This is a genomic window from Pseudomonas sp. MEJ108, assembly GCF_030208985.1.
GTDB lineage: Bacteria > Pseudomonadota > Gammaproteobacteria > Pseudomonadales > Pseudomonadaceae > Aquipseudomonas > Aquipseudomonas fragariae.
In genome coordinates this window covers 115,006-230,348 of sequence record NZ_JARVSW010000014.1, presented here as the reverse complement: position 1 = coordinate 230,348, position 115,343 = coordinate 115,006, and the positions used below count along the sequence as shown (strand labels likewise).

The 115,343-nt window shown below is 59.1% G+C and carries 97 protein-coding genes, 1 tRNA gene and 3 pseudogenes (2 of these 101 only partly in view); 60 read left to right on the top strand and 41 right to left on the bottom strand.

Annotated features, from left to right (window positions below; genetic code table 11):
* The 6 genes from QRN50_RS08715 to QRN50_RS08690 form a co-directional block, all read right to left on the bottom strand.
* Positions 1 to 1,347, bottom strand: the 5' portion of a protein-coding gene (locus QRN50_RS08715; RefSeq protein ID WP_024642505.1) for an IS1182-like element ISPsy27 family transposase. Its footprint begins 72 nt before the window's first position; the window shows 1,347 of its 1,419 coding nt (coding positions 1-1,347); the start codon lies at positions 1,345 to 1,347; the stop codon falls past the left edge of the window.
* A 135-nt stretch (positions 1,348 to 1,482) separates the two neighbouring features.
* Positions 1,483 to 1,558: transfer RNA gene (locus tag QRN50_RS08710), tRNA-Gly, on the bottom strand.
* Between the two features lie 66 nt (positions 1,559 to 1,624).
* The gene (pgsA, locus tag QRN50_RS08705; RefSeq protein WP_003400851.1) at positions 1,625 to 2,185 is read right to left on the bottom strand and encodes a CDP-diacylglycerol--glycerol-3-phosphate 3-phosphatidyltransferase; all 561 of its coding nucleotides are present in this window, start codon (positions 2,183 to 2,185) and stop codon (positions 1,625 to 1,627) included.
* A 32-nt stretch (positions 2,186 to 2,217) separates the two neighbouring features.
* The gene (uvrC, locus tag QRN50_RS08700) at positions 2,218 to 4,041 is read right to left on the bottom strand and encodes an excinuclease ABC subunit UvrC (protein WP_003400849.1); all 1,824 of its coding nucleotides are present in this window, start codon (positions 4,039 to 4,041) and stop codon (positions 2,218 to 2,220) included.
* Positions 4,042 to 4,043: 2 nt separating this feature from the next.
* Positions 4,044 to 4,688, bottom strand: coding sequence for a response regulator transcription factor GacA (gacA, locus tag QRN50_RS08695; RefSeq protein WP_002553344.1), 645 nt, complete (start codon positions 4,686 to 4,688; stop codon positions 4,044 to 4,046).
* Between the two features lie 169 nt (positions 4,689 to 4,857).
* Positions 4,858 to 5,172 (bottom strand): helix-turn-helix domain-containing protein, encoded by a 315-nt coding sequence (locus QRN50_RS08690; protein WP_003400847.1) that lies wholly within the window; start codon positions 5,170 to 5,172, stop codon positions 4,858 to 4,860.
* Positions 5,173 to 5,301: 129 nt separating this feature from the next.
* On the opposite strand from QRN50_RS08690, the gene QRN50_RS08685 reads away from it, so the two are divergent.
* From QRN50_RS08685 to QRN50_RS08655, 7 genes are all read left to right on the top strand, one after another.
* Entirely contained in the window at positions 5,302 to 5,535 is a 234-nt protein-coding gene (locus QRN50_RS08685) for a DNA-binding protein (protein WP_003400846.1), read from the top strand.
* A 760-nt stretch (positions 5,536 to 6,295) separates the two neighbouring features.
* Positions 6,296 to 7,378: a 3-deoxy-7-phosphoheptulonate synthase gene (locus QRN50_RS08680; RefSeq protein ID WP_096126497.1), complete on the top strand. Its 1,083-nt coding sequence runs from the start codon at positions 6,296 to 6,298 to the stop codon at positions 7,376 to 7,378.
* An 81-nt stretch (positions 7,379 to 7,459) separates the two neighbouring features.
* On the top strand, positions 7,460 to 7,741 hold the full coding sequence (locus QRN50_RS08675; RefSeq protein ID WP_002553340.1) for a peptidylprolyl isomerase: 282 nt from the start codon (positions 7,460 to 7,462) through the stop codon (positions 7,739 to 7,741).
* Between the two features lie 235 nt (positions 7,742 to 7,976).
* A complete protein-coding gene (locus tag QRN50_RS08670; protein WP_096126498.1) occupies positions 7,977 to 9,845 on the top strand; it encodes an extracellular solute-binding protein in 1,869 nt (622 codons plus the stop codon).
* Positions 9,846 to 10,910: a microcin C ABC transporter permease YejB gene (locus tag QRN50_RS08665; protein WP_003400842.1), complete on the top strand. Its 1,065-nt coding sequence runs from the start codon at positions 9,846 to 9,848 to the stop codon at positions 10,908 to 10,910. It abuts the gene before it with no gap.
* Entirely contained in the window at positions 10,910 to 11,932 is a 1,023-nt protein-coding gene (locus QRN50_RS08660; protein ID WP_003400841.1) for an ABC transporter permease, read from the top strand. The genes QRN50_RS08665 and QRN50_RS08660 overlap by 1 nt, the downstream gene beginning before the upstream one ends.
* A 1-nt stretch (position 11,933) precedes the next feature.
* Positions 11,934 to 13,511 carry an ABC transporter ATP-binding protein gene (locus tag QRN50_RS08655; protein ID WP_003400838.1) on the top strand — a complete coding sequence of 526 codons (1,578 nt, stop codon included), beginning with the start codon at positions 11,934 to 11,936 and terminating at the stop codon, positions 13,509 to 13,511.
* A gap of 48 nt (positions 13,512 to 13,559) precedes the next feature.
* Here QRN50_RS08655 and QRN50_RS08650 read toward each other — a convergent pair whose 3' ends face one another.
* Complete coding sequence (locus QRN50_RS08650; RefSeq protein ID WP_003400837.1) at positions 13,560 to 14,729, bottom strand: PilT/PilU family type 4a pilus ATPase; 1,170 nt, start codon at positions 14,727 to 14,729, stop codon at positions 13,560 to 13,562.
* 123 nt (positions 14,730 to 14,852) lie between these two features.
* On the opposite strand from QRN50_RS08650, the gene QRN50_RS08645 reads away from it, so the two are divergent.
* Positions 14,853 to 15,128 (top strand): peptidylprolyl isomerase, encoded by a 276-nt coding sequence (locus QRN50_RS08645; RefSeq protein WP_003400836.1) that lies wholly within the window; start codon positions 14,853 to 14,855, stop codon positions 15,126 to 15,128.
* Between the two features lie 74 nt (positions 15,129 to 15,202).
* Here QRN50_RS08645 and pgm read toward each other — a convergent pair whose 3' ends face one another.
* The 5 genes from pgm to QRN50_RS08620 all read right to left on the bottom strand — a co-directional run bounded on the left by pgm (position 15,203) and on the right by QRN50_RS08620 (position 24,061).
* A complete protein-coding gene (gene pgm, locus QRN50_RS08640; RefSeq protein ID WP_096126499.1) occupies positions 15,203 to 16,849 on the bottom strand; it encodes a phosphoglucomutase (alpha-D-glucose-1,6-bisphosphate-dependent) in 1,647 nt (548 codons plus the stop codon).
* A gap of 163 nt (positions 16,850 to 17,012) precedes the next feature.
* Positions 17,013 to 19,340, bottom strand: coding sequence for an ATP-dependent DNA helicase (locus QRN50_RS08635; protein ID WP_058822111.1), 2,328 nt, complete (start codon positions 19,338 to 19,340; stop codon positions 17,013 to 17,015).
* Positions 19,341 to 19,445: 105 nt separating this feature from the next.
* Entirely contained in the window at positions 19,446 to 20,852 is a 1,407-nt protein-coding gene (locus QRN50_RS08630; RefSeq protein WP_096126500.1) for an aminotransferase-like domain-containing protein, read from the bottom strand.
* A gap of 91 nt (positions 20,853 to 20,943) precedes the next feature.
* On the bottom strand, positions 20,944 to 22,446 hold the full coding sequence (locus QRN50_RS08625; protein WP_024641466.1) for a hypothetical protein: 1,503 nt from the start codon (positions 22,444 to 22,446) through the stop codon (positions 20,944 to 20,946).
* A gap of 592 nt (positions 22,447 to 23,038) precedes the next feature.
* Positions 23,039 to 24,061, bottom strand: coding sequence for a zinc-dependent alcohol dehydrogenase family protein (locus QRN50_RS08620; RefSeq protein ID WP_003400830.1), 1,023 nt, complete (start codon positions 24,059 to 24,061; stop codon positions 23,039 to 23,041).
* A gap of 310 nt (positions 24,062 to 24,371) precedes the next feature.
* On the opposite strand from QRN50_RS08620, the gene QRN50_RS08615 reads away from it, so the two are divergent.
* The gene (locus QRN50_RS08615) at positions 24,372 to 25,286 is read left to right on the top strand and encodes a LysR family transcriptional regulator (protein ID WP_003347707.1); all 915 of its coding nucleotides are present in this window, start codon (positions 24,372 to 24,374) and stop codon (positions 25,284 to 25,286) included.
* 240 nt (positions 25,287 to 25,526) lie between these two features.
* On the opposite strand, the gene QRN50_RS08610 is transcribed toward QRN50_RS08615, so the two are convergent.
* Both QRN50_RS08610 and QRN50_RS08605 read right to left on the bottom strand, forming a co-directional pair.
* A complete protein-coding gene (locus QRN50_RS08610; RefSeq protein WP_096126501.1) occupies positions 25,527 to 30,665 on the bottom strand; it encodes a RecQ family ATP-dependent DNA helicase in 5,139 nt (1,712 codons plus the stop codon).
* Positions 30,666 to 31,414: 749 nt separating this feature from the next.
* The gene (locus QRN50_RS08605) at positions 31,415 to 32,359 is read right to left on the bottom strand and encodes a GlxA family transcriptional regulator (RefSeq protein ID WP_192873858.1); all 945 of its coding nucleotides are present in this window, start codon (positions 32,357 to 32,359) and stop codon (positions 31,415 to 31,417) included.
* A gap of 193 nt (positions 32,360 to 32,552) precedes the next feature.
* Here QRN50_RS08605 and QRN50_RS08600 point away from each other — a divergent pair, with 193 nt between their 5' ends.
* The 8 genes from QRN50_RS08600 to QRN50_RS08565 all read left to right on the top strand — a co-directional run bounded on the left by QRN50_RS08600 (position 32,553) and on the right by QRN50_RS08565 (position 40,569).
* The gene (locus tag QRN50_RS08600) at positions 32,553 to 33,497 is read left to right on the top strand and encodes a choline ABC transporter substrate-binding protein (protein WP_096126502.1); all 945 of its coding nucleotides are present in this window, start codon (positions 32,553 to 32,555) and stop codon (positions 33,495 to 33,497) included.
* A gap of 73 nt (positions 33,498 to 33,570) precedes the next feature.
* Positions 33,571 to 34,458 (top strand): 3-dehydrocarnitine:acetyl-CoA trimethylamine transferase CdhC, encoded by an 888-nt coding sequence (gene cdhC, locus QRN50_RS08595; protein ID WP_096103667.1) that lies wholly within the window; start codon positions 33,571 to 33,573, stop codon positions 34,456 to 34,458.
* Between the two features lie 43 nt (positions 34,459 to 34,501).
* The gene (locus tag QRN50_RS08590) at positions 34,502 to 35,467 is read left to right on the top strand and encodes an L-carnitine dehydrogenase (RefSeq protein ID WP_096126503.1); all 966 of its coding nucleotides are present in this window, start codon (positions 34,502 to 34,504) and stop codon (positions 35,465 to 35,467) included.
* 108 nt (positions 35,468 to 35,575) lie between these two features.
* The gene (locus QRN50_RS08585) at positions 35,576 to 36,052 is read left to right on the top strand and encodes a thioesterase family protein (RefSeq protein ID WP_096126504.1); all 477 of its coding nucleotides are present in this window, start codon (positions 35,576 to 35,578) and stop codon (positions 36,050 to 36,052) included.
* Positions 36,053 to 36,293: 241 nt separating this feature from the next.
* Positions 36,294 to 37,013 (top strand): GntR family transcriptional regulator, encoded by a 720-nt coding sequence (locus tag QRN50_RS08580; protein ID WP_011268086.1) that lies wholly within the window; start codon positions 36,294 to 36,296, stop codon positions 37,011 to 37,013.
* Positions 37,010 to 38,023, top strand: coding sequence for an ADP-ribosylglycohydrolase family protein (locus QRN50_RS08575; RefSeq protein ID WP_096126505.1), 1,014 nt, complete (start codon positions 37,010 to 37,012; stop codon positions 38,021 to 38,023). The genes QRN50_RS08580 and QRN50_RS08575 overlap by 4 nt, the downstream gene beginning before the upstream one ends.
* A gap of 160 nt (positions 38,024 to 38,183) precedes the next feature.
* The gene (locus tag QRN50_RS08570; RefSeq protein WP_096126506.1) at positions 38,184 to 39,653 is read left to right on the top strand and encodes a purine-cytosine permease family protein; all 1,470 of its coding nucleotides are present in this window, start codon (positions 38,184 to 38,186) and stop codon (positions 39,651 to 39,653) included.
* Entirely contained in the window at positions 39,643 to 40,569 is a 927-nt protein-coding gene (locus QRN50_RS08565) for a PfkB family carbohydrate kinase (protein ID WP_096126507.1), read from the top strand. Before QRN50_RS08570 ends, QRN50_RS08565 begins: the two co-directional genes overlap by 11 nt.
* A 109-nt stretch (positions 40,570 to 40,678) precedes the next feature.
* On the opposite strand, the gene QRN50_RS08560 is transcribed toward QRN50_RS08565, so the two are convergent.
* The 3 genes from QRN50_RS08560 to QRN50_RS08550 form a co-directional block, all read right to left on the bottom strand.
* Positions 40,679 to 41,974 (bottom strand): type II toxin-antitoxin system HipA family toxin, encoded by a 1,296-nt coding sequence (locus QRN50_RS08560; protein ID WP_096126508.1) that lies wholly within the window; start codon positions 41,972 to 41,974, stop codon positions 40,679 to 40,681.
* Positions 41,967 to 42,284, bottom strand: a complete 318-nt coding sequence (locus tag QRN50_RS08555) for a helix-turn-helix domain-containing protein (RefSeq protein WP_003400813.1) — start codon at positions 42,282 to 42,284, stop codon at positions 41,967 to 41,969. Before QRN50_RS08555 ends, QRN50_RS08560 begins: the two co-directional genes overlap by 8 nt.
* Before the next feature lie 103 nt (positions 42,285 to 42,387).
* Positions 42,388 to 43,593, bottom strand: coding sequence for an MFS transporter (locus tag QRN50_RS08550; protein WP_060401066.1), 1,206 nt, complete (start codon positions 43,591 to 43,593; stop codon positions 42,388 to 42,390).
* Between the two features lie 110 nt (positions 43,594 to 43,703).
* Between QRN50_RS08550 and QRN50_RS08545 the strand changes: the two genes are divergently transcribed.
* From QRN50_RS08545 to QRN50_RS08535, 3 genes are all read left to right on the top strand, one after another.
* Complete coding sequence (locus QRN50_RS08545) at positions 43,704 to 44,330, top strand: TetR/AcrR family transcriptional regulator (RefSeq protein WP_096126509.1); 627 nt, start codon at positions 43,704 to 43,706, stop codon at positions 44,328 to 44,330.
* Between the two features lie 79 nt (positions 44,331 to 44,409).
* On the top strand, positions 44,410 to 46,263 hold the full coding sequence (locus QRN50_RS08540; RefSeq protein ID WP_024641479.1) for an ABC transporter ATP-binding protein: 1,854 nt from the start codon (positions 44,410 to 44,412) through the stop codon (positions 46,261 to 46,263).
* A 58-nt stretch (positions 46,264 to 46,321) separates the two neighbouring features.
* Positions 46,322 to 47,194, top strand: a complete 873-nt coding sequence (locus QRN50_RS08535) for a LysR family transcriptional regulator (protein ID WP_032657361.1) — start codon at positions 46,322 to 46,324, stop codon at positions 47,192 to 47,194.
* 54 nt (positions 47,195 to 47,248) lie between these two features.
* Here the strand turns inward: QRN50_RS08535 and QRN50_RS08530 are convergent, their stop codons facing one another.
* The 3 genes from QRN50_RS08530 to QRN50_RS08520 all read right to left on the bottom strand — a co-directional run bounded on the left by QRN50_RS08530 (position 47,249) and on the right by QRN50_RS08520 (position 49,023).
* Positions 47,249 to 47,674, bottom strand: coding sequence for a VOC family protein (locus QRN50_RS08530; RefSeq protein WP_011268094.1), 426 nt, complete (start codon positions 47,672 to 47,674; stop codon positions 47,249 to 47,251).
* Positions 47,675 to 47,852: 178 nt separating this feature from the next.
* Positions 47,853 to 48,722, bottom strand: a complete 870-nt coding sequence (locus tag QRN50_RS08525) for a nickel/cobalt efflux protein RcnA (protein ID WP_096126510.1) — start codon at positions 48,720 to 48,722, stop codon at positions 47,853 to 47,855.
* A 7-nt stretch (positions 48,723 to 48,729) separates the two neighbouring features.
* A complete protein-coding gene (locus QRN50_RS08520) occupies positions 48,730 to 49,023 on the bottom strand; it encodes a metal-sensing transcriptional repressor (RefSeq protein WP_024639532.1) in 294 nt (97 codons plus the stop codon).
* Positions 49,024 to 49,185: 162 nt separating this feature from the next.
* Between QRN50_RS08520 and QRN50_RS08515 the strand changes: the two genes are divergently transcribed.
* The 4 genes from QRN50_RS08515 to QRN50_RS08500 all read left to right on the top strand — a co-directional run bounded on the left by QRN50_RS08515 (position 49,186) and on the right by QRN50_RS08500 (position 52,235).
* Positions 49,186 to 49,767 carry a TetR/AcrR family transcriptional regulator gene (locus tag QRN50_RS08515; RefSeq protein WP_011268097.1) on the top strand — a complete coding sequence of 194 codons (582 nt, stop codon included), beginning with the start codon at positions 49,186 to 49,188 and terminating at the stop codon, positions 49,765 to 49,767.
* 56 nt (positions 49,768 to 49,823) lie between these two features.
* Complete coding sequence (locus QRN50_RS08510; protein ID WP_096126511.1) at positions 49,824 to 50,927, top strand: alkene reductase; 1,104 nt, start codon at positions 49,824 to 49,826, stop codon at positions 50,925 to 50,927.
* A gap of 203 nt (positions 50,928 to 51,130) precedes the next feature.
* Entirely contained in the window at positions 51,131 to 51,517 is a 387-nt protein-coding gene (locus tag QRN50_RS08505; RefSeq protein ID WP_096126512.1) for a nuclear transport factor 2 family protein, read from the top strand.
* Positions 51,518 to 51,578: 61 nt separating this feature from the next.
* Positions 51,579 to 52,235 (top strand): NAD(P)H-binding protein, encoded by a 657-nt coding sequence (locus tag QRN50_RS08500; RefSeq protein WP_096126513.1) that lies wholly within the window; start codon positions 51,579 to 51,581, stop codon positions 52,233 to 52,235.
* A 16-nt stretch (positions 52,236 to 52,251) separates the two neighbouring features.
* On the opposite strand, the gene QRN50_RS08495 is transcribed toward QRN50_RS08500, so the two are convergent.
* On the bottom strand, positions 52,252 to 53,349 hold the full coding sequence (locus QRN50_RS08495; RefSeq protein WP_096126514.1) for an NADH:flavin oxidoreductase: 1,098 nt from the start codon (positions 53,347 to 53,349) through the stop codon (positions 52,252 to 52,254).
* Positions 53,350 to 53,488: 139 nt separating this feature from the next.
* On the opposite strand from QRN50_RS08495, the gene QRN50_RS08490 reads away from it, so the two are divergent.
* The gene (locus tag QRN50_RS08490; protein WP_096126515.1) at positions 53,489 to 54,373 is read left to right on the top strand and encodes a LysR family transcriptional regulator; all 885 of its coding nucleotides are present in this window, start codon (positions 53,489 to 53,491) and stop codon (positions 54,371 to 54,373) included.
* Between the two features lie 63 nt (positions 54,374 to 54,436).
* On the opposite strand, the gene QRN50_RS08485 is transcribed toward QRN50_RS08490, so the two are convergent.
* The 4 genes and pseudogenes from QRN50_RS08485 to QRN50_RS08470 all read right to left on the bottom strand — a co-directional run bounded on the left by QRN50_RS08485 (position 54,437) and on the right by QRN50_RS08470 (position 62,002).
* Positions 54,437 to 55,393: a GGDEF domain-containing response regulator gene (locus tag QRN50_RS08485; protein WP_003400783.1), complete on the bottom strand. Its 957-nt coding sequence runs from the start codon at positions 55,391 to 55,393 to the stop codon at positions 54,437 to 54,439.
* A gap of 18 nt (positions 55,394 to 55,411) precedes the next feature.
* Positions 55,412 to 59,473, bottom strand: coding sequence for a CHASE domain-containing hybrid sensor histidine kinase/response regulator (locus QRN50_RS08480; protein ID WP_080374699.1), 4,062 nt, complete (start codon positions 59,471 to 59,473; stop codon positions 55,412 to 55,414).
* 496 nt (positions 59,474 to 59,969) lie between these two features.
* A pseudogene (locus tag QRN50_RS08475) lies at positions 59,970 to 60,731 on the bottom strand (transporter substrate-binding domain-containing protein); the annotation flags it as partial.
* Between the two features lie 368 nt (positions 60,732 to 61,099).
* On the bottom strand, positions 61,100 to 62,002 hold the full coding sequence (locus QRN50_RS08470; protein WP_096126516.1) for a LysR family transcriptional regulator: 903 nt from the start codon (positions 62,000 to 62,002) through the stop codon (positions 61,100 to 61,102).
* Positions 62,003 to 62,144: 142 nt separating this feature from the next.
* On the opposite strand from QRN50_RS08470, the gene QRN50_RS08465 reads away from it, so the two are divergent.
* From QRN50_RS08465 to QRN50_RS08445, 5 genes are all read left to right on the top strand, one after another.
* Positions 62,145 to 62,342: a tautomerase family protein gene (locus QRN50_RS08465; RefSeq protein ID WP_003400770.1), complete on the top strand. Its 198-nt coding sequence runs from the start codon at positions 62,145 to 62,147 to the stop codon at positions 62,340 to 62,342.
* 86 nt (positions 62,343 to 62,428) lie between these two features.
* Positions 62,429 to 62,782 carry a putative quinol monooxygenase gene (locus tag QRN50_RS08460; RefSeq protein WP_003400769.1) on the top strand — a complete coding sequence of 118 codons (354 nt, stop codon included), beginning with the start codon at positions 62,429 to 62,431 and terminating at the stop codon, positions 62,780 to 62,782.
* A 76-nt stretch (positions 62,783 to 62,858) separates the two neighbouring features.
* Positions 62,859 to 63,473: a nitroreductase family protein gene (locus QRN50_RS08455; protein WP_024641488.1), complete on the top strand. Its 615-nt coding sequence runs from the start codon at positions 62,859 to 62,861 to the stop codon at positions 63,471 to 63,473.
* Between the two features lie 85 nt (positions 63,474 to 63,558).
* Positions 63,559 to 64,143, top strand: coding sequence for a carboxymuconolactone decarboxylase family protein (locus tag QRN50_RS08450; RefSeq protein ID WP_011268111.1), 585 nt, complete (start codon positions 63,559 to 63,561; stop codon positions 64,141 to 64,143).
* Between the two features lie 198 nt (positions 64,144 to 64,341).
* Positions 64,342 to 65,289 carry an alpha/beta fold hydrolase gene (locus QRN50_RS08445; protein WP_011268112.1) on the top strand — a complete coding sequence of 316 codons (948 nt, stop codon included), beginning with the start codon at positions 64,342 to 64,344 and terminating at the stop codon, positions 65,287 to 65,289.
* A 126-nt stretch (positions 65,290 to 65,415) separates the two neighbouring features.
* Here the strand turns inward: QRN50_RS08445 and QRN50_RS08440 are convergent, their stop codons facing one another.
* Positions 65,416 to 66,315, bottom strand: a complete 900-nt coding sequence (locus QRN50_RS08440) for a LysR family transcriptional regulator (protein WP_024639538.1) — start codon at positions 66,313 to 66,315, stop codon at positions 65,416 to 65,418.
* A 110-nt stretch (positions 66,316 to 66,425) separates the two neighbouring features.
* Here QRN50_RS08440 and QRN50_RS08435 point away from each other — a divergent pair, with 110 nt between their 5' ends.
* The 14 genes from QRN50_RS08435 to QRN50_RS08370 all read left to right on the top strand — a co-directional run bounded on the left by QRN50_RS08435 (position 66,426) and on the right by QRN50_RS08370 (position 79,685).
* Complete coding sequence (locus tag QRN50_RS08435; protein WP_024651130.1) at positions 66,426 to 67,055, top strand: NADPH-dependent F420 reductase; 630 nt, start codon at positions 66,426 to 66,428, stop codon at positions 67,053 to 67,055.
* A 30-nt stretch (positions 67,056 to 67,085) separates the two neighbouring features.
* The gene (locus QRN50_RS08430) at positions 67,086 to 67,919 is read left to right on the top strand and encodes a DODA-type extradiol aromatic ring-opening family dioxygenase (protein ID WP_011268115.1); all 834 of its coding nucleotides are present in this window, start codon (positions 67,086 to 67,088) and stop codon (positions 67,917 to 67,919) included.
* A gap of 4 nt (positions 67,920 to 67,923) precedes the next feature.
* On the top strand, positions 67,924 to 68,595 hold the full coding sequence (locus QRN50_RS08425; protein ID WP_003400760.1) for a phospholipase/carboxylesterase: 672 nt from the start codon (positions 67,924 to 67,926) through the stop codon (positions 68,593 to 68,595).
* Between the two features lie 33 nt (positions 68,596 to 68,628).
* On the top strand, positions 68,629 to 69,030 hold the full coding sequence (locus QRN50_RS08420) for a DoxX family protein (RefSeq protein WP_003400759.1): 402 nt from the start codon (positions 68,629 to 68,631) through the stop codon (positions 69,028 to 69,030).
* 71 nt (positions 69,031 to 69,101) lie between these two features.
* On the top strand, positions 69,102 to 70,211 hold the full coding sequence (locus QRN50_RS08415; protein WP_060406574.1) for an S-(hydroxymethyl)glutathione dehydrogenase/class III alcohol dehydrogenase: 1,110 nt from the start codon (positions 69,102 to 69,104) through the stop codon (positions 70,209 to 70,211).
* 70 nt (positions 70,212 to 70,281) lie between these two features.
* Positions 70,282 to 70,860: an S-(hydroxymethyl)glutathione synthase gene (gene gfa, locus QRN50_RS08410; RefSeq protein ID WP_003400750.1), complete on the top strand. Its 579-nt coding sequence runs from the start codon at positions 70,282 to 70,284 to the stop codon at positions 70,858 to 70,860.
* 373 nt (positions 70,861 to 71,233) lie between these two features.
* Positions 71,234 to 72,865, top strand: a complete 1,632-nt coding sequence (locus QRN50_RS08405) for an ABC transporter substrate-binding protein (protein ID WP_060401091.1) — start codon at positions 71,234 to 71,236, stop codon at positions 72,863 to 72,865.
* Positions 72,862 to 73,812 (top strand): ABC transporter permease, encoded by a 951-nt coding sequence (locus QRN50_RS08400; protein WP_003400748.1) that lies wholly within the window; start codon positions 72,862 to 72,864, stop codon positions 73,810 to 73,812. Before QRN50_RS08405 ends, QRN50_RS08400 begins: the two co-directional genes overlap by 4 nt.
* Before the next feature lie 4 nt (positions 73,813 to 73,816).
* The gene (locus QRN50_RS08395; RefSeq protein ID WP_003400747.1) at positions 73,817 to 74,749 is read left to right on the top strand and encodes an ABC transporter permease; all 933 of its coding nucleotides are present in this window, start codon (positions 73,817 to 73,819) and stop codon (positions 74,747 to 74,749) included.
* Entirely contained in the window at positions 74,746 to 76,389 is a 1,644-nt protein-coding gene (locus QRN50_RS08390) for a dipeptide ABC transporter ATP-binding protein (RefSeq protein WP_060401076.1), read from the top strand. Before QRN50_RS08395 ends, QRN50_RS08390 begins: the two co-directional genes overlap by 4 nt.
* A 244-nt stretch (positions 76,390 to 76,633) precedes the next feature.
* The gene (gene ehuB / locus QRN50_RS08385) at positions 76,634 to 77,506 is read left to right on the top strand and encodes an ectoine/hydroxyectoine ABC transporter substrate-binding protein EhuB (protein WP_011268119.1); all 873 of its coding nucleotides are present in this window, start codon (positions 76,634 to 76,636) and stop codon (positions 77,504 to 77,506) included.
* Between the two features lie 57 nt (positions 77,507 to 77,563).
* A complete protein-coding gene (gene ehuC / locus QRN50_RS08380; RefSeq protein ID WP_053275456.1) occupies positions 77,564 to 78,241 on the top strand; it encodes an ectoine/hydroxyectoine ABC transporter permease subunit EhuC in 678 nt (225 codons plus the stop codon).
* A gap of 3 nt (positions 78,242 to 78,244) precedes the next feature.
* Positions 78,245 to 78,895 carry an ectoine/hydroxyectoine ABC transporter permease subunit EhuD gene (gene ehuD, locus QRN50_RS08375; protein ID WP_003400737.1) on the top strand — a complete coding sequence of 217 codons (651 nt, stop codon included), beginning with the start codon at positions 78,245 to 78,247 and terminating at the stop codon, positions 78,893 to 78,895.
* Positions 78,888 to 79,685, top strand: coding sequence for an amino acid ABC transporter ATP-binding protein (locus QRN50_RS08370; protein ID WP_096126517.1), 798 nt, complete (start codon positions 78,888 to 78,890; stop codon positions 79,683 to 79,685). The genes ehuD and QRN50_RS08370 overlap by 8 nt, the downstream gene beginning before the upstream one ends.
* Before the next feature lie 67 nt (positions 79,686 to 79,752).
* Here the strand turns inward: QRN50_RS08370 and QRN50_RS25825 are convergent.
* Together QRN50_RS25825 and QRN50_RS25820 are read right to left on the bottom strand one after the other, a co-directional pair.
* Positions 79,753 to 80,349 (bottom strand): annotated as a pseudogene (locus tag QRN50_RS25825) (methyl-accepting chemotaxis protein); the annotation flags it as partial.
* 309 nt (positions 80,350 to 80,658) lie between these two features.
* Positions 80,659 to 81,681, bottom strand: a pseudogene (locus tag QRN50_RS25820) (methyl-accepting chemotaxis protein); the annotation flags it as partial.
* Between the two features lie 316 nt (positions 81,682 to 81,997).
* Between QRN50_RS25820 and mexE the strand changes: the two are divergent.
* The 5 genes from mexE (at position 81,998) to QRN50_RS08340 (ending at position 89,926) form a co-directional block, all read left to right on the top strand.
* Positions 81,998 to 83,239, top strand: a complete 1,242-nt coding sequence (gene mexE, locus QRN50_RS08360; protein WP_096126518.1) for a multidrug efflux RND transporter periplasmic adaptor subunit MexE — start codon at positions 81,998 to 82,000, stop codon at positions 83,237 to 83,239.
* A 12-nt stretch (positions 83,240 to 83,251) separates the two neighbouring features.
* The gene (locus QRN50_RS08355; RefSeq protein ID WP_011268123.1) at positions 83,252 to 86,443 is read left to right on the top strand and encodes an efflux RND transporter permease subunit; all 3,192 of its coding nucleotides are present in this window, start codon (positions 83,252 to 83,254) and stop codon (positions 86,441 to 86,443) included.
* On the top strand, positions 86,443 to 87,840 hold the full coding sequence (locus tag QRN50_RS08350; protein WP_024641505.1) for an efflux transporter outer membrane subunit: 1,398 nt from the start codon (positions 86,443 to 86,445) through the stop codon (positions 87,838 to 87,840). The genes QRN50_RS08355 and QRN50_RS08350 overlap by 1 nt, the downstream gene beginning before the upstream one ends.
* Before the next feature lie 142 nt (positions 87,841 to 87,982).
* Positions 87,983 to 89,077, top strand: coding sequence for a tetratricopeptide repeat protein (locus QRN50_RS08345; protein WP_011268125.1), 1,095 nt, complete (start codon positions 87,983 to 87,985; stop codon positions 89,075 to 89,077).
* Between the two features lie 486 nt (positions 89,078 to 89,563).
* The gene (locus tag QRN50_RS08340) at positions 89,564 to 89,926 is read left to right on the top strand and encodes a histone-like nucleoid-structuring protein, MvaT/MvaU family (protein WP_002553302.1); all 363 of its coding nucleotides are present in this window, start codon (positions 89,564 to 89,566) and stop codon (positions 89,924 to 89,926) included.
* 473 nt (positions 89,927 to 90,399) lie between these two features.
* Here QRN50_RS08340 and QRN50_RS08335 read toward each other — a convergent pair whose 3' ends face one another.
* On the bottom strand, positions 90,400 to 91,008 hold the full coding sequence (locus QRN50_RS08335; protein WP_058821898.1) for a DUF4946 domain-containing protein: 609 nt from the start codon (positions 91,006 to 91,008) through the stop codon (positions 90,400 to 90,402).
* Positions 91,009 to 91,108: 100 nt separating this feature from the next.
* Here QRN50_RS08335 and gloA point away from each other — a divergent pair, with 100 nt between their 5' ends.
* The gene (gene gloA / locus QRN50_RS08330; RefSeq protein WP_003315308.1) at positions 91,109 to 91,630 is read left to right on the top strand and encodes a lactoylglutathione lyase; all 522 of its coding nucleotides are present in this window, start codon (positions 91,109 to 91,111) and stop codon (positions 91,628 to 91,630) included.
* 93 nt (positions 91,631 to 91,723) lie between these two features.
* On the opposite strand, the gene ahpF is transcribed toward gloA, so the two are convergent.
* From ahpF to QRN50_RS08315, 3 genes are all read right to left on the bottom strand, one after another.
* On the bottom strand, positions 91,724 to 93,286 hold the full coding sequence (gene ahpF, locus QRN50_RS08325) for an alkyl hydroperoxide reductase subunit F (protein WP_003315309.1): 1,563 nt from the start codon (positions 93,284 to 93,286) through the stop codon (positions 91,724 to 91,726).
* A gap of 124 nt (positions 93,287 to 93,410) precedes the next feature.
* Positions 93,411 to 93,974 carry an alkyl hydroperoxide reductase subunit C gene (gene ahpC / locus QRN50_RS08320; RefSeq protein ID WP_002553298.1) on the bottom strand — a complete coding sequence of 188 codons (564 nt, stop codon included), beginning with the start codon at positions 93,972 to 93,974 and terminating at the stop codon, positions 93,411 to 93,413.
* A 110-nt stretch (positions 93,975 to 94,084) separates the two neighbouring features.
* Positions 94,085 to 95,044: a site-specific integrase gene (locus QRN50_RS08315; protein ID WP_096126519.1), complete on the bottom strand. Its 960-nt coding sequence runs from the start codon at positions 95,042 to 95,044 to the stop codon at positions 94,085 to 94,087.
* A gap of 177 nt (positions 95,045 to 95,221) precedes the next feature.
* Between QRN50_RS08315 and QRN50_RS08310 the strand changes: the two genes are divergently transcribed.
* Positions 95,222 to 96,232 carry a DNA-binding protein gene (locus tag QRN50_RS08310; RefSeq protein WP_058821899.1) on the top strand — a complete coding sequence of 337 codons (1,011 nt, stop codon included), beginning with the start codon at positions 95,222 to 95,224 and terminating at the stop codon, positions 96,230 to 96,232.
* 9 nt (positions 96,233 to 96,241) lie between these two features.
* Here the strand turns inward: QRN50_RS08310 and QRN50_RS08305 are convergent, their stop codons facing one another.
* The 3 genes from QRN50_RS08305 to galU all read right to left on the bottom strand — a co-directional run bounded on the left by QRN50_RS08305 (position 96,242) and on the right by galU (position 99,908).
* The gene (locus QRN50_RS08305; RefSeq protein WP_050594015.1) at positions 96,242 to 97,516 is read right to left on the bottom strand and encodes a hybrid sensor histidine kinase/response regulator; all 1,275 of its coding nucleotides are present in this window, start codon (positions 97,514 to 97,516) and stop codon (positions 96,242 to 96,244) included.
* A 92-nt stretch (positions 97,517 to 97,608) separates the two neighbouring features.
* On the bottom strand, positions 97,609 to 98,967 hold the full coding sequence (gene gorA, locus QRN50_RS08300; protein WP_003400696.1) for a glutathione-disulfide reductase: 1,359 nt from the start codon (positions 98,965 to 98,967) through the stop codon (positions 97,609 to 97,611).
* Between the two features lie 101 nt (positions 98,968 to 99,068).
* Positions 99,069 to 99,908, bottom strand: coding sequence for a UTP--glucose-1-phosphate uridylyltransferase GalU (galU, locus tag QRN50_RS08295; RefSeq protein ID WP_003364457.1), 840 nt, complete (start codon positions 99,906 to 99,908; stop codon positions 99,069 to 99,071).
* A 372-nt stretch (positions 99,909 to 100,280) separates the two neighbouring features.
* Between galU and QRN50_RS08290 the strand changes: the two genes are divergently transcribed.
* A complete protein-coding gene (locus QRN50_RS08290) occupies positions 100,281 to 100,562 on the top strand; it encodes a hypothetical protein (protein WP_003400694.1) in 282 nt (93 codons plus the stop codon).
* Between the two features lie 55 nt (positions 100,563 to 100,617).
* Here the strand turns inward: QRN50_RS08290 and QRN50_RS08285 are convergent, their stop codons facing one another.
* Positions 100,618 to 100,971, bottom strand: a complete 354-nt coding sequence (locus QRN50_RS08285; RefSeq protein WP_003400692.1) for a hypothetical protein — start codon at positions 100,969 to 100,971, stop codon at positions 100,618 to 100,620.
* 167 nt (positions 100,972 to 101,138) lie between these two features.
* Between QRN50_RS08285 and QRN50_RS08280 the strand changes: the two genes are divergently transcribed.
* From QRN50_RS08280 to alkB, 3 genes are read left to right on the top strand one after another with little or no spacing between them, the layout of a single operon-like run.
* A complete protein-coding gene (locus QRN50_RS08280) occupies positions 101,139 to 101,444 on the top strand; it encodes a DUF1883 domain-containing protein (RefSeq protein ID WP_003364463.1) in 306 nt (101 codons plus the stop codon).
* 14 nt (positions 101,445 to 101,458) lie between these two features.
* On the top strand, positions 101,459 to 101,641 hold the full coding sequence (locus QRN50_RS08275; RefSeq protein ID WP_003400691.1) for a hypothetical protein: 183 nt from the start codon (positions 101,459 to 101,461) through the stop codon (positions 101,639 to 101,641).
* A 24-nt stretch (positions 101,642 to 101,665) separates the two neighbouring features.
* Entirely contained in the window at positions 101,666 to 102,352 is a 687-nt protein-coding gene (alkB, locus tag QRN50_RS08270) for a DNA oxidative demethylase AlkB (RefSeq protein WP_011268133.1), read from the top strand.
* On the opposite strand, the gene QRN50_RS08265 is transcribed toward alkB, so the two are convergent.
* The 4 genes from QRN50_RS08265 to gnd are packed head-to-tail and all read right to left on the bottom strand — an operon-like array spanning position 102,353 to position 107,530.
* On the bottom strand, positions 102,353 to 104,170 hold the full coding sequence (locus QRN50_RS08265) for a glycoside hydrolase family 15 protein (protein WP_096126520.1): 1,818 nt from the start codon (positions 104,168 to 104,170) through the stop codon (positions 102,353 to 102,355). It abuts the gene before it with no gap.
* Positions 104,171 to 104,221: 51 nt separating this feature from the next.
* On the bottom strand, positions 104,222 to 105,031 hold the full coding sequence (locus QRN50_RS08260; RefSeq protein WP_011268135.1) for a Cof-type HAD-IIB family hydrolase: 810 nt from the start codon (positions 105,029 to 105,031) through the stop codon (positions 104,222 to 104,224).
* On the bottom strand, positions 105,024 to 106,556 hold the full coding sequence (gene zwf / locus QRN50_RS08255; protein WP_024641511.1) for a glucose-6-phosphate dehydrogenase: 1,533 nt from the start codon (positions 106,554 to 106,556) through the stop codon (positions 105,024 to 105,026). Before zwf ends, QRN50_RS08260 begins: the two co-directional genes overlap by 8 nt.
* Positions 106,556 to 107,530 (bottom strand): phosphogluconate dehydrogenase (NAD(+)-dependent, decarboxylating), encoded by a 975-nt coding sequence (gnd, locus tag QRN50_RS08250; RefSeq protein WP_096126521.1) that lies wholly within the window; start codon positions 107,528 to 107,530, stop codon positions 106,556 to 106,558. Before gnd ends, zwf begins: the two co-directional genes overlap by 1 nt.
* A 312-nt stretch (positions 107,531 to 107,842) precedes the next feature.
* Between gnd and QRN50_RS08245 the strand changes: the two genes are divergently transcribed.
* Entirely contained in the window at positions 107,843 to 108,016 is a 174-nt protein-coding gene (locus tag QRN50_RS08245) for a DUF6026 family protein (protein ID WP_003400675.1), read from the top strand.
* A 160-nt stretch (positions 108,017 to 108,176) separates the two neighbouring features.
* Here the strand turns inward: QRN50_RS08245 and QRN50_RS08240 are convergent, their stop codons facing one another.
* Positions 108,177 to 108,668, bottom strand: coding sequence for a GNAT family N-acetyltransferase (locus QRN50_RS08240; RefSeq protein ID WP_003400653.1), 492 nt, complete (start codon positions 108,666 to 108,668; stop codon positions 108,177 to 108,179).
* A gap of 616 nt (positions 108,669 to 109,284) precedes the next feature.
* Between QRN50_RS08240 and glgA the strand changes: the two genes are divergently transcribed.
* The 4 genes in view from glgA to QRN50_RS08220 are tightly spaced (at most 16 nt apart) and all read left to right on the top strand, a layout consistent with a single transcriptional unit that may run on beyond the window.
* On the top strand, positions 109,285 to 110,883 hold the full coding sequence (gene glgA, locus QRN50_RS08235) for a glycogen synthase GlgA (RefSeq protein ID WP_011268137.1): 1,599 nt from the start codon (positions 109,285 to 109,287) through the stop codon (positions 110,881 to 110,883).
* A 16-nt stretch (positions 110,884 to 110,899) separates the two neighbouring features.
* Positions 110,900 to 112,714: a malto-oligosyltrehalose trehalohydrolase gene (gene treZ, locus QRN50_RS08230; protein WP_024639557.1), complete on the top strand. Its 1,815-nt coding sequence runs from the start codon at positions 110,900 to 110,902 to the stop codon at positions 112,712 to 112,714.
* The gene (gene malQ / locus QRN50_RS08225) at positions 112,704 to 114,782 is read left to right on the top strand and encodes a 4-alpha-glucanotransferase (RefSeq protein WP_096126522.1); all 2,079 of its coding nucleotides are present in this window, start codon (positions 112,704 to 112,706) and stop codon (positions 114,780 to 114,782) included. The genes treZ and malQ overlap by 11 nt, the downstream gene beginning before the upstream one ends.
* Positions 114,779 to 115,343: the beginning of a malto-oligosyltrehalose synthase gene (locus QRN50_RS08220; protein ID WP_096126523.1), read on the top strand. The gene runs 2,219 nt beyond the window's last position; only the first 565 of its 2,784 coding nucleotides appear in the window; its start codon is at positions 114,779 to 114,781; its stop codon lies off the right edge, out of view. The genes malQ and QRN50_RS08220 overlap by 4 nt, the downstream gene beginning before the upstream one ends.

Below are 115,343 nucleotides of genomic sequence, written 5' to 3'. Positions count from 1 at the left end.
CGCCAAGGCCATTTCCGCTTTTGCTCCCTCCAACTGGCGCAGCAGGAAGCGACCATTCCCCAACAGCCATTGCTTGAGATTGCCGAAAGGATGCTCAACGATGGATCTTCGACTGGCCATCATTTGCGGATGCGCGAGCATTCGCTGCTCCATTCGCTCAAAGGCTGCCTCATGGGCATGGCGTGAGACATAGCGGCGTTGAGCGCCAGTGCATCGGGATTTGAGTGGGCAGGCGGCGCAGTCGCTGACATGTGCCTGATAGATCCGATCGCCCCTGTTGCGCTGCTTGAGCGTCAACCATTTGCCCGCCGGGCACTGATAACGATCGTGTTCGGCTTCGTAGGTAAAGTCTTTGCGCTCAAAGAGTTCCTCACCGCCTGGGTTGACCGTGCGATTGGGCGGCACATAGACCGTTATCCCAGCCTCCTCGCAGGCCTGAAACTGCTGGCCGTTTGAATAGCCGGCATCGGCCGTCACGCTCAAGGCATCTTGTTCCAGATGTTCTTTGGCGGCTTTGGCCATTGGCTCCAGCTGTTTTCGGTCATCGCCGTCCTGAGTCACTTCATGGTGCAGAATCAGGCAATGTGCGGCGTCCACGGCGGTTTGTACGTTGTAGGCCACCCGTGGCCCTTTGGGCGTACGCATCATTCGGGCATCGCTTTCATGGGTGTTGAACTGCTCCAGGCCCATCGAGCTCATCAACGCTTGGCAGCTCTGATTGTCGTGCTGCCGAACTTCAAGCTGCGCCAGTGCTGTTTTGATCGCGCCGCGATCAATCACCTCTCCAGCCTCGGCCTTGTCGGCCTCATCCAGCTCCGCCAGATACTGAGCTATGCGCTTGTCCAGCTTTTCTTCCTGACGCTTGAGTTGTTTGAGGTTCATATGACGCCGCGAGGAAGCGACAGCCTGAAACTTACTGCCATCGATGGCCACCAAGTCGCCTGCGATCAGACCCGCCATGCGGCAGAATCGAACGAAGGCGCGACACGTCGCCACAAAGGCAAGTTTGTTGTTTTTACGAAAGTCGGCGATGGTCTTGAAATCGGGTTTGAGTCGGTTAATCAGCCACATCACTTCGATATTGCGCTGACACTCGGCTTCAAGACGCCGCGATGAGCGAATCCGCTGGAAATAGCCGTAGAGGTACAGCTTGAGCTGATCGGCGGGGTCATAGGACGGGCGACCGGTGTTCTTGGGAAGCGCTTTATCAAAACCCAGTTGCACCAAATCCAGCTTGGCGACGTATAGGTCTATGACCCGAACGAGGTGATCCTCAGGGATCAACTCTTCCAGCGAGACCGGGAATAGACTGGTCTGGCTGCGAGACTCTCCTTGGATGTAGGCCATAACGAAAAATGCTCCGTACCTTTCGATACGGAGCATTTTCTTTGACCGCTGCAAAGATTGCTAGGTTTTCACACAGTCTGCTAGGCGTCTTTTTTGCTGATTCATCAAGCCCGGAGGGTTCAGTGAATCAATGTTTGGAGCGGGAAACGAGACTCGAACTCGCGACCCCGACCTTGGCAAGGTCGTGCTCTACCAACTGAGCTATTCCCGCATTGTCTTGATGACGGGCGCTATTCTAGCGGTTCAGATAGCGGCGTCAAGCCTTTGATTCAAAAACTTATTTTTTTTCTGCAGTGGTCCTGAGGTGCGGCCATGCGGCCCTCAGGTATTGCACCATGGACCAGAGTGTCAGCCCCGCAGCGATAAGCAGCAACGCATAGCCGAGAATGACCCACAGGGTGATGGCCGGCGGGTTGCCGAGCAGAATGACCAGCGCGAGCATCTGCGCCGCCGTCTTCCATTTACCCATGTTGGAAACGGCAACCTGCGCACGCGCGCCGATTTCCGCCATCCATTCGCGGAGTGCAGAGATTACGATTTCACGGCCGATGATCACCGCTGCGGGCAGCGTCAGCCATAGATTGGCATGCGCCTGAACCAGCAGCACCAATGCCACGGCCACCATCAGCTTGTCGGCTACCGGATCGAGAAAGGCGCCAAAGGGCGTGCTTTGTTCAAGACGGCGGGCCAGATACCCGTCGAGCCAGTCGGTCGCCGCAGCGAACGCAAAGACTGCACTGGCCGCCATGTAGCTCCAGTGATAAGGCATGTAGAACAACAAAATGAAGATCGGAATCAGTAAAACGCGTAGTACGGTGATCAGATTAGGGATATTCATCGGCACAACTGGCTACGAGGTGAACGAGCATTCTACTCGCTGTGCAGGTTTGCATAAATCGACTCTGCCAGCTTTTTGCTGATTCCGGGTGCTTTTGCTATCTCATCGATGCTGGCACGGGACAATTCCTGCAATCCGCCGAAATGCTTGAGCAGGTCACGACGCCGGGTCGGCCCGACACCCGCCACGCCCTCAAGGGTCGATGTGCGCCGGGTCTTGCCGCGGCGGGCACGGTGGCCGGTGATTGCGAAACGGTGTGCCTCGTCGCGAATCTGCTGGATAAGGTGCAGGGCCGGAGAGTCGCCGGGCAGCGTGAATTCATGTGCTGAGTCGTTCAGGTACAGGGTTTCGAAACCGGCCTTGCGCGTGGTGCCCTTGGCAACACCGAGCAGGATGAGCTCAGGAACCTGTAATTCATTGAGCACGTCGCGCGCCATGGACATCTGCCCCTTGCCGCCGTCCACCAGCAGCACGTCAGGCAACTTGCCCTCCCCGGCCTTGATGCGGCTGTAACGCCGGGTCAACGCCTGGTGCATGGCGGCATAGTCGTCGCCCGCCGTCACGCCTTCAATATTGAAACGCCGGTAATCGGACTTGATCGGGCCTTCGGGGCCGAACACCACGCACGACGCTACGGTCGCCTCACCGCTGGAGTGGCTGATGTCGTAGCATTCCAGGCGCATTGGCGGGTCTTCGAGACCCAGCACCTTGGCCAGCGCTTCGAACCGCGACGCAACGTGCTGACGGTTGGCCAGCCGCGCGGTCAGTGCTTGCTCGGCATTGGTGACCGCCATTTGCTGCCAGCGCGCCCGCGTGCCGCGCACGCGATGACTGATGACCATCTCGACCCCGCGCAGCTCTTCGACGGCGTCGACGAACGCAGGGAAATCGTCGTTGATGACATTGACGATGACTTCACCGGGCAGCTCACGGTCGATGCCGCCGAGAAAATACTGAGCCAGGAATGCCGACATCACTTCGCCGACCTCCTCTTCTATGCCCACCTGCGGGAAGAAGTTCTTGCTGCCCAGCACCCGCCCGCCCCGCACGCTGATCAGGTGCACGCAGGCACCGCCAGGGTTGACGAACGCGGCGACCACATCGACATCGCCGGTGCCGCCATCCATGCTTTGCTGATCCTGGACGCGGCGCAACAAGGCCACCTGATCACGCAACTCGGCTGCGCGTTCGAAATCGAGCGCCATCGCGGCTTTTTCCATCGACGCGTTCAGCTCGTCGCTCAGGGCATTGCTGCGCCCTTCGAGGAACATTACCGAGTGACGCACGTCTTCGGCATACACCTCAGGCTCGACCAGCCCGACACACGGCCCTTTGCAGCGTTTGATCTGATATTGCAGGCAAGGACGCGTGCGGTTCTTGAAGTAGCTGTCCTCGCACTGCCGCACCTGGAAAGTCTTCTGCAGCAGACTGAGGCTCTCGCGAATCGCGCCGGCACTCGGGTAAGGCCCGAAATAACGACCCTTGGCCTTCTTGGTGCCACGATGAATGCTCAGCCGCGGAAAGGCGTTGTCGGACAGAAACACATAGGGATAGGACTTATCGTCACGCAGGAGAATGTTGTACGGGGGCCGCCACTCCTTGATGAGGGTCTGCTCCAGCAACAACGCTTCGGTTTCGTTGCCCGTGATGGTGGTTTCGATCTGGGCGATGCGCGACACCAGCGCTCCGGTCTTGGGCGCGTGTCCGGTCTTGCGGAAGTAGCTGGCAAGACGCTTCTTGAGGTTCTTGGCCTTGCCGACGTAAAGCAGTGTGGCTTCGGCGTCGAACATACGGTAGACGCCGGGGCGACCGCTACAGGTCGCGAGAAATGCACTTGGATCAAATGTCTGGGTCATGTTCAGGCGCTGGCATCAACCATGCCGTGACGTACAGCGAGCAAAGCCAGTTCAACATCACTGCTGATCGAGAGCTTTTCAAAGATACGGTATCGGTAGGTATTAACGGTTTTCGGTGACAGGCACAGTTTGTCCGAGATGGTCTGGACTTTCTGACAGCCAACAATCATCAGGGCAATCTGGATCTCGCGCTCGGACAGCAGATCGAACGGCGAATTGTTGACCTGCGGCTGAAATGACTTCAATGCCAGTTGCTGGGCAATCTGCGGGCTGATGTAACGCTGACCGGCAAACACCAGGCGAATGGCCTGGACCATTTCAGCGAGCCCGGCGCCCTTGGTCATGTAACCGGCAGCGCCGGCCTGCAGCAAACGGGTCGGGAAAGGATCTTCTTCACAGACGGTGACAGCGACGACCTTGATATCCGGGTGGCTGCGCAGCATCTTGCGCGTCGCTTCCAGACCTCCGATACCCGGCATCTTGACGTCCATCAGCACGACGTCGGGCTTGAGCTCGCGCGCTTTTTTCAGGGATTCCTCGCCGGAATCGGCCTGTCCGACAACCTGCAGACCATCAATGTCGGCCAGCATGCGTGTGATGCCTGTCCGGACAAGATCATGGTCATCGACAACTAGCACCTTAATCAAGCAGACACCTCGCGCAACGGTCATAACGAATGCCAATCACCATAACAAAAACAACGAGGCAGACCTAGCACTGCGAACACCGTCTCACATCAATATGATGGCAGGCGCATCCGGGAGGGCTGCAAAAATCTCGACAGGACGGCGGAGCCGCGCGCGTCCCGGTCTTGTATCAGTTACCTGAAGGAAGCTTTGCAGTGCCCGGTGATGGCGCCGAAAGCTCGGCAATTGTGGTGGTTAGGCGTCTGATAGCGTCCTGATCTTCCTTGCCCAGCACCCGGTAATTGCCCAGGATCTTTTCTTCGATAAGACTGAGATTGTCGATCGGCACCGGCGTTCGCGTCCCCGTTAACACATAGAGCACGTCAACACCTTTGGCCGCAACCGCAGCCAGGTAATCGGCCTTGGGCGCGCGATCGCCATTTTCGTACTTTCCCTGTGCGTTGGCCTCGACCCCTCCTATTTCGCCAAATGTACGCTGAGACATCCTCAGGCGCTCTCTTTCCTTTCTCAGCCGGCAACCGATTCCACTCATTTGAGCCTATGATCCTGTCGAAGCCATCCTAACGAATGTTAGAATCCTGCGGAAGTGAATAGATTTGAACGGTTTTGAACTATGCCCGGAATACGTAGCGCCGCACAAGCCAAGGCCTGGCTGGACCAACAGGGCAAATCTGTTCAGGAGTTCGCTCGTGAAAATTGCATTGATCCGGCGACCACTTACCAGGTACTGGCAGGACGCAAGAAAGGAAGGCGTGGTGAAGCGCATAAGGTAGCTGTACTGCTGGGCATGAAAATCGGGACGATCCCGAACTCGGAAGCCCTGCATGAAGAAGCACGTGAAGAATAGCCGATTATTACCTGGTGAAAACTACCTGGCGACAACGCATCCCGGACAAAACGCCAAAGCCGTTGTCTGCACTCAGGTATACAGGGTTGCGGGTAAAATAGCCCGCCCGGATACCGCATGCCATCAACCGTTGAGCGGTTCGCTGTCGCTACCGGGATTCCACTTGCCTGCGTTCGCGAAAATCGATAATCCCGCTGATTGAATTTTCCAATTGAAGACGCCTGCTTTCCTGAAGTAAGCTTGCGCTCAATCTACGGAGACCCACCATGCTGCAGTCCGCTTCACCGCTACTCGACGTTGCTACCGGCATTACTTGCCGTGCACGCGCCGTGGCTGTGCAGATGGCTTCGGTGAGCGCATCCGTTAATTCTTATTATGGGTATTGGTTTAGCCACTGGCGCGCCTGATACCCATCCGGCGCCCACGTTAAGGGGACGCCAACCAGAGAATTCTCTAACCCCCGGTCGGCTTCCCGACCGGGGGTTTTTTTTCAGGGCCACGTATTTCAACGGTCTGTTCCAGAACAGCCGTAAACAATCAACCTGCATCGCATCGAGGATCACGACATGAACTACGCCACTTATTACCGTAACGACATCGATTTTGCCTGGCGATTTAGCCACCTCCGTTCGGGACAGCCTGCCGCCTCCGTTCGGTCACTGCCAGGTGGCAAGCACATACCCCCGGTTCTAGAAGCCCTTTGTCGAACACCCCAGTAGGGTCTGCGCGGGAGCGTCCCGCCAGCCCAGGAAGCCAGAACATGAATTCGCCCGTTGCCGTAACCCCGTCCGATCTGTCCAGCTATGCCGTCAAACTGGCGGACAACAGCCCCGCCTCGAAACGCCTGCCAGGTACTCTGGAATTGAAGATGCGTCTGCCCCTCGACGCAGCGCTCACCGAACAGGTTGCCGGCCATCGCCGCGCCGTACGTGCCATCCTTGAAGGTCAAGACTCGCGACTGCTGGTCATCGTCGGCCCCTGCTCGATCCACGACCCTCAATCCGCCCTTGAATACGCTGAGCGACTGGCCGGTCTTGCTGCGCAAGTCAGTGATCAGATGCTGCTGGTGATGCGCGCCTACGTCGAAAAACCGCGCACGACGGTGGGCTGGAAAGGTCTGGCTTACGATCCGCGCCTTGACGGCAGTGACGACATGGCCGAGGGCCTGACGCTGTCGCGGCAATTGATGCTGAAGATGCTGGGCCTGGGCCTGCCGATCGCCACCGAGATACTGCAACCCATGGCGGCGGGCTACTTCGACGACCTGCTCAGTTGGGTCGCGATTGGCGCTCGCACCACCGAATCGCAGATCCATCGGGAAATGGCCAGCGGCCTGCCCATGGCCGTCGGGTTCAAGAACGGTACTGACGGCGGCGTAACGGTGGCCAGCGATGCGATGCGCTCGGCTGCGCATCCACATCGCCACTTTGGCATGGACGGTCATGGCCACCCGGCGATTATCGAGACGCAAGGCAATCCGGATACGCACATCGTGCTACGCGGCGGCCACGGCGGGCCCAATTACGATCGCCAGAGTGTGGCCAAGGTGCAGGCGAGCCTGAGCAAGAATAATGTCGCGTCGCGAATCATGGTCGATTGCAGCCACGCCAACAGCGGCAAGGACCCCTTGCGTCAGCCAGGTGTGTTCGAGGATGTGCTGGAACAGCGCTTGTCAGGCAACACCTCGCTGATCGGCATGATGATCGAGAGCCACCTGTTCGATGGCTGCCAGGCATTGGGCGGGACGCTGCAGTACGGCGTTTCGGTCACCGATGGCTGCCTTGGCTGGGAAGGCACCGAACGCCTGCTGCGTCGCGCGGTTGACCGTCTGCGTTACAGATAAACAGAGCGAAGGAACTTTGTCGGGAAATACCGCACTGAATCCGGTAGGCTGTTTCTTTTTTTTCACAGGAGATTATTCCCCATGGCTAAAGCCACTGCCCGCCACATCCTTGTTTCGAGCGAAGAAAAATGCAACGAACTCAAGGCGCAGATCGAAGGCGGCGCTGATTTCGCAGAAATCGCCAAAGCCAATTCCAGCTGCCCGTCGAGCCGTCAAGGCGGTGACCTGGGTTCGTTCGGTCCAGGCCAGATGGTCAAGGAATTCGACACTGTCGTATTCAGCGCTCCGGTGAACACCGTTCAGGGTCCGGTAAAAACCCAATTCGGCTATCACCTGCTGGAAGTGACCAGCCGTCAGGACTGATCCTGCCGCGCCGGGTGCCAGACGGCTCATCTTCGGATGGGCCGTTTTTGTATGTGGCCGTTTTCAACAATACAGTGACCCGGCATGCGCGCCGTGGCTTGGCGAAGCGGCCATTTGTCTGTAGAAGATAGCGCGATGCAGAGCCATGAGCTCTGCCATGTTTTTTGTCACCGCTGCACAGCCAGTCGCCTTTAACCCTGACGTTCGCTTGCGAACGTCAGTCAGGATTCGAGTCATGCGTTTTGTTTTTTCATCATTGCTCGCCTTGACGCTGACCTTCGTTGGCGCTGCCCAATCGCTGTACGCAGCCCCGCAACACGCCCTGACCGTTTACGGCGAAGCTGCGCGCTATCCCGCTGACTTCAAGCACTTCGATTACGTGAACCCGGACGCGCCCAAAGGCGGCAGCATGCGCCGCTCGGCCATCGAGATCGGCCAGTTCGATCACCTGATGCCCTTCACCGACAAGGGCATGGGCGTTTCGCAGATCAACGGCATGCTCTATTCCCCACTGGCCACGCGCTCGATGGATGAGCCCTACACCGTCTACGGGCTTGTCGCCGAGAAAATGGAGCGTGGCGCGGATGGCCTCTCCCTGCGCTTTTATCTGAACCCGAAGGCACGTTTCGCAGACGGTACGCCGATTACTGCCAGTGACGTGAAGTACACCTACGAGCTGCTGATGACGCAGGGCAACCTGCAATACCGCACCCAGTTTGAAGCGGTCAAGGGCGTGGAGGTCGAATCGCCTTCGCAGGTCCGCTTCGACTTCAAGCAGAGCGATAACCGCACCCTGCCCCTCGACCTGGCTTCGCTGCCGATATTCCCCGAACACTGGTGGAAAACCCGTGACTTCGCCAGCGGTGCCGGTTTTGAAATTCCGCCAGGCAGCGGGCCCTACCGGATCAGCCATGTGGACCCTGGCCGCACCGTTACCTTCGAGCGCGATCCGGACTGGTGGGGCAAGGACCTGCCGGTCAGCAAAGGCCTGTATAACTTCAACAGGTTCAGCATCGAATACTTCGGCGACACCGATGTTGCACGTACGGTACTCAAAGGCGGCGCCTACGATTACAACCGCGAGTTTTCGGCCACCGGCTATTCAATCCGCTATGACGGCCCGGCCCTCAGCGACGGACGCCTGCAGAAAGCCCAGTTGGCCAGAGGCGCGGTGCAAAGCTCGCAGGGTTTCGTCTTTAACCTGAGCCGCCTCATGTTCCAGGACCGCCGCGTGCGCCAGGCGCTGTCGCTGCTCTGGGACTTTGAATGGACCAATCGGCAGATGATGCGCAACATGTACATTCGCCAGAACAGCTTCTTCTCCAACTCGGAGCTGGCCGCCAGCGAACTGCCCACGCCGGCTGAGCTTAAAATCCTCGAACCATTGCGCGGCAAAGTCCCTGACCAGGTGTTCGACAGCGTGTTCGAGACGCCCAAAACCGATGGCACAGGCTTAATCCGCGACAAGCAGCTGCAAGCGCTGGCCTTGATGAAGGAAGCAGGCTGGACGCCGAAGGGCGATGAGCTGGTGAATGCCCAGGGAGAACCCTTCAGCTTCACCTTTCTCAATGCACAAACAGGTTTCGAGCGGATGCTGCTGCCCTACAAACGCACCCTGGCGCAGATCGGTATCCATTTCGACATTCGCCGCATCGATGCCGCGCAATACCTCAACCGCGTCATGGCCCGCGATTACGACATGATCGTCACCGGCTACCCGGTCTCGACATCGCCCGGTGCCGAGCTGTACAGCAGTTTCGGCTCCAAGGTGGCGATGGACCCTGGTTCAAGCAATTACATGGCGCTGCAAGACCCCGCTGTCGACACGCTGATTGCCGGCCTGCTCAAGGCCGACAGCAAGCAGACCATGACCGACTACGCCCATTGCCTGGACCGGGTACTGCAGTGGAACTACTACTGGATTCCCAACTATTATCCGCCCGGCTCTTCAACCGTCTGGTGGAACCGTTTCGGCATCCCGAAAATTCAGGCCAGCAATAACGAAGCCATCGAAACATGGTGGGAAATCAGCCCGACACCGCTGACCAACGAGCAATTCGCTGAAAAACGCGGCGCTTCAGCCATTGTTTCGGAGATGCAGTGAATGCTTGGCTATATTCTGCGGCGCCTGCTGCTGATCATCCCTACCCTGCTGTGCATTCTGCTGGTCAACTTTTTCATCGTGCAGGCCGCGCCGGGTGGGCCTGTGGAGCAGGCCATCGCTCGGCTGCAAGGGATCGGCGGCGCCACCGTGGGCGCAGGCGCCAGCGAGTCCGCCGGGGCCGGTCATTCCAAAGCGTCCCGCGGGCTGGACCCGGCGCTGATCAAGCAGATCGAACGTCAATACGGTTTCGACAAACCGCTGCACGAACGTCTCTGGCTGATGCTGAAGAACTACGCCCGACTGGATTTCGGCAGCAGCTTCTTTCGCGGCGCAACGGTGACCGACCTGATTCTGCAGAAAATGCCGGTGTCGATATCGCTGGGGCTCTGGGCGACGTTGCTGACCTACCTGGTGTCTATCCCGCTGGGGATTCGCAAAGCGGTCAAACACGGCAGCCAGTTCGATATCTGGAGCAGCACCGCCATCATCATCGGTTACGCCATGCCAGCCTTCCTGTTCGCCATGCTGCTGGTGGTGGTGTTCTGTGGCGGCACGTCGCTGAACTGGTTTCCGGTGCGCGGACTGGTCTCGGACAACTTCGAGCAACTGACCACGATCGGCAAGATCGCTGACTATTTCTGGCACCTCGCGCTGCCGGTCTTGGCGCTGGTGATTGGTGGCTTCGCCACGCTGACCCTGCTGACCAAACATTCCTTTCTCAACGAAATCACCCGCCAGTACGTGACCACGGCCCGCGCCAAGGGCATGAGCGAGCGGCGGGTGCTGTATGGCCATGTGTTTCGCAATGCCATGTTGCTGGTGGTGTCAGGCATTCCGCAGGCGTTCATCAGCGTGTTCTTTGCCGGGTCGCTGCTGATCGAGGTGATCTTCTCGCTGGATGGCCTGGGCCGCATGAGCTATGAAGCCGCTGTGTCGCGGGACTATCCGGTGGTGTTCGGCTCGTTGTTCATCTTCACCGTATTCGGCCTGCTGATAAAACTGATCGGCGATATCTGCTACACGCTGGTCGACCCCAGAATCGACTTCAGCGCGAGGAATGCATGATGCGCAGCCTTTCGCCGCTTGCCCGTCGTCGCCTGGAACGCTTTCGCAGCAATCGCCGCGGCTGGTGGTCGCTGTGGCTGTTCTGCGGACTGTTTGCCCTGACCCTGGGTGGCGAACTGATCGCCAATGACAAGCCGCTGCTGGTCAGCTATCAGCACTCGCTGTATTTCCCGGTGTTCAAGCGTTATACCGAGCAGCAATTCGGCGGCGAGCTGCCCTTCCAGCCCGATTACCGCAGCGACTACGTGCGTACGCTGATCAGCAAAGGTGACGGCTGGATGCTGTTCCCGCCGATTCCGTTCAGTGACGACACGCCCAACTATGACCTGACCACCCCTGCCCCCAGCCCGCCCTCTGCAGAAAACTGGCTCGGCACCGATGACCAGGCGCGCGACGTCATGGCGCGGGTGATCTTCGGCGCCCGGGTGTCGATTCTGTTTGCGCTGGCGCTGACCTTTATCAGCGCATTGATCGGCATCAGCGCCGGGGCGTTGCAGGGCTATTACGGCGGCTGGGTCGACCTGTTCGGTCAGCGACTGCTGGAGGTCTGGTCAGGCCTGCCGGTGCTGTACCTGCTGATCATCCTGTCAGGCTTCGTCGAACCCGATTTCTGGTGGCTGCTGGGCATCATGGCGCTGTTTTCCTGGCTGACCCTGGTCGATGTGGTACGCGCCGAGTTTCTGCGCGGCCGCAACCTCGAATACGTCAAGGCCGCCCGCGCGCTCGGTCTGGGCGACCGAAAAGTGATCATGCGCCACATCCTGCCCAACGCAATGACTGCGACGTTGAGCTATCTGCCGTTTATCCTTACCGGCGCCATCTCGACCCTCACCGCACTGGATTTTCTGGGCTTCGGCATGCCTGCCGGCAGCGCGTCGCTGGGCGAACTGATCGCCCAGGGCAAGCAGAACCTGCAAGCGCCCTGGCTGGGACTGACGGCGTTCTTTGCCCTCGCGTTGATCCTGACGCTGCTGGTATTCATAGGCGAGGCGCTGCGTGATGCCTTCGACCCGAGGTCCTGACATGTCGGAAAACCTGATCGAAATCCGCGACCTGAGCGTCGCCTTCAACGGGCAAAAAGTGGTCAGCAACCTGAGCCTGGATGTGCGCCGCGGCGAGTGCCTGGCACTGGTCGGCGAGTCCGGTTCCGGCAAGTCGGTTACCGCGCATTCGATCCTGCAATTGCTGCCCCGCAGCGGCACCCTGACCACGGGCAGCATCACCTACCGGGGTCAACAGCTGGTGGGGGCCGACGACCGCACCCTTCGCGAGCTGCGTGGCAACCGGATTGCGATGATTTTCCAGGAACCAATGACCTCGCTGAACCCGCTGCACAGCGTAGCCAAGCAAATCGGCGAGACATTGTTGCTGCATCGCGGCGTCAGTGGGCGTGAAGCGCAGAAACGCATTGTCGAGCTGCTGGAGCTGGTCGGTATTCAGCAGCCGGAAAAACGCCTGAAAGCCTATCCGCACGAACTCTCCGGAGGCCAGCGTCAGCGGGTGATGATTGCCATGGCACTGGCCTGCGAACCGGAGCTGCTGATTGCCGACGAACCCACCACTGCGCTGGACGTCACGGTACAACGCAAAATCCTCCTGCTGCTCAAGGAGCTGCAGCAGCGCCTGAACATGTCGCTGCTGTTGATCAGCCATGACTTGAATCTGGTGCACAGCGTCGCTCAGCGCGTCTGCGTAATGCGCGCCGGCGAAATCGTCGAGCAGTCCGATTGCAAGTCGCTGTTCAAATCACCTCAGCATCCCTACAGCCGCCTGCTGCTGGACGCCGAACCTGCCGGCGAGCCGCTGCCACGCGACACCCGGGAAACGGTGCTGCAAGTCGACAACCTGAAGGTCTGGTTTTCCCTGACCGGCGGCATCCTGCGGCGGCACAGGGAATACCTCAAGGCGGTGGATGACATCAGCCTGAGCATCGAGCGCGGCAAGACCCTGGGTATCGTCGGTGAGTCGGGTTCCGGCAAGTCGACCCTGGGTCAGGCGATCCTGCGTCTGCTGGAGTCACGCGGCAGTATCCGCTTTCGCGGGCAGGCGCTGGACGGCCTGAGTCAGAAACAGATGCGCCCGTGGCGTAAAGAGATGCAAGTGGTCTTTCAGGACCCTTACGGCAGCCTCAGCCCGCGCATGTCGGTGGCGCAGATCATCAGTGAGGGGCTGGAGGTGCACAGCCAGTACAACCCGGCGAAATGCGATGCAGAGGTCATTCGGGCGCTGGAAGAAGTCGGCATCGACCCGCAGAGTCGGCATCGCTACCCCCATGAATTTTCCGGTGGCCAGCGTCAGCGCATCGCCATTGCCCGGGCGCTGGTGCTGAAACCCGCACTGATTCTGCTCGATGAGCCGACATCGGCGCTGGACCGTACCGTGCAGAAACAGGTCGTGGCGCTGTTGCGCGAACTCCAGGAAAAGCATGGCCTGACGTATCTGTTCATCAGCCATGACCTGGCAGTGGTCAAAGCCCTCGCCCACGACGTGATCGTGGTCAAGGATGGCAAAGTCGTCGAGCGTGGCGCGAGCCATGATGTCTTCGAGGCACCGCAACATCCCTACACGCAGGAATTGCTGGCGGCCGCGCATCCGGAATGATCTGGCCCACAACGAAGCTTCTGCCCGGGGGGGCGTAGCGTCACCGATTTACGCCTGCGGACCCGGCGCGTCATCATCGACCAGCCCCCACTCTGCGGTGCTTGCCGTGCTGCTGCCGGTCGGGGCCGGCGGCGGTGTGGTGAGGCTCCCGGCGCCGCCTTCACTGTGCAGTTTGAGGCGCAGGCGCACGTTGTTCTGCGAGTCGGCGTTCTTGAGGGCTTCTTCTTCGCTGATCGCCCCTTCGACGGCCAGATTGAATAGCGCAGAGTCGAACGTCTGCATACCGAGGCTGCCGGACTTCTCCATGATGCCCTTGAGTTCGGTCAGTTCATTGCGCTGGATCAGGTCGCGAATGGTCGGTGTGCCCATCATCACTTCCACCGCCGCGCGGCGCTTGCCATCCGGGGTTCTGACCAGCCGCTGGGAGACGAATGCCTTGAGGTTGTTGCCCAGGTCATGCAGTAACTGCGCGCGACGCTCTTCCGGGAAGAAATTGATGATCCGGTCCAGCGCCTGATTGGCGTTGTTGGCGTGCAGGGTCGAGATCGCCAGGTGGCCGGTGTCGGCAAACGCCAGCGCGTGCTCCATGGTCTCGCGATCACGAATCTCGCCGATCAGAATCACATCCGGCGCCTGGCGCAGCGTGTTTTTCAGTGCCGCATGGAAGCTGCGGGTATCGACCCCGACTTCGCGCTGGTTGACGATCGATTTCTTGTGGCGATGGATGAACTCGACCGGGTCTTCGATGGTGATGATATGGCCGCTGGCGTTGCGGTTACGGTAGTCGATCAGCGCCGCCAATGAGGTCGACTTGCCCGAACCGGTGGCCCCGACAAACAGCACCAGACCGCGCTTTTCCATGATCACGTCGAGCAGCACGGGCGGCAGGAACAGGTCTTCGAAACGCGGGATGTCCAGCTTGATATTCCGCGCGACGATGGACACTTCGTTGCGCTGCATAAAGATATTGATCCGGAACCGGCCGATGCCCGCCATCGAAACGGCGAGGTTCATCTCCAGTTCGCGTTGAAACTCGAGCTTCTGTTCTTCGTCCATCAGCCCCTGGGCAATGACTGCGACCTCCCCCGGCTTGAAGGTTTCGCTGCCCAGTGGCTTGAGCACACCGTTGAACTTGGCGCACGGTGGCGCTCCGGTGGAGAGGTACAGGTCCGATCCGTCCTGACTGGCCAGAATCTTCAACAGCGCCGGGAAATCCATAATCAATACCGTACAAAATGAAGTAAAGAGACCACGACCGTCAGGACGGCACGTGTGACGCGCGGGCGTCGCTCAGCAAGAGCAGGCATAATGGCAGCCTTTTGCAGCAGGTGATATTGCGACATGAAAGCCCAAGCCCGCCATATTCTGGTGAAGACCGCCGAAGAGGCCGAACAGCTCAAGCTGCGTATTGCCAAGGGTGAGGCGTTTGACGTGCTGGCTAAAAAGCATTCTAGCTGCCCGTCCGGCAAACGTGGCGGCGATCTGGGCGAAGTCAGGCCTGGGCAAATGGTCGGCGCCATCGATCAGGTGATCTTCAAAAAGCCGCTGCGCATCGTGCATGGGCCAATCAAGAGCAAATTCGGCTATCACCTGGTGCAGGTGTTCTATCGCGACTGACGCACAGGTCAAAAGCTGAAAAACCCCGAACCGAGCGCGGTTCGAGGTTTTTCGGGCATCGGCCAGCGCGCTGATCAGTTCGGCGAAATGGCGCCGTCTACCAGCACTTGAGCTTCTGCCACCAGACGCTTGAGGTGATCTTCGCTGACAAAGCTCTCGGCGTAGATCTTGTAGATGTCCTCGGTGCCTGAAGGGCGCGCCGCAAACCAGCCATTTTCGGTCATGACCTTGACGCCACCAAACGCCTGATCGTTGCCCGGTGCATTGCTCAGCACCTGCTGAATAGGCTCGCCCGCCAGTTCAGTGGAAGTCACCTGCTCCGGCGACAGCTTGCTCAGCAGTGCCTTCTGTTGCGGGTTGGCCTTGGCATCGACGCGGGTCGAGAACGGCTCGCCCAGTTCTTCAGTCATGGTCTTGTAGATCTGGCTCGGGTCGCGACCGGTACGCGCGGTCATTTCCGCAGCCAGCAAGGCCGGAATCAGACCGTCCTTGTCAGTGGTCCAGACCGTACCGTCGCGGCGCAGGAACGAGGCGCCGGCGCTTTCTTCACCGCCAAAACCCAGCGAGCCCTCGAACAGCCCCTGAGCGAAGTATTTGAAGCCGACCGGCACTTCGTACAGGCGACGGCCCAAGCGCTTGGCCACCCGATCGATCATGCCGCTGCTGACCACGGTCTTGCCGACCGCTGCATCGGCACGCCACTCGGGACGGTTCTGAAACAGGTAATCGATGGATACGGCGAGGTAGCTGTTGGGCGTCATCAGTCCACCAGACGGGGTCACGATGCCGTGGCGGTCGTGATCCGGATCGCAGGCAAATGCAACCTGATAACGGTCCTTGAGACCGATCAGGCTTTGCATCGCGTGGCTGGAGGACGGGTCCATGCGAATCTGGCCATCCCAGTCGACGGTCATGAAGCGGAACGTAGGGTCGACAAATTTATTGACCACATCCAGATTCAGGCCGTAATGCTCGCCAATAGCCGACCAGTAATTCACTCCGGCGCCGCCCAGCGGGTCGACACCAAGACGCAGGCCCGAGTTGCGGATGGCGTCCATGTCGATCACGTTCTTCAGGTCGGCCACGTAGGTGTTGACGTAATCATGGCGGTGCGTGGTATCGGCACGCAGCGCTTTTTCACGGCTGATGCGTGAAACGCCAGTGACGTTCTCGGCCAGCAGTTCGTTGGCCTTGTTCTCGATCCACTTGGTGACATCACTGTCGGCCGGGCCGCCATTGGGCGGGTTGTACTTGAAGCCACCGCTTTGCGGCGGGTTGTGCGACGGCGTAATGACGATGCCGTCCGCCAGCCCTGAGGTACGGCCGCGGTTGTAGCAGATAATCGCGTGGGAAACCGCAGGCGTCGGGGTGTATTCGTCACCTTGCGAAATCATCACCTGCACGCCATTGGCGGCCAGCACTTCAAGCGCGGTGGCTGCGGCCGGGGTCGACAGCGCGTGGGTATCGGCACCCAGAAACAAGGGGCCGTCGATGCCGTTGGCCTTGCGGTAAAGGCAGATCGCCTGACTGATAGCCAGCACGTGCCATTCGTTGAAACCCAGGTCAAACGACGTGCCACGGTGCCCGGAAGTGCCGAACGCAACACGTTGAGTGGGCACCGATGCATCGGGCTGGCCGGTGTAGTAAGCCGTGACCAGTCTCGGAATATCGACCAGTAACTGCGCAGGTGCCAGCTTGCCGGCGAAAGGACTGAGACTCATACAACCTCCACGAAGAAATGAAATACGGAGAAAAAATAAAGACTTGCTGCAGCTGCCAAGATGATCGATGCCGCAGTTTACTGGCAGTTCGACAGCGCTGCTTGAGTATTGATCCCCGGCATCTGCTTCTGTTTCAGCTCAATCGCCAAAACGGCAACCGAGCTCAGGCCATCGACGTTTCGGGCCGCCACCACGCTGGAAACAACTGCTTCACCTTGTGCTCGGCAAAACGGTCATCGATGAGCATCACCACACCACTGTCACTCTGGCTGCGGATAACCCGCCCCGCAGCCTGCACCACCTTCTGCACGCCGGGGTAAAGGTAGGTGTAGTCGTAACCGGCACCGAACAGCGCCGCCATGCGCTGCTTGAACTGTTCGTTGACCGGATTGAGCTGAGGCAGCCCCAGGGTGGCGATGAACGCGCCGATCAGGCGTGCGCCCGGCAAGTCGATACCTTCACCAAACGCGCCGCCCAGCACGGCAAAACCGATGCCCTGACTGCTCAGGGTGAACCGGTCGAGAAACGCGTGGCGCTCACTCTCGCCCATCCCCCGTGCCTGCAGCCAGAGGCTGATGTGCGGGTGGGTGCGCGCCATCAGCTCGGCGACCTGCTGCAGGTAATCGAAACTGCTGAAGAACGCCAGGTAATTGCCCGGCCGAGCATCGAACTGCTTGGCCATCAGTTCGACAATCGGCGCCAGCGAAGCCTGACGATGAGTGAAGCGAGTGGAAATGCGACTGACGATGCGCACATCGAGCTGATCGTGGTGAAACGGCGATTCCACATCGATCCATGCGGTATTGGCCGGCAATCCCAGCAGGTCCGCGTAATAGTGGCGCGGGTTGAGCGTTGCGGAAAACAGTACCGTGCTGCGCGCAGCGGTCAGGCGCGGGCGGATGAAACGCGCAGGGACGACGTTGCGCAGGCTGAGGCGCGACAGAACGCGCTTGCCGCCCGCCTCGCGCCGGGTGATGTCGAAAATGAAATGCTCATCGAACAGCTCGGCGATGCGCGCAAAGCCGATGGCGTCCAGGTAGAACCCCTGCAACGTGCCATCCACTGCCTGCGGGTGCTCGTTGAAATGATCACCGATGGTCGAGATGCTCTGGTTGAGGCTGCCGATGAATTTTTCCGGTGCTGCCGAATAAGCCTGATAGGTACCGGGCTGTGCCTTGTGCAGCGCATTCCATTGGCGATCCAGGCGCTGCAAGGCTTTTTTCACCGGTTCCGGCGCTGTCTGGATCAAGGCTTTCAGCTGGCTCTGGTCAAGGCTCGCGCTGTACATCTGGCGTGCCCGCTCGACCATGTTGTGGGCTTCATCGACCAGCACCGCAACGCGCCACTGATTGAGCTGAGCGAGGCCGAACAGCAGCGCGCTCAGGTCAAAGTAATAGTTGTAGTCCGCGATGACCACGTCAGCCCAGCGCGCCAGTTCCTGGCTCAAATAATACGGGCAAACCTGATGCTGCAAGGCGACATCGCGCACGCCCGCCTGATTCAGCCACGGCGAGGTCAACGCCGCTGAGCGAGCGGCTGGCAGACGATCATAAAAGCCGCTGGCCAGCGGACAGGAATCACCGTTACAGGCCTTGTCCGGATGCTCGCAGGCCTTGTCACGCGCCACCAGCTCAAGGACCCGCAGCTTCAGCTCCGGCGCGCTGTAATTGATGACTTCCAGCGCATCCAGTGCCAGTCGACGCCCCGGCGTCTTGGCGGTGAGAAAGAAAATCTTGTCGAGCTTCTGGCCGGGCGCGGCCTTGAGCAAGGGAAACAGCGTGCCCACCGTTTTGCCGATACCGGTAGGCGCCTGAGCCATCAGGCAACAGCCGGTACTGACGGCCTTGTACACCGACTCGGCCAGCACCCGCTGCCCGGTACGGAAAGACGCGTGGGGGAATTTCAGGTTGCCCAGCGTCGTGTGCAGCGCCTGCGTATGCGCCAGTTCCTGCTGCGCCCAGCCGAGGAATATCGTGCACTGTCGTTCGAAGAACGCTTGCAGCGTGGCCGCACTGAACGGCTCGCGAATCAGGGTTTCCTGCTCGCTGACAATGTTGAAATACACCAGCGCCAGCGTCACGTTCTCAAGCTGCAGGCGCTGGCAAAGCAGCCAGCCGTAGACCTTCACCTGCGCCCAGTGCAACTGACGGTGGTTGGCGGGCATCGCGTCGAGTTCACCGCGATAGGTTTTCACCTCTTCCAGTTGATTGCGACTGGCGTCATAGCCATCCGCCCTGCCCCTTACCGTCAGCTCGCGATAATCACCACTCAACGACAGCTCGGCCTGGTAATCGGCACCGCGCCGCGCGGCGACCGTGCGGTGCCCGGCAATACCTTCCTGCGCCGTGGGTGACGGCGTGAAGCGCAGGTCGAGGTCGCCCACCTTGGCGGTAAACTCGCACAACGCGCGCACGGCCACGACATAACGTGCAGGCAGGTCGCTTGCGAGGACAGGCTCGGGATCAGGGTTTACGGGGGCGTTCGGGGTCACTGCGCTGGGGAGCCGTTGGTTGTGAATACTGGACAGGCGTCCAGTTAACAACCTTGCACCACGTCTGGCAAACACAAATGGATCGACGGCCTGCCAGGTCAACGCCTATGGCAGACGAGCGTGACTTAATGCCTCTGCCAGCGCGCCCAGCAGCCTGCCAGGTTCACGGGTCCAGTCAGTCGCATAGCTGACCCACAGATGTTGCGAGTAGCGGCTCTGCAAAGTGAACAGCTCGCCAGGACTGACGACGATCGACTGGGCCAGCAACGCAACGAAGACCTGACGCATGTCCACCCGGTAAGCGCTCTCGGCCCACACGCCGCAGCCGCCCTCGGGCAGCTGATAGCGCAGTGTCCCGCCGGTCTGTTCATCCAGTTGCTGCGTTATCGCCTGCATGCGTCTGCTCAGCGTCTCTCGCAACGCCAGCAGATGCCTGTCCAGACGCCCGCTGCTGCATAACCTGGCGATGGCCCTTTGCCGAAGCGGCGGCAGTTCGAATGCTCGCAGGCAGAAATACTGCTGCCAATGCGCATCCAGGCTTTTGCACAGCAGGTAAGCATAGGGCGCTTCAGGCCCGAGGCTCTTCTCGAATCCGCCGATGATCACCAGCCGCTGCGGGTCGATCCAGTCGCGCAAGGGGGCCTGCCCGGCAGCAAATTGCAGCCCGGCGTGACTGTCGTTTTCCAACACCCAGACCTGATGACGATTGAGCACTTCGGCGACAGCCTGGCTGTTGTCTTGCGGACGCACACTGCCTCGCACCGGGTTCAGCAACGCGGGCAACACGGCAAGGCCGATGTCATGGCCGCGCAATACGCCGTCAAGCCGGGCCGCATCAAGGCTGCCGGTCTCATCCAGCGGCAGCTCGATAACCCGGATGTCGAACGATTGCAGCAGGCGCAGCAACGCCCAGGCACAGGGCGATTCCACCAGTACCGTGCCACCGCGCAGCCGCAGCGTGCCAAGCACCGCCTTGAATGCGCCATGAAAGTCAGCGGCAACATAGACATTGTCAGCGTGCCAGCAATGCGCTGCATCGCGGGTGTACCGGGCGGCCAGCGCCGTGCGAAGTTCCGGCTCGCCGAATGGCTGAAAAACCGGGTCCCGCGGGTGCGGGTAATGCCTGCCCAGCTCGCGCTCCATCGCCGGCAGCGGACTGTCCTGGGCGAGCAAAAGCGCCGGCTCATCGCAACCCAGCAACGCCATGCCGGGACGCCGGGCGTTGGCGTACAGGGCCTGCAAAAGATCGCCGTCTGCGTCAGGCACTACGTGACCGTGCGCATTCAAGCTGCGCGGTACCGAGTAATAACCCGATTTGGGCAGCGAATAGACGCGCCCTTCCTTTTCCAGCAATGAATAGGCGCTTTGCACCGTCGATATCGATACGTTCAGGCGCTGCGCCAGCTGTCGCAGTGACGGCATTTTCAGCGCCGGCTCGCCCTGCTGCTGGTCAACCAGACGCACCAGGTAGCGGTAGACCGCCTGATAGGCGAAATCCGTGTTGTTTTTCATGCAGGTACCCGCCGCTCAACCAGAACAGGCTTCAGAACATCGCTGCATGACCAACGCCGTTTACCGACAGCAGTCATGTTTGGCGACCGGATCAGCGTCCCGAGAGCATCTCGGCCACTGCCTGCCCCGTCGCCGGATCAACGGTCATGATCCGGCGCTTGTCGGGGTCGGCAGCGCGGATTCTGGCGATGATTGACTGCGGGTCGTCGAAGTTCACCCGCTGCTTGCCGTAGAGGTTGTGCAACGACTTGAGGCTCAAACCGCTGATATCCACCAGCCACTGCATGACCTGATCCGGCGCCGTCGAACCCGACAGCGCCTTGTGCAGATCCGGCAGCGCTACCAGCATCCCAGGGTGGCAACTGCGCAGAAACGACTCCAGCCCATGGCCATGATCCACGAACGGCGAAAACAGCATGCACACCAGTTGAGTCTCGTTCAGGCCGAAGCCCTCCTGAGCGAAGCTCGATGCCAGCTCGCGGCGCGCCTCGATGCGCGCCCGACCGGCATAAGCGCTCAGCGTCTGGTCGATCAATCGTGGCGGCATCTGCTTTCTGCGCATCAGTGACGTCGCCAGTTCAAGGTATTCGGCGATCCCGTCGGCATAAGTACGCGCTTGCAGGTACTGCGCCGTCAGGCCGCGCATGTGGGCCATCAACAAAGGGTTGGCGCAATCGGATTCACTGAAGCTGAACGACAGATCATCGAAGCGGAAATCGAGGAATTCGGTCAGCAGGTTCCAGTGTTCGTCCGCCTTGCAACTGACCAGATCGGCAATGGTGATGAACGCCGGCGAGCTGCTTTTTTCAGGCAGCGCCATGGCTCGGCTTGCGGGCGTGCTGTCATCGCCCTCACCGTACAGCTCGTGGTAGTAGGCCTGGCCAATCGTATCGATGACATTGAGCACGCTGGCCAGCGTCTGCTTGCCCCAACTGCCCGAGTATTGCCCGGTACGCTGGGCCAGACGCATGATCCAGGTCGCGTACTGACGCTGCTCTCTGAGCGAATCGCCACTGACCACCGCATCAACCCCACTGCCCCAGCTCAGGGCGCGCCCCAGAAACTCCGCCAGCCCGAGGTAACAGGTATTGCAAAACGTGGTGCGGGCGTCGCCAGCAGACAGGTGCCCACCCAGCAGCATGTCCAGACGATTCTGCTCACGCCCCGCGCTGGAAAAAGGCAGGTCCGGCTCGAAGGCCTGGGTGTACTGATTGTCGATCACCAACATCTCGACACGCGGGTCGTCGTAGAGAAACAACGCAGAATAGGTGCGGTTGATGTTATCCATCACCGCAGGAGTCATGCCCGCGTGACGCCGATTGGCAACCCGCAGGCTGAATGTACCGGGCGAGCGGCAGGCAATACTCAACTGGGCAGCGCGCAAAAAGGCCAGTGTGTAGGCACTGTCCTTGCCACCACCGAACGCCACCAGCACCTTGAAGCCGGAAATTCGCTCAATGCCGCCAGCCGCCACAATCAGGCGCTGGATCAACAACTGCAGCGCAGTGCGCTCTGCTCGCGAGAAGTATCCCAACAAGCGTTGCAACACTTGCTGGTAGACATAATTCATTGCCTGTTCGTGGATAGAACTCATTGTGTGTCACCTGCCTGTCGCTCAAGACATGACACGGTGCAGACAGCACATTGAACATCAAGCTGACAACCCAATTTATAGTCGAGCATGACTCATTCCCTGAGTGGTAATTACCGACGCATTATCAGTATCTTTAAAACAATTACAATAGACAGTTTGCATTGAAAAACAGTGCAGTTCAGGGCGAACTTTCAACTGATTAAACACGCTGTTTAAAGGTGTCACCGAACGCCGGCGACAAGCGATTCCCTTTGAACTTAACAGCCTGCAACCCCAGCAGCCAGGCCGCTCAGGCGTCACCACAGGCTGCCGGGCACCCGCCGCTGTTAATATTTCATTCTGACGCGTAGGACATGATATTTATAATATCGCTTTCACTGACAGAACTCATACACTCAAATAAACAATCACGTCGACCCTGTTGCGGGTTTTTATTGTCACTGTTCATTCACAGTTCTGCACGTCTCGGCAAACTGACAGGTGCATCATTCGACGTCGTTTAATGCCTGGCGGCTCTTTTGCAATATGGAATGCAAAAAGCCTTCCGTTCGGAAGGCTTTTCAATAACCCGCGCTGACAAGGAGGTGATGAATCAGACCGCCTCGACTTCCAGCACCGCACGCCCGCCAATCGGGCAGACATCCATGTAACGGTGCGCCTGCACTACCTGGTCGAACGGAAAGCTGCGCGTCTGCAATGGCATAAGCACCTTGTCGCGAGTCATCTGGTTGATGTCCTGCAAGGCACGCTGCAGCGCTTCTTGATCCTGGGTAATGCCCAGCTCGGGCTTGCCGGTGAAATTGCCCAGGCAATGCACGTAGAACTGGATGTTCTTCTGAAATGCGGCACAGGCCGGGAACGGTGTCTGATTACCGCCTTGCAGGCCATACAGCACCAGACTGCCACGCGGCGCAAGCACATCGCCCATGATCGACATCTGCGGACCGCCAAGACCATCGAAGACGGCATCGACACCACGGTTGTCGGTGTACTTGTTGATCGCCATCAACAAGTCCTGTTCTTCGGTGACCACCACCTTGTCGGCCCCCAGTGACAGCAGGTACTCGCGGGCGTCTTCGGTCTTGGTCGCGGCGATGACCCGAGCCCCCAGCGCCTTGCCCAACTGCACGAATGCAGGGCCGGAGCAGTGGCTGGCGTCGGTGACCAGTACGGTCTGCCCGGACTTGATACGCGCCAGATCAACGTATGCAAAGTAAGCCACCAGATACGGCGTGTAATGCACGCTGGCCTGGACCGGCGTCAGCGCATCCGGATAGCGGGTCAGCGCCCGACGCGGCATGACGATGGATTCGCCATAGACCGGGTGCTGATTGGCGTCGGCAGCAGGAAAACTGGCGACCTTGTCGCCCACTTGCAGATCATCCACACCGTCACCCAGCGCGGTAACCACGCCAGCCATCTCATAACCCAGGCCGGCAGGCAGCCGGGCATGGGTAGCCGCGAGATTTTGCCGCCAAAGAACGTCGTACCAGCTGACACCGATGGCCTGAACACGCACCTGTACCTCGCCGGTGACAGGCGACGCGACAGGATGCTCTTCGACTTTGAGCACCTCGGCCGGGCCAAACTGGTGGAAACGGATCGTGCGGGACATTTAGAACCTCGCCTGGTGAACCTTGATGCCACAAACTTTATCCGGGCATTGCCGGCAACACCATCGGTGGCTATTAATAGTCGACATGCCTGTCATCGATTGTGTCCTGTGCGCTGCACGGCGCAGCCAGACAGCGTCCGGGCGTCGATGCGCGTAATGGCCGCCATTGTTCGCATGTCGACGAAACATTGCAAGCCGTGTGGACATTCAGTAACCCCCACAGTAATTTTCGCTGCGCCCGACCCGCATTTGCTCGTACTATCGCACCCTGCTCACGTCCTCAACCGACAAATGGCCCGAGATATTCCGCATGAATCGCAACGACCTGCGTCGCGTCGACCTCAATTTGCTCATCGTTTTCGAGACTCTGATGCATGAGCGCAGTGTCACGCGTGCGGCGGAAAAGCTGTTTCTCGGTCAGCCGGCAATCAGCGCTGCGCTGTCGCGGCTACGCGGCCTGTTCGATGATCCACTGTTCGTGCGCACCGGGCGCAGCATGGAGCCCACCGCCCGAGCGACGGAAATCTTCGCCCTGCTCTCCCCCGCACTCGACTCCATCTCGACAGCGGTCAGCCGCGCCTCGGAGTTCGACCCGGCGACCAGCACCTCGGTGTTCCGCATCGGCCTGTCCGATGACGTCGAGTTCGCACTGTTGCCCACCCTGCTCAAGCGTCTGCGCTCCGAAGCGCCGGGCATTGTGCTGGTGGTCAGACGGGTCAATTACATCCTCATGCCACCCCTGCTCGCCTCCGGAGAGATTTCGGTCGGCGTCAGCTACACCCAGGACCTGCCCGCCAACGCCAAGCGCAAGGTCCTGCGCAGGAGCAAGCCGCAATTGCTGCGTGCCGACTCGATACCCGGCCCGTTGAGCCTCGACGACTTCTGCGCCCGCCCCCACGCACTGGTCTCCTTCGCCGGCGACCTGAGCGGCTTCATCGACGAACATCTGGAAAAACTCGACCGCAAACGCCACGTCGTCCTTGCCGTGCCCCAGTTCAACGGCCTGGCCACACTGCTCACCGGCACCGACATCATCGCCACCGTGCCCGACTATGCGGCGCAGGTCCTGACCGCCGCAGGAGGCGTTCGCTCCGAAGACTTGCCGATTGAAACCCGAACGTTCGAACTGCACATGGCCTGGCGCGGCGCGCAGGATAATGACCCTGGGGAGCGTTGGTTGAGGTCGCGGATTCAGATGTTTTTTGGGGATCCGGATAGTCTTTAGGGGGCGTTGGGCAGGCTGTTTAGCTGGTTATTTCTGGCTTTTCATAGGTCATGGAGATGCAGTACTGCGCACGACACCTGGTATCAAAAATACGACAGCTGCACGGCAGCTATTTCCGGACGGGCGTTGTAAATACGGTATGCGATTTTGGTGTCCTGGCTCCAACCACAGATCAACTCAAATAGCATCGACAGTAGCGCTATTAGCTAAACTACTGCTCGAGGTAGATTAGCGTCAAAGTTATGTATCGCTCATTACGACCCGGCCAGCGATTCTCGGCACGACTAGCTCCCACTCTTGCGAACGATGATAAGCTCGAAACGACTCTTCACACCGGTCAGAACGCCGAACCAAAACAGCCGCCACTTCACACTCCTCAATATCAAGATCTAGGCTGAATGATTTTGCTGTGCGGCCAATAACATAACCGTTGGCGTCCTGAATCAGATATCTATCTTCATGAGCTTTAAACGAAAGCATGTCGCCAGGTTCAAGCGCTGCCAATACCTTGTGTATTGATGCCGTAGGGTTCTGACGCCCAGCATAATCAAGATCAATGTCCTTCAAAGAGAGTTGTAGGTAACGCGTCTCCAGCTCCGCAAGGTATTCTCCTCGGAAGGTTCGCGCCATGACCTCTTCCGTAAGTTGGCTGCAGAAAGGATTGCCTTCTGGGTATTCACACAAGGTTAAAGTCTGCTCGGCGCGAGTCATGCCCACGTAGTAGAGTCGACGCTCATCGCTAAGCGTTTCAGGCTGCGTGGACCAGCCGCCGTCAAGCACGACTACGTGGCGGAACTCCAGGCCTTTGGCGGAGTGGACAGTGCCCAGATAGAGACCCTTTCTAGGTTGCTGACGCAGCTCCCGGAAATAGTCATAGAGCCAATCGAGCAGGATCTCAGCACTTAGCGGACATTGTCCGAACTCGGCTGTTAGCTGATCAAAGGCGACGAGTAACATGTCGTACCATTCTGGCCCGAGCTGCCTCTTACCTAGATATGTCCATGTCTCGGAGGCACTCAGCGGTTCGGTAATCTCTCTTAGTATTTCAACAGCCTGCACGAAGCCACGTTGAGCGGTGAGAGGTAAGACACCTTCCTTGTCGGCTGCCAAACAATATGGAACGCCGTGAGCTTCACACCACGCCTGAAGGGGCAGCAGGTTTTGATGGGTGCGGGCTAGCACGGCACACCCATGCCAATCCTCGCTGTCCAAACTGAGCAGGCGCTGCAACTCTGTCATCGCTGCCTGGGCTTGCAGATTAGCCCGTGCGTGGCCCTGAGCGTCTATTTTGAGGCGAAGCACGCGCCCCTCCCGCTCAATGTCGAGGGTTTCCCAGTCACCGCCTTTCGGCATTGCGCGACGAACAGTATCAATCTGAATCGGATGGTCCTTTTTCAGGCGATCTGGGTTACGACCAATAACCCGGTTAGCCGCATCAATGATGCGACCGCTGGAACGGTAGTTGTCGACCAGATAGTTCTTTGTAGCCGAATACTCATCGCGAAAGCGCTCTATATAGCGGTTATTCGTATCCCGCCAGGCGTAGATGTTCTGATCATCGTCACCGACTGCCAAAATGCACAAGCGCCCTTCTTCTTCAGACTTACGCCCGGCCAACGCACTTACGAGCCGATACTGTAGGTCATCAATGTCCTGGTACTCATCAACGAGGATGTAGCGGTAGCCTCGCATCAATTGCTCGCGCAGATCGTCCTCCCCTTCTACCTGACGCTTGCCTTCAAGCAACTCAACAGCCTCTCCCATCACCTGGGCTAATCGCCCTTCTTCAAGCGTTTCACCTCGCTCGAAGCGAGTGCCCGTCAGGCGCATGGCCATGCGATGATACGTCATCACGTTGACCCCAAAGGCATCAGCGCCAACCAACTTGATCAGGCGCTGCTTGATCTCATTTGCTGCATGCCGGTTGAACGTCAAAGCCACGATACAGCGCGCCGGAACGCGACGAACTCGCAACAGGTAAGCGATTCGATGCACGATCACACGCGTTTTGCCGGAGCCGGGCCCAGCCAGAATCAGGCGATTCACATCATCATCATCGGACACGATGATCCGCTGAGCAGCACTAAGCTTCTCGACAATGCTACGCCAAGATTCCTCACTCGTGGCTAGCTTAAGTACCTCCTCGCGATCTACGAAGTAGCGGCGAATGAACTCCTGTTTGGCTAGTGTGAAATAGTGCTGAACGAGATCCAGGGCATAGCCCATCGAGCCAAGCCCAACCTCGGCATACTCGCGCATGACGTGAACCTGAATACGTTTTTCTCGGTAGTGCTCATCAAGACGCTGATAATCATCTTTCAGGAATCCGGTGCGCTTTCCCCCCTCGACTTCAATCGTCATAGCCCGACGCATGACTGTCATGCCGTGGTTCAGCGTAATCACTTCTTGCTTATGCAGGTACAGCAGTACGTGCTCAACGGCCTTGCGGCGCTGCGACTCTGGGATTCTAGTGCGCAGCTCAAGATCCAGATCAATCAGGCCCATAAGTTCGCCGAACGTAGTATCCACTAACAGGTCTTTGTTGCGTGAACCCGGCGGTAATTTGCCAATCAAAAACGTGAGGACGACAGCGGCCAAAGCACGTCGACGCTCTCCCAGCCCTTGAATAGCTCTCCAGTTGTGTCCGCCGCGGATGCGCAACTTGAGGAAATCCTGAGTGATCTGGCGCAGTTCGAAACTGCTGCGCTGCTGGCTATTGCTGTCGTGATCTTGGGCCAGGCTGCGCAGCAGTCGCAACACGTGAAGCGGTATCAGGTCCTTGTTACCAGAAGCTGTTTTGAGCGTCGAGGTCAACAGTGGCACGTTCAGGTCCTGCCATTCCCCACTCTCGGCCTCAGGCGCCAGTTCCTGCAGCAGGTCGAACAAGGCAGACTCGAGCTGTAAGGTAGCTTGCAGGCGTTGAGTGGAAGGGAACACGACCCCATGTCGGACGTATAAGGTCAGCTTAGAGTCGTTAACCAAAAGCCCCAAGTCCTCCATCTGACGCAGTGTCGCAGTGACTTCTTCGGACGTGAGGCTAGTCAGAGCCATCAAGGCGTCGGTGTTGATTCGCTCGTCGACATTAGCTTCGTACAGATAACTCAAGATAGCCCTGAATTCTTCGAGCCGCCTGGCCGATAACTTAACGGTGGCCAGACGCTTATCGGCCTCCTCCTTAGTCAACTTCAGGCTTGCCGGAAAGATTTGGGTCTGGTTCTCCTCCCGTTTTAAAAACTGCCCTCGCTCAAGCCAGGACACTGCCGTGGCTACCTTGGTTTCAGCATCACGTTCTCCGGCTTCAAAGCTAGTATCAACATGCTCATCCATCAGCACCTCACCGGCAGTGATGACGAGCCTGCTGCCCTTGCGTCGGTCGCTCTCCTTGCGCAACTTGCGCAGGATTTGCTGGATATCACGCAGGGTCAGTTTCGAACCTTCGCACATCCCGAACTGGTTTTCGATGTCCTGAGCGTCATACAGAAGTACGCACCGAGCCTGCCCTTGATCGCGACCGGCGCGACCGGCTTCTTGTAAGTAGTTCTCGAGCGACCCCGGAATATCAGCATGTATCACCAAGCGAATATCGGGTTTGTCGACGCCCATGCCAAAAGCGTTGGTGGCCACGATAATCTTCAGTTCCCCGCCCTTGAAGGCGTCCTGAATATCTTTTTTTTCATGTGGCTCCAGCCCAGCGTGGAAGTACTTGCAAGCCCATCCGTGGCCGATCAAAAAGTCTGCAAGCTCTTCAGCGCCTTTTCGGCTTGAAACGAATATCACCGCGCCACCCTCGCTGGTGCCTAGCTCTTCCTCAATTAACGTCTGAGCATGGTGGCGCTTTTCTGAGCGAGAACACGGCAGGACCTCGAAGTGCAGATTGGTACGCTCGTGGGTACCGATAAACTGCTTGAAGGTTATGCCCAACTGCTCTTTGAAATGCTGTTCGATGTCCTCAAGCACATCAGGTTTGGCCGTAGCCGTAAAGCAGCCAATCGCCGCGAGCGGACCGTCCCCAGAGAACTGCTTGATGAAGCGCGATACATAGAGGTAATCCGGGCGAAAATCTGCGCCCCATTTGGACAAACAATGCGCCTCATCGAAGATCCAGGCGCCGACCTGGCGCTGGGAGATCGCGCGGCGAAAAGCCATATTGCGAAACTGCTCGGGGGATACCAGCAAAATGCCCACATCGCCTAATTGGATCTTCTCCAGCACCTCTGCCCGCTCGGGCATGGTCAACAGACCATTCAAAGTTGCAGCGCATTGGACGTTACGAGCCAGTAGGCCGTCGACCTGATCTTTCATCAGCGACTGCAGCGGCGATATGATGATCGTCAAGCTGCCGTTGCGGTGAAAGCGGTTCAGCGCCGGTAACTGGTAGCACAAGGATTTTCCGCCCCCTGTCGCAAGAATCGCGAGCACGTGCTTGCCCTGCATGCCTGCCAGCACCACGTCATGCTGTAAGGAGCGTCCGTCTGGTTCGGTCCGAAAGTCCTGAATAGGAGCGAAGTAGCGCCTGAGCTCGTGGCGAGGATCATGAGTGGTGCTGCAATAGTCGCATTGGCTCTCCCCGCAGGGAATATCACGCAGTTCAGCAATCAATTTACCTGTTGCAGGAAATTGATGGCGTACCCAAGGTGCCAGAACCGAGTTGCCGCCTGACACGCGCAGCCAGGCCAGCGCATAAGCAAGTGGCCAACGCTGGCTGTCGTCCATGAGGTCGCGTTGCAACAACTGGTTCAGTCGTTTACTGCAAACCTTGGAAGTGCGCGTCAACGTTGGGTCAGTTTCCCTAAGTAGCTCTGGGATCAGGTGACGAATTTCTTTGAGGGATCTAGGCGCCTGACCAGTTATCGAGGTAAAGAACGCCCCCAGGTCGCTATCTGGCATTGGAGCGAGCAGCGCTTGGTAGCAGAGCAGTTCTGATTGCAGATTAATACTCAGATCTTTGAATGCTCGCCGCTGATCATTGAACAGTGTCAAGGTTGAGCGGCAATCGGACAGTGGTGAGTTGAGGCTGTCACGAACGAGTTTGTAATCTTTGACCAGCCGGTGATACGGGTTTTGTGGAAAGGCCAAAGGCGATAGGCGTAGGGTGTCTATCACCGGCAGCTGGTGTAATGCCAGATGCGCAGCTTGCTCTAGAAGTATGGGTAAATCATGGTCGATAACGTTATGGCCAAGTACAAAGCTAGCGCCCTGCCCTAAGCGATCAAGGGCCTCAAGCACTGCAGGCAAGTCCTTGTTGACCTTATGCTCAAGCTCCTCGTCCTTATCAGGACGCATCGCACCAACCATAAATATGCGGTCAGTTTGATTGGGTTTGCCGGGGACGACTTCCAGGTCAAAAATCAGGCTTTTAGGTTGATCCGGTAAAACCATTTGAACAGCATCCTTGTAATAAACCTCTCGCATACTGGCATTTTAACTTCAAATGGCACAGTGCGGATAGGTACGCGAGATTGCGGTGAAGTTCCAACATGGGCAGGTGGTGTCGAGGATTGGGATTTATGAAGCAAGCGAACCCGTCTCAGAAGCGCTTACCGAGAAGCTAGAGAGCAGAAATTTTCTCCCAGTCCCCTGTGTCGATGGCCAGTCATTGGGTAATCATTACGATATCCGGGTGTTCGATGTTCAACATATCAAAGTGCTCTAGTTCGATGCGGTGTTCCTCATCGGGCTGGACGAGCTCGTCGAAGCAAAGCAGACGCTGTTCGAGCGGGTCCTACATATGTGCTTCACCCGTGTGACGACTTATTTCGGCATTGTCTTTCATCAGAAGCTCCCACACAACCTGGAAGATCTCAGACCGTATCTTGAATCGCCATTCATGATCGTTCATATATGCCGTCTGACTGGGGGAAAAATTGAAGGCATATAAAGATTTTTTCAAACTGAAACCACCGGCCCAGAGCCCAGTAAAAATGTTTTTGGGGAAATCCGGATAGCCTCTAAACGAATTATCTCCCCATCGCCTACACCTCTACAGACCGCCCGCTAAACGCGCAAACATAATCACTCAAATCGGCGCTCCTGTTTCTACTGCTACCAACACCAGCCGGAGATTACAGCTATAACCAACACCAAAACCCGCCTACGCAAAGCCCAATCCCGCCCCCTGAAAACAACACTCAAATCCCCTCCCGCCGCCGATCCTCCCTCGGGCATTTCGTAAACCGTGCTCGATAGCTGCGAGTGAAATACGACGGCGATTCGAACCCGCAGGCGATGCTCACTTCCAGCACACTCAGACCGCTTTGCCGCAGCAGTTGCCGGGCTTTCTCCAGGCGCAGGCCCAGATAGAAGTTGCTCGGCGTATCGTTCAGGTGCAGGCGAAACAAGCGTTCCAGCTGGCGCCGGGTGACGTTGATCGCTTCGGCAAGGGCCAGCGTGCTGAGCGGGCGTTCGGTTTGCTGTTCCATCTCTCCGATCACGTGCACCAACTTCTTGTTGGCGATGCCATAGCGCGTAGCGATCTGCATGCGCTGATGGTCCTTGCGTGTGCGGATGCGGCCCAGTACGAATTGTTCGGATACCTGAATCGCCAACTCGGGGCCGTGGGCCTGGGCGATCAGGTCGAGCATCAGGTCGATGGACGCGGTGCCCCCTGCGCAGGTAATGCGGCGGCGGTCGATCTCGAACAGTTCCTGGGTGACGGTGAGCTGTGGGTAGGACTCCTTGAACGCGTCGATGGCTTCCCAGTGCAAAGTCAGGCGATAGCCGTCGAGCAAGCCGGTTTCAGCGAGCACGCAGGCGCCTGTGTCGATAGCGCCCAGGGTCACGCCGTCATGATCAAGGCGCCGCAGCCATTGCTGCAGGGCCGGGGTCGCGAACTGCAGCGGTTCAAAGCCAGCCACTACCAGCAGGGTCGCGCCTTTTTTCAGCGACTCAAGCGCCGCGTCGGCGTTGACCGACATGCCGTTGCTCGCCTGTACCGCGCCGCCATCGGCGCTCAGGACGTGCCAGCGGTACAGCTCGCCACCAAAGCGGTTGGCCACCCGCAAGGGCTCCAGCGCGGAGATAAAGCCGATGGCCGAGAAGCCCGGCATCAGCAAAAAATAGAAATCCTGGGCCATGGTGGCGCTCTCGTCGGACCTGCAGCGTGGCACGTTGATACTCCCGTTCATGAGCGCATTCAAGAGGCAGGTCGCCGCAGTGCAAAAGTGGGTCGCTGCAGTGCGCTTCGGCGCCCTCCAGGCAGGGTAATTTGCTTCCACGGTGCACAAAGACGCCGACACCCCACAATAACGATCTGCCGAGGGCCCCACCATGAACCGACTGATTGGCTGCAGCGTGCTTGCACTTGGCGCCAGCGCTCTGTTGAGCAGCAATGTAATGGCAGTTGATGCCGCTTCATGCCAGAACGTGCGCATGGGTGGGGTGAACTGGACCGACGTGATCGCAACCAGCGCCATGACCCAAGTGTTGCTCGACGGCCTCGGTTACAAGACCAAACAGACCAGCGCGTCCCAGCAGATCATTTTCGCCGGCATCCGCGACCAGCGCCTGGATCTCTTTCTGGGCTACTGGAACCCGCTGATGACCCAGACCATCGCGCCGTTTGTCGAGGCCCGGAAAGTCAAAGTGCTCGACAAACCGAGCCTGGAAGACGCTCGCGCCACCCTCGCCGTGCCGACTTACCTGGCGGACAAGGGCCTAAAGTCCTTTGCCGATATCGCCAAGTTCGAGAAGGAACTGGGCGGCAAAATCTACGGCATCGAGCCTGGTTCAGGCGCCAATACCCAGATCAAGGCGATGATCGCCAAAAACCAGTTCGGTCTGGGCAAATTCCAGCTGGTGGAGTCCAGCGAAGCCGGCATGCTCGCCGCCGTGGACCGCGCCGTCCGCCGCAAGGAAGCCGTGGTGTTTTTCGGCTGGACGCCGCACCCGATGAACGTCAACGTGGCGATGACTTACCTCAATGGCAGCGACGACGCCCTGGGCCCGAACGAGGGCATGGCCACTGTGTGGACGGTCACTTCGCCGACTTATGCCGAACAGTGCCCCAACGTGCACAAATTGCTGACTAACCTGACGTTCACCGCCGCCGACGAGAGCCGGATGATGCAGCCGCTACTGGATCACAAGGATGCTCTTGAGTCCGCCAGACAATGGCTCAAAGACCATCCGCAAGACCAGGCGCGCTGGCTGGAAGGCGTCACCACCTTCGACGGCAAACCGGCTGCGGCAAACCTTCAATCGAGCAGCCAATAACCCGATTTTGAACGGCCGTTTCGCGAGCATCCGTGGTCGCGAACGGCGTCCTCACGCCTGTAAGGAGCCCCCCATGAACCACGACGTCATCATCACCTGCGCACTCACCGGTGCTGGCGACACGACCGCCCGAAGCCCTCACGTACCGGTCACGCCCAAGCAAATCGCGGCCGCCGCGGTTGAGGCGGCCAAGGCCGGTGCCACCGTGGTGCACTGTCATGTGCGCGACCCGCACACCGGAAAATTCAGCCGCGACGTGGCGCTGTACCGCGAAGTGATGGAGCGTATTCGGGAGGCCGACATCGACATCATCGTCAACCTCACCGCTGGCATGGGTGGCGATCTGGAGATTGGCGACGGTGAGCACCCGATGGAGTTTGGTCCCAATACCGATCTGGTCGGCCCGCTGACACGTCTGGCCCATGTCGAGGAACTGCTGCCGGAAATCTGCACCCTCGACTGCGGCACCCTGAACTTTGGCGACGGCGACGCTATTTATGTGTCAACCCCATCGCAACTGCGTGCCGGCGCCAAACGTATCCAGGCGCTGGGCGTAAAGGCCGAGCTGGAAATTTTCGACACCGGCCACCTGTGGTTCGCCAAACAGATGCTCAAGGAAGGACTGCTCGATAACCCGCTGTTCCAGCTGTGCCTGGGTATTCCATGGGGCGCACCAGCCGACACCACCACCATGAAAGCCATGGTCGATAACCTGCCAGCCGACGCGGTGTGGGCTGGCTTTGGCATCGGCCGCATGCAGATGCCGATGGCCGCGCAAGCGGTGTTGCTGGGAGGCAACGTCCGGGTCGGTCTGGAGGACAACCTGTGGCTGGACAAGGGCGTACTCGCCACCAACGGCCAACTGGTGGAGCGCGCCAGTGAAATTCTCAGCCGTCTGGGCGCGCGAGTCATGAGCCCGGCAGAAGGCCGCACCAAGATGGGCCTTACCAAGCGCGGCTAATGCCTCCGAGACATAAATCACCGCACTCTTCAGGAACGTCGCCATGAGCTTTATCACTGAAATCAAAACTTTCGCCGCTCTCGGCAGCGGCGTCATCGGCAGTGGCTGGGTATCCCGCGCCCTCGCCCATGGCCTGGATGTGGTTGCCTGGGACCCCGCGCCCGGCGCCGAAGCAGCGCTGCGTAACCGTGTCGCCAAGTGCTGGGGGGCGCTGGAACAACAGGGCCTAGTACCCGGTGCATCCCAGAACCGCCTGCGTTTTGTGGCCACTGTCGAAGAATGTGTGAGAGACGCCGACTTCATTCAGGAAAGCGCCCCGGAACGCCTGGAACTGAAACTGGATCTGCACAGCAGGATCAGCGCGGCGGCCAGGCCGAATGTGTTAATTGGCTCGAGTACGTCGGGCCTGTTGCCAAGTGACTTCTACGAAAGCTCCGCGCACCCGGAACGCTGCGTGGTCGGTCACCCGTTCAATCCGGTGTACCTACTGCCGTTGGTCGAAGTGGTGGGCGGCAAAAATACTGCTCCGGCGGCCATACAGGCGGCAATCAAGGTCTATGAATCCCTCGGTATGCGCCCGCTGCACGTGCGCAAGGAAGTCCCCGGTTTTATCGCTGACCGCTTGCTCGAAGCGCTATGGCGCGAGGCGCTGCACCTGGTCAATGACGGCGTGGCGACCACCGGCGAAATCGATGATGCGATTCGCTTCGGCGCAGGGCTGCGCTGGTCGTTCATGGGCACCTTTCTCACCTACACGTTGGCGGGTGGCGAAGCGGGCATGCGCCACTTCATGACTCAGTTCGGCCCGGCGTTGCAGTTGCCGTGGACCTACCTGCCGGCACCGGAACTGACCGACAAACTGATCGACGATGTGGTCGACGGCACCACTGACCAGTTGGGTAAACACAGTATCTCTGCGTTGGAGCGCTACCGTGACGATTGCTTGCTCGCGGTGCTGGAGGCGGTAAAGACTACCAAGGCCAGGCATGGCATGAGCTTCACGCAATGAACCTCCGCAAGCTGGCTTGCCTTTGATGAGTGGCGGTGATTCTTCCATCGTCCTGCAAAGCACGCCAGCGCCCTCATTTTGATCAGTAATGACCCGGAATCCCCCGACATGCCTGCACTGACCACCTACACCACCCGAGTCCAACCCGACTGGGTCGACTACAACGGCCACCTTCGTGACGCGTTCTACCTGCTGATCTTCAGCTACGCCACTGACGGGCTGATGGACGCGCTGGGGCTGGGTAGCGACAACCGCGAAGCCAGCGGCCACTCGCTGTTCACCCTGGAACTGCACCTCAATTACCTGCACGAAGTGAAACTCGGCGCCGAGGTCGAGGTGCATACCCAACTGATCGCCTACGACGCCAAGCGCCTGCATCTCTATCACAGCCTACATTTGGCAGGCGATGACATGGAGCTGGCCGGCAATGAGCAGATGTTGTTGCACGTAGACCTTTCCGGCCCGCATGCAACGCTGTTTACCGAGGCAACAAAGGAAAGACTTGACGCTATAAGCGCTGGGCAGTCCGAGCTGCCGAGGCCCAAATTCCTTGGCCGGGTGATCGGGTTGCAGGCTGGAAAATAATCGAAAAAGCCCTCCTATTGCCAAAGCCTTGACCCACATCGGACTGCCCTGGCTGGCACTGGAGGGTGGGTGAGCGCAAGGCTCGCTTCAAAAACCTTGCAGGCGTGACCTGCAAGGTGACTTGTCGAACTGCGAGCATGATGTGCGCAGACGATGAGACCAATCCCTTAAGCACGGTACGTCGCATGACAATGTGCCACGCAAAAACAGCTTGCATTCCAACCCAACATGCCCCTATAAAATGTACATGACTAGACAGGTTCGATTCGACAAGAAAACCCAAGTGATCAATGAGCTGATCCGCCGTATCGAAAGCGGCCAGATGAGCTCCGGTGCTCTGCTTCCCGGGGAAAATCTCCTGGCCCAGGAATTCAACGTCAGCCGCGGCACGCTGCGCGAGGCGTTGTCCGAGCTCAAGCGGCGTAACTTCATTGCCACGCAGACCGGCGTGGGCTCGATCGTCACCTACGACGGCTTCAGCCTGGACCAGCGTGCCGGCTGGGCCCAGGCCCTGGCCGATACGGGTGCTGGCGTGCGTACGGAAATCCTGCGCCTGGTGGCGGTGCAACGCCCCGACATGGAAGTGCGCCTGGGCACTTCCAGTCTGGTGGCTCTGGACCGCCGACGTATCGCCGCCGACGGCAGTATCGTTTCCCTGGAGCGCGCCTTGATTCCGGCGGTCGATGGCTTGGAAAACCTGCCGCAAAACGGCCTGCTGGAACAGTCACTGACGGTGACCATGGCCGCGCACGGCTTCATTGGCGACAAGGGTGACCAGTGGATCGGCGCAGGCCCCTTGAACCGTGATGACGCCGCGCTGCTGGCACGCGAGCCCGGCACGGTGTTTCTCAAGGCCGTGCGCACGACCTTTGACCGCCGTGAACGTTTTATGGAGCACGTAGAGAGCCTGTTGGACCCTGTGCATTTTCGCCTTCATCTCGCCTTCGGATCGTCCACATGAGCGCGACATTTCTGCAAGACCGAGGCCTGGGCGCCTTTTATGGCCTGGCCCTGGGCGACGCCTTGGGCATGCCGACGCAGTCGCTGCCGCGCGCGTTGATCCTGCAACGCTATGGCCGTATCACTACGCTGATCGGCGCCGATGCCGACCAGCCGATCGCACCCAACATGCCGGCCGGCGCCATCACCGATGACACCGAGCAGGCCATCCTGGTGGCACAGTTGCTGGTGGCCGGCGGCGGCAGCATTGACCCGACAGCATTGGCCCACAGCCTGATCGAGTGGGAAGCCGCGATGAAAGCCAAGGGCTCCTACGACCTGCTGGGGCCTTCGACCAAGCGCGCGATTGAAATGATCCTTGACGGCCACAGCCCTGAAGAGGCTGGCCGCTTCGGCACCACCAATGGCGCGGCAATGCGTATCACCCCGGTAGGCATCGCGGCCGACGTGAGCAACCGCGAGGCCTTCATGGCGCTGGTGGTGCAAGCCTGTCAGGTCACCCATAACACCACGCTGGGCATCTCCAGCGCGGCGGCGGTCGCGGCCGTGGTGTCCGCCGGGATCAATGGCGCGCCCCTGGCCGAAGCGCTGGAGACAGGCGCCGAGGTAGCCCTGAGTGCCGAACGCCATGGCCATTGGGTTGCGGGTGGGCGTATCGCCGCGCGCATTCAATGGGCCAAGGCACTGTGCGCTGACTGCACAGACGAACAGCTGGCCGACCGGGTGCACGATGTGATTGGTACCTCGGTCGCCTCACAGGAATCAGTGGTCGCTGCGTTCACCCTCGCCCACCGTGTGGCGAGCAGCCAGCTCAGTCCGTTCGACGCCGTGTGCATGGCGGCCAGCCTGGGCGGCGACACCGACACGATTGCCGCCATTCTCGGCGCCATGCTGGGCGCCTGCAACGGCATGCACGCCTGGCCGGCGGCGTTGATTGAGCAAATTGATGCGGTCAACACGCTCGATCTAGCGCCTTTGGTCGAACAACTGCTGGCCCTGCGCACCGGTTGATGGACCGGGCTGTGCTCGCCCACTGTGAACGAGATCACCCTCGCCCTCAGCCTTCCGGGCGGCGATCAGGCTGACCCGATTTCGGAAAAGCCAATTTGCACTGGATTGCACCTGCTGACGTACTGCCACAACCACAATAAAGGCAATAGGAGCAACGCAAATGACTACATCGTCCCCCTCTCAAGGTGCGGGTCAGCTGGAAACCCGCGGTATCGAGCCGGTTCCTGAAAACGAGTGCAACGGCCACCCGCTGCAGTTGTTCTGGGTCTGGTTCGCCGCCAATATCAGCATCCTCGGCTTGCCGCTCGGTGCCACCCTGGTAGCGTTCCAGGGGCTGGCTATCTGGCAGGCAATTATCGTCGCCATCCTCGGTGCCGCCGGCTCGTTCGCCGTGGTGGGCGTGATCTCCATTGCCGGGCGCCGCGGGCGGGCCCCGAGCCTGACGCTGTCCCGGGCCATCTTCGGGGTACGAGGCAATATCGGGCCTACGCTGGTTTCGCTGATGTCGCGTCTGGGCTGGGAAACGGTCAACACCACCACTGCCGCGTTCGTCCTGCTGTCACTGTTCGCAATCCTTTTCGGCACCCCCGTGGAGGCGAAAAACTCGCCTGGCCTGACCCTTGTGTTCATCGCCTTGTTCGTACTGCTGACCCTGACCGTCTCGGGCCTGGGCCATGCCACCTTGCTGGTCATCCAGAAATGGGCGACTTACCTGTTTGGCGCGCTGAACCTGGTGGTCGGTGGCTTTCTACTCACCCACATCGATTGGAGCCTGGTCTTCGACGCGCCAGCAGCGCCACTGAGTGCCATGATTATTGGCGTTGGCACCATGGCCGCAGGCACCGGTATCGGTTGGGCCAATGCGGGCGCCGACATGTCCCGCTATCAGCACGCCAGCGTCAAGGCCACTCGCCTGGTGGCATCGGCGGCGTTTGGCGCAGGGATCCCCTTGGTCTTGCTGATCACTCTTGGCGGCCTGTTGTCGGTGGGCAACGATCATCTGGCGTCAGCCACCGACCCGATCATCGCCATTCGCGAAATGTTGCCCACCTGGATGGCCGTGCCCTACCTGATCACTGCGTTCGGCGGCCTGCTGTTGTCCAACAACCTGTCGGTCTACTCGGCCGGCCTGACCACCCTGACCCTCGGCCTGAAGGTCAAGCGAGTACACGCAGTCATCGTCGATATCATCGCGATCTTTGCCGGTTCGATCTATTTCATGTTGATCGCCGACAGCTTCTACGGCCCCTTCATTACGTTCATCTCGATGTTGGCAGTGCCCATTACCGCGTGGGTCGGCATCTTTGTCGTCGACCTGCTGCACCGCCACATCTACTCCCCAAAAGACCTGCTGGACCAGACCCCACGCAGCGCTTACTGGTATCGCGGCGGCGTCGAATGGCGCGCGCTGGGCTCGTGGGCATTAGCAATCGTGCTTGGCTTCAGCTTCACCACCGTGGCCACCACCCCGGAGCATGTGCTGTTCAAAGGCTTCCTCGCCGATTCCTGGCTGGGTCATAACGGCCTGGGCTGGATCGTGACCTTCATTGTCGCCGGTGGCCTGTATGCGCTGCTCGGCGGGGCGCGTGATCGCCGTGTCGTTACCGAAGAGGCTGCCCATGCCCGCTAAATTGTTCTACACCGGCCAGGTCGTGGTTGACCTGGTCATGGCCATCGACCGCCTGCCGCCGTCGGGCGGAGATGTGCTGGCCAGCAGCGCCACGTTCGAGGCCGGAGGCGGCTTCAATGTCATGGCCGCTGCCTGCCGCAATGGCTTGCGCACCGTTTACCTGGGTCGCCATGGCCAGGGCCGCTTCGGCGACATTGCTCGCCAGGCTATGCGCGACGAAGGCGTGGAAATTTCTACGATGCCCGTTTCCGGTGAGGACACCGGCCTGGCCGTTGCCCTGGTGGAAGCCTCGGCCGAGCGCTCGTTCATCTCCTATGTGGGCGCTGAAGGTGGCTTATCTGCCGAGGATCTGCATGGCGTGCAGGTCAGCGCCGAAGATTACGTATTTGTCAGCGGCTACAGCCTGGCCCACAAAAACAAGGTCACAGCCCTGCTCGCCTGGCTGGGCGGAATGCCCAGCGGCACTGCCGTGGTATTCGACCCAGGCCCACTGGTTGATGCGCTTCATGGCGTCGAGATGCGCGCCGTACTTCCCCTGATCAGCTTATGGTCCAGCAACCGCGAAGAAGCCCTGCGCTTCACGCAAACCCGGACGCCCGACGACGCGATCCACCGCCTGGCGTCCATTCTGCGCGAAGATGCGCTCATAGTGATGCGTGACGGCCCCGCAGGCTGCTGGATCCACCATGCTGGACAGACGCGGCTCATACCCGGCTTTGCCGTCACGGCACTCGACACCAATGGAGCCGGCGACGCTCATGCCGGTGTGCTGCTGGCCGAGTTGGCCAGGGGCAGCGATGTCGACCGCGCAGCGCTGCGCGCCAATGCGGCAGCAGCAATCGCGGTCACCCGCCGGGGGCCGGCAACGGCGCCTGGCCGTGAGGAGGTAGATGCGCTGGTGGGCGCCGATTTTTAGGCTGGCTTGAGCCGCGCTACACCGTGATGAAGGTAATGACAGGGCAACTTTGCGGATGCTCAAAGTCTTGCGCACGGCCCTGAGCGCTCGAAGCATACGGCAGCATCGTTTATGAGAATCGCCCGTGACCGCCGTCGGCCTGACTGTGGTGTAACCGGGCTACGTTCTGATCAATGCGGCTTTGGATCATGCGCAGGGTGTCTAGAGTAATAACCTGCGGGCACAGGTTCTCGGCGATGGCTGTAAACCGGCTCGCTACATCACACATGCCGTCAATCACTCCGGTTGCAGCGTCCGGGGACATCTCGGCTTCCTCGGCAAGCCGAAGCATTTGCGCACGGGAAATCTCCAGCGCCTCTCCCATCACGTCCATCTGATGGTATCCGCTTGGCCCCTCGCAGAAGGTTACGTCGTAAGCCGGCGACAGTCGCCACTGACCGTCCTGCGACATGATGTAGGCGAAATTCTTGGGATGATCGTCTCGGTTGTTGAACGCAACGTTAAAAACGGCACGTTCGAACGCGCGTGCCATCTCTCGTACATCGTTGGTACACATCTGTGTTGCCCGCAAAAAGTTGACGTAGTCCAACACACCCGGAGACTGGTAATTTGCCCCCGTAAAGGCGGCCAGGCTTTGCATGGGTATACGTAGACCACCGCGGCGGTCAAATCGCTTACTGGCAAACGCTGCCAGGCCATCAGGCAGATTTAAGTACTGGGTGTCAGGGGTCTCGATACCGCACATGCGCAGGCACTCGGCGTAGACCATTTCGATGGCGCACACTTCTGCATGTTCTTCTTTGGCCGGAAACTTGATCAACCATGCTTCAAAGCCCGGCGTAGCCGCAGTGGTAAACCCGCCAGTTTCAGGATCGCGATAGACGAGAGCCTTGGGCCTTGCACCTTGAGGCGAGCCACCCACCAGCAGCAATGCCTGCAGGAACTCACCACCGTTTCCATGCAGTACTTGCTTCACGTCGGCGGCGAGCTGTTCCAGCGGGATGTGGACGTCAGATTCCTGCCCTTCGGGCGCCACGGGCTCAAACGACATGGCGCCCATTGCACTGCTACCGATATAGGCCAGCCGCTCCAGAGGGCCGATGCGCGCGGTGGTGCGCCCGCGACGCCTGAAAAGACGGTCCATCAACAACATGCCCCATCCATCCGGCAACGAGTCGTAAACAGGCCCTGGCAAGTACAGCTGATGGTCCGGGAAGTCTCGACGCAACCTGTCCCCCTCCAGGGGCAGCGTATAGGAGGACAGTTCCAGGCCCCTTTGTCTGGCTTCATTGCTGTATTCGAACACGATCAGCGGGCGACCGGTCAAGGCGGTCGTCGAGACCAGCGTGCCCCACTGCCATCGCTCACCCCAGCCCTCGTAGAAGACGTTAACCTGCTCAAGCATCGCCGGACTTCCTCTTTGTACGGAGACGATTGGCGCTGTTTTCGTAGCGCCGAATGTCTTCGATGCTGTCCAGCTTTGGCAGAAACAGGCCTTCGAGTTCCTTCGTCCGGCCAAGAGCCATAGCCACCCGAACGACGTTCTCGAATCCGACATTGCGTCCGGCTTCGAGGTTGGAGACCGTGTTTGTGCCGATGCCGGCACGCCCGGCGAGGTCGGCTTGTGTCATATTCAGCGCCAGTCGCTCTGTGCGCAGGCGCTCGCAAAGGCGCTTGACGATCTCACTAGGCTTGCTGAAGCTTAAATCCAACATAATGTGTATAAAGCTCGATTCAGCCATTTAATTCACAAAATTATAGAATTAACCCCCTGCATCAGCAAGCAGCTTGACGTCCATATTCCGGGTCTTGATCAGATCACCCAGCCAAAACATGTTCCCGGTCCAGCCGGCTGCCCCGTGCAAAACCATGAGCACCTGCGCGCAGTGCGATCAACAGGCTCAGCAATAACAGCATCAACAAGACCCAGGGAAAGGAACCTGCTCCCCATTGGCCAAGCAACACGCCACCCAGTAACCCGCCGCCTGCGATGGCGCTGTTCCAGACCACGACGTTCATCGAAAGCGCCACGTCTGCGCCCTCGCCTGCCGAATCGGCGAGCGCGGTTTGCAGCAGTGTGGCGGCGCCACCGAAGGTCAGGCCCCAAATGAAAGCGCCGATGTAGATGGCCGTTGCAGAGCCGGAAAACACGCCGAAGAACACTGACACGGCTGCGAAGGTTGCCAGGCTGGCAAGCACTGTCTTGCGCAGATGGCGATCAACCAGCCGTCCCGTTACCCAGATGCCTGCCAGTGCGGCGACACCGAATGCCAGCAATACCAGGTCCACGTCATTCGCCAGCCCCGCCGCGGAAACGAAGGGAGCAACGTAGGTGTAAAGCAGGTTATGCGCCAGCATCCAGGTGAAGACCACGCCCAGCACCGAGCGTACGCCGGGCGTGAAAAAGACCTGACGCAACGCCATGCGCTGTGAGGAAGACTTGCCCGGATAGTCCGGCACCTTGACCAGCACCCAGATGATCAACAGCACGGTCATCCCGGACATCAAGCCAAACGCCATGCGCCAGCCCATGAACCCGCCGAGCCAGGTGCCCAGAGGCACGCCCAGTGACAAGGCAATGGGCGTGCCGACCATCGCCACGGCCAGTGCGCGGCCTTGCAGTTGCGGCACCACCATGCGCCGTGCGTAACCGGCGATGAGGCTCCAGGCCAGACCCGCCGAGACGCCGGCGAAAAACCTTGCGATCAGGGTCAGTCCGTAACTGGACGACAACGCGGTGACGCTGTTGAAAACCAGAAAGCCGATAATCGTCACCAGCAAGACCGTTCTGCGCCGCCAGCTTTGCGTCGCGATCGTCAGTGGAATGGCGGCCAGCAATGAACCCAGCGCATAAACAGTCACCATCTGCCCGGCAAACGATGCGGACACGTCCAGCCCATCGGCGATCTGCGGCAACAAACCCGCAGGCAAGGTCTCGGTGACAATGCAGATGAAACCCGTCATTGCCAGCGCCAGCAACGCCCCCAGCGGGAGTGTTTCGCCCTGCTTCTCATCTGTAGTCATTGAAAAACCCTCACTAATATACTGATCGGTACAAATATAGGGAGATGGAGTCAGGTGGTCAACGACTTATGTATCGATTAGTATTTAATTAATTCCGAAGGAGACTCGACATGGCACAGCTGGGGCGTCCGCGTACATTTGACCGTGATGTAGCGATCACTCAGGCGCTGCATCTGTTTTGGGAGCACGGCTACGATGCAACCTCCCTCAGCCGGCTCAAGGCAACCATCGGTGGCGGCATCACGGCACCGAGCTTCTACGCAGCGTTTGGCTCGAAACAGGCTCTGTTCAATGAAGTGATGGAGCGCTACCTCGACACCTACGGCCGGGTCACCGACAGCCTGTTCGATACGAACCTGCCGCCCCGAGACGCGATTGAACTCACCCTCCGTCGCTCAGCGAAAATGCAGTGCGAGCCAGGGCATCCGACAGGGTGCCTGGTGGCGTTAGGGCTGATGAGCGCCTGCTCGGACGAGAGCAAGGCCATTTCCGAACCTCTTGCGCGGGCGAGGGATCTGAACCGCACAGGTATCGTGGGCTGTATCCAGCGCGCCATTGCGGCAGGCGAGTTGCCCGCAACGGTAATACCGGAAACGCTCGCGGCCGTGTTTGACAGTTTTCTTCTGGGCTTGTCTACACTGGCGCGCGACGGAGTCCCACATGCCACACTGGACGCCGCAGTGACCCAGGTGATGAGGCTGTGGGACAGCCTGGGCACTGGCGCCGACAAAAATTGACCCTGAAGCTCAATCTGGAAGAGGTTCGGGAGGCGTCGAGGACGCCAGACTCTTTGCACTGATTTTTTTGGAGAACACCATGCTTCGCGCGTTTGAAAAATGGCTTGACCCGTTCCCGCCTGACGAGGTGCCGCCGCCACCTGACGGTCTGGCACGGTTTCTGTGGGCCTGCACGCGAGGGGCACGCGGTTACATCCTTGCGTTTGCGCTGCTGTGCGCCGGTGTGTCGATTTACGAAGCCTGGCTGTTTTCCTTCCTCGGGCAGGTCGTGGATCTGCTGTCCACCTGGAAGGCTGGCGGCGACACGGCCGCGCAGGAAAGTAGCGTGCTGTGGGGCATTGGCCTGGTATTGCTGAGCAGCATCGTGCTGGTGGCGTTGCGCACAATGGTGCAGCACCAGGTATTGGCGATCAACCTGCCCCTGCGGCTGCGTTGGGACTTCCATCGATTGATGTTGCGGCAAAGCCTGTCTTTCTTCTCCGATGAGTTCTCCGGCCGCGTCACCACCAAGGTGATGCAGACAGCGCTGTCAGTGCGCGAGGTGCTGTTCACCATCGTCGAAATCGTCCTCGGTATCGGCGTCTACTTCATCGCGATCATCGCCCTGGCCGGCGGCTTCGACCTGAAACTGATGCTGCCTTTCCTTGGCTGGCTGATGCTGTTCGGCCTGGCCATGCTGTACTTCGTGCCACGCTTGGGCAAGGTCGGCCAGGAGCAGGCCAACGCACGCTCTTCGATGACCGGACGTGTCTCGGACGCGTACACCAACATCACCACGGTAAAGCTGTTCTCCCACTCCAAGCGTGAAGCGCATTTCGCGCGCGCAGCGATGGAGGACTTCAAGCTCACGGGCCTGGCCCAGATGCGCCTGGTCAGCCAGTTCGAGATCGTCAATCAGGCACTGGTGGTCGCGCTGATCATGGGTGCCGGCGGTTACGCCCTGTGGCTGTGGCACCAGGGCCAGATCGGCACCGGTGCGGTCGCGGCGATCACCGCCATGGCGTTGCGCATCAATGGCATGTCGCACTGGATCATGTGGCAGATGACCTCGTTGTTCGAGAACATCGGCACCGTCCAGGACGGCATGGAAACCTTGACCCGCGGTCCCAAGGTTGAGGATGCGCCGGATGCGAAGGCTCTGGTCACCCGCGGTGGCGCGGTCACCTTCGATAACGTGAGCTTCAATTACAACGGCGAACGCCAGGTGCTCGATGCCCTGAGCCTGAGCATTCGTCCAGGTGAAAAAATCGGCCTGGTGGGTCGCTCCGGCGCTGGCAAATCCACCCTCATCAACCTGCTGCTGCGCTTTTATGATGTGGACAAGGGGTCAATCAGCATTGATGGGCAGGACATTGCGCACGTCACTCAAGACAGCTTGCGCAGTGCCATCGGCATGGTCACGCAGGACACCTCGTTGCTGCACCGCTCCATTCGCGACAACATCGCCTACGGACGCCCCGACGCGACTGATGAGCAAATCCGCAGCGCCGCAGCCAGTGCACAAGCCGATGGGTTCATCAGCCAACTGAGTGACAAGCAAGGCCATAGTGGCTACGACACGCTGGTCGGTGAGCGCGGTATCAAGCTGTCGGGCGGCCAGCGCCAACGCGTTGCCATCGCCCGGGTGATGCTCAAGAACGCCCCGATCCTGCTGCTCGACGAAGCCACCAGTGCGCTGGACTCGGAAGTCGAAGTGGCGATCCAGGAAAGCCTCGATGAAATGATGCAGGGCAAGACGGTGATCGCCATCGCTCACCGCCTGTCCACGATTGCCGCCATGGACCGGCTGATTGTCATGGATGACGGCCGCATCATCGAACAAGGCACCCACGCCGAACTGCTGGGCAAAAACGGCACCTATGCGCGGCTGTGGCAGCACCAGAGCGGCGGGTTTCTCGGTGAGGATCAGGGTGTGGCCGAGGACATGGGATAAGCAGCAACAACAAAATAAACAAATGTGCTTTCAGTAAAAATACAATTATTCTTTGCCGATGATCAAAGAACTGAAAACGTTTATTGCCGTGGCGAGAGAAGGCACGTTTGCTGCGGCCGGCAGCAAGATCGGGCTCACCCAGGCCGCTGTCAGTGCGCAGATGCAGCGCCTTGAAGCAGAACTGGGCGTCGAACTGTTCGACCGAAAAGGACGTTCAGCCCAGCTCAACCGCATGGGGCAGCAGGTGTTGCTGCAAGGTCAGGACCTGGTGCGCCAGTTCAGCAGCCTGGGCACTACTACGGTCGGGCTACCCGCCAGCGTACTGGTGACCATCGGCGCAATTGCCTCTGTGCAACGCTCCTTTCTGCCGGAAGCGCTCGCTCGGTTTCATCAGCAATTCCCCGCATGCAGGACGCGTGTCATCCCCGGCCTGTCCATGGACCTGGTCAATCAGGTGGACGCTGGCGAGATCGACATGGCAGCGATCATCCGCCCGCCCTTCTCGCTGCAAAGCGACCTGCGCTGGACGACGCTGGTCCGTGAGCCCTATCGCCTTATCGTGCCTGCCGACATGCCGGGGGATGACTGGGCCGAGCTGGTTTCGGCTCATCCATTCATTCGTTACGATCGATCGTCGTTCGGTGGCCGACAGGTTGACCGGTTCCTGCGCCAGACCCATGTCTCGCTGCGCGAAGTCTGCGAGCTCGATGAACTGGATGCGATCATCAAACTGGTCGCCAATGGTGTTGGCGTAGCGTTGGTTCCGGAAACGGCAACCCTGCAGACATGGCACGCCGGTGTGCGCTCTGTCGACTTGAAAGCGCATACGTTCCATCGCGATATCGGGCTGGTACATCGCGCTCGCCGCAGCCTGACCGAGCCGGTGAGCGCGCTGGTGCAACTGATTAACGACCACGCTCTGACTCGTTAGCGCTGCGCCTGCTCAAGCAGGCCTGGCGCGACGTGGTGTGCGCCAGGCCTTTTACTATTTTGCGAACAGCTGACTCATGTCCTTGAACGCCTTGAACTCAAGCGCATTACCACAGGGATCGAAAAGGAACATGGTGGCCTGCTCCCCCACCTGCCCCTTGAAGCGAATGTAGGGTTCGATGACGAACTCGGTGCCGAAGGATTTCAAGCGCTCGGCCAAAGCTTCCCACTGGGCCCATTCCAGAATGATGCCGAAGTGCGGAACCGGCACGTCGTGGCCGTCTACCGGGTTGCTGTGCACGCTCTCTTGAGAGGCGGTTTTAGGGTGTTCATGGATCACCAACTGATGCCCGTAGAAATCGAAGTCGACCCACTGGTCGCTGGAGCGCCCTTCGGAAAGACCAAACACTTCACCGTAAAAGGTACGTGTCGCGGCCAGGTCATAAACCGGGATTGCAAGGTGGAAAGGAGAAAGACTCATCAGGACTCCGATTGCAGCTCTTGGTGGTGTGTGAAGCCGGGCGGCGTGATCACTGCCCGGCGACTTGTTCAAGTTCCACTCATGCTAAAGCCGGGCGACACCAATAAAAATCAATATATATTTTCAAGAAACACAAATTATTTTTGTGACAGCCGCCACGCCCAAGCGTCAGGCCAGCTCACGAGTACAGGCCGATCCAACCGTTGATTCCTACATACATCCCGACACAAATAATCAGGACGCTGGACAGGTAAGGGGCGCGTCGAGCGGCTGCAGTGAGCCTGGGGAAACGATTCGAGGCTCTTCGCGCACCGATGGCGGCGGCCGCACCAACGGTGACCAACGTGATGGCAAGTCCCACGCTGAAACAGATCACCATCATCGCGCCCAGAGTGACCTGCTGCACCTGCAGGCACAGCAGCAGCACGGTGATGGCCGCCGGGCAAGGGATAAGTCCCCCGGTCAAGCCGAACATCAGGATCTGGCCATTGCTGACCTCTCGATGGGTGAAGCGCTTGCGGATGTCGTCGGCATGGGCCTTTTCATGGGCATCCTGGTAGCCCTCGGCGCTCAGGCTCAAGCCGCCCAGATCGCTGTGGTCATGGCTGTGACCGTGCTCATGCTCTTTGAAGTCAATGTCGTGCTCATGGCCATGGCCTGTATGCCCGTGACTGAGCCGGGCACTTTCGAACTTATACAACTGCTCGCCACGCCAGGTGCGCCACAGCATCCACAGCGCGATGGCGATGATCACGGCAGACGACGCGAGCTGAAAATAAGGCTCCGTGGTTTCAGCGTCCAGCCCCTGCCCCAGATACATCCCGCCGATGGCCACCAGCCAGACAACGGCAGTGTGCGAGACGGTAGCGGCGACGCCGAGCATCACGGCCTGTTTCACGGAGCCACGAATGGCCACGATGAACGCCGCCATCATGGTTTTCGAATGCCCGGGCTCCAGCCCGTGCAACGCGCCCAGCAGAATGGCACTGGGGAAATACAGCCAGGCATGCGAACCACCTTGCTGCAACAGCTCGACGAAATTCGGCATGCGAGACCTAAAGGTATTTGGTGATTTGCTTGAAGGCTTCCAGCGGTGCCCGCTCACCCTTGGCGAGTGAACCTAGCGTGTCTTCGAGGCAGTGATCGATATGATCCTGAATCAACGTGCGCTTGGCCTGGCACACTGCTTTCTCGACCGCGTGCAGCTGCTGGGCGATGTCCACACACTCGCGCCCTTCTTCGATCATGGTGATGATGCTGCGCAAATGACCGTCGGCCCGTTTCAGGCGCTTGATGACAGCTTCGTGGGACTGGTGCGTATGGCCGTGGGGATGGTCGTGTTCACTCATGGCTTGAGTTCCAGTCTGGATAATTCAGACCGGCACTCTATCCCCCCAGGGGGGATAGAGTCAAAGCCTATGCGGTATACATTTGCTGAGGTTTTTTTGCGCAAGCATATCCAGAAAACCTACTAGACGACTGGTCGGTTTACGTTTAGGATGCTCGGCATTATGAAGAAACCAGCTCAGGACATGCGACAGCACATCATTGATGTGGCCCGCTCGCTCATGACGAACAAAGGCTATACCGCCGTCGGCCTCGCAGAGGTGTTAAGCACGGCTGGTGTACCCAAAGGTTCGTTCTATTACTACTTCAAATCGAAGGAAGAATTCGGTCAGGCGCTGCTGGAAGAGTATTTTTCCGAGTACCTGGGTCGAGTCGACGCCCTCATGGCACGCCCCGGAAGCGGCGCCGAGCGGTTACTGGCCTACTTCAACTATTGGATAGAAACCCAGGGCACCGACTTTCCCGAAGGCAAGTGCCTGGTCGTCAAGCTGGGGGCGGAAGTCTGCGATTTGTCTGAAGACATGCGTGGCGTGCTCGAGGTCGGCACAGCAAAAATCATCAAACGCATCACTGCCTGTGTCGACATGGGTGTCGCCGACGACAGCATTCATCCCGAGGGCGATCATGAAGGATTCGCAGAATCCCTCTATCAGCTCTGGCTTGGCGCTTCCCTTCTGGCGAAGGTGAACAAGTCCACCGAATCTTTCGAAAAAGCACTGACCATGACCAAACGCCTGCTGCGGTAGCGGGCATTTTTTTTGTCTTTTTAAGTAGACGACTGGTCTACTATATGGAGTATTTGATGCATGATCCCCGTACAACTACCGACCTGTTTTCCCCCGTCACCCTGGGCTCCATGGAGCTGGCGAACCGTATTGTGATGGCACCGGTAACACGCAGCCGCTATGGCGAGGATGGTGTTCCCAATGAACTGCACGCAACTTACTACGCACAACGCGCTACGGCAGGGCTGATCGTCGCCGAGGCGACAAACATTTCCGCTCAGGGTCGAGGCTATGCCGCGACCCCGGGAATCTGGAGTGAGCAACAGGTCGCAGGCTGGCGCCTGGTGACCGACGCTGTGCATGCAGCAGGAGGCAAGATTGTCAGCCAGCTATGGCACGTGGGGCGATTTTCCAGTGTCGACCTGCAACCCAACGGCGAGGCACCGGTAGCGCCCTCCGCCATCAAGGCCGAGGGCAATACCTACACCGCCGACGGTTTTGTACCTGTCTCCATGCCGCGCGCACTGGAAACCGGCGAAATCCCCGGCGTCATCGAGCAATACAAACACGCCGCAGAGAACGCCAAAAGGGCCGGTTTTGATGGCGTTGAAGTCCATTCGGCCAACAGTTACCTGCTGGACCAGTTTCTGCGCGACTCGACCAATCAGCGCACCGACCAGTATGGCGGTTCGATAGAAAACCGCGCTCGCCTGACGCTGGAAGTCACCCAGGCCATCGTGGATATCTGGGGCAGTGACCGCGTGGGTATTCGCTTGTCGCCCGTGACCCCCGACGCCGGTAATACGGCACCCGACAGCAACGTCATGGGCCTTCATGGCTACCTGATCCAGCAACTGAACACATTCAATCTGGCCTATCTGCACTTTGTCGAAGGCGCCACTGCCACCTCCCGTGAAGTGCCGGAGGGTGTCGACATGGATGCCCTGAGCGCCGGGTTCAACGGTCCGTTCATTGGCAATAACAACTATGACCTGAAGATGGCGATCGAGCGTCGGGCGCAGGGCAAGATCGACGCCGTGGCTTTCGGCCGCTTGTTCATATCCAACCCCGACCTCGTCGCCCGTCTGCGCCATGGTGCCGAGCTGACCATTGCACCACGTGAGTCGTACTACGGCGGCGGTGCCAAAGGCTATATCGACTGGCCAATGGGCAAGTACTAAGCCACTGCCGGCCTCCTCCCCTTCATCAATTCCCAGGATCCCGGAAATACCGCGACAAAGGAAAAACACCACATGAATTATCTCGACAAGAAAACCGTAATCGTCACCGGCGCAGCAACAGCCAAAGCGCTTAACGAGATGGCCATTGCGCCTGAAGATATCAGCCGCGCAGTGGTCAGTTCCTAATCCAGGAGTAACACCCCATGAGCAAGAACATCAAAGCCGTCCCGACCACCGATTACAACGCAGTTATCGCAACGGCCGGCAAGTACGTAGAAGGCTTGCGTACATGCAGCGTTGCCACTATCGAGGAAGCCTTTCATAAAGATGCGGTGATGTATGGTTTCACCAATGGTCAACTGCTGGGTGGACCGATCAGTAACCTGTACACCTTCGTCGAAACCAATGGTACCGCTCCAGACATCACAACGCGCCTGGACGTCCTTGCCATTACGCCCACCACGGCAGTGGTCCGGGTCGATATGGAAAAGGATGCTATTGGTGCGGACTACAACGACTACCTGACGCTGATCAAAATCGACGACAGCTGGAAAGTGATTGCCAAGGTCTACCATCAATTCGAAGGTTAACGCGGCTGGAATGCGCCGATATTGCTGAGCGTCGGCGCACGGCCCACCAGAGGAAGATTTCATGTCAAAAGTTTTTGTCATCGGCGCAGCCGGAAAGGTCGGCCAGCGCCTTCTGAAAAACCTTGGCGGCGGCGCTCATGAAGTGATCGCACTGCACCGTAAAGAAGACCAGTCGGCGGCAATCAAAGCGACTGGCGCCATACCATTGCTCGGCAACCTCACCGAGCTGGACGCTTCGCGATTGGCCGCTGCGATGACAGGCAGCGATGTCGTGGTTTTCACCGCCGGGGCTGGCGGCGCGGGCATTGAGCTGACCAATGCCATTGATGGCAAGGGCCTGGAAACCGCTGTTGATGCAGCCGTGCTTGCCGGGGTCAATCGCTTCCTGTTGGTGTCGGCATTTCCTGAAGCAGCACGCGGCACGGACACCTCCACTGGCTTCGAGAATTACATGCGGGTGAAAAAACAAGCCGATGTGTATCTGGCCTCTTCCGCACTGGACTGGGTGATTCTCAGGCCAGGCACTCTGGTCGACAACCCGGGGACCGGTGAAGTCTGCGCAGGTCCGGCTATCGCATATGGCGAAGTACCGCGCGATGACGTAGCCGCTTTCCTGGCTGCACTGGTCGATCGACCCGGGATATCCCGCCAGATCATCGAACTGACTAAGGGCGCAACACCTATCAACGAGGCATTGCGCACGCTCAGCCAGCGCTGATGTTCGTCACAAACGACTAGACCAGCTCACTGTCCTTGATGTTGGCAATCGGCCCGAGAATGGCTGGATCGAAGTCGCGCAGTGGCGCGCCCTGACGCAACAACTCTGGCAGGTCCGGGTTGGCCAGCGCACCCTTGCCCACTGCGATGATGTCCGGCCCCTGGCGAAGCACCTGGTCGGCTTTTTGCGGATCGTGCAGGCCGCCATTGGCGATCAGCGCAACATCCGGCGCGTAGCGACGGGCCAGTTCGACCAGGCTGGCTTGACCCTGGGTAAAAGCCGGCTGCCATGCTTCGTGTTCGGTCACATGGATGTAATCGACCCCGGCATCGGCCAGCGCAGCGAAAATGACTTCGGCATCGCCCTCGCCCCCGGCCCATTTGTGCTGAAAGTCGTTGACCTTGCCTTGTGAAAGACGCACGCCCACCGGTGCCTGCCCGGCGACCTTTTTCACTGCGGCGATGACCTCGAGCGTCAGTCGCAGGCGCTGTCCGACCTCACCGCCCCACTGATCGGTGCGCTGATTGCTGTAGTCGGTCAGAAACTGATCCAGCAGGTAGCCGTTCGCACCATGTATCTCGACACCGTCAAAGCCTGCAGTGCCGATAGCCAGTTGCGCCGCGCGGGCGAACCCGTCAATGGCCTCGGCAATATCCTTGTCACTCATCGCTCGCGGAACCCGGTAGCTGCCCGCGCCGTAATAGAACGCCATCTGTTCGCCCTTGGGACGAATGGCCGAAGGGCCCGCCGACTCGCTGACGAAGCGATTGGCCTGGCTGAGTGCGCCGGCGTGCATGAGCTGCGCAATCATGACACTGCCATGCCGGTGCACAGCATCGGTCGTGGCACGCCATGCCTGCGCCTGCTCGTCATCAGTGAGCCCGGGCTGGAAGCGGTAGCCCTGGGAAAAACGGCGATCGGTGTAGTTGCCCTCGGTGATGATCAGGCCAAAACCGCCCTTGGCGAACCGCTCGTAATAGCGCGTCATGGCCTGCGTTGCACTGCCCTGCTCGTCCGCGCTCACGCGTGTCATGGGCGCCACCGCAAACCTGTTCTTCAGTTTCAGATGACCTCTGTCGAACGGGGCTGTAACGTGTTTGTTTGTCTCGCTCATGCTTCAAATCCTCACTGTGCAGACCGGCTGCGGATTGCCCGCAGTCATTGACAGAACCTGCAGTAACGGTAAGGGCTGGCGCAGCCCATTGGAACCCGGCCGTGCAGATAAGGCGCTTTAACGAAAATGGATAGAATCCATGCAAATATCTGATATAGAGGTGTTCGCCGCCATTGCTTCCAGCAGGAGTCTGTCGGAAGCGGCGCGTCGACTCGGGTTGTCGCCGATGGCCATCTCCAGGCGTCTGGCTGCGCTGGAAAACGACCTGGGCGTCAGGCTGGTGCACCGCACAACCCGCTCGGCATCACTGACGCCGGAGGGCGAAGTGTTTCTGCCGCACGCCAAAACCATGCTGCACGCCAGCGAAACCGCCCGCGCGACGCTGAAAGCCGATGCCGGTACAGCCAGTGGCGTACTGCGAGTCACAGCACCCAGCGTGTTTGGTCAGACCGTCATCATGCCGCTGCTGCCAGCCTTGATGCAGGACAATCCGGCACTGAGTATCGACCTGACGCTGTCGGACAGCATCGTGGACATCGCCGGGCTGGGCATCGATGTCGCCATCCGAATCGCTACGATACGTGACTCCGCCCTGGTGGCCAGATCGCTGGCGCCCAACCCTCGGGTCGTGTGTGCAAGCCCCGACTACCTGGCGCGGCACGGCCAGCCATCGGTACTGGACGAACTCCGCCAACACCCGTGCATCACCTTGCATGCGATGCCTTACTGGCCGTTCATCAGAGAGGGCGAGCCGGTGGCCATCCGCGCGCAAGGGGCGTTCTCGGCCAACAGCGTCGAAGCGGTGCGCACGGCGTGCAAACAGGGCCTGGGGCTGGCCATGCTGACCTATTGGGACGTTCAGCAGGAAATCCGTGAAGGCAGTCTTCAACAGATACACTTCGAGGATGTCATCCCCGAGCAGTTGTCGGTGACGGCCGTATTGCCAACCCGCCAGCGCGTACCTCACCGGGTACGCCTGTTCGTTGACCGTCTTGAAGCAGAGCTCAACAAGAATGCGGTTTGAAGCAAGGTGTCAGTGTCCCTGACGCTTCGCTGACGCTGTGATTTTAAAACATGGACCGCAGACTCAAGGCGCAACCTGTATCGGCTCAAACCGGCTGCAGTTTCGCCCCTCATGCTTGGCCCGGTACAAGGCCCGGTCGGCTTCCGCCAGCAACGCTATGGCGATCGAGTCAGGCGCAAGGCCGATTGCAGCGCCCGGGCTCGGGACGGGCAGCGCACCAGCCTCCAGACTTGCTACCCCCACCGACACGGTCACCCGGCCGAAGTCACTGGTTTCATGGGGCTTGTTGAGGCCATGAATGTGCTGCACGATTTCATCCGCCAGACGACAGGCGCCCTCTGCCCCGGTATCCGGCAACAGCACGGCAAACTCCTCGCCCCCATAACGAGCTACCAGATCGGTCGACCTGTGCACGCACTTTTTCAAGGCGTGGGCGATGGCAATCAGGCACTCATCGCCTTGCAAATGGCCATAGTGATCGTTGTAACGTTTGAAGAAATCGATGTCGAGCAACAGCAGCGAAAACGCACCTTGGTTGCGCCGCATGCGCAGCCATTCGCGCGCGATACTCTCGTCGAGGAAACGCCGATTGGCCAGCCCCGTCAGCCCATCGGTCTGGGCCAGCAGGTTGAGCTGGTCCATCGCCATTTTCAGGCGCAGGTGGGTCTTTACTCGCGCCGTGACGATCAAAGGCTGAATAGGCTTGCCGATGAAATCCACCGCCCCCAGCGCCAGTCCGGCTTCCTCGATACGGGTTTCGGTGTGGCTGGTGATGAAGATGACGGGAACGTCTTCCAGCAATTGATCGGCCTTGAGCGTCTCACAGACTTCAAAACCGCTCATTCCGGGCATCTCGGCGTCGAGAAGGATAAGGTCAGGACGCATTTCCCGGACCATCTTCAAGGCCTGGGCACCGCCCGTGGCAAAACGAATCTGCCCCAGACCGTTCAGAATTTTGCTCAATACGCGAATGGCGGAAATATCATCATCGACAATCAGCAGGCTAGGTACAGGTTGCATGGTGGGTGACGCTCCTTTTTATAATTCCGCACGTTCGAGCAGGTGCAGTGCCTGCTCGAACTCCAGCCCTTCAATGGTCTGCCAGAGCTGTTCGACCAGTGCCTGTCCGGCCAGCTCCTGAAGCGCCACAGCAGCCAGCGGAAACTGGTCCAGCGCGGCGATATCATGGTTTTCAAGCAGTTCACGCAAGGTCGACAATGCCTGTCGGGAAACATCGGGATCCGCATCGATACGCGGGGCCAGCGGCCTTTCCTCAAGTACCGGCGTGCGCTCCTGCAATGACCGGAAAGCGGCACTCAGGGCTCGCAACGCTTGCTCCGGGTCCGCAGCGTTGCGCAGCAGGGTTTCCGCCTGCCCGGCATGCAGGCCCACTTGCGTGGCGCCAAGCAGCAGTGCAGAACCGCGCAATTTGTGCAGATCAGCCATTGTTTGATCGGGGTTTTGTCGCGCCCGTGCCAGAACGCTCTCGCTCTCGCCGAACGCGGCAAATTCACTGAAAAAGCGCCGCAGGGACGAGAGAAACAAGGGCACATCATTGCCTAGCCGAGCGGCGACCTCCTGGGTGTCGATACCTTCGATAACCGGCCATGCAGAGCCTGTCGATGCTTCCTGCAGCAAGGTGCCGACCGCCAGCGGAGCACCTCGGACACGCTCGACGGCACGCCGTACCGCCCGAATCAGGGCTGCGGGGTCCAGAGGCTTGGTGAGGAAATCGTCCATACCCGCCAGCTCGGCCTGCCGCCGCTCTTCTGCCAGGGCGCCTGCGGTCAACGCCAGCACGGGCAAGCGTGTCAGGCCCAGTTCGCTGCGCAAGCGCCGCGTCGCCTCATAGCCATCCATTTCCGGCATCTGCACATCCATCAGCACAGCATCGAAGAAATCCGGCGTCTGCCGCAGTCGTTCAAGGGCCAGCAGACCATTGCTGCAGGTCTGGACCACAGCGCCCTGCTGCTGCAACAACAGGCTGGCAACCTCCAGGTTGATCTCGCTGTCGTCCACCAGCAGCAGGTGCAATCCACTCAACCAGAGCGTCATGGAGGTATCCATCCGCGTGGCCTGGATAACCCGTTCGGTGCTGCCCTGATACCTGGCGATACAAGCGTTGACCGCGTTGAACAAGGCCGAGCTGTCCAGCGGCTTGAGCAATACCTTGTCGACCAGAGGGTGCAGTTCTGCCCGGATCTCGGACGATGTCACCAGAATGACCGGAAGCGGCGTCGCCTCGATCAACTGCTGCACCTCCTCAACCTGCGGCTGCTGCCAGTCCACCAACAGTACATCCGGCAATGCCGCGTTAACGTGATTACGCTCCTGCAAGGCAGTGCGCAGGTCATGTTCGCCGGTCAGACTCGCCACACGCCAGCCCAGGCCGCGGCATAAGCGTTGCAACGCCATGGACGATTGCGCGTCGTCGCTGAGCAGCATGACCTCCAGACTGCTTCCCGGGCCGGACGGCTCCAGGTCGCTCTGGCTGATCTGGAACGGCAACTCCACCCAGAACTCGCTACCTGTGCCGAGTTCGCTCTCCACCCCTATACGGCCGCCCATCTGCTCGGCCAGCCCGCGCACCACCGACAAACCCAGTCCGGTGCCGCCAAACCGCCGCGTGGTGGACGCATCCGCCTGAGTGAACGGCGAAAACAACTGGCCGAGCACATCGCCCGGTATGCCGCAGCCGGTGTCCTGCACAGAGAAGCGCAAGCAGCAGGTGTCGGCGTGATCGTCCTCACGGCTGACCGTCACATCGACTCCGCCGACACTGGTGAACTTGAGCGCATTGCCGACCAGATTCATGAGGATCTGGTTGACTCGCAATGCGTCACCTATCAACTGGCCAGGCAGCGATGCCACAACGTTGACAGAAAAGCGCAGGCCTTTTTCCTGTGCCTGGGGCGTGAACAGCTCGCCCAGTTCGTCGAGCAATTGCCGGGGGCTGAAGGGGTTATGTTCCAGGCGCATCTCTCCCGCCTCGATCTTGGCGATGTCGAGGATATCGTTGATGATCCCCAACAATGTCCGGCCGGCAATCTGCAGTTTGGTCAGCAACTGGCGCTGCTGGTCGTTCAAGGCGGTGTTGTGTAGCAGATGGGAGATGCCGATCACGGCATTCATGGGCGTGCGGATTTCATGGCTCATGTTGGCCAGAAACAGACTCTTGGCCGCATTGGCAGCCTCGGCGCTGGACTTGGCCGCGTGCAACTCGGCGCTATGGTGCAGCCGTTCGGTGATGTCCTGAGCAATACCCAGATGACCGATGAGTTCTCCGTCGGCGGTACGGATCGGGGTGATGATCATCAGCACAGGCACCGTCGTGCCATCCTTGCGCACGTAGGTCCATTGCCGGGTTTCCGAGCCTTCGCGGGACGCTTTGTAGCAAAAGACGTCAATGCCTTCGATCAGGGTGCCGTATTCACGACTCAGCTCGGCGGAGCGTGCGGCCACTTCTTCAGGAAGATGAAACACCCCTGGGCCGTTGCCACTGAGCATTTCCGAATTGCTGTAGCCCAGCAGCAATTCAGCGCCCCGATTGAACACAAAGATCTGCCCCTGTGTATCGGTAGCGATGATCGAAACTTCCGAAGAAGCGTCCAGCACACCCTGCAGCAAACCCGCCACTCTGGACAGCTCTGCAGTGCGCTCGCTGACCTGCTGTTCAAGCTGTGCGTTGAACTCCATGAGGTAGCGTTCGACGCGCTTGCGGTCGGTGATGTCGTGCATCATTTTCGCCGCGCCGAGTAGGGTGCCATCAGTCTCGCGGATGAAACTGCAGGTAATGGTCACATCGATCAACTGGCCGTTCTTGTGCAGCCGCCGGGTTTCCAGCGTCGGCCCGCGCTCACCGCGGGCCACCCTTTCCAACAGCTGTTCGTCTTCGTGAACCAGCTCTGGCGGAACCAGCAGTGGCGCCAATGGGCGGCCCAGCACTTCGTGCTCGTCGTAGCCAAACATCTGCTCGGCAGCCCGGTTCCAGGTGATGATCCGACCGTCCAGGGCTTCACCGATGATCGCGTCGCTGGAGTTTTCGACGATGGTTGCCAGCCTGGCCTGACCGGCAACCACCTGCTGTTTGCGCTGACGGGACAGTAGCAGCGTGCCGACCAGCACCGTCAACATCAGGCTGACCAGCGTGCCGATGAGGAACACCCTGCCCGCCGGGACCGGATCGAGGGCCGCGATAAATGCCGGGTGAGCACCTACCTCCATGCGCCACACGCGCCCATAGATCTCCCGCTCGAAAGCATAGGTCTGCAAGACCTCCTGATCATGATCGTTTTCCGGGGTCTGGTAGATCAGTTGCCGACCTTCATTGACGTCATAAAGCTTCAAGTGCAGCCTGTGGTTCAAGGGGTCCAGATTGCTCATCACCTCCCGCATGGCCAACGGTGCATAGGTCCAGCCGATCAGGGACGTTTCACGCTGGGCGATATCGGTGGGGATTTCAGGGGTGCTGTAAACCGGTAACAGGAATAGAAACGCGCGCATGTGATCATCGTTGTCCTGCAGCAGGGTAATAGGCGCCGACAGGGTTGCAGCGCCGCTGCGCATGGCCTGAAGGGCTGCATCGCGACGATGCTCCTCCGAGGCAATGTCCAGCCCCAGCGCCTGGACATTGCGGTCCAGCGGGTCGATGAATTGAATGATGAAACGGTCTCCCTGCCGGGTGCCCGGTCCACTCAATCGACTGAGACTGAAGTCCGGCCTGCCATCCTCCCTGACACGCCTTACGAATTCGGCCTCATCGCTGGCCGCAACGCGGCGGATAAAACCGAATCCGCGCGCGCCCGGGTATTCCTTCTCGATATTGCGCCCTTTGCTGTAACGGCCCATCTGGCTGCTGTTGATATGCTGGAGGTCCAGCATGTGAACGGCACCGCGCAGACCTCGAAGGCGGTACTCATAGACCCTGAGCCGTGCCTGTAAGTTATCGCCGATCCCCTCTCCGGCCTCTTTGAGAGCCTGGCCTATGCGTGCATCAATCGACCTGCGCTGTTCATGGCTGGCGATAAAGCTGACGCTGAGCCCGGCCAACAGCACCACAGCCATCCAGCCAACGAGCCACGTGAGAGAGCTTTTCTTCATCGATCAGACACTCGTTTTCAATCCTGAATACCGGGAGGTGACCAGAGGACACCGTCCGCCTGCCCTGGCGCGTCTCTGCGACCTCAAGCGTAGATTGTCTTCGACCAAGCGCCAGTGACGTCGCCATGGCTGCCGGTTTATCGCGCGCGCAGTCGCACGGCATCTGTCAGCAGCCACCTGCAACTCATGGAATCGACCCAGCTGATGGCTAAATGATAGTTATCCTTTTTTTAAGGAAACCTTAGCGCCTTTATCGACTGAGCACAGGCACGACTTGACAAGCCATCAGTGCCTTATTTATGCGGGTGTGTTCGACAGGTTGCGGTGTACGACGAAGGAAGGAAGTTGGCTGGGCCCGGTCATGCTGGCCAGCCCTGCGGTTTCAGCTTGAATCGTAAGCTTGTTCGGCGTAACCAGTGCGATTGCCGCTCATGCAGTAAAACGAACCGGCATTGAGCCGGTTCGCCATTCAGTCAATACCGTCAGGCCTCTGCCATCAAGGCTTCCAGCTTCCGCCTTCGACGATGACCGCGTTGGGGTCTGTGCCCTCGGCCAGTTCCGGGCGTACATACTGGTCGTAGAGCTTGAGCAGGTATTTCTCTTCGCCCAGTCTGGCCAGTTCGGTATTGACCCAGTCGCGCAGCTCGATATTGCCTTTTTTGACTGCAGGGGCGATTGGCGCTTCGTCACCGAGTTTCTGCTCCAGCACGCGGTAGCCGGGGTTTTTCTTCGCCCAGCTGAACAGCACCAGATTGTCCTGCGCATAGGCATCGCCACGACCATTGGCCAGCGCCTGCAGCGACTCGGAGTTTTTCTCGAATTTCAGCACTTTCCAGTCAGGGTGATTTTTCGTCAGCCAGATATCAGCGGTGGTGCCGGTGGTGACGATGGTGGTCTTGCTCGCCAGATCGTCCAGGGTCTTGACCGGGCTGGCTTGCGGCACCAGCGCCTGGACTGCAACACGCAGATTCGGATGGGTGAAATCCACCGCCTCCCGACGTTCCGGCGTGACGGTCATGTTGGCCAGAATCAAATCTACCTTGTCACTCTGCAGAAACGGTATGCGGCTGGCGGGCTCGACCACCACGAACTCGACCTTCTTCTCGTCGCCCAGCAGGTCCTTGGCGAAACGCTTGCCCAGGTCAGTGTCGAAACCGACGTACTGGCCCTGCTCGTTGACGAAGCCAAAAGGCGGTTTATCGCTGAACACGCCGACAATCAGCTTGTCACGGGCCTTGATGGTTTCCAGGTAGCTGCTGGACGGTGAAGGGGCAGCCTTGGCCACGGGCTTCTGTTCGGAATGCGTAATCGAAGGTCATTGCTGGCCTTCCACATCGGGATAAACGGACAGAAAACACATCAGGCAGGGCCTTGAACTTACGTATTGATATATAGCTTAACCTTATGTTTTACATAAAATTAATACCTTTTTAGCATAAGCATAGCGCGAAAAAGGTGCCTGCCTGGGCGCCCCATACGCGTCACGTGCCAGTATCAAGTGGAATGAACACTTGCCCAATCAGTATGTGTGGGGCTCCATGAATTGGCGGTAGCGGGTTCTGCAAAACCGGATTGGCCCGAGGTGATGCAGGGCGTCTGCCTGGCTGGAATGTCTTCGCGAAGACGCTACTGCCAGTGCTCACACAACCGCACCAGCTCATCAACCACATACCTCACCTTGGGCCGCAAGTGAGAAACCCTGGGCCATACGGCATGTACTTCAACGGGCTCTGGTTCATAGCCTGCCAGCACCTCAACCAGTCGGCCCGCGTCAATGTCGTCCCTGAACAGGCAGCGCGGCATCTGGCACAGGCCGACGCCGGCGACGGCTGCCAGGATCATGGCCTCGCCATCGCCGATCTGATGTGCGGAAGGTGGCGCGTAGCGAACGGTTTCCTGATCTTCATTGACTCGCCAGGAGAGTGGTTGGCCCCGTCGATGGCCGACGATGCAATGGTGACGATTCAGATCTTCCAGGGTGTCAGGTACGCCAAAACGGGCCAGATAACTCGGCGCGGCGCAAATAGCCCAGCGTTGTCGCGCAAGCCGGCGAGCAACAAGGCCGCTGGTATCCTTGAGTTCTCCAAAACGAACCAGCAGGTCGATCCCCTCTTCAATCGGATCGACCAAGTGGTCAGAAAAAGTCATATTCAACTGCAGCGCGGGATACTTGTTAGCGATTTCAAATAACAACGGGGCGACAACCCGGCGCCCGAATGCCACGGGTATATCGATGCGCAATCGTCCGGACGGTTCGCGGGTTCCCGGAGCCAATCCGCTTTCAGCCGCACCTATTTCTTCGAGCGCGTTCGAGCAGGCGATGAAATAGGCATCGCCATCAGCAGTCAGAGATATTCGACGGGTAGAGCGATGAAACAGCTGGACGCCCAGTCGCGCTTCAAGCCGGGCTATGGATTTGCCGACGGCCGATTTCGAAATACCCAGTCGCCCGGCTGCCTCGGTAAAGCTATTCGAACGCGCTGCCACCACAAAGGTGATGACGCCTTGGAACGAGTCTATGGGAATCATAACCGCCCTGAAAAGTAGACAATAACTCTACCCACTTTAGAGTTTCAGGCAGTTTATCGCCAGACACTTCTACCCTAGCATGGAGGTATGTCTCTGGCTGATCACATCAGACCGAGTTTTCAATCCCAAACAGGAATACATCATGCCCGTCGTACGCGTCAGCTGGTTCGAAGGTAAAGAGCATGCTCAGAAAGCCGCCGTAGCTGCTGAAATCACCGAAAGCATCGTCAAAAACACGGGGACTCCCGCCGAATACATCTACGTCATTTTCGAAGACGTAGCACCGTCGGATTGGGCAGGTGCGGGCAAATTGTTCGGTGAAACTCCCGCCACGCCCTGAACCTGCACACTGCATAAATGCAACGACTGGATCAGCGTTGCATCCTCACCTGCCCCCCTTGGGGGCCGACCGTGGAAGAGATCACCATGCATCCACATATTTCCTGCTTATTCTCGCTTGCAATCAAACCCGGCGACTTTGCCGAGTTCAAAGCGCTGATCGCCCAGGTCGTTGCCGCCACCCGGAAAGAGCCCGGCACCCTGGTTTACGAGTACAGCGTGAATGAAGATCAAAGCGTTGCGCATATCCTTGAGCGCTATAACGTCGAATCCGTTGTCAGCCACGTAGACATCACCTTCGCCCCATTCGGCAAGCGCTTCCTCGAACTGTGCACCATCACCAGTCTGGTTGTGTACGGCACACCAGATGCCGAGATCCGTAAACGCCTGGATCCGTTCGGTGCTGTGTACATGACGCCGTTCGACGGCTTCAGCCGCTAACCGATTTGATCTGCGCAGACTCGACTGCAAAAAACCGGGGCTGCACTTGTTTCCCCCTTACGGCACAGAGAGCACCATGTCTATTATCGCTGACCTCATCAAGTCCCGAATTTCCGCCAACAACTACGACACTGAGCGCAAACTCTCAGATCAAGCGATCACTGATCTGATTGATCTGGCCACCCATGCGCCGTCCGCCTTCAACCTTCAAAACTGGCGTTTCGTAGCCATACGCAGTGAAGAAGCAAAAGCACGTTTGCTGCCCTTGGCCTATGGACAAAAGAAGGTGGTGGATTCAGCCGTGACATTTATTGTGTGTGGCACCCTGAATCCGCATCAAACGATTGCAACGTCGCTGAAGCCTTCGATGGATGCCGGGGTCATCGACAAGGCCATTTATGACATGTGGGTGGGCGCCGTTCAGGGTATGTACGCTGAAAATCCACAACTGCAGCGCGATGAAGCCATCCGTTCAGGCTCGCTGGCCGCCATGACGCTGATGCTTGCAGCTAAAGGCCAAGGCCTTGATTCAACCCCCATGATCGGCTTTGACCCAGCGGCGGTTGCAGAAGCATTCAATCTTTCAGCTACTGAAATCCCCGTGATGCTGGTGACCGTCGGTTATCCAGGCGAGAGCAACTGGCCGCAAAAGCCGCGTAAAGCCGTTCGCGAAGTGCTTGAGTTTATCTAGCACACAAAGTGCGAACGACGCATCGCTTAAGCAACCCTGTCAAACCCGACATCACGACGACCAGATCACTCTGAAGGAGCGTCCCATGGCCAACCCGACCGGCCCGCATGACAACATCAGTTCCAAAGTTGAAATCGAGTATCCCGATTTTACAAAACTGCCTGATCAGGTACGGGAAAAATTCGAGAAGCTTCCAACGAAGGTCAACTTCTTTCGAATGCTGGGTTACAGCCCCGGAGCATTTATTCCTGTCATCGACCTGACCAACGCAATATTCAGGGACCTCACCCTCTCCGACTATCATAAGGAGATGATGGTATTGCTGCTGGCTGCGCATGAGAACGTCGCCTATGAGTGGGAGCAGCATGTTTCCATCGCTCAAGTTGCGGGGGTTCGTCCTGATCAGTTCGTCGCCATCGCAGAAGGCTGCCTGGAGGATGCCACAGCGTTCAAAGAGGACGAGCGCGTCCTGCTTCGGTTTGGCCAGGCCATTATCGACAAAGGCAAGGCCCCGGGTGTGCTGTTCAAGCATACCTTGCAGCACTTCTCGCTCCAGGAGCTGAGCGATGCCATTCTCGTCATTGGTTTTTATCGGATGTTGTCAGGCTACATTCAGACCTTCGATATCGCCGTTGATGCCCAGTCGGATGGGAACTGGATCAAAGGCTGATACCGACGTATGCCTGCTTCCTGAAGCATGGATCGATGGCTGTACCGCCATCGACCCACCTCCTCCTTTCAACGGTCGCGGCACGCTGAATGATCGAGCCTGGTCTGCGTGGGCAACGATCAACCCGTACGGCCTGCCAAAGGCCTGGGGCGATGCCAGGACCTGTCCATCACCCTTTTTAATTGCAGGTGTTCCTTCTTGAAATACCCATTAAAAGCCATATCGCTCAACGCATTGCTTGATGAAGATTTCTACTTTCCCCATGAGATCATTGGTCAGCCCTTTCGTACATCCGACTTTACTGATCTGAAGACAAGCAGCTTCACCACCAGCGACGGCGTTAATCTCGGCTATTGGGAAGCCGGCGCCGGGCAACCGTTGATCTTCATCCCCGGCTGGTCGGCCAACGGCGCAATGTACTTTCACCTGATGCACATCCTGAGCGAGCACTACCATGTGTATGTGCTGGACGTGAGAAATCAGGGCCTTTCCGAGCGGGTCGACTTCGGTAATCGCATTTCACGGTACGCCATGGACGTGAAGGAGTTCGCCGGCCATTTGGGCGTTTCGCAGGCCGACTACTGCGGCTGGTCCATGGGCGCATCGGTGATGTGGGCCTACATCGATCTGTTTGGCACGCAAGGCATTCGCACCCTGAGCATCATTGACCAAGCACCCTCGATTTATTGCCACGCCGACTGGACGGAGCAAGAACGGCTCGAGGCCGGGGCGTTCACCACGTCGCCCGAGCGAATGATCGCATCCTATGCGCAAGGCATCGCCACCAACAGGCTGGTTTCCGCAAGCCGGGTTGTCGAGCGAGCGATGGCGATGGACTCGCCCTACTTCCATAACGTCATCAGCCTCGTGCAAGAGGTGGTTAAAGATGACATGGCATTTACCAGGCAGGTGCTTTTCGATCACACAACCAACGACTGGCGAGACGTCATTCGGTCAAAGATCAATGTGCCGACCGCAATCTTCACCGGTGAGTACAGCGACTGGCTGGAGAGTCAGCACTGGATGAGCTCGGTTATCCGGGACTCGGTACTTCATGTGTACACCAAAGCCGAGCAAGGCGATCACTTCCTGGCGTTCAAGAATCCAGTGAAATTTGCGGCAGACCTGCGCAGCTTTTTGCAGTAACGGCGATTCGGTGGGTGGCCGCACTTCCGGGTTTCTGTGTGTACGGACGTTCCTGATACAGCGCTCCTTTTATCCGGCTGATACCTTCACTGCCCCTTATATCAGCCGGTTTTTTCCAAAGGTCTGTCACTGCTCCCATACTGGATGGGCGAATCGCTCAACCAGAAAGTTGATCAGCGATCTTACCTTCGCGGGTAAATGTTTACGGGTTGGATACACCACGTAGATCCCCAACTCGACCGATTGATACTCGGGAAGTATTTCGACCAGATCGCCTCGGCGTAGATCCTGCGCCACCATAAAACTCGGCTGCAACGAAATGCCACCACCGGCCAATGTGATGGCGCGGCAGGTATCCCCGTTATTACATCGAACCACCGAGCGCGTGTGCACGCTTTCACTGCCTTCGGGCCCCTCGAATTGCCATTCAGTACCGCTGGCAAAGTTGCTGTAGGCCACTACCCCGTGCTCTGCCACATCCGATAGTTTTTCAATGGGTGCGTGGCTGGCCAGATACGCAGGCGACGCACACAGGCACATCCGGGTACTGGCCAGGCGTCTGCCCACCAACGACGAATTATCCATGCGTGCGATACGCACCGCTGCATCAATACCTTCGTCAACCAGATCCACCAGACGATCGCTCAAGCTGATTTCCAGCTCGACCTTGGGGTAGGCGCTCATGAAATCGGCCCAGATCGGAGCCAGGTGCAGCACGCCAAAACTGACCGGGGCGTTGACTCGAAGCACTCCGCTGGCCTCTGGCGAAGCAGACGATACAGCCTTCTCTGCCTCATCCATCATGGCCAGCACCTCACGGGCCTGGTGATAGAACTGACGCCCCTCATCCGTCAAGGAAAGCCGCCGAGTCGTGCGGTGCAACAACCGCGCGCCGAGACGCTCCTCCAGCGTGCTCACGTAACGCGAGATGGCTGCCTTGGACATGCCGAGTGGCTCGGCTGCCCCGACAAAACTGCCCTTATCAACAACGGTGCAGAAGACCTGCATTTCCAGTGCACGATCCATGATTGTCTCACTTAGTGGAACTATTCATCACATTCAGCCCGATTTATCCCTGCCTGGCAATCTATAAACTGGGCCCATCGAAACGCAACTCAACTCAGAGAGAGGCAGTCATGAAAATCACAGTAATCGGTACCGGCAACATGGGCTCAGCCTTTGCGAAACAGCTTTCTGCCGCAGGGCACAGCGTCCGCATCACTGGCCGTGACATCAGCAAGGCGCAGGCCCTGGCCGACCAGCACGCGAATGTCAGCGCTTATGTAGCGTCCGAAGCGTTGGGTGACAGCCAAGTAATCGTGGTGGCCACCGCCTATGCCGATGCGACCGCTGCACTGCAAAGCCTGGGTGACCTGACCGGTAAAGTGGTGATCGATATCACCAACCCGCTGAGCGCCGACTACATGTCATTGACCGTCGGCCACGTCACCAGCGCCTCGGAAGAAATCGCCAGGGCTGTGCCCCAAGCCAACGTTGTGAAAGCGTTCAACACCCTGTTCGCTCAAGTGCTCGCCGATGGTCCGAAGTTCGCCAACGACCAGACCGGCAGCGTATTTGTCGCCAGCGACAGTGAGCGCGCCAAGCAAACCGCTATCGCGCTGGCTCGCAGCCTGGGCTGGAACACCGTGGACGCTGGCGGCCTGGTTAACGCTCGCTATCTGGAGCCACTGGCGGGTTTCAACATCTACCTCGGCTACGGCGCGGGTCTGGGCACTTCGGTCGCTCCGGTCTGGCTGAGCAAGTAAGCAACACATCATCAATCAGGAGCAGTCACCATGAACACTTCATTCCCCCTGCTGTTTGTGTCTCATGGTGCTCCCACGTTCGCCATCGAGCCCGGCCTGGCAGGCCCGAGACTGGCCAGGCTCGGTCGTGAGCTGCCAAAACCTGATGCCATCGTGGTTGTCTCGCCGCACTGGATGACCCGTGGCGAAGTCAGGGTTACGTCGAGCACAGCACCTGAAACCATTCATGACTTTGGTGGTTTTCCGGGCGCTTTGTATACGTTGTCCTACCCGGCTCCGGGCGCACCAGCGTTAGCGAGTCATATTGTTGAGCTGCTGCAGACGGCGGGCTGGCAATCGCGGCTCGATTCCGCCCGCGGCCTGGATCACGGTGCCTGGATACCACTTATGTATCTGGCACCCGACGCAGACATACCGGTCGTTCAGGTGTCCATGCCCGCCACGCTTGATACACGCAGCGCCTGGCAGCTCGGCGCAGCACTCAAGCCACTGCGTGAGATGAACGTATTGATCGTGGCGTCAGGCAGCCTCACCCACAACCTGTACGAGTTCCGCGGCGCAACAAGCCACGGCGCCGACTACGTCAAACAGTTCGCAGCATGGACCGCCCTGACCCTGCAGGCAGGAAACATTGATCAGTTGCTCGACTACAAGCAGTACGCACCTTCAGCCGAACGTGCACATCCGACCGATGAGCATTTCCTGCCGCTGGTTATTGCGCTCGGGGCAGCTGGTCACGGTTATCAGACACAGGTAATGGACGGCGGTATTACCCACGGCGTTCTGGCGATGGACAGCTACCTGTTTACCTCAATTGATAGCGAACGATTCGAGTCAGCTCAAACCGTTCAAGGTGTGAAATAACCTCATGCAAAACATCAACTTCTCTGAACCCGCACGCGAGTCCGAGTCGGGTATTTTTTTCCGTAAGGCATGTAGCACTGTCAACCCAAAGGCACGGTTGCTACTGCTTCACGGAGTAGGATCGAACGAAGCCAATCTCGCCAGTCTGGCCGCGTCGCTGCCCGAAGAGATCGAAATCCTGTTGCTCCGCGGCCCGCTGCAACTGGGTCCTCAAGGCTTCGCCTGGTACCAGGTCAACTTCACCAGCGATGGGCCTTCTTTTAACCAGGAGCAGGCTGAGTCCAGCCGCCAGTTATTGATCCGGTTTATTCAGGCGCTTCCCCCGCTGCCCACTGTGATCGCCGGGTTCAGCCAGGGCGGCATCATGAGCTCAAGCGTCGGCGTCACACAACCTGAGCTGGTAGCAGGTTTTGCGCTGCTGAGCGGGCGGATGCTGCGAGAAATCGAGCCAAAGATTGCGCCACGTGATCAGTTGCAAGGCGTCTCAGCCTTCATCGCTCACGGCCAGCAGGACAACGTACTGCCGATTGACTGGGCACATGAAGCTGACGCCTGGCTCAGCCGGATCGGTGTGCAGCACCAGACTCATTTTTACGACATGGCCCACGAGATCATTCCGCAGGAACTGGCTGACTTCTCGCAATGGCTGGACCGGACACTTTCGCTTTCCAACTGAACCCCACTGCTTATTTAACACAAGGAATTTTCCATGATCGATTCACGCACCGCGCCTTACGCTGCTTTTGTACTGCGCCTGGCATTGGGCCTCATGTTCATCGCCCACGGCCTGACCAAAGTATTGGTCTTTACTCCGGCAGGTACTGCTGGCTTTTTCGAATCCATTGGCTTTCCAGGCTTCCTTGCCTATCCGGTTATGGCCTTCGAAGTGATCGGCGGTTTGATGCTGGTACTGGGGGTCTACGCCCGCTGGGTTGCTGCAATCGCTGTTGTTCAACTGTTTGTCGCCGCCACCGTGCATTTCGGCAACGGCTGGAGCTTCACCAACGCTAACGGTGGCTGGGAATATCCGATCTATCTGTCCGTCACAGCGCTGGTCCTCGCTCTGCTGGGTGATGGCGCGTTTGCTGTGAAATCTTCCAGAACGCAGTGACAGGCACCTATCGATGCTCGGCCCAAAGACAACGATCCAAGGGTCGAGCATCATCAATTGGAGAAAATCACATGAAGTCTCGTGCTGCAGTTGCATTTGAACCTGGCAAGCCGCTCCAGATCGTCGAGATCGACGTCGAGCCGCCACGCAAGGGCGAAGTGCTGATCAAGATCACTGATACCGGTGTATGCCATACGGATGCTTTCACACTTTCGGGCGATGATCCGGAAGGCCTGTTCCCGGTAGTACTGGGCCATGAAGGCGCCGGCATCGTCATCGAAGTAGGCGAAGGCGTGACCAGCGTGAAAGTCGGTGACCACGTCATTCCGCTGTACACCGCCGAATGCGGCGAGTGCCTGTTCTGTAAATCGGGCAAAACCAACCTGTGCACCGCTGTGCGCGCCACTCAGGGCAAAGGCGTGATGCCGGACGGCACTTCACGCTTCTCCTACAACGGCCAACCCCTGTACCACTACATGGGTTGCTCGACCTTCAGCGAGTACACTGTTGTCGCTGAAGTTTCTGTCGCGAAGATCAATCCAGACGCCAACCCCGAGCACGTCTGCCTGCTCGGCTGCGGCGTGACTACCGGCATTGGCGCGGTGCACAACACGGCCAAAGTCCAGCCTGGCGACACAGTCGCGGTATTTGGCCTGGGCGGCATCGGTCTGGCGGCGATTCAGGGTGCGCGTCAGGCCAAGGCAGGACGCATCATCGCTATCGACACCAACCCTGCCAAGTTCGAACTGGCCCGTTCGTTTGGCGCTACCGACTGTGTGAATCCAAAAGATCACGAACAGCCGATCCAGCAGGTGATCATTGAGATGACTGGCTGGGGTGTCGACCACTCCTTCGAATGTATCGGTAACGTGCATGTGATGCGCGCTGCGCTCGAATGTGCCCACCGCGGCTGGGGCCAATCGATCGTCATTGGTGTTGCCGGTGCCGGTCAGGAAATCTCGACCCGTCCCTTCCAGCTGGTCACCGGCCGTACCTGGAAAGGCTCGGCGTTTGGCGGCGTAAAAGGCCGTAGCCAACTGCCGAAGATGGTTGAAGACGCGATGAAAGGCGAGATCGAGCTGGCACCTTTTGTCACTCACACCATGGGCCTGGATCGCATCAATGAAGCGTTTGACTTGATGCACGAAGGCAAGTCGATCCGCACCGTCATCAAATACTGATGTCGTCCACTGTTCCGGGGCAGTTGCCATGGAACCTGTTCCAAGTCACCCCTATAGCTGGAGGTACACTGTGAGCGATGTAAAACTTCACCCTGCGCTGGATAACGGCATCAAATCCGCTGCTACCGACTTTGCAGGCGGCACTCTGCAGTGCCTTTGCCCGACCGACAAGGTTGAGGTCAAAGTCGATGCTCAAACACTGCATAACCACGCCTGCGGTTGCAGTAAATGCTGGAAACCAGCGGGCGCCAGGTTTGCCGTCATCGCGGTAGTCAATCGCGACAAAGTCAGCGTTACCGTCAACGCAGCCAAACTGACCATCATTGATGCAAGCGCTACCATCCAGCGTCACGCCTGCAAAGAATGTGGTGCCCACATGTATGGTCGCATCGAAAACCAGAACCACGCGTTCCACGGTCTGGATTTCGTGCACACCGAACTGTCTCCTCAGACAGGCTGGGCTGCGCCCGGTTTTGCCGCGTTCGTCTCGTCGGTCATTGAAACGGGTACGCCGCCAGCTGAAATGGACGGCATTCGCGAACGTTTCAACACGATGGGTTTGCCAACCTACGACTGTCTTTCCCCGGCACTGATGGATGCCTTGGCAGCACACGTAGCGAAGCAAAATGGCGTTCTTCAGGCGAGCTGAGATAATCCCTGGCGGGCATCACCCACCTTACCAAGTGTGGTGATGGCTTATCCGGAACGCATGCACTGAACCATACAGCACTCACAAAGCCCTCCTGACTCGAGGGCTTTGTCGTTTCCGGGGCGCGCTGCAGACCCGTTACAGAAATTGGCCATGCGCCATAAAATACCAATAGAGCATAATTAATAACTTTATAAATCATAAAAACCTATATTAGCTTAGAACAAAAAAGACTTTTACAGCGCATAATCATAAGAATACGGTCTTAAGAAATCAGTGCTGAAGCACTGTGCCCGACTTGAAGAGGACCTTCCATGCGCCGTACACCACCTTCGACTTTCTCAAATGGATTCGTGACTCGGAGCACAATGCGATGACCCGGCGCCCGCTCCTCTCGCGCCTGCTGTTTACCGCCGTCACAGCCATAACCCTGCTTGGCTGCTCACCTTCCGGCCAGGACAGCCAGGCAGCCAAGACACTCAAAGTGGCGTTCTTCAGAGACAACACCACGCTGGTCAGCCTTGACCCCTTTCAGGTTTACTGGCTGGAGCATCGGGTGGTGCTGCGCAATATTGCCGAGTCCCTGACCGATCAGGACCCGCAGACCGGCAAGATCATTCCCTGGCTGGCGGAGCGCTGGGAAATCAGTGACAACGCGCTGGAGTACACCTTTCACTTGCGCAAGGACGTGACCTTCAGCAACGGCACACGTTTCGACGCTCAAGCGGTGAAGACGGCCTACGACGCGGACAAGTCGTTCGCCGCACAATTGCCAGCCACCTTCGGCGCCACTTACCTCAAAGGTTACGACCATGCCGAGGTGCTGGACGAGTTCACCATCAAACTGGTGCTGGCCCAACCCAATGCGGGCTTTCTGCAAGCCACCTCCACCACCAATCTCGCCATCCTGGCTCCAGAGTCCTACGCGCTCAGCGTCAAGCAGCGCTCGCTGGGTGCAATCATCGGCACCGGGCCATTCGTGCTGGAGCGCTATACCCCGGAAAGCGGTTTGCGCCTGATCAAACGCAAGGGCTATGCCTGGCCATCGGCCAATGCGCAGAACAAGGGCGAAGCGCATCTGGACGCAGTCGAGGTCAGCTACGTGCCGGAAGAAAGCGTACGTAACGGCCAGTTCGTTCAGGGGCAGGTCGATATTCTCTGGCCGCGCAACCCGTTCTCCGAGGTGGATCTCAACCTGTTCAAGTCCAGGGGCGCGACCATTCAAAGCCGGTCGCTGCCAGGACCGGCACTGAACCTGTACCCCAACACACGCGGCAATCGCATTCTTGCCGACCGTGACGTGCGCCAGGCTTTGCAAAAGGCAATCGACCGCAAGACCTATGCAGCGACGGTCTACAACCCGCAGTTCCCGGTGGTCTCCGGTGTCTTCGACATCACTACACCGTTTTACAAAAACCAGGCCGACAAGCTTGCCTATGATCCTCAGGGTGCCGAGCGCTTGCTCGACCAGGCTGGCTGGCAAAAAAATGCCGACGGCTATCGCTACAAGGAGGGCAAACGGCTGAAGCTGGCCTACAACCTGTCACCCGCCGAAACCGCTGGCGATGTACTGATCCAGGATCAACTGCGCAAGGTGGGCATCGAGCTCAAGCTCAACGTGGTGACCACCGCCGAATGGGCCGCTGCCAATGCGGCAGGCAATTATGACCTGACGTACAACTACATGACCCGCGCCGACCCGATCATCCTGCAGACCATCATCGACCCGCGCAGCGCCAACAGCTCGACTCTGGCGACCAACCTTTACGCGCCGGAAACACTGCCCAGAGCCCTTGCGCTGTTCGACGCCGGACTGACCGCCACGCAAAGCGAGCAGCGTGCCCGGGCCTATGGCGAGTTGCAGGACTTGCTGATCGACGAAGGCTCGGCGTTCCCGGTCTACGAGCGGGTCTGGCAAGCCGCCACGGCGAAAAACGTACGCAACTTCCACTGGACGGCGGAAGGCTTTGCGCTGTTCAACGACATCGAGTTGGCAACGCCATGAGCCGCTATATCCTCAGTCGCATCGCGCAAGCGCTGCTGGTACTTTGGGGTGCCTACAGCGTCACCTATTTCATTCTGTACCTGCTGCCCGGCGACACCCTGTCGATCATGCTCAGCGCCTCGGGTGTCGAAATCGACTCACTGTCCGCGCAGGACCTCGCCAAGGCCAAGCTCTATTACGGGCTGGACCGGGGCATCTTCGAGCAATACGTCGATTTGCTGTGGGGAGCCATACACGGTGACTTCGGCAACTCGCTGACGCTCAATCGCCCGGTATCGGAGTTGCTGATCGAACGTCTGCCGCAAACCCTGAGCCTCGCGGGGCTGGCCATTGTTCTGTCACTGATCGGCGGGACAGGTCTGGCGTATCTCACTGCCTACGTACGCTGGCAGCCCTTGAAAGTCGCCTTGTCACGCCTGCCGTCGCTGGGCTTCTCGGTGCCGGTCTTCTGGCTGGGCCTGCTGTTCATTCAACTGTTCGCGTTCACCCTTGGCTGGTTCCCGGCGACCGGCAATCAGGGTTTCTCAAGCCTGATACTGCCCGCCGTCACGCTGGCGATCCCCAGCGCTGCGGTGTATGCCCAGGTCCTGCAACGCGGCTTTCAGGGCGTCTGGAAAGAGCCCTACATCATAACCGCCTACGCCAAGGGCCTTACCCGCGCGCAGGTTCAGGCCCGCCATGCGTTCAAGAACGCTGCCCTGCCGCTGCTGACACTGATCGGCCTGCAGGTGGGTAACACGGTATCCGGCGCGGTGCTGGTGGAAACCATTTTCGCCCGCTCCGGGGTCGGTCGACTTGCCCAGGAAGCCGTGCTGCGCCAGGACATCCCGGTGGTACTTGCCATCGTTGCGGTCTCCGCAGCTGCGTTCGTCGTGGTCAATCTGATCGTTGACCTGCTGTATCCCGCGCTGGATCCGCGCATCGCCCATACGCCAAAGGTCTCCTGAAGCCATGACTATCTTCGACAACCGCCTTGCGCGCCTGGCTCGCCTGGTCGTTTCCAGTGAAACCATTGCGGGTAAAACCGCACCTGCCCTGCAGTGGCGGCGGCGCAGCAGCCTGAGCCGGATCGTGGAAGCGACGCGCCCCCTGTTGCGGCGCCCTGGTTTTCTGCTGGCCGTGGCAATCGTCGCCTTTGCGCTGCTGGCCGCGCTGGCACCCAACCTGCTGAGCAGCTACGCACCTTATGCCACCTCGCCTGCCGACAAGCTCACCGCGCCCAATGCCGCGCACTGGTTCGGCACCGACGAGTTGGGCCGTGATCTTTATACCCGCGTGGTGCATGGCTCCAGCCTCTCGGTACAGGCGGCATTGCTGGCTGTCGGCATCGCCATGGCCGGCGGCCTGAGTCTGGGGGTGATTTCCGGTTTCGCAGGCGGGCGCATCGATGCGGTGATCATGCGCCTGATCGATGTATTGCTGGCCCTGCCCGGTCTGTTACTGGCGCTGGCGATTGTCACTGCTATCGGTTTCGGCACCCTGCCGGTGGCCATTGCGGTCGGTGTGGGGATCATCCCCGGCTTCGCGCGCACCACCCGCGCCGAAGTGCTGCGGGTCAAAACCCTGCCGTACGTCGAAGCCGCGCGTCTGGGCGGTGCAAGCTGGACGCGAACCCTGCTGCGCCACATCCTGCCGAACGCCTGGGGCCCGGTGGCGGTGTTGGCCACGCTGGACTTCGGCGCGGCGATTCTGGCCACTGCCGGGCTGAGTTTTCTGGGTTTCGGCGCCGAACCACCGGCCGCCGAATGGGGCACGCTGATTGCCAACGGTCGTCATTTTCTGATGACTGCACCCTGGGTGTCGCTGTTGCCGGGGCTGTTCGTGGTCGGCGTGGTGTTCAGCTTCAACCACATCGCCCGCACGCTGGAGGAGACTCAACGATGAATGACACCGCTCAACTGATCGACATTCGTCATCTGAGTGTCGCCTACCGCTTCGATGGCCAGATCAACCAGGCCGTGCGCAACGTATCCTTCCAGGTCGCCCGAGGTGAAACCGTGGCGATTGTCGGCGAATCCGCATCCGGCAAGTCGACGATGGCCAACGCCATACTCGGCCTGCTACCGGACAACGCCGCCATCACCGGCGGTGAGCTACACGTCGATGGACACGATCTTGGCCATGCTGGCGAACGCGAGAAACGGCGAATTCGCGGCGGCACCATTGGTCTGGTGCCGCAGGACCCGATGGTCAGCCTCAACCCTACCCTGCGCATCGGTCGGCAAATCGCCGAAGCACTGCTTCTGGCTCACGGTCGACGTTATCCGGCAGTGGATGCCGATGTGCTGGAATTGCTGCAGCAGGTCGGTCTGGACAAACCGGTATTGCGCGCTCGTCAGTACCCGCACGAGCTGTCCGGCGGCATGCGCCAGCGCGTGTTGATCGCCATCGCCCTGGCCGGCAATCCTCGCCTGATCATCGCCGACGAACCCACCAGCGCTCTGGACGTGACGGTACAGCGCAAGATCCTCGATCATCTGCAACGTCTGGTGGCCGAGCGTGGTATTTCCCTGCTGATCATCACCCACGATCTGGGCGTGGCGGCCGACCGGGCCGATCGAGTGCTGGTGATGAACAAGGGCGAGCTGGTCGAACAAGGCCCTCCGCAACAGATACTCATCGCGCCTCGCCATGCCTACACACGTGCGCTGATCGCAGCAGCACCCGCGTTCGGGCAACGCAAGAGCCCGGCAACACCGCGCCCGGTAGCGAGCAGCGCCAGGCCACTGCTGACCTTGAACAACATCGGCAAGACCTATCGCCTGCCCTACGTAAAAGGCGAAGACACAGACTTCCAGGCGCTGCAGGACGTCAACTTCAAGGTGTATGCCGGCCAGACCCTGGCCATCGTCGGCGAGTCCGGCTCGGGTAAAAGTACTGCGCTGCGCATTGCGCTGGGCCTGGAAAAGCCCACTCACGGACGAGTTTTACTGGACGACCAGGATGTCACCGACCTGGGCTGGCGCGAATTCAGGCCGCTGCGACGGCGTATTCAGCTGGTGCAGCAAAACCCGTTCGCAGCCCTTGACCCACGCTTCACGTTATTCGAAAGCATCGTCGAGCCACTGGTTTCGTTCGGTCTGCTCAAAGGCCGCGAACTGGAGCAGGCGGCACGCCGATTGATAGAGCGAGTGCAGTTGCCCGTGGCCTATCTGGACCGCCTGCCGCGCGAGCTTTCCGGTGGACAGCGTCAGCGGGTTGCCATTGCCAGAGCACTGGCCCTGCAGCCTGATCTGCTGCTGCTCGATGAGCCAGTCTCGGCACTGGACGTGTCAGTGCAGGCGCAGATTCTCGACCTGCTGGTCGAACTGCAAGCCGAATCGGGCATTGCCTACGTGCTGGTGTCCCACGACCTTGCAGTGGTCGCCAGCGTTGCCCACCAGGTACTGGTGCTCAAGCATGGCAAGACTGTCGAGCAGGGTCTGGCCGAGGATGTTTTTGCCAGACCTGAAGCGGCCTACACCCAGGAGTTGATTGCCGCGATACCTGGCCAGCGTCTGGAGTTGCGAACAGGGACGTACTGACAAATACCGGGTCTTGTAGAAATTGGCCGCCCGACGTTAGGAGTCCATAACGTCGGCGACTGTATATATGCTTATTCTTTATTGATATTTAAATTATTTTTTTAATAGCTATAGAGTTGCACCTTATGCACCAAACGTTGCCGAAGCAGGATGCAGGCAAGACCAGGCTACCTTGCGCACCCGACCCGCATGCTCAGGCCGTATCAGCAAGAAGCCCTATCCCTCCCTACGTCGAGCACCCGCAATGAAAGGCATAAAAACCCTGTCGTTCCCAGCCCTGATGGGTTCAGCGCTGCTGTTGAATGCCGTCATCTCATTCCCTGCCCTGGCCGGACTGCTGGAAAAAGGTCGCACTGACGGCCTGACCGCTGGCATCGCCAATGAACAGCCCTATGCCTACATCGGCACCGATGGCAAAGCCACCGGGGCCAACGTCGAGATACTGCGGGCGATTCTCGAACCGCTGGGCATCAAGCAGATCGAGACGCCTATCACTGACTTCGGTTCGCTGGTGCCGGGTCTGGCGGCAGGTCGTTTCGACTTGATTGGTGCGGGGCTGTTCATCAATCCGAATCGTTGCAAGGTCATCGCGTTCTCCAACCCGGTTACACGATCCGGTGGTGCGTTCATTGTCAAAACCGGCAACCCGCTGAACCTGCACAGCCTCAAGGACGTCGCCAGCAACGCCAAGGTGCGTCTGGCCACGCAACCTGGCAGTAATCAGGTCCAGGAAGCCAAAGACAGCGGTATCGCCAACGGCAACGTGGTGTTGTTCGACAAGGACACCGAGGCATTGGCCGCCTTGCAGGCGGGTCGCGTGGACGTGGTGTATTTTCCCGACGCCGAAGTCATCAGTCTGATCAAGAAAGCCAACAGTCCGGACATCGAGCGCGCCTTGCCTTTCGAGCAGATTCCGGACGCCAGTGGCAAACCGGGCTGGAATTACCACGCCTACGGCCTGCCGAAAAACGACCCGGCTTTTGAACAGGCTTTCAACGAACAACTGGCGAAACTTCGGGCGTCGGGCGAGCTGCTGAACATCCTGCAGAAGTACGGCTACACCGAAAACGAACTGGCTGACCCGGCCATCACCGCAGCCCAACGCTGCAACCCATGACCTGCCTCGCCCCGCGAGGGCGCGCAGTAAACGGCCCTGACCCACACGAGTACGGCCATGCCTGTTGATGCCGCAACACTGGAAACCGCAGGCTTCATTGCCAGACAACTGGCCCACGGCGCCTGGATCACCCTGCAGATCACCGTGCTTGCCGAACTGCTGGTACTGGTGCTTTCGTTTGTAATCGCCCTGATGCGCCTGTCGCCGTTCAGGGCGCTACGCTGGTTCGCTACTGTGTATGTCGAGGTGCTGCGCGGCATCTCGGCATTGGTGCTGCTGTTCTACCTGTTCTTCATCCTGCCGCTGTTCGGCATTCGCCTGTCCCCCATGACCACCGGCGTGCTGGGGCTGGGCCTGACGTTTTCGGCGTATGGCGCGGAGATCATTCGCTCGGCGCTGATCAACGTCAGCCAGGGCCAACGCGATGCGTTGCGTGCGCTGGACTTCGGGCCGATAAACGCGTTTCGGCGAATCATTCTGCCGCAGGCCCTGCCGTTCATGATCCCGCCGATGGGCAATCAATTGGTCGAGCTGCTGAAAACCACATCGCTGGTTTCGCTCATCACCCTCACCGACCTGACCTTCACCGGCAGTCAATTGATAACCACGCTGGGCCAGCAGACGCTGATCTGGAGCATCGTGCTGGTGTGCTACTTCGTGATGGCCTGGCCACTGAGCTGGCTGGTCCGACGCTATGAGCAGCACGCCACCGCGTGGCGCACAGCCAGGGGATGAACGATGGAATTTGATATCGCATTCGCCTGGTCGATTCTGCCGGAGCTGTTTCAGGGTTTGCTGGTAACTGTGCAGGTCGTGGTGCTGGGGTTCCTGCTCGCGGTGTTGCTCGGTCTGGTCCTGGCCCTGACACTACGCTCGCAGATAACCATCGTGCATCGCCTGAGCAAAGGCTACCTGAGCTTTTTCCGCAATACGCCGCTGATGGTCCAGTTGTATGTACTGTTCTTCGCCCTGCCGCTGGCGGGCATTACCTTTCCGGCGGTCACCACCGGTGTGATCGGCCTTGGCTGCTATTACGCGGCTTACATTGCCGAAGCGTATCGCGGAGCCATTGACGACATCCCGGCCGGACAATGGGAAGCCGCACGCGCCCTGGACTTCAATCGTAGCGACACCTGGCGGCGCATCATCCTGCCGCAGGCGTTGAAACCCATGCTGCCGGTGCTCGGCAATTACCTGATCGGCATGTTCAAGGAAACCCCGCTTCTGGCGGTGATTACCATCCCTGAACTGTTTCAGGCCGCCAAGCAGATCGCCGGCATGACCTATCGTTACAACGAACCGTACACGGTGATGGCGCTGATGTTTCTGGCAATCAGCGTGCCGACCTCGTTGCTGTTCAAATACCTGGAAAGACGCAGCCATGTCTGATCTCGCACACACCGCAATCCCGCCCGTCACCACCGCGCAGATACAGCTGAAACACGTGGTCAAGGACTTCGGCCACAACCGGATTATCGACCACTTGGACCTGAGCATTCCTCAAGGTCAGAAAGTCGCCTTGATCGGCCCCAGTGGCTCGGGCAAATCAACGGTATTGCGCCTTATCAAGGGCCTGGAAAACTACCAGCAAGGCAGCATAGAAGTCGCAGGCCAAGCAGTGCCCGCGCGCACATCCGGATGGCGCTGGCCTGGCGCGCGCAAGGCTCCGGTAGAACATCGGGTAGGCATGGTGTTCCAGCAATTCAACCTGTTCCCGCACCTCACCGTGCAGGAAAATGTCACCGAAGCGCCGTTACGGGTACTCAGACTGCCTCGCGAAGAGGCCCTTGAGCGCGCGCACCAATACCTCGGGCTGGTCGGGCTTGCGCACAAGGCCGATGCCTATCCGAGCCAGCTTTCCGGTGGTCAGCAACAACGTGTAGCGATTGCCAGGGCGCTGGCCATGCGTCCGCAGGTCATGTTGTTCGATGAGGTCACGTCAGCGCTCGACCCCGAGCTGGTCGGCGAGGTCCTGGCGGTGATTCGCTCGATTGCCCACGAGTTTCAGATGACCATGCTACTGGTGACCCACGAGATGAAATTCGCTCAGGACATCGCTGACCGGGTGCTGTTCATGGAGGGCGGCCGCATCGTGGCGGACGGCACCCCGAGCGAAATTCTGCTGAATCCGCAAAACGAGCGGACCCGAAGGTTTCTGCAGCGGGTGGAGCAGCGCTGATTGCCAGCGCCGCTGTTTTTGCAGGGTGAGACGTTTGAACTTCGCAACGATTTGAAAGTGGCGACCATCAGATCCGGAAGCGCGCAACCATGTCCTGCAGGTTGCTGCCCAGGCGCGCCAGTTCCACGGTAGACGCCGCGCTCTGCTCAGTGGCCGTGGCCGACTGATCGGCAATATCGCGTACGCTGATGACACTGCGATTGATTTCGTCGGTCACGGCGCTCTGCTCTTCAGCGGCGGCAGAAATCTGTTGACTCATCTGTTCGATGGTCACGATCGAATGAGTGATTTCAAGCAGCGAGTCTTCGGCCTGTCGCGCCAGCGCCACGGTGCCTTCAGTGCGTTGACGGCTGGCATTCATCAGCTCCGACGCTGCGCCGGTGCCATCCTGCAAGGATTTTATCAGCGCCTCGATTTCAGTCGTGGATGACTGTGTACGCTGAGCCAGCGAGCGCACCTCATCGGCCACCACGGCAAAGCCACGGCCCTGCTCACCTGCACGTGCAGCTTCGATCGCCGCATTGAGGGCCAGCAGGTTGGTTTGTTCTGCCACCGCCTTGATCACATCGATGACACCGCCAATCTTGTCACTGTCCTGAATCAGGCGCTGCATGGCCTCGCCCAGTTGTCCCACTTCACCGGCGAGCTGGCTGATTTCACGCGTGGCGTGTTGCACCACGCTGCTGCCATGGGCGGCACGATCACTGGCCTGTCTGGCGGCCTGCGATGCATCTTCAGTGTTCTGCGCCACTTCCTGGACGGTGGACGCCATCTGGTTCATGGCGGTCGCCACCTGATCGACTTCCAGTTTCTGCTGAGTGACACCCGCGCTGGTCTGCTCGCTGACGGCTGAAAGCTCCTCGGCTGCCGTGGCAATCTGTGTCACACCATTGCTGATACCGCCAATCAGGGTCCGCAGCGATACGGTCATGTGTTGCATGGTGTTTTGCAGCAGGCCCAGCTCATCCTGGCGACTGGTGCTGAGGTCGTTGGTCAGATCGCCGTCGGCAATCCGACGCGCCGCGATCACAGTCGAATCGAGCGGACGGGTGATCTGACGGGTAATCAGGATCGCCGCGAAGATACCCAGCAGCAATACGATCACCGCCACGGTGAGCAGCTGGGTTACTGCACTGTCTTTTTCTTTATTGGCACTGACCACCTGACCCGCCATCAGCTTTTCCGCACTGGTGACGATGTCCATTGACTGCTGGCGAAGGCTGTCGCGAATCTGATCGTTCTGTTGCATCAGTTGCGAGATGGAGACCATCAACGACTTGTACTGTTGCAGCGCCGCGAGCGCCTCATCCACCGCCGGGCCGGCCTTGTTCGGCAGTTGATTGCGCGCGCTGCCCACCTGAGCGATCAGCGAGTCGGCAGCGTCGAAAGTAATCTGCCTGTTTTCAGCAGTCGGGATACTGATATAACGGCGAAACACCAGGCGAAAGTTGGTCATGCCATTGCGCAGGTCGCCGGCAATCTTCACCTGATCGATGCCGCTCTGGTCCAGCGAGCGGGAAACGTCGTCAAAGGTCTTTTGCAGCAGTGTTTCGAAACTTCCGCTGACCTGTTCGGAAATGGTGATGAGCGGCTGCATGGCCTGATCAATTTGCCGATTGTTATCGACCAACTGGCTGAACGTTTGCTTCAAGACACCCGCCTGGTCGCGAATCCCTCTGAGCATATCGGCGTTGACCGGAACGGTCAGAATCTTCAGGCCGTCCTCGATGGTCTTGCCCAGGTTGTCCAGAGCCGACGTGTAGCCCTGCGAATTGCTCGCGTCAGGCTTGGCGGTGTAGGTCTGCGCAGCGATCCTGAGGCTCAGCGCATCGGCCTTCACCTCAGAAACCTTGGCTGCCTTGCCCAGCCGTTCGATCAGCAGGTTGGTACTGAGGTAACCGATCGCGGTGACCGTCAGTACGCCCAGCAGTATCAGACCGAAGCCTACACTCAGCTTTTTGCTGACCTTCAAATTGTCCAGCCATGTCGACTTCATAAATTTTTCCTGGGGATTTATCGTGATACCCAAGGATCGACTGTCCGCGGAACAACTTAATAGTCGCGGCGATTGCAAAGATTGATCGACGAGATAGCAATATGACATGAGCTTTTTTGGCGCTCTGTCAGGGCAGCACTTTCAGCTCCAAATACCTGGCCGAAGTCCACTTTCAGGTTCGCTCGGCCAGGGAGTTTCACAGACCTATAGGTACTCATCATTGTCGGTGATAGTAACCTTCGGTTTATTCGATTCGTTAATAACACCCCGTGCGCAACAGAATCCGCCCCATTCTTCACTATTGGCGGAACTTCCCATGCACCAGACAATCAGCCATCTGCGCTACCCTCTCACCGCCCTCGCCTTGATCGTCATCAGTGCCTGCGGCCGTGCGCCGGAAGCCACCAGTGCGCCTGGCGCGGCCAAGGTCAGTGTGGCCAAGGTACTGGAGCAGCCAGTCAACGAGTGGGATGAATTCACCGGTCGTCTCGAAGCACCTGAAACGGTCGAAGTGCGTCCAAGGGTCTCCGGCCAGATCGATCAGGTAGCCTTCACCGACGGCGCGCTGGTCAAGAAAGGCGATCTGCTGTTCCAGATCGATCCTCGCCCTTTCCAGTCGGAAGTCCGCCGCCTCGAAGCCCAGTTGCAACAGGCCCGCGCAGTTGCTTCGCGCAGTGACAGCGAAGCGCAGCGCGGTGAGCGTCTGCGCAGCAACAATGCGATTTCCGCCGAGCTGGCCGAATCGCGTACCACCTCGGCGCAGGAAGCCAAGGCCGGTGTCGCGGCCATCCAGGCGCAACTGGATCTGGCTCGACTGAACCTCAGTTTCACCCGGGTCACCGCACCGATTTCAGGCCGCGTAAGCCGTGCCGAAATCACCGCTGGCAACATTGTTACCGCCGATGTCACCGCCCTGACCAGCGTGGTTTCCACCGACAAGGTCTACGCCTACTTCGACGCAGACGAGCGCATGTTCCTCAAATACACCGAACTGGCCCGCAAAGGCCAGCGCGGTCAGACCACGCCGGTGTACCTGGGGCTGTCCAACGAACCCGGCAACCCGCACCTGGGCCAGATGAACTTTGTCGACAACCAGGTCAACCCGAGGACCGGCACCATTCGTGGCCGCGCCGTGTTCGATAACGCCGACGGTGCGTTTACCCCCGGCCTGTATGCACGCCTGAAACTGGTGGGCAGCGGCACTTACTCGGCCGTGCTGATCAATGACGAAGCAGTGGGCACCGACCTGGGCAAGAAGTTTGTGCTGGTCATGGACAAGGACAACAAGCCCGCTTACCGGGCTGTCGAGCTGGGGCCGAAAATCGAAGGCCTGCGCATTGTGCGCAATGGTCTGGCCAAGGATGACACCATCGTCGTCAAAGGCTTGCAGCGCGTTCGTCCCGGCCAGCCTGTGGACCCTGAAGTCACTCCGATGGCCAGCGCCGACACCCTCGCCGCACTGCTCAAACAACGCCAGGCCCTCGAAGCCAGCAACCTGCCACAAGTGGCGCCCAAAGCGGCCGTCAAAATCGCCAGCGCTGCCGCGCCGCGCGGCTAAGGGACTCGTCCGATGAACTTCTCCAAATTCTTTATTTCACGGCCGATCTTCGCCGCAGTGCTGTCGCTGCTGATCCTGATCGCCGGTGCCATCTCGCTGTTCCAGCTACCGATCAGCGAATACCCGGAAGTCGTTCCGCCAACCGTGGTGGTGCGCGCCAACTTCCCCGGCGCCAACCCCAAGGTGATCGGCGAAACCGTGGCCTCGCCACTGGAACAGGCGATTACCGGTGTCGAAGGCATGCTCTACATGTCCTCGCAGGCCACCGCTGATGGCAAGCTCACCCTCACCATCACCTTCGCACTGGGTACTGACCTGGACAACGCGCAGGTGCAGGTGCAGAACCGCGTGACCCGCAGCGAGCCGAAGCTGCCTGAAGAAGTGACACGCATCGGCATCACGGTGGACAAGGCCTCCCCCGACCTGACCATGGTTGTGCACTTGACCTCGCCGGACAAACGCTACGACATGCTGTACCTGTCCAACTACGCCGTGCTCAACATCAAGGATGAGCTGGCGCGACTGGGCGGCGTCGGTGACGTGCAACTGTTCGGCATGGGCGACTATTCACTGCGGGTCTGGCTTGATCCGAACAAGACCGCCTCACGCAACCTGACCGCCACTGATGTGGTCAATGCGATTCGCGAGCAGAACCGTCAGGTAGCCGCAGGCCAGCTGGGCTCCCCGCCCTCCCCGAATGCCACCAGCTTTCAGATGTCGATCAACACTCAGGGCCGTCTGGTCAGTGAGGAAGAGTTCGAAAACGTGGTCGTGCGCGCCGGTGCCGATGGCGAAATCACTCGCCTCAAGGACATTGCCCGCATCGAGCTGGGTTCCAGCCAGTACGCGTTGCGCTCGCTGCTCAACAACCAGCCTGCGGTCGCGATCCCGATCTTCCAGCGTCCCGGCTCCAACGCCATCGACATCTCCAACGATGTACGGGCACGGATGGCCGAGCTCAAGCAAAGCTTCCCGGAAGGCATGGACTACAGCATCGTCTATGACCCGACGATCTTCGTCCGTGGCTCCATCGAGGCGGTGATTCACACGCTGTTCGAAGCCCTGATTCTGGTAGTGCTGGTCGTCATCCTGTTCCTGCAGACCTGGCGCGCGTCGATCATCCCGCTGGTGGCCGTACCGGTCTCGTTGATCGGCACCTTTGCGGTCATGCATATGTTCGGTTTCTCGCTGAACGCGCTGTCCTTGTTCGGCCTGGTACTGGCGATCGGTATCGTGGTCGACGATGCCATCGTGGTGGTGGAGAACGTCGAACGGAACATCGAACTGGGCCTGGAACCGGTCGCCGCCACGCACAAGGCCATGGCCGAAGTGACGGGGCCGATCATCGCGACGGCGCTGGTGCTGTGCGCCGTGTTCGTGCCTGCGGCGTTTATCTCCGGGCTCAGCGGGCAGTTCTATAAGCAGTTCGCGCTGACCATCGCCATCTCGACGGTCATTTCCGCCTTCAACTCGCTGACCCTGTCGCCTGCACTGGCGGCGGTATTGCTCAAAGGTCATGACGCGCCCAAGGATCGCTTCTCGCGGTTCCTCGACAAAATGCTCGGCAGCTGGCTGTTCCGTCCGTTCAACCGCTTTTTCGAGAAAGCCAGCCACGGCTATGTCGGCACGGTCGCCAGGGTCATTCGCAGCAGCGGTATTGCCTTGCTGGTCTACGCGGGCCTGATGGTTTTGACCTGGATGGGCTTTGCCAGCACACCAACCGGTTTTGTACCGAGCCAGGACAAGCAATACCTGGTCGCATTTGCCCAGTTGCCGGACGCCGCAAGCCTGGACCGCACCGAGGATGTCATCAAGCGCATGTCGGAGCTGGCCCTCAAGCAGCCTGGCGTGCAGGATGCGATTGCCTTCCCGGGGCTGTCGATCAACGGCTTCACCAACAGCCCGAATAACGGCGTGGTGTTCGTGACCCTCAAACCGTTCGACGAACGCAAGGACCCGAGCCTCTCGGCCAACGCGATTGCCGGTGCACTAAACGGTCAGTTCGCTTCGATTCAGGAAGCCTACATGGCGATCTTCCCGCCACCACCGGTACAAGGCCTGGGCACCATCGGCGGCTTCCGTCTGCAAATCGAGGACCGTGGCAACCTCGGCTATGACGAGCTGTACAAGGAAACCCAGAACATCATCGCCAAAAGCCGCAGCGTGCCGGAACTGGCCGGACTGTTTACCAGCTACACGGTGAACGTACCGCAAGTCGATGCCGCGATTGACCGCGAGAAAGCCAAGACCCACGGCGTGGCAGTCAGCGATATTTTCGACACCCTGCAGGTGTATCTGGGTTCGCTGTACGCCAACGACTTCAACCGCTTCGGCCGCACCTATCAGGTCAATGTCCAGGCTGAACAGCAGTTCCGTCAGGATGCCGATCAGATCGGTCAGCTCAAGGTGCGCAATAACCTGGGCGAGATGATCCCGCTGGCGACCTTCGTCAAGGTCAGCGATACCGCAGGCCCTGACCGCGTCATGCACTACAACGGCTTCATCACTGCTGAAATCAACGGTGCGGCAGCGCCGGGCTACAGCTCTGGTCAGGCTCAGGCGGCAGTCGAGAAACTGCTTCGCGAGGAACTGCCCACCGGCATGATCTACGAATGGACCGACCTGACCTATCAGCAGATCCTTTCGGGCAATACCGCGCTGTTCGTGTTCCCGCTCTGTGTGCTGCTGGCGTTTCTGGTGCTGGCAGCCCAATACGAAAGCTGGAGCCTGCCGCTGGCGGTGATCCTGATCGTACCGATGACCCTGCTCTCGGCGATTGCCGGGGTGATGATCGCTGGCAGCGACAACAACATCTTCACTCAGATCGGCCTGATCGTACTGGTAGGCCTGGCGTGCAAGAACGCGATTCTGATCGTCGAGTTCGCCAAGGATAAACAGGCCGAAGGGATGAGCCCGCTGGATGCGGTACTGGAAGCCTGCCGCCTGCGTCTGCGTCCGATCCTGATGACCTCGTTCGCCTTCATCATGGGTGTCGTGCCGCTGGTGCTGTCCAGCGGTGCAGGTGCCGAGATGCGCCATGCCATGGGTGTCGCGGTGTTCTCCGGGATGCTGGGGGTCACCTTCTTCGGCCTGCTGCTGACGCCGGTGTTCTACGTGCTTATCCGTAATTACGTCGAACGCCAGGAGGCCCGCAAGGCCGCCAGGGTAAACAGCCAGCAAAACCTGCCTGCGGAGATGCATTGATGAGTGCGTACAAAGTCTTCATCCCGAGCCTGCTGGTCATGGCACTGGCGGCCTGCGCCGTAGGCCCGGACTATAAGGCACCGGTCACCGCGCCAGCGAAACTGGCCTCCGCCGCCCAGGGCAACTATGACCGCAGCAAAGTGGACAGGGTCTGGTGGCAGCAGTTTGAGGACCCGACCCTCAACAAACTGGTAGCCCGGTCACTGGACGGCAACCGCGATCTGCGCGTCGCCTTCGCCCGGCTCAAGTCGGCGCGCGCCATTCGCGATGACGTCGCCAACGATGTGATGCCAGTGGTGACCAGCCGCGCCAGCAGCGACATCGGCAAGGGTCAGCAACCCGGCATCACCGAGCGCCGGGTCAACAGCGAGCGCTATGACCTGGGCCTGGACATGGCCTGGGAAGTGGACCTGTTCGGACGTATACAGCGCCAGCTGGAAGCCAGCGATGCCGATCAGGACGCTGCAGAGGCCAACCTCTATCAGCTGCAGGTCACGCTGATTGCCGAGGTGGTCGACGCCTACGGTCAACTGCGCGGCGCACAGCTGCGTGAAGCCATTGCCCGCGACAACCTGAAAAATCAGCAAAGTTCTCAGGACGTGACCACGCAATTGCGCGATGCGGGCGTGGGCAACGAGCTGGATGTGGTGCGTGCCGAGGCACGACTGGCCGCCGTCGAGGCGACCGTTCCGCAGTTGCAGGCCGAGCAGGCTCGCCAACGCAATCGCATCGCCACGTTACTGGGCGAGCGTCCGGAAAACCTCAGCGTCGACTTGAGCCCGAGCAAGCTGCCGGCCATCGCCAAGGCCTTGCCGATTGGCGACCCGACGCAAGTGTTGCGCAATCGGCCCGACATCCGCGCAGCCGAGCGACAACTCGCTGCCTCGACCGCCCGTATCGGCGTCGCGACTGCCGATCTGTTCCCAAGGGTCAGCCTGAGCGGGTTTCTGGGCTTTACCGCCGGACGCGGCTCGCAGATCGGTTCGTCAGCGGCCAGAGCCTGGTCGCTAGGCCCCAGCATCACCTGGGCGGCCTTCGATCTGGGCAGTGTCCGGGCGCAGATTCGCAGTGCCGACGCCGATGCCGAGGGTGCACTCGCCAACTATGAGCAGCAGGTGCTGCTCGCGCTGGAAGAGTCGGAGAACGCGTTCAGCGACTACGACAAACGCCAGCAGCGGCTGGTCTCACTGATGCGCCAGAGCGATGCGAGTCGCTCGGCGGCCAGACTGGCGTCGGTGCAGTATCGCGAAGGCACGGCGGACTTTCTGGTCCTGCTGGATGCCGAGCGCGAGCGCCTGGCGGCCGAGGACGCTCAGGCGCAGGCAGAAATCGAGTTGTACCGTGGCATTGTGGCCATCTACAAGGCACTGGGTGGCGGCTGGCAACCTCAGGCCTGAACCTGAAAAGCCGGTAAACCCGCCCCGCGCCCGATCAGGCCGCGGGGCTTTTTTTGCCTGAAATCCGGCTGCATCATGATTGCCGTTTGACAGCTGCCAGCCACTCCCCGAAGCTGCAACCCGTCAAGCATTGGAAATCGATATGCCCAGACTTTCTACCACGGGGTTATCGCCTCAACCCACTTCTCGACGTCGCTGGCTGATCGGCGCAGCGGCTGCAGCGCTGCTGGTGCTTTCGCTGGTTTTCTGGTGGTGGCGCATGCCCGTGCAGACGGCCCCGGCCAAGCTCAGTCATACCTATGCCCAGGCGCTGGAGCAGGCACATGACGGCAAACCCGGTGCCGCGCGCGTGCTGTACCAACAACTGGCGCGGACTGACCTGTCTGACGCACAACGCATCAGCCTGCTCGCCGAACTGAGCGACTACCCCAGCCCCCAGGCCCTCAAGTTGCTCGATGCGGCCTTGAGTAACCCGTCCGCGCAAGTGCGCGAAGCGGCCATCGATGTCAGCGTCAGGCTGGTCTCCAACAGCCAGCGCAGTCTGTTGCTCGGCCCGCTGCTGGATGACGCCGAACAATCCGTCAGGTTTCGCGCCACCGGCGCCCTGCTTGGCCTCTCCCCCGATGAGCTGGGCCTGTACTTTGCCGTTCTGCAGCAAAGTGCCGAGGCGTTTCAGGAATCACTCAAGAGCCAGCCGCAAAACGCCCAAAACCAGCTGCAACTGGCCAGGCTGTATCTGCAGACCGGCGACCTGGAACCTGCGCTCGCGGCCCTACAGCGGGCCACCGCGCTGGACCCGGGCAATATCGAAGCAGCGCTGGCGCACATCGAATTACTGGACCGCAAGGGCCAGGCCGAGCAGGCGCGCGGCCTTTTCGCACAGTTGCTGGAGCACAATCCTGGCTCGTCCCTGCTCCAGCATGCGCTGGGCATGTGGCTGCTGAACCACGGCCAGGCTGAATTCGCCGTGCTCAGCCTGGCCAAGGCCACGGAACTGGCACCCGACAACAACGACTATCGCTATGATCTGGCGGTGGCCCTGCACTCGTTGAACGAGCTCGAAGCGGCACAGCGCCAGTTGACCCAGATCGTTCAGAACCAGCCCGCCAATCGCAAGGCCAGGGTGCTGCTGATCCAGTACTGGAAAGAGAACGGCCAGTTGCAAAACGTGCAGATTCTGCTGGCCGAGCTCGAGCAGCAGAACCCGGATGACCCTGTGCTGCAACAGGGACTGTAGGGTCACAAACGCAACGCTGAGACGGGCGAAAGGCCATCTTTGAAGGGTCTACGCGCCTTTCAGCACGTGGCCTTCAGACATTCCGGCCATTTCCTCACCCAACACTCCTTTTGCCTGTGGGATATTTCTTTTTCTAAGCCCTCCACTCTCTCATGGCACGTTTTCCATCCATGGCTAATATCGGAAATAACTTACAACACCCCTCAGCCTACAACACGGACATCACCCCCTATATCCAACATCGTTCCCCCATGCCATTTAACGAATTTGAGAAAGGCTATTTTCTAACTGAAAAAAAAAGTGCATCATTTGCGGGCGACTGAGTTATAAATACCCTCTATCTGCACAACGACAAGCCGCAAAGGCCAAGTTTCAGCATAGAAACCGCAGGTATCGGGCACCCTCGAGTGAGCGAATCGACCCATCAGTTTTGTCTCATCGCTTTATAGGGCTGACAACAGCCATTACATTGTTGGAGTATATTAATTGTCCAGACTTGCCGAGTTTCGAGCAGCAGAGAAAGCCCTTCAGGAACAGCTTGCACAGCTGGAATCGTTGAAGAATGACGCCGGATTGAAGAAGGAGATCGAATTCGAGCAAAAGCTCCAGGACCTGATGGGCACCTACGGCAAAAGCCTGCGTGACATCATCGCCATCCTTGACCCTTCGAGTGCCACCTCGCTGGTTGCACCCGCAGGGCCCAAGCGTCGCCGTGCACGCGTGGTCAAGGTGTACCAGAACCCGCACACCGGCGAGCTGATTGAAACCAAGGGCGGCAACCATCGCGGCCTCAAGGCGTGGAAAGAGCAATACGGTGTAGACACTGTTGATTCATGGCTGCGTGCCTGATTGCAAGTTGTCACTTGAAGCCCTGCACGTGCAGGGCTTTTTTATCTCCGGCACTGCAGATGAACACCTGCGCATTGCAGCGCTGTGCTCAGGCGTCATCACACAGTGCCTGTCGGTCCGCGCCGGAAATTCATATACATGATTAGGTGAACTGCCCGGTTCGTATACTTCAATGCACCGGGTAAATGCCGCGGGAATAATGACGCCAATAAATCCGGATTATGCGATTCAGCACACAGTTACAAACCTGAACAGTTGCTGAAGTGTGTAGAGTAATTATTCAGGTCGACAGCATGATGAGATACAGCACTATTTGTTTCTCAATGATTCGGTGCGCTGAACAGCATCGAATGCGCAGCTCAGCGCAGCTTCACACTTTTTTCACATGGACTCTCGGATGATGAAGACCGCTAAAGGAATAGCGTCCCATGCCCGCCTCGGCGGGCTTCTTTTTGCCTGCGAAAAGGCAGATGTCACTGCGTAATGTCCAGACGCAGACTCTCGCGAATACGCAGTGCCTCATCCTTGTTGCTCGCATAGCCGTCTGCCGATCCCGCATAAGACAACGACCAGGCCAGATCCTTGCTGGCGGCCGCGACCAGTGTCTGGGTCAGCACGTGCACACCGTTCTGGGTAATTGTGCAGGTGGTTTCGAGCGCGGGCACCACGCTGAGCCGGCTTTCGCGGACATGCGTGCAGGCGCTCTGCAATCCGCTGCGGGCAAAATTGACCTGAACCGACTTGCGCATTTCCAGCAGAACGCCCTGGACGTTGACTTCATGCCCCGGCGTCAGGCGCGTCTGGGTGAGCTCCATGACCATCAGCGGATTTCCACTTTGATCGTTTTTAACCGCGCGCTGTCTGACCTGCACGGAAGGTTGAACGGGCTCGCCCGACTCGGTCGGTAACGACTCGACCTCCCAGCCTGCGGGCCAGACGATCATTGCATCGGCGGCATGGACCTGGGCAGTGCCCAGCAGCAGGAACAGGCACAGGCTTGGCACGGAGCGTCGGTAGTGCGAAAGGATCATGATCGGGTCGCCAGAACGGTTGACCGGAAATTCTGAGCCTGTTGTCGGCATCGAGCAAGGCCGACGCGACGTTATCCAAGCCGGGTTTGGCACTGCTCGCCCTGCCCCGTATCATTTGGCATTATTTGTACATTCTGTTGGAGACACATTGATGAGCTTGCACGAACTCAACACCCTACCGGGCGTCACAGCCAATCCTGAAGCGGCCACCCGGCAGTTTGTGTTCAACCACACCATGCTGCGCGTCAAGGACATCACCAAATCGCTGGACTTCTACACCCGTGTACTGGGCTTCAGCCTGGTCGAAAAACGTGACTTCCCGGAAGCCGAATTCAGCCTGTACTTCCTGGCGCTGGTCGACAAGGCGCAGATCCCGGAAGACGACGCTGCGCGCAACGAATGGATGAAGTCGATCCCCGGCATTCTAGAGCTGACCCATAACCACGGTACCGAAAGCGATGCCACAGCGTCGTACCACAACGGTAACAGCGACCCGCGCGGCTTTGGCCATATCTGCGTGTCGGTGCCTGACGTGAAAGTCGCCTGCGAGCGATTCGAAAGCCTGGGCGTCGACTTCCAGAAGCGCTTGTCCGACGGCCGCATGAACAGCCTGGCCTTTATCAAGGACCCGGATGGCTACTGGGTAGAGATCATCCAGCCTACACCGCTCTGAGACTGGCGGTGATCGCTCCGGCAAGGAGCGATCAGCCTGAAAAACAAAAAGCCCCGTGATCGCTCACGGGGCTTTTTGTTTACCGCTGTCCGATCAAGCCGGTGCGGAGGTACGGATCAGGTGGTCAAAAGCGCTCAGGGAGGCCTTGGCACCTTCGCCCAGGGCGATGATGATCTGCTTGTACGGGGCGACTGTCACGTCACCGGCAGCGAAGATACCCGGCACCGAAGTTTCTCCACGGGAATCGACCACGATCTCGCCACGCGGCGACAGCTCGATGGCACCTTTGAGCCATTCGCTGTTGGGCAGCAGACCGATCTGCACGAAGATACCTTCGAGCGGCACGGTGATCTCTTCGCCTGTGGTGCGGTTCTTGTAGCGCAGGCCGTTGACCTTCTGCTCATCACCCGTCACTTCAGTGGTTTGCGCACTGGTGATCACGGTCACGTTCGGCAGGCTGTGCAGCTTGCGCTGCAGCACCGCGTCGGCACGCAACTGCACGTCGAACTCCAGCAGTGTCACATGGGACACGATACCTGCCAGGTCGATTGCCGCCTCGACACCCGAGTTACCACCACCGATAACGGCGACGCGCTTGCCTTTGAACAACGGACCGTCGCAGTGCGGGCAATAAGCCACGCCCTTATTACGGTACTGCTGCTCGCCCGGCACATTCATCTCCCTCCAGCGTGCGCCGGTGGCAAGGATCAACGTCTTGGCCTTGAGGCTGGCACCGCTGGCAAACTTCACTTCATGCAACTCGCCGGCTGCGCCAGGAATCAGCTTGTCGGCGCGTTGCAGGTTCATGATGTCGACTTCGTACTGCTTGACGTGTTCTTCAAGCGCCACGGCCAGTTTCGGCCCCTCGGTATGCTGTACCGAGATGAAGTTCTCGATGGCCATGGTGTCGAGCACCTGACCACCGAAACGCTCGGCGGCAACACCGGTGCGGATGCCTTTGCGGGCAGCGTAGACCGCCGCCGCAGAGCCCGCGGGGCCACCGCCCACGACCAGCACATCGAAAGCCTGCTTGGCGTTGAGTTTTTCCGCCTGACGCGCACCGGCACCGGTGTCGATTTTGGCCAGAATCTCTTCCAGGCCCATGCGGCCCTGGCCGAACAATTCACCGTTCAGATAGATGCTCGGTACCGACATGATCTTGCGATCGGTGACTTCGTCCTGGAACAGCGCACCGTCGATAGCGACGTGCTTGATACCAGGGTTCAGTACTGCCATCAGATTCAGTGCCTGGACAACGTCCGGGCAGTTCTGGCAGGACTGCGAGAAATAGGTTTCGAAATGGAATTCGCCCTCAAGCGCGCGAACCTGTTCGATGGTTTCCGCACTGACCTTGGGTGGATAGCCGCCGACTTGCAGCAGCGCCAGGACCAGCGAGGTGAATTCGTGACCCATGGGGATACCAGCAAAACGCAGGCTGATATCGTGGCCAGGGCTGCTCAGCGAGAACGACGGAGTACGTGCGTCGGTGCCGCTGTCATTCAGGGTGACGTCCTTGGAAACGCTGATCACATCATTGAGCAGTGCAAGCATTTCCTGGGACTTCGCGCCGTCATCAAGGGACGCGACGATCTCGATGGGGCGAGTAACCCGCTCCAGATAGGATTTCAACTGGGCTTTAAGATTGGCGTCCAACATGTGGCGGCTTCCTGTTTACAAAGGGTAGAAATAACAACGCCCAGGCGATGACCGCCCGGGCGTTTTTTGGGGCGATGCGGTTTACTTGCTCAAGAGCTCAACGCCCCTAGCCGATTCATGCGACTCAGATCTTGCCAACCAGGTCCAGGGACGGAGCCAGAGTAGCTTCGCCTTCTTTCCACTTGGCTGGGCAGACTTCGCCCGGGTGAGCGGCAACGTACTGAGCAGCCTTGATCTTGCGCAGCAGCTCGGAAGCGTCACGGCCAACACCGCCGTCGTTCAGCTCGACGATTTTGATCTGACCTTCAGGGTTGATCACGAAAGTACCGCGATCCGCCAGACCGGCTTCTTCGATCAGTACGTCGAAGTTGCGGGAGATGGTCAGGGTCGGGTCACCGATCATGGTGTACTGGATCTTGCCGATGGCTGGCGAAGTGTTGTGCCATGCAGCGTGAGCGAAGTGGGTGTCAGTCGAGACACTGTAGATCTCAACGCCCAGCTTCTTGAACTCTTCGTAGTTGTCAGCCAGGTCTTCCAGCTCGGTCGGGCATACGAAGGTGAAGTCGGCCGGGTAGAAGAATACGACAGACCACTTGCCTTTGAAGTCAGCGTCCGAGACGTCAACGAAAGCGCCGTTCTTGAATGCGGTAGCCTTGAACGGTTTTACTTGGCTGTTGATGATAGGCATCGGTATATCTCCTGATGGGTTGGATGGGTTGTGAATTCGATGAAGTGAAGCTTACGCATGATCGATGACAATCGCTCATTGGCAAACCTGATGTCACTGATTGCTTTTCACTATGAAGGCAGCTTATTGATAGAAGAAACCTTCGGACCGCTCCCCGCCTCCGATGGGCTCAGGAACGGAGCGGCATCAATGTAGCGCATCGCCGACTTGATGTCCCTCCAGCCTACATAGGACATCAGTGACTTGAGGTCCCAGCCGTTGCTGTGCGCCCAACTGGCGAAGCCACGGCGCAGCGAGTGGCTGGTGTAGTGCTCGGCGGCGATGCCTGCACGCTGGAGGGCCTGACGCAGCAACGGGATGACGCTGTTGGCGTGCAACCCCTCCTCGCTTAGATTACCCCAGCGGTCCACGGCCCGAAACACCGGCCCGCGCACTAGCGCGGCACAGTTGATCCACTCTATATAGGCCTGCACCGGGCACAGCCGCTGCAGCGCGGGAGTCTGATAGGTCCTGCCCAGGTTGTCGCGATCACCTTTGCTGCGCGGCAGATAAAGGCTGATTCCCGAGTCGGCGATGGCCTTGACGTCCTGTACTTGCAGGCGGCAAAGCTCGTCGCTGCGAAACCCGCGCCAGAACCCCAGCAGGATCAAAGCCGAATCACGTCGACCGCGTAACAGACGCGGCTGGTCGTGTTGCGCCTTTGCCTCGCGCATCTCGATCTCCAGCCAGGCGATGACTTTTTCCAGATCCTGTAGCTGCAATGGCTCGGCCTGCTTTTCCTGCGCAGGATGCAGCGCACGAATGCCCTTGATGACCTTGCGCACCATCGGTGCCTTGGTGGGATCGACAAAACCCTGACTGACGTGCCACTGGGCCAGCGCTGACAAGCGCAGCTTCAGGGTATTGACCGACAGCGTTCCCGCGTGGCTGGCCAGGTAACGCGCCACGCTTTCGCTGGTCGCCGGCAGAAAGCCGCCCCATGTCACCTCGAAATGCTCGATGGCAGCCCGATAGCTGCGGCGCGTGTTGTCGCGGGTCGCCGCCTCGATATAGCGATCAACGTCATTCATGGCTCAAACCTGCTCGGGTGTACCGGTAGCGACGCGTCAAAAGGAGCTGACAGCGCCTGACACGGGATAATACGCCAATATCCCGTGTTAATTAATTCAAAAAATAGCTAATTATCTCAAAATATATAGTATGTAATTACAGAGTACATACCACAGTACGAAATCGTAGGAGAGAGCATGGCCCGCGGCGGTGTAAACAAGGCCTTAGTGCAGAAAGCGAGAGCATCGCTGCTGTCCCGAGGCGAAAACCCCAGCATCGATGCGGTACGTATCGAAATGGGTAATACGGGCTCGAAAACCACCATCCACCGCTATCTGAAGGAGCTTGAATCCACGCAAGCCCCGGCACCGGATATCAATGAGGAATTGAGCGACCTAGTCGCGCATCTCGCCCAGAGGCTTCAGGAACAGGCGCAAGAGCGTATTGATCAGGCGCACGATCAGCACCAGGCCGAACGCGACACCCTCCAGCGGCAACTTGCGGCCACTCAGGAGCAGATCGGTCAACTGGATCGGCACGCACAGCAGCGTGAAGAGGCACTGGAACAGCAGGCTGCCGCCCTGCTCCACACGCAACGCACACTGCAGGATGTACAGACAGAACACGCCAGACTGCTTCAGGCCAATCAGGACCTGGAGGCTCGCCTGCACGACAAGGACGGGCAGATCCACTCCCTGGAAGAAAAGCACCAGCATGCCCGCGACGCGCTGGAGCACTATCGCAACGCGATCAAGGAACAACGCGAGCAGGAGCAGCGACGCCACGAAGGTCAGGTTCAGCAGTTGCAAATGGAACTGCGACAGGCACAACAAGGCCTTGCCATGCACCAGGAAAACATCACACAGCTCAATCGAGACAACGAAAGACTGCTGGCTGAAAATCGCAACACCCTGCGCGAACTGCACAGCCAGACCGACCAGCTGAAGCAGGCCAACACACAGAATGCTGCCTTCGCAGAACAACAGCAGCACGCCCGCACCCAATGCGCCCTGCTGGAAGAACGGTTACGCGGCGCGCAGGACGAAAACGCCGCGCTCAAACAAGGCATGACCGATGCGCAGCAGCAGAGCCGCATGCTGGAACTGTTGCTGACCAAGAAGGAAGCAGCACTGGAGAACCTGCAGATCAGGCTCGATCAGCCGGACAAGCCTAAAGCCACCAGAAAGAAGCCAGCGGACAAGCCATGACCAGAAGCTTCAGGCAACCGCAGCCTTGCCGCATGGCAGCTGCAAATGAACCCGGGTGCCCTGACCTTCAGTGCTTTCTATATGCACGTGCCCGCCACTCTGCCGGGTAAAGCCGTAGACCATCGACAAACCCAGCCCGGTGCCCTGACCTACCGGTTTGGTGGTGAAAAACGGATCGAACACCTGGTCGATAACATCCCGAGCAATGCCGCAGCCGTTATCTTCGACACTGAGCTGTATGTAGTCGCCAGGCAGCAAACCCTCTTTTTGCGCCGCCAGTGTTAACGAGCGACTGCGCACGCACAGCCTCCCTCCGACAGGCACAGCGTCGCGAGCATTGATGACCAGATTCAACAAGGCATTTTCCAGCTGGTGCTCATCAGTGCGCACCGCGCTCAACCCCTCCTCCAGCTCGATCTCCAGATGCGCATGAGCGCCGACCGTGCCTCGCAACAGCTCCTCCATGGAGCGGACCATGCAATTGACGTCCACTACAGTGACGTTGAGCGACTGCCGGCGGGCAAATGTCAGCAGCCTGCGGGTCAGCGCGGCAGCACGGTTCGCCGAGCTCGCTGCCGCATCCAGGTAGCGCGCGACCTCACCGATCCGCCCGGCCGCTACACGCAGCCTGATCATGTCCAGTGCGCCAATCACGCCGGAAAGTACATTGTTGAAGTCATGGGCAATGCCCCCGGTCAACTGACCGATCGCATCCATCTTCTGCGCATGACGCAAGGCCTCCTCAGCCATCGCCCGCTCGGCAATTTCGGCCTGCAGCAACTTATTGGCGGTTTCCAGCTCACGCGTACGCTCGGCGACGCGTAACTCAAGACTCTCGTTGAGTTCGCGCAACGCCTCTTCTGCATTGACCTGAGCGGTGATATCGGTGTGAGTACCCAGCCAGTGGGTGATGTGGCCCCGCGCATCGCGCAGGGGTAACGCGCGCGACAGGAACCAGTTGAACGCACCGTCCTTGCCACGGATCGGGAAGGTATCTTCCCAGATCGAACCGGTGGAAAAGCAGTATTGCAAACGCGCCATCACCCGCTCGCGATGCTCAGGATGCAGAACCGAGCGCCAGCCCAAGGCCGTCATGGCCTCAAGCGAGGCACCGGTGTAGGCATACCAACGCTCGTTGTACCAGTGGACCTGCCCTCGGGGGCTGGCAGTCCAGGCCAATTGGCTCATGTTGTCAGCCAATGTCCTGAACTGACGCTCGCTTTCACGCAAGGCGTCGATGTACTGCGCGACTTCGCGATCCTGCTCAGCCGAATGCAATGGCATTCTGGCCGGTGGTTGTTCTCTATTCACGTCGGGATCCATCCTCTTCAAGCCTTTACCCCGGAGCTCTTCCTGAACTCCGGGCGCTGCGTGACTTAACGTTTGACAGGCGTGCGCATGGTGACGAACTCTTCTGCTGCGGTCGGGTGCACCCCGATAGTATCGTCGAATACCTGCTTGGTCGCGCCAGCCTTGATGGCAATGGCCAGGCTCTGGACGATTTCGCCAGCATCCGGCCCCACCATATGGCAGCCCAGCACGCGGTCGGTTTTCGCATCGACGACCAGCTTCATCAATGTGCGCTCCTGATCATCGGTCAGGGTCAGCTTCATTGGCCTGAAACGGCTTTCGAAAATCTGCACGTCGTGACCGGCCTTGATTGCATCTTCTTCGGTCAGACCGACAGTACCGATGTTCGGCAGACTGAAAACCGCCGTCGGGATGTGATTGTAGTCTACCGGGCGATACTGCTCGGGCTTGAACAGTCGACGCGCGACCGCCATGCCTTCAGCCAGCGCGACCGGGGTCAGCTGCACACCTCCGATGACGTCGCCGATGGCCAGAATGGAAGGCTCGCTGCTCTGGTAATGCTCATCGACCTTGATGTAACCGTGCTCGTCCAGCTTGACGTCGACACTGTCCAGACCGAGGTTGTCGAGCATCGGCCGACGCCCTGTTGCGTAGAACACGCAATCGGTTTCGAGTGTGCCGCCGCCTTTCATGGACAACAGCAGACTGCCGTCGGCCTGCTTGTCGATGCGCTCGATATCGCTGTTGAAGCGAATCGTCATGTCACGCTTGAGCAGCTCTTCGTGAAGATGGGTACGAACACCGCCATCAAAGCCACGCAGAAACAGCTCGCGGCGGTAGACCAGCGTGGTGTCGGCGCCGAGCCCGTTGAAAATCGAGGCGAACTCCACCGCGATGTAGCCGCCACCCACAACGACGACACGCTTGGGCAAGGTTTTGAGGTAGAACGCCTCGTTGGAGGTGATCGCGTGCTCGCGTCCCGGCACGTCAGGCACCTGCGGCCAGCCGCCGGTGGCAACCAGAATGCGCTCGGCACTGTAGGTCTGACCGTTGATTTCGACCTGTTGCGGACTGGTCAATCTTGCATGCCCTTCGAGCAGCGTCACGCCGCTGTCGACCAGCAACTTGCGATAGATGCCATTGAGGCGATTGATCTCACGATCCTTGTTGGCGATCAGCGTCGCCCAATCGAATTCGGCTTCACCCAGCGACCAGCCAAAGCCCTTGGCATGATCGAAATCCTCGGAAAAATGCGCTCCGTACACCAGCAACTTCTTGGGAACGCACCCGACGTTGACGCAGGTTCCACCTAGATAACGGCTTTCGGCCACGGCTACCCGCGCACCAAAACCGGCAGCAAAACGTGCTGCCCTGACACCGCCCGAACCGGCGCCAATTACAAACAGATCAAAATCGAAGGCCATTGCTATCTCCTGGGCAGAGTTACAGCATAACCGCACGGCGGCTATTCAGAAATGAAAAAGCCACCCGGAGGTGGCGTTTTCACAGCATCGTCATTCAGGTATCAATGAGCTTTGCCGGTCTTGTAGAAGTGCTCGAAGCAGAAGTTGGTAGCCTGGATGTAACCCTCAGCACCACCGCAGTCGAAACGCTCACCCTTGAACTTGTACGCAAGCACATTGCCTTCGGCAGCCTGCTTCATCAAGGCGTCGGTGATCTGGATTTCACCGCCCTTGCCCGGCTCGGTCTGCTCGATTTTCTCGAAGATGTCCGGAGTCAGGATGTAGCGGCCGATGATCGCCAGGTTGGACGGCGCATCTTCAGGCTTCGGCTTTTCAACCATGTTGGTCACGCGGAACAGGCCTGGCTTGATCTCTTCGCCAGCGATCACGCCATACTTGTTGGTTTCCTGCGGATCGACTTCCTGGATGGCGATGATCGAGCAGCCATAATGCTTGTGCAGCTTGACCATCTGCGCCAGCACGCCATCACCCTCAGGGTTGACGCACAGGTCATCCGCCAGAACCACGGCGAACGCTTCGTTGCCGATCAGCGGGCGACCGCTGAGAATCGCATGGCCCAGGCCCTTCATTTCGGTCTGACGGGTGTACGAGAAGCTGCATTCGTCGATCAGCTTTCGAATACCGACCAGGTACTTTTCCTTGTCAGTACCCTTGATCTGGTGCTCGAGCTCGTAGCTGATGTCGAAGTGGTCTTCAAGAGCGCGCTTGCCACGACCGGTCACGATGGAAATTTCGGTCAGGCCTGCAGCGAGGGCTTCCTCAACACCGTATTGGATCAGTGGCTTGTTGACCACCGGCAGCATTTCCTTGGGCATGGCCTTGGTCGCTGGCAGGAAGCGAGTGCCGTAACCGGCTGCTGGGAACAAGCATTTCTTGATCATAAAAGTCCTTGGTAAGGGCTGTTGGTGTTAACGGCGCAGTCTAATGATGAGGCAGTCACCTTACAATGCTGCCTTTGGCCGTCCGATGCCATGATAGAGGAATACTCGTACAGATAGTTCCGCACTTTCTGGATATTGCCTGTACATAAATGCAGCGCAGAACACCATTAAACGACCCTCAGGGCCAGCACAGCAGGCTCGGAATGCCTTTCCGGACGGCTGCAGCATTTACATCAGGCTTCGTGAATGGCAAGGCGGCGACAAGCGGGAAGCAGGCAGTTTATGATGCAAAACATGGCGGAACGATGGCACCTATTACCAGTCCAACGCTCGCATTTGTTAATTCCCTGGCCTTATCTCGAAGCGAAAAACATGATCAGAATTTTGTCCATTATTGCTGTGCTGGGCCTTACCGGCTGCGCAACCGCCTCCAACACCTACCTGAAAAACGGCAAACAGGGCTTGAGCATCGACTGCTCCGGCGAGGCGATGTCCTGGGCAAGCTGCTACGAAAAAGCGGATGCGTCCTGCGCAGGCACAGGCTATGAAATTGTTGGCACAGATGGCACCCCACAGCCTGCCGAAAGCGACAAGACGCTGGGCGTGGACGTTGGCAACTACAAAAGCCGCAGCGTGCTGGTGGTCTGCAAATAATCAGGTCTGCCGCCCTGCCCACCGCGGGCAGGGCCAGCTGGCCGAGCCTGACCGATCAGCCTGAAATGCACGCTTCGGCAGCGTTCTGCACATCCCTGAAACGGATGGGCACATTGGCAAGTCGTTCGTAGACCTTGATCGTACTTCCGCCCGAGCGGCTCTCGATATCCACTACTGCTGCGGGTGACTTGCTGAGTTTCTGCGCGACGATGACCCGCAGGCCGTCATGGCGAGGCTCGATCAGAGGCGGCTTGCGACTGCTGCTGATCTTGCCAGCGAAGCAATCGGCGTATTCCTGAGGATTCTTGCCCGACATCACGTTCATGGTGGGGGGTGTATGCTCAATGTCGTTCACTGTGGCACAGCCAGTGATTGCCAGAGCCAGGACTACTACAGCAGCCAGTTTCATACAAAGCCTCCAAATAAAGGTCCTACGACAAGCCTCAACGCAATTAAATCCCGACTGAGGCATTTTTTCCCGGAAACACGGCAAATTAATACTCACCGACGTCAAATTGCGGGCGTCGCATGCTATCGTTTTGATTTTTCAGAAAAACCCCCATTTCGGAGCCCGTCATGAAATTCGTACACCAGCGTGAGCATCTCAACGAGGACGATCTTGTCGTCATCGAGTGCTCTCAGACCTGCAATATTCGCCTGATGAACGATGCGAATTTTCGCAGTTTCAAAAATGGTGGTCGGCACACCTATCATGGCGGTGCGTTTGACAGATTTCCGGCCAAGATCGCCGCGCCAAGCACCGGTTTCTGGAACATCACCATCGATACCGCAGGGCGCAAGGCAGATACCAATGCCGGACGCAAACTGCCCTTTACTCACAAGATCAAGATCGTCCGGCGCTCGACCTCTCGCCTGGGATGATGCAAGGAGTCACCGTGAACAATCCAGCCCCGCGCACGACCAAATTTGCTGTCAGCTACAAGCTCAATGGCGAACGCCGCTTCGAATTCGCCCAGCTGCAATCGGCATCCACCGAAGAAGCCGAGGCCGCCTTGAAGAAGATGCACGGCGAGAGCAACGACCTTATTACCGAGGTCAAGGTCAGCAAGGCTCTCTGATACTTACCGGAGCTCGATCCGATCATGCAACGCAAAGGTGACACTCCCGCCACTCTGGACCTGTTCGCGGACCAGACGGCCCAGCCTCGCAGCGATGAGCGGATCGGGCCCGGGTCATGGCTGTTCAGAGGCTTTGCACTGCCGGCCATGCCGCAGCTGCTGCCTGCCCTTGAAGAGACACTGGGCCTCTCCCCGTTCCGGCACATGCAGACCCCCAGCGGTCTGAGCATGTCTGCAGCACTGAGCAGTTGCGGACAACTGGGCTGGATAACCGACCGCCACGGTTACCGGTACAGCGCGACCGACCCACAAACAGGACAGGCCTGGCCGACGATGCCGGACGTATTCATGCAGCTGGCGCAGGATGCCGCACTGGCAGCCGGCTATGCCGGGTTCGTGCCTGATGCCTGCCTGATCAATCGCTATATTCCGGGCGCCAAGATGTCCCTGCATCAGGACCGAGACGAATACGACCATCGCTGGCCAGTGGTCTCCGTATCACTGGGCATACCGGCCATCTTTCAGTTCGGCGGCCTGCTGCGCGGCGACAAGACTCAACGCATCTCCCTATTTCATGGCGACGTGGTGGTCTGGGGTGGCGAGGACAGATTGCGTTTCCACGGCATTTTGCCCATCAAGCAGGCCGAGCATCCGCAGCTGGGTGAGCAACGGATCAACCTGACCTTCCGCAAGGCTGGCCGCGACAGCTGATCAGGCCTCTTCAAGCACACCGGAAGTACGGGCCAGCGCCGGGCATACTGCCCGGTGCAGGTTCAGTGCAGTATTGATGATGCCGATGTGGCTGAACGCCTGAGGGAAATTGCCCAGCATGCGCCCACCCTTCGGATCGTACTGCTCGGCCAGCAGGCCAACGTCATTGCACAAACCGCACAACCGTTCGAACAGCTGCGCGGCATCATCAGCCCGGCCGAGCAAGACATAGGCATCGGCCAGCCAGAACGAACAGACCAGAAACGTCCCTTCACGACCGGCAACACCATCGACACTGCGCTCGTTGTCGTAACGCAACAGCAGACCATCCTGCATCAGCGTGCGCTCGATCTGTGCGACGGTGCCGATAACGCGTGGGTCTTCCGGCGCGAGAAAACCGGTCAGCACAATCTGCAGCAGGCTCGCGTCCACCTCTGTCGAGCCATAGGTCTGCACGAAACTGCCAAGCTCGGCATCGAAACCGTGGCGACAGACATCGGCATGAATTTCGTCCGCCACCTTCCGGTAATGCGTCGCCAGCGCACGATCCTCATCGCTCTCGGCAGCCTGGGCGATCTGCGTAGCGTTACGGTCAAAAGCCACCCAGGCCATGACTTTCGAATGAGTAAAGTGGCGCGGCTCGGAGCGTATCTCCCAGATGCCCGCATCCGGCAGGTGCCAGATCTTCTCCAGATAAGGCATGACCACCTTGGAAATCGCCACGCTGCGCGGATGCTGCGCCATACCGCCGCGCAGCGCCTGGATCATCGCATCGGCCACTTCGCCATAGACATCCAGTTGAACCTGCGTCGCCGCACCATTGCCGACACGCACCGGCAGCGAGTGTTCGTAGCCACTCAGCCAGGGCAACTCGTATTCCTGCAGACGCCGCTCGCCGCCTACGCCGTACATGATCTGGATCTGTTCCGGGTTACCGGCAACCGAGCGCAGCAACCAGTCCCGCCAGGCCTGAGCTTCCTCGAAATAGCCCAGATTCATGAACGCCAGAAGGGTCATGGTGGCGTCGCGCAACCAGCAATAGCGGTAATCCCAATTGCGCTCGCCACCCAACTGTTCGGGCAATGAGGTGGTCACGGCCGCAACGATGCCGCCAGTAGGCGCATAGGTCATGGCTTTCAGCGTAATCAGCGAGCGCTTTACCTGCGCCGTCCACGGCCCGACGTCAGGGCAGCGATCAGAAAACTCGCGCCAATAGGCTGCGGTGGTTTCCAAGGCCTGGTCGGCATCGATCTGATCGAGCAAGGGCGCAAAGGATGCCTGATAGGCCAGCGTGAAGACCTTGCGCTCGCCTTCATCGACGTGAAAACGGCTGGCCGTGTGATGATCATGTGGGTGCAGGGCCACGGGGCTGCGCAAAACCAGCATTTCCGGCCCGGCGACTGCTGTCAGCGTATGAGCATCCTTGCGCTCGACCCAGGGCACGCTGCTGCCATAATCGAAACGGATGGCGAGATCCACAGCGAATTCGACCCGACCGGACAGCCCGACCACCATGCGCACCACGTGGCCGGAGGTCTTCATGGGCATGAAATCGATCAGCATGGCGCGACCGTCACGGGTTTCGAAAACCGTTTCGAGAATCAGCGTGCCGTCGCGATAACGACGCTCGACAGCGATAACCTCGGCGGTTGGCGCGATCTTCCAGCGGCCGTGCTCATCACCGCCCAGCAGCGCGGCGAAACAGGCCGTCGAGTCGAAGCGGGGGAAACACAACCAGTCCAGCGAACCATCACGGGCGACCAGCGCCGCCGTCTCGCAGTTGCCCAGCAATGCGTAGTCTTCGATCAGTGCAGCCATTCAGAAATGCCCGTCGTGATGATGATTCGTTAACTTGGGAACACCGTTCGGTCAGGCGCTCAGAATGTAACGCTCGATGGCGTTGGCCACTCCGTCCTGCTCATTGCTATCAGTAACATGATCAGCCTGTCCCTTGACTGTCTGCTCGCCCTGCCCCATCGCAATCGACAAGCCTGCCTTGTGGAACATCGCCACGTCGTTACCGCCGTCGCCTATGGCCGCCGTACGCGACAGGTCGACGCCCAGATAGTCCGCCAGCGCGACCAGAGCGGAACCCTTGTTGGCCTCCAGCGCAGTCACATCCAGGTAGTATTTTTGCGAACGGGCCGCCAGCGCGAGCCCTTCGATCTGCGGATTGAGCTGCGCCTCAAGGGTCTTGAGCAACTCGAAATCGGCGCTGGCCGCGACGATCTTGTCGACGCGATCCAGATACGGCTCGAAACTCTCAACCTGAACATAGCCATAGCCCAGTGCACGGAGCTCATGATCGACGTAATCGGCGTGAGGATCGAGCAGCAGCCACTGATCATCGGCAAACACCCAGATGGCAACGTTCTGCCCGGCAAACAACTCCAGACAAATGCGAACGGCGCGCGGGTCAATGCGATGAGCAACCAGCAGGCTGCCATCAGGATGGGTGATGGTGCCGCCATTGAACGCCACGGTGGGCAGATCCACACTCAACGCTTCGATTACCTGGCGCATGGCCCTGGGCGGCCGACTGCTGGCCAGCGTGAAGTGAACGCCGGCATTACGCAGGCGCTTGACGGCGTCGATATTGGCTTGGCTAAGGCTGTGATCACGGCGCAGTAACGTGCCGTCGATGTCGGACAACAGGAACTGTACAGGCAGTTCAGACATTCAATTCTCTCCATTCCCGACCGTCACGACTCAGCAGCTCTTCACCCGCTTGCGGGCCATCCTTGCCAGCCTCGTAAAGCTGCACTTGCGGCTGCGCGGCCCAGGCATCGAGGAACGGCTGCACGGCACGCCAGCCGTTCTCGATGTTGTCGGCACGCTGGAAGAGCGTCTGATCACCGGTCAGGCAGTCATAAATGAGGGTTTCGTACCCGGTAGAGGGCTGCATCTCGAAGAAATCCTTGTAGGCGAAGCCCAACGCGATATCTTCCATCTCCAGTTTCGGGCCTGGACGCTTGGCAAACAGGTCGAACCACATGCCTTCGTTAGGCTGGATCTGGATCCGCAGGTAGTTGGGCTTGAGCCGGTCGACCTCGGTATCGCGGAACTGCGCGTACGGAGCAGGCTTGAAGCAAATGGCGATTTCGGTGCTGCGTGCGCTCATACGCTTGCCGGTGCGCAGGTAGAACGGCACACCCACCCAGCGCCAGTTGTCGACCATGACCTTCAGTGCAACGTAGGTCTCGGTGCTGCTGTCCGGCTCCACGCGATCTTCCTGACGATAACCGACGACCTGCCTGTCGCCCATCACGCCCTTCGCGTACTGGCCACGCACCGAATTGGCCAGGGCTTCCTCCTGGCTCCAGGGCCGGATCGCGCCGACCACCTTGGCTTTCTCACCGCGAACGGCATCGGCACCGAAAGCGGCAGGCGGCTCCATCGCCACCATCGCCAGCAGCTGGAACAGGTGATTGGGCACCATGTCACGCAAGGCACCGGTGTGCTCGTAAAAGCTGCCACGGGTTTCAACGCCTACGGTTTCCGCCGCCGTGATCTGTACGTGATCGATGTAGTGATTGTTCCAGAACGACTCGAACAGGCCATTGGAGAAACGGCTGACCAGAATGTTCTGCACCGTCTCCTTGCCCAGGTAATGGTCGATCCGGTAAATCTGCTTCTCGCTCATGACCTTGAGCAGGCAGCCATTGAGCTCGACCGCACTGGCCAGATCGGAGCCGAACGGCTTTTCGATCACGACACGACGAAACGCGTCTTCGGTTTCCTGCAGCAAACCTGACGAGCCCAGGCGCTGGGCGACCTCACTGAAAAACCGCGGCGCGGTGGCCAGATAGAACACCGCGTTCGCGGTGCCGGTGCTCTCGATCTTGCTGGCGATGTCCTGATAGGTGGAATCGTCGAGGAAGTCGCCCTGCACGTAACTGATGCGCTCGGCCAGCTTGCTCCACAACGCAGGATCGAGCGGATCCTTGCCGCCGCCGGCAACCTTGCCGGCGGCTTCATCACGAATGAAGTTCTCGAGCTTTTTCGCAAAATCGGCATCGCTGATCGCATTGTGATCGACGCCGACAATATGCAGCCCTTCATCCACCAGACCGTCGCGTGACAGGTTGTAAAGCGCCGGCATCAACAGGCGCTTGACCAGGTCGCCATGGGCACCGAACAGAAACAGCGTCGTGGGTGGGGCTACCTCGGTTTTTTGCTCGGCACTGCCACGCGACAGGCCCATTACTTGGGTTCCTTGTGGCCACCAAATCCAAAGCGCATGGCGGACAGCATCTTGTCTGCGTACGAGCTTGTCTGGCGGGAACGGAAACGCGCAAACAGGGCGCTGGACAGCACAGGAACCGGAACCGCCTGCTCGATGGCCGCTTCGATGGTCCAGCGACCCTCACCGCTGTCGGCAACCGAACCGGAGAATGCATCCAGGTGAGGGTCGGTGGCCAGGGCGTCGGCGGTCAGGTCCAGCAGCCAGGACGACACCACACTGCCACGACGCCAGACTTCGGCAATATCCGCCGTGTTCAGGTCAAAACGCTGCTCAGGCGGCAGGAGTTCGGAGTTTTTCTGCTTGAGAAGATCGAAGCCTTCGGCGAACGCCTGCATCATTCCGTATTCGATGCCGTTGTGGATCATCTTCACGAAATGCCCGGAACCCGCAGGGCCGGAGTGGATATAGCCACGTTCGGCACGATCATCGGTCGAGGTGCGGTCACGGGTGCGCTCGATCGAGCCGAGGCCTGGAGCCAGTGTCGCGAACAGCGGATCGAGACGCTCGACGACGGCGGCCTCGCCTCCGATCATCATGCAGTAGCCACGTTCGAGACCCCAGACGCCGCCTGATGTGCCGACATCGACGTAATGCAGGCCCTTTTCAGTCAATTCCTGAGCGCGCCGGATGTCGTCCTTGTAGAAGGTATTCCCGCCATCGATGATCACGTCATCGGCGTCGAGCAATTGGCTGAGGGTCTGAATGGTGTCTTCGGTCGGCGCACCGGCCGGGAGCATCACCCAGACAGCACGGGGCCTGGCGAGCGCACCGACCAGTTCCTTCAGGTCTGCGACCGCAGTCGAACCGTCATTGGCCAGGGCGTTGCGCGATGCTTCATCACGGTCGTACACCACAGTCGTGTGACCATTCAGCATCAGACGGCGTGCGATGTTGCCGCCCATACGGCCCAGTCCAATAATCCCAAGTTGCATGAAGGTGCTCCTTAAATCGTAAAAAGGTGCCTCGTTTGCCGTCCAGCGCATCGACGGTTGCGAGCATGCTGATTAGTCAAGCGAGGCGGAACGTCGGTTCCCTTGGAGAAGATGAAGACGCGAGCGCCCCCCTGTGGTGCATTTTGTCGCGATTAATAAACATTCGCGACAATTAAAAATAAAAAAGTTCCAAAATCATGCAAAAGAAATCAAAATCGATGCCGATAGAGAGGGTAAGCAGCGGCGGTCAGGGATTGAAAGTCATTGCCACGGACCTCTCTGAGGTTGAATCCGCCATTTGCGAGGTGAGCAATGGGCACTGTACTACCAGCACTTGCACCACAAACCCTGTACGTCACTATCCGTCGTGATGAACTGCGCACATTAAAAGAAGAGCGCGAGCAGTTGCAGAAAAAAGTGGCTCATTTGAGCTCGATGCTGCAGCAATCGCAGTTATCCGCCCCCGGCAAGATGCTTCAAGCCTGACCGCAACTGTATCATTCTTCAAAACGCCTCAGGGCAAGTCCGATAATCCGGCTTGCCCACCTGACCTGCCCTTCTGTTGGTCCCCGCCATCTGTTCCGTCTTCCGACCCGTTCGGCCTGCACCTGAACGATCAAAAAAGCCACCCTGGCGACTCGGCTCTCTACAGTGCCTTCTGCCAGAACATGGCACGCCCTGTTTCAGGGCTCAACTGATAGTTGTCGAAACCGAGCTTTCTGTACGCACCCTGTGCGACCTCATTGCCTTCCAGAACCTCAAGCGTCAGCTTGCAGCAGCCACGCTGGCGTGCAATCTCCTCGACCTTGAGCAACATTTTCTGGCTGATACCGAGGCCACGGTATTGCGAGAGCACCGCGACGTCATGAATGTTGACCAGTGGACGACACGCAAAGGTTGAAAACCCCTCGAAGCAGTTGACCAGCCCCACCGGCTCTCCCGAAATGAATGCCAGAACGCTGAACGCATACGGACGCTTCGCGAGTTCGATTGCCAACTGCTGACGGGTGTCGTTCGACAGAGGCCGTCCTGCACCCATGGCATCCATCGAATACTCGTTCAAAACGAACCCGATCGCATCCGCGTGCACAGGATTGGTGTAACTCGCTTGCAGTACCAGTACCTCGGGGGCTTCCATTTCCATCCTCGTCAATTCGATCAGAGTGATTCAGTGAAATCAGTCAAAGGGTAATGCCTCAGGCCAGCGTCAAGGCCGGGACTTGTGGCCTGATTCTATCCTGCCCTGCGCCAAAATGTTCCAGCGAAGATGTAGGGATTTTCTCATCGCGCCCGAAGATTGACCGCTACACGCCCCGGGAAAAGGCGTTCTGCACCGTTGCTGCCCATCACAGCCCGACACCAGCGCTATTTAGTGATGAAAACCAAGCGCCTGGGCGCGATTGTCCAACGATCCGACGGCCGGTAACGCCCCCTCGGAACGTAGAAAAAAGCGGTAAAAAAGCGCAGCGACAGCCGGGCTGCCACCTGCAGCCTGCCACCACACGGGGCGTCGAAGCCTGTGCCAGACATTCGCAAATAAAAAAGTCGAAACTTCTCCAAAACCGCCGGGTCAGCTGATTAGAGCATCTATGCTATTGGCTGACATCCGGTAATGGCGACATCACACCGCTTTGTCACTATGCATGGTCCAAACGGGTATCGATCTTGCGTAGTGCACGTATGTGTACCCGGCCATAGGAAATGGCCAATAAAAATCAAGTGATGCACCAAGACTGTTTTAAGGGGAAAAATTGATGATTAGCGCCGCTGTGAAAACCCAGAAGGGAGAGAGTTTTAACCAGCCTGTCGGCGAGCTGACTCATCTGCCTGTGTTCTCTACCAAGAGCGTTCCTGTGTTGCAAATGCCAACGTCGACTGTCCAGCCTCAGCCGACCATGTCCCAGGTCAACAGACGCAAAGTGTTGTTCGTGACCTCCGAACTGGCCGATCTGGTGAAAACCGGTGGGCTGGGCGATGTGTCTGCCGCACTGCCGCGAGCCATGCGTCACCTGCACGACGTTCGAGTACTGATTCCAGGTTATCCGCAGGTCATTAACAGCGGTAATCCGATCCATATCATCAGCCAGCTGGGCGGGCATGCAGCACTGCCACCTTGCAAGGTCGGTCGCATGGACATGAAAGATGGCCTGGTGATCTACGTGCTGATCTGCCCGGAGCTTTACGAGCGCGAAGGCACCCCTTACGCCGACAGCAACGGTCGCGACTGGTCTGATAACCATATTCGTTTTGCCCGCCTGGGCCTGGCAGCCGCCGAGTTCGCCGCCGGCGAAGTAAAGAGCCAGTGGTGCCCCGAGCTGGTTCACGCCCATGACTGGCCAGCCGGCCTGGCGCCTGCGTACATGCGCTGGCGCGGGCAGTCCACGCCCAGCATCTTCACTGTTCACAACCTAGCCTATCAAGGCACGGTAAGCACAGCCTCGAGCCGTGAGCTGGGTATCCCGGACTCCGCCATTACCCCTGAGGGCATGGAGTTCTACGGCCAGCTGTCGTTCATCAAGGCGGGTATGGCGTTCGCCAGCCACATCACCACCGTCAGCGCCACCTACGCTCGGGAAATCACCACCCCGGAGTTCGGCTGCGGCCTGGAAGGCTTCCTGCAAAGCAAGGCCAACAAGGGCCAGCTCAGCGGCATCCCCAACGGCATTGACGAAAGCTGGGATGCGGCCACCGACGAACACCTGATCTGCCACTTTGCGCCCAACGAATGGACGCGCAAGGAAATCAACGCTGACTATGTGCGTGAGCTGTTCGAACTGGACGCCTCGACCGGGCCGCTATTCGCGGTGGTATCGCGCCTTGTGTATCAGAAAGGTCTTGACCTGACGATCGGCGTCGCCGAGCACATCGTCAACAATGGCGGGCAGATCGCAATCATCGGCCGCGGTGAACCGGAGGAAGAAGAGGCCATGCGCGAGTTGGCTGCCCGCTTCCCCGGACGTGTCGGCGTGCGCATCGGCTTCAACGAAACCGACGCACGACGCATGTTCGCCGGCAGCGATTTCCTGCTGATGCCGTCCCGCTATGAGCCGTGCGGGCTTAGCCAGATGTACGCGCAACGCTTCGGCTCGTTGCCTGTCGCACGCAATACCGGCGGCCTGGCCGATACGATCGAAGACGGTGTCACTGGCTTCCTGTTCAATGAATCGACAGTCGAAAGCTACACCCAGGCACTGGATCGCGCCTTCCAGGTCTTCGCCCATCCGGAGCTGCTCAACGCCATGCGCTGCCGTGCCATGGCGGCTCCCTTCAACTGGCATCAGGCAGTAGAGCCCTACGCAGATCTCTATCGCGACCTGTTGAAGAAAAACGTGAGCGTTTCCAGCAACTACTAGGTTAAGGATTTAATGGATGCCACTGCGTACAGACGATAACTGGCGCCACGGCGCCGTTTTGTTGGACCCTGAACACACCCGGTTTGCCCTCTGGGCACCGGATGCCTCATTCGTGAATGTCGAACTGCAGGATGGCCAGTCACTGGCCATGCTGCCGCAGTCCGACGGCTGGTTCGTACTTGAGGCCCGCTGCAAGGCGGGTACCCGCTACCGCTTCAGGATCGACCACGAGCTGGACGTTCCTGATCCCGCCTCCCGGGCACAGGTTGATGATGTTCACTCTGAAAGCCTCGTAGTCGACCCTCACGCTTATTCATGGCAGAACACTGCATGGAACGGTCGTCCATGGCATGAAGCAGTGATCTATGAGCTGCACGTGGGCGCCATGGGTGGCTACGCCGGGGTGGAAAAGCACCTGCCGCGACTTGCCCGACTGGGCGTTACCGCGATCGAGCTGATGCCGCTTGCGCAGTTCCCCGGTGATCGCAACTGGGGCTACGATGGCGTTCTGCATTATGCTCCGCAATCGTCCTACGGCACGCCTGAACAGCTCAAGCACCTGATCGACACCGCTCACGGTCTTGGCCTGATGGTTATCCTGGACGTGGTGTACAACCACTTCGGCCCGGACGGCAACTATCTGGGCAGTTATGCCAAGGAGTTTTTCCGCAGCGACCTGCACACCCCGTGGGGCGATGCGATCGACTTCAGACGTCCGCAGGTGCGCGACTTTTTTGTCGACAATGCCCTGATGTGGCTCCTTGAGTACCGCTTCGACGGCCTGCGCATGGACGCTGTTCACGCCATTCGCGACAAGACCTTCCTGCCGGAGTTCGCGGAGCGGGTTCGTAGCCGCATTGAACCCGGCAGACACGTGTGGCTGAACCTGGAGAACGAGTTCAACCAGGCCAGCCTTCTGGAAAAAGGTTTCGATGCACAGTGGGACGACGACGGGCACAACACCCTCCACGTGCTGCTGACCGGTGAAACCGACGCCTACTATTCCGACTTCGCCAAAGAGCCGACGCAAAAACTTGCGCGCCTGCTCAGCGAGGGGTTTGTCTATCAAGGCGAACCGACGCGCCACGGGCATACGCGAGGCGAGCCAAGTGCGCACCTGCCGCCGTCGGCTTTTGTGTTGTTTCTGCAGAACCATGATCAGATCGGCAACCGCGCACTCGGTGAACGCTTGCCGCAACTCTGTGCGCCTGCGGCATTGAAAGCCGCCACCGCCCTGCTGCTGCTTTCACCGATGATTCCGCTGATGTTCATGGGCGATGAATGGGCGGCCAGCGAGCCGTTTCTGTTCTTCACCAGCCACCACGGCGAACTGGCCGATGCGGTACGCGAGGGACGTCGCAAGGAGTTCGCTGATTTCGCCGCGTTCGCCGACCCGGAAAAGCGCGAGCACATTCCTGATCCGAACGACATCAAGACGTTCGAAGCCTCACGCCCGGCATTTTCCGCGGTCGATCTCGACACCGACATAGGTCAGGATCATCGCAGCTGGCTGCAGTTCTACACGCAGTTGCTGGCTTTACGGCACCAGGAAATCATGCCACGCCTGCAGGGCGCACGCTTCCTGAGTACCGATATTCTCGGCGACAAGGCGGTCAGCGCGCGCTGGACGCTGGGCGATGGCAGCGAACTGCGTATCGACCTCAATCTCAGCGAGCATGCGGTCGATGCGCCGCCACAAACGGGTGCCCGCGAGATATTCTCCAGCGCCGAAAAATCGTCCGAACTTTCCCCACCCGGCACCCTCAATGCTTACACGGCCATTGTCAGCCTGAAAGCGAGTGATGTTCTGGAGGAACAGGATGAACAATGAGCAACTGGAGAGGCTTGCGACCGAGGCAGGATTGTCGGTGCACTGGGTCGATGCCAACGCTCGGCCGCAGACCGTCAGCCCCGATGTGCTGCGCAAGGTACTGGAGGCGCTGGGCTATCCTGCTGAAAACGGCGAGGCTATCGATGCCAGCCTGCTGCGCCTGCAAAAAGCCAGTCACGGTGCCAGTGCCCCGCCACTGCTGACGGTTGATGTGGAAAGCAACCTGGACCTGTCTCAGTGGTTTGCTCCACAAACGCCATTCACGCTACACCTCGAAGACGGTTCTTCGCTGGATGCCAGACTCACCTCGAATGCAGAGCTCCCGGCACTGGCCCCGCCCGGCTATCAACAGCTGGAAATTGCCGGCCAGCACCTGACCATCGCGGTCGCGCCGAAAACCTGCTTCAGCATGGCAATGGCTACCGATACCTCGAAGCCGCACGGCTGGGGGTTGACCGCTCAGCTTTACAGCTTGCGCCGCGAAGGTGATGGCGGCTTTGGTGACACAGAAGCACTGGAGAAGGTCTTGCGCTCTGCTGGCGAGCGAGGTGCCGACGCATTGGGTATCAGCCCGATCCACGCCATGTTCGCCAACGACCCTCACCGTTACAGCCCTTATTCCCCTTCCAGCAGGCTGTTCCTCAACAGTCTGTATGCGTCGCCGGGTGCGATTCTCGGTGAAAGTGCGTGGCGTCAGGCAATCGAAGACGCGCGTGTCGGCGAAGAGATGAAGCGTCTTGAAACACAGACGCTGATCGACTGGCCAGCTGCCGCCAACGCCAAATGGAAAGCGCTTCACGCGCTTTACGAAGGCTTCATTGCGGGTGATCACCCGCTGCACGAAGACTTCAACAGCTTCCGCCACAGCGGTGGCGAAGCGCTGGAAAATCACTGCCGCTTCGAGGCGCTGTGTGCCGAGTCCGAAACGCTGAACATCGGCAACAACTGGCATGAATGGCCGGAGCAGTTCAAAGACCCTCGCAGTGACGCAGTCGCAGAATTTGCCAAAAGCCATAGCGAGCAAATCAGCTTTCACGCGTTCGCCCAATGGCTCATAGCCCGTGGTCTCGAACGCGCACAGGTTGCAGCACGCAGCAGCGGCATGCGCGTCGGCCTGATTGCCGACCTGGCCGTGGGTGCCGACGGTGCCGGAAGCCAGGCCTGGAGCCGCCAGGACGAGTTGCTGTCGGCCCTGACCGTCGGCGCCCCCCCTGACATTCTCAACCGTGCCGGCCAGAGCTGGGGGATTTCCGCGTTTTCGCCGGACGGCCTCAAGCGTAATGGTTTTCGTGCGTTCATCGAGATGCTGCGGGCCAACTTTGCCCATGCCGGCGGGTTGCGTATCGACCATGTCATGGGCTTGCAGCGTCTCTGGGTCATCCCGCAAGGGGCACCTCCCAGCGAAGGCGCTTACTTGAATTTCCCGCTGGATGACATGCTTCGCCTGCTGAGTCTGGAATCCTGGCGACACAAGGCGATCGTGCTGGGTGAAGACCTCGGTACGGTGCCAGAAGGCCTGAGCGAAAAACTCAGCGCCAGAGCGATTCTCGGCATGCGCGTACTGCTGTTCGAACAGAACAATGGTCAGTTCAAGCCGATTCTCGACTGGTCGGATCAAGCGCTGGCGACCACCAGTACCCACGATCTGCCCACTCTCGCAGGCTGGCTCAGCGAACTGGATATCGAATGGAATGCCCGTCTTGGCCACATTGACGAACAGCATGAATCGCAGTGGCGCGAAGAGCGCACGCGGGAATATGAAAGCCTGCGACGTGCCTTGAGCCAGAATATCGACAGTCTGCCCTCCGAGACTGAAGACCCGGCCCAGATCATCGACGCGAGCATCAGCTACCTGGGTCATACACGTGCGCCACTGGTACTGCTGCCGATAGAAGACGCGCTGGGTGTCGAGGAGCAGGCCAACCTGCCCGGCACCATTGACAGTCACCCCAACTGGCGCAGACGTCTTCCCGGCGATGCGGCCTCTCTGCTTGATAACCCGAATGCTGCTCGACGACTGGAATTACTCTCCCGATCCCGGCTGCAGGCTACGGAGCGTGATCAATGACCCGTCCATTACAACCGTTGCGTGCCACCCAGCGCCTGCAATTCCACAAGGATTTCACCCTCGACGACGCCGTACCGCTGGTGCCCTACTTCGCCAGTCTGGGTATCAGCCACCTCTACGCGTCGCCACTGCTCAAAGCGCGTGCCGGCTCGATGCACGGCTATGACGTGGTCGACCCTACGGTGATCAACCCGGAACTGGGCGGCGAACCTGCCCTGCTGCGCCTGGTCGAGACCTTGCGCGAGCACGGCATGGGCCTGATTCTCGACATCGTGTCCAACCATATGGCAGTCGGCGGTGCCGACAATCCATGGTGGCTGGACCTGCTGGAATGGGGCCGTCGCAGCCCGTATGCAGAGTTCTTCGACATTCAGTGGAATTCGCCCGACCCGCTGCTGGAGGGCCAATTGTTGCTGCCATTCCTGAGCAGCGACTACGGCACGGTATTGCAGGCTGGCGAAATCCCGCTGCGTTTCGATGCCGAGCGCGGTTCGTTCTACATCGAACACTACCAGCATCATTTTCCGATCTGCCCACTGACCTACGACTCGCTGTTGCAGA

Excerpts from the sequence above, each read along its gene's own strand:
- QRN50_RS08650 (WP_003400837.1), bottom strand. The coding sequence starts at position 14,729 with ATGGATTTCCCGGCGCTGTTGAAGATTCTGGCCAGTCAGGACGGATCG.
- QRN50_RS08240 (WP_003400653.1), bottom strand. The coding sequence starts at position 108,668 with ATGGAAGCCCCCGAGGTACTGGTACTGCAAGCGAGTTACACCAATCCT.
- QRN50_RS08585 (WP_096126504.1), top strand. The coding sequence starts at position 35,576 with ATGCCTGCACTGACCACCTACACCACCCGAGTCCAACCCGACTGGGTC.
- QRN50_RS08565 (WP_096126507.1), top strand. The coding sequence starts at position 39,643 with ATGCCCGCTAAATTGTTCTACACCGGCCAGGTCGTGGTTGACCTGGTC.
- QRN50_RS08605 (WP_192873858.1), bottom strand. The coding sequence starts at position 32,359 with ATGGCCCAGGATTTCTATTTTTTGCTGATGCCGGGCTTCTCGGCCATC.
- QRN50_RS08315 (WP_096126519.1), bottom strand. The coding sequence starts at position 95,044 with ATGAATGACGTTGATCGCTATATCGAGGCGGCGACCCGCGACAACACG.
- treZ (WP_024639557.1), top strand. The coding sequence starts at position 110,900 with ATGCCACTGCGTACAGACGATAACTGGCGCCACGGCGCCGTTTTGTTG.
- QRN50_RS08505 (WP_096126512.1), top strand. The coding sequence starts at position 51,131 with ATGAGCAAGAACATCAAAGCCGTCCCGACCACCGATTACAACGCAGTT.
- QRN50_RS08580 (WP_011268086.1), top strand. The coding sequence starts at position 36,294 with ATGTACATGACTAGACAGGTTCGATTCGACAAGAAAACCCAAGTGATC.
- QRN50_RS08680 (WP_096126497.1), top strand. The coding sequence starts at position 6,296 with ATGAATTCGCCCGTTGCCGTAACCCCGTCCGATCTGTCCAGCTATGCC.
- QRN50_RS08590 (WP_096126503.1), top strand. The coding sequence starts at position 34,502 with ATGAGCTTTATCACTGAAATCAAAACTTTCGCCGCTCTCGGCAGCGGC.
- QRN50_RS08615 (WP_003347707.1), top strand. The coding sequence starts at position 24,372 with ATGAATCGCAACGACCTGCGTCGCGTCGACCTCAATTTGCTCATCGTT.
- QRN50_RS08645 (WP_003400836.1), top strand. The coding sequence starts at position 14,853 with ATGAAAGCCCAAGCCCGCCATATTCTGGTGAAGACCGCCGAAGAGGCC.
- QRN50_RS08510 (WP_096126511.1), top strand. The coding sequence starts at position 49,824 with ATGCATGATCCCCGTACAACTACCGACCTGTTTTCCCCCGTCACCCTG.
- QRN50_RS08460 (WP_003400769.1), top strand. The coding sequence starts at position 62,429 with ATGCATCCACATATTTCCTGCTTATTCTCGCTTGCAATCAAACCCGGC.
- QRN50_RS08655 (WP_003400838.1), top strand. The coding sequence starts at position 11,934 with ATGTCGGAAAACCTGATCGAAATCCGCGACCTGAGCGTCGCCTTCAAC.
- QRN50_RS08620 (WP_003400830.1), bottom strand. The coding sequence starts at position 24,061 with ATGTCCCGCACGATCCGTTTCCACCAGTTTGGCCCGGCCGAGGTGCTC.
- QRN50_RS08265 (WP_096126520.1), bottom strand. The coding sequence starts at position 104,170 with ATGGCTGCACTGATCGAAGACTACGCATTGCTGGGCAACTGCGAGACG.
- QRN50_RS08450 (WP_011268111.1), top strand. The coding sequence starts at position 63,559 with ATGGCCAACCCGACCGGCCCGCATGACAACATCAGTTCCAAAGTTGAA.
- QRN50_RS08405 (WP_060401091.1), top strand. The coding sequence starts at position 71,234 with ATGACCCGGCGCCCGCTCCTCTCGCGCCTGCTGTTTACCGCCGTCACA.
- QRN50_RS08415 (WP_060406574.1), top strand. The coding sequence starts at position 69,102 with ATGAAGTCTCGTGCTGCAGTTGCATTTGAACCTGGCAAGCCGCTCCAG.
- QRN50_RS08310 (WP_058821899.1), top strand. The coding sequence starts at position 95,222 with ATGGCCCGCGGCGGTGTAAACAAGGCCTTAGTGCAGAAAGCGAGAGCA.
- QRN50_RS08540 (WP_024641479.1), top strand. The coding sequence starts at position 44,410 with ATGCTTCGCGCGTTTGAAAAATGGCTTGACCCGTTCCCGCCTGACGAG.
- QRN50_RS08480 (WP_080374699.1), bottom strand. The coding sequence starts at position 59,473 with ATGAAGAAAAGCTCTCTCACGTGGCTCGTTGGCTGGATGGCTGTGGTG.
- gloA (WP_003315308.1), top strand. The coding sequence starts at position 91,109 with ATGAGCTTGCACGAACTCAACACCCTACCGGGCGTCACAGCCAATCCT.
- QRN50_RS08530 (WP_011268094.1), bottom strand. The coding sequence starts at position 47,674 with ATGAGTCTTTCTCCTTTCCACCTTGCAATCCCGGTTTATGACCTGGCC.
- QRN50_RS08245 (WP_003400675.1), top strand. The coding sequence starts at position 107,843 with ATGGGCACTGTACTACCAGCACTTGCACCACAAACCCTGTACGTCACT.
- QRN50_RS08520 (WP_024639532.1), bottom strand. The coding sequence starts at position 49,023 with ATGAGTGAACACGACCATCCCCACGGCCATACGCACCAGTCCCACGAA.
- QRN50_RS08560 (WP_096126508.1), bottom strand. The coding sequence starts at position 41,974 with ATGCTTGAGCAGGTTAACGTCTTCTACGAGGGCTGGGGTGAGCGATGG.
- QRN50_RS08525 (WP_096126510.1), bottom strand. The coding sequence starts at position 48,722 with ATGCCGAATTTCGTCGAGCTGTTGCAGCAAGGTGGTTCGCATGCCTGG.
- QRN50_RS08575 (WP_096126505.1), top strand. The coding sequence starts at position 37,010 with ATGAGCGCGACATTTCTGCAAGACCGAGGCCTGGGCGCCTTTTATGGC.
- QRN50_RS08630 (WP_096126500.1), bottom strand. The coding sequence starts at position 20,852 with ATGAAAAACAACACGGATTTCGCCTATCAGGCGGTCTACCGCTACCTG.
- QRN50_RS08675 (WP_002553340.1), top strand. The coding sequence starts at position 7,460 with ATGGCTAAAGCCACTGCCCGCCACATCCTTGTTTCGAGCGAAGAAAAA.
- cdhC (WP_096103667.1), top strand. The coding sequence starts at position 33,571 with ATGAACCACGACGTCATCATCACCTGCGCACTCACCGGTGCTGGCGAC.
- QRN50_RS08400 (WP_003400748.1), top strand. The coding sequence starts at position 72,862 with ATGAGCCGCTATATCCTCAGTCGCATCGCGCAAGCGCTGCTGGTACTT.
- gorA (WP_003400696.1), bottom strand. The coding sequence starts at position 98,967 with ATGGCCTTCGATTTTGATCTGTTTGTAATTGGCGCCGGTTCGGGCGGT.
- ehuC (WP_053275456.1), top strand. The coding sequence starts at position 77,564 with ATGCCTGTTGATGCCGCAACACTGGAAACCGCAGGCTTCATTGCCAGA.
- QRN50_RS08485 (WP_003400783.1), bottom strand. The coding sequence starts at position 55,393 with ATGCAACCTGTACCTAGCCTGCTGATTGTCGATGATGATATTTCCGCC.
- QRN50_RS08690 (WP_003400847.1), bottom strand. The coding sequence starts at position 5,172 with ATGTCTCAGCGTACATTTGGCGAAATAGGAGGGGTCGAGGCCAACGCA.
- QRN50_RS08535 (WP_032657361.1), top strand. The coding sequence starts at position 46,322 with ATGATCAAAGAACTGAAAACGTTTATTGCCGTGGCGAGAGAAGGCACG.
- QRN50_RS08355 (WP_011268123.1), top strand. The coding sequence starts at position 83,252 with ATGAACTTCTCCAAATTCTTTATTTCACGGCCGATCTTCGCCGCAGTG.
- QRN50_RS08455 (WP_024641488.1), top strand. The coding sequence starts at position 62,859 with ATGTCTATTATCGCTGACCTCATCAAGTCCCGAATTTCCGCCAACAAC.
- QRN50_RS08470 (WP_096126516.1), bottom strand. The coding sequence starts at position 62,002 with ATGATTCCCATAGACTCGTTCCAAGGCGTCATCACCTTTGTGGTGGCA.
- glgA (WP_011268137.1), top strand. The coding sequence starts at position 109,285 with ATGATTAGCGCCGCTGTGAAAACCCAGAAGGGAGAGAGTTTTAACCAG.
- QRN50_RS08390 (WP_060401076.1), top strand. The coding sequence starts at position 74,746 with ATGAATGACACCGCTCAACTGATCGACATTCGTCATCTGAGTGTCGCC.
- QRN50_RS08660 (WP_003400841.1), top strand. The coding sequence starts at position 10,910 with ATGCGCAGCCTTTCGCCGCTTGCCCGTCGTCGCCTGGAACGCTTTCGC.
- zwf (WP_024641511.1), bottom strand. The coding sequence starts at position 106,556 with ATGGGCCTGTCGCGTGGCAGTGCCGAGCAAAAAACCGAGGTAGCCCCA.
- alkB (WP_011268133.1), top strand. The coding sequence starts at position 101,666 with ATGCAACGCAAAGGTGACACTCCCGCCACTCTGGACCTGTTCGCGGAC.
- QRN50_RS08495 (WP_096126514.1), bottom strand. The coding sequence starts at position 53,349 with ATGAGCGAGACAAACAAACACGTTACAGCCCCGTTCGACAGAGGTCAT.
- QRN50_RS08430 (WP_011268115.1), top strand. The coding sequence starts at position 67,086 with ATGAACACTTCATTCCCCCTGCTGTTTGTGTCTCATGGTGCTCCCACG.
- QRN50_RS08570 (WP_096126506.1), top strand. The coding sequence starts at position 38,184 with ATGACTACATCGTCCCCCTCTCAAGGTGCGGGTCAGCTGGAAACCCGC.
- uvrC (WP_003400849.1), bottom strand. The coding sequence starts at position 4,041 with ATGACCCAGACATTTGATCCAAGTGCATTTCTCGCGACCTGTAGCGGT.
- QRN50_RS08350 (WP_024641505.1), top strand. The coding sequence starts at position 86,443 with ATGAGTGCGTACAAAGTCTTCATCCCGAGCCTGCTGGTCATGGCACTG.
- QRN50_RS08600 (WP_096126502.1), top strand. The coding sequence starts at position 32,553 with ATGAACCGACTGATTGGCTGCAGCGTGCTTGCACTTGGCGCCAGCGCT.
- ahpF (WP_003315309.1), bottom strand. The coding sequence starts at position 93,286 with ATGTTGGACGCCAATCTTAAAGCCCAGTTGAAATCCTATCTGGAGCGG.
- QRN50_RS08670 (WP_096126498.1), top strand. The coding sequence starts at position 7,977 with ATGCGTTTTGTTTTTTCATCATTGCTCGCCTTGACGCTGACCTTCGTT.
- QRN50_RS08440 (WP_024639538.1), bottom strand. The coding sequence starts at position 66,315 with ATGGATCGTGCACTGGAAATGCAGGTCTTCTGCACCGTTGTTGATAAG.
- mexE (WP_096126518.1), top strand. The coding sequence starts at position 81,998 with ATGCACCAGACAATCAGCCATCTGCGCTACCCTCTCACCGCCCTCGCC.
- QRN50_RS08685 (WP_003400846.1), top strand. The coding sequence starts at position 5,302 with ATGCCCGGAATACGTAGCGCCGCACAAGCCAAGGCCTGGCTGGACCAA.
- QRN50_RS08335 (WP_058821898.1), bottom strand. The coding sequence starts at position 91,008 with ATGCCGACAACAGGCTCAGAATTTCCGGTCAACCGTTCTGGCGACCCG.
- pgsA (WP_003400851.1), bottom strand. The coding sequence starts at position 2,185 with ATGAATATCCCTAATCTGATCACCGTACTACGCGTTTTACTGATTCCG.
- QRN50_RS08465 (WP_003400770.1), top strand. The coding sequence starts at position 62,145 with ATGCCCGTCGTACGCGTCAGCTGGTTCGAAGGTAAAGAGCATGCTCAG.
- ehuD (WP_003400737.1), top strand. The coding sequence starts at position 78,245 with ATGGAATTTGATATCGCATTCGCCTGGTCGATTCTGCCGGAGCTGTTT.
- QRN50_RS08280 (WP_003364463.1), top strand. The coding sequence starts at position 101,139 with ATGAAATTCGTACACCAGCGTGAGCATCTCAACGAGGACGATCTTGTC.
- QRN50_RS08500 (WP_096126513.1), top strand. The coding sequence starts at position 51,579 with ATGTCAAAAGTTTTTGTCATCGGCGCAGCCGGAAAGGTCGGCCAGCGC.
- pgm (WP_096126499.1), bottom strand. The coding sequence starts at position 16,849 with ATGAGTCTCAGTCCTTTCGCCGGCAAGCTGGCACCTGCGCAGTTACTG.
- QRN50_RS08425 (WP_003400760.1), top strand. The coding sequence starts at position 67,924 with ATGCAAAACATCAACTTCTCTGAACCCGCACGCGAGTCCGAGTCGGGT.
- QRN50_RS08625 (WP_024641466.1), bottom strand. The coding sequence starts at position 22,446 with ATGAGTTCTATCCACGAACAGGCAATGAATTATGTCTACCAGCAAGTG.
- galU (WP_003364457.1), bottom strand. The coding sequence starts at position 99,908 with ATGATCAAGAAATGCTTGTTCCCAGCAGCCGGTTACGGCACTCGCTTC.
- QRN50_RS08260 (WP_011268135.1), bottom strand. The coding sequence starts at position 105,031 with ATGTCTGAACTGCCTGTACAGTTCCTGTTGTCCGACATCGACGGCACG.
- malQ (WP_096126522.1), top strand. The coding sequence starts at position 112,704 with ATGAACAATGAGCAACTGGAGAGGCTTGCGACCGAGGCAGGATTGTCG.
- QRN50_RS08665 (WP_003400842.1), top strand. The coding sequence starts at position 9,846 with ATGCTTGGCTATATTCTGCGGCGCCTGCTGCTGATCATCCCTACCCTG.
- QRN50_RS08285 (WP_003400692.1), bottom strand. The coding sequence starts at position 100,971 with ATGAAACTGGCTGCTGTAGTAGTCCTGGCTCTGGCAATCACTGGCTGT.
- QRN50_RS08420 (WP_003400759.1), top strand. The coding sequence starts at position 68,629 with ATGATCGATTCACGCACCGCGCCTTACGCTGCTTTTGTACTGCGCCTG.
- ehuB (WP_011268119.1), top strand. The coding sequence starts at position 76,634 with ATGAAAGGCATAAAAACCCTGTCGTTCCCAGCCCTGATGGGTTCAGCG.
- QRN50_RS08550 (WP_060401066.1), bottom strand. The coding sequence starts at position 43,593 with ATGACTACAGATGAGAAGCAGGGCGAAACACTCCCGCTGGGGGCGTTG.
- QRN50_RS08435 (WP_024651130.1), top strand. The coding sequence starts at position 66,426 with ATGAAAATCACAGTAATCGGTACCGGCAACATGGGCTCAGCCTTTGCG.
- gnd (WP_096126521.1), bottom strand. The coding sequence starts at position 107,530 with ATGCAACTTGGGATTATTGGACTGGGCCGTATGGGCGGCAACATCGCA.
- QRN50_RS08305 (WP_050594015.1), bottom strand. The coding sequence starts at position 97,516 with ATGCCATTGCATTCGGCTGAGCAGGATCGCGAAGTCGCGCAGTACATC.
- QRN50_RS08395 (WP_003400747.1), top strand. The coding sequence starts at position 73,817 with ATGACTATCTTCGACAACCGCCTTGCGCGCCTGGCTCGCCTGGTCGTT.
- QRN50_RS08545 (WP_096126509.1), top strand. The coding sequence starts at position 43,704 with ATGGCACAGCTGGGGCGTCCGCGTACATTTGACCGTGATGTAGCGATC.
- QRN50_RS08370 (WP_096126517.1), top strand. The coding sequence starts at position 78,888 with ATGTCTGATCTCGCACACACCGCAATCCCGCCCGTCACCACCGCGCAG.
- QRN50_RS08290 (WP_003400694.1), top strand. The coding sequence starts at position 100,281 with ATGATCAGAATTTTGTCCATTATTGCTGTGCTGGGCCTTACCGGCTGC.
- QRN50_RS08555 (WP_003400813.1), bottom strand. The coding sequence starts at position 42,284 with ATGTTGGATTTAAGCTTCAGCAAGCCTAGTGAGATCGTCAAGCGCCTT.
- ahpC (WP_002553298.1), bottom strand. The coding sequence starts at position 93,974 with ATGCCTATCATCAACAGCCAAGTAAAACCGTTCAAGGCTACCGCATTC.
- QRN50_RS08610 (WP_096126501.1), bottom strand. The coding sequence starts at position 30,665 with ATGGTTTTACCGGATCAACCTAAAAGCCTGATTTTTGACCTGGAAGTC.
- QRN50_RS08515 (WP_011268097.1), top strand. The coding sequence starts at position 49,186 with ATGAAGAAACCAGCTCAGGACATGCGACAGCACATCATTGATGTGGCC.
- QRN50_RS08490 (WP_096126515.1), top strand. The coding sequence starts at position 53,489 with ATGCAAATATCTGATATAGAGGTGTTCGCCGCCATTGCTTCCAGCAGG.
- QRN50_RS08345 (WP_011268125.1), top strand. The coding sequence starts at position 87,983 with ATGCCCAGACTTTCTACCACGGGGTTATCGCCTCAACCCACTTCTCGA.